A 115,343-nucleotide genomic window follows, 5' to 3' on the forward strand; every position below is an offset into this window, starting at 1 on the left:
ACAAACAACAATATAATTAAGAACCAACCTATGCATTTTTTTCGAGTATCATTCATAACGTAATATCTCCGCTGGGTCTTGTTCAGCTGCCTGCAATGCAGGAGGAATTGTTGCTAAAAATGACAAGAACAATGCAAGTGCAGAAATGTTCACTACATCTTGAGAAACTAATATCACTGGCAAACTTGAAAAAAAGTATATCATAGGATCAAATAGCTTGATGTTGGTAATGTTTTCTAAAAACACTCTAATATTTTCAATGTTGAGAGAAAAAATAACTCCTATAACAGAGCCAAGACAAGTTCCTGTAAAACCAATTAACAGCCCACAAGCACAAAATATGCGCATAATGCTTCCACTTGTTGCACCAAACGTACGCATAATTGCAATTGTGGATTTCTTTTCTTGCACTATCATCATCAAACTTGAAACAATATTGAATGCTGCCACAACTATAATCAAAGTAAGAATTAAAAACATCACATTTCTTTCAGTTTTTAAAGCATTAACATAATGGCTTTGCTGAGATTGCCAACTTTCAGCTTTCATTCCTGTTTCTTTTGCTATAGCGTTTGCTAGCTTATTAGCCATAGCAATATCATCTACAAACACTTCTATATTTCTCACACTATCTTTATAATTAAAAAAAGCCTGAGCTGATTTCATGGGCATATACATCAAGGTATTATCGTACTCAAACATACCCATATCAAATATTGCTACAACTTTATATTCCTTCATTCTTGGCATTTCATCAAGCAATACATCAAATCCTTCAGGAGATACAAGTATAATATTATCACCATAATCAATATTCAAGGCTTCTGCCAATCGTGCCCCTATTATTACTCCTTCATCGAATTTTTCCACATTACCCACAATCACATTATTTGTAACGGTAGTGTTATTAAATAAGTCTTTAGCTGATACACCACGAACTACACTACCTGCAATTCCACCATTTGCTGCAACGATTACTTGATCATTGGTCATAGAAGTAGCTTTTAATACACCTGGGATTTTCTCAATAGATTTTAACACTGCGTGGTAATCTGAATTTATGCTTCTATCAAAGTAAACATTAATATGGCCATTAATGCCAAGTACAGAGTCGAGCAGCTTTGCTTTGAACCCATTCATTACAGACATTACTACTATTAGCGTTGCAACTCCAAGAGCAATACCAATAATAGAAAACAAGGCCATTATAGAGCAAAATCTAGAATTCTTTGCTCGCAAATAGCGAATAGCCATAGTAAATTCAAAGGCAATAGACATTATACTAAGATTTAAATATCATACTTTTTATGCTTCATATAACTGTAATTTTTCCTTTACCTCAAATTAGGTTGTCTAAATTTAGCAAGCTTATAGAATATATTCAATATTCTATATTAAGACCTTCCATATATATCGTCCAATCTTACTATATCATTATCAGATAAAAACTTTCCTACCTGAAACTCAACTATCTCAAGAGGAAATCTTGTACTTTTATTCTCAATTTTATGAAACACCTTCCTTGGAATCTCTATTACATGATTTTTCGTTATAGCATATGTTTTGTCATCTAAACTAACATATCCAACTCCTGATAGTATTATATGGTACTCATCTCTATAGTGGTGAAATTGCTTAGAAGTGCAGCTTAGTGGATTTATAAAAAGATATTTTATAAGAAAATCCTTGCCCATTAAAATCACACTATAAAATCCCCATGGCTTAATCTCTTTCCTTATTGGCTTTACTTCCTTAACTTTATTAATGAACAACATTAGGCTCTTATACCAAAATCCATTACTGACGGAACAAATAAGAAACATTACAAACTCGTTTAATAGTAGTACTGGAAATATTGACAATAGAATTACACAAAACATCTTCAAGTAAACCTATGGTATCGTAGATACTATTGCGTAAAGTATTGTATTTGATATATTGCCACAACCTTTCAACAGGATTCAGTTCCGGTGAATAAGGAGGCAAGTATATGATGGTAATGTTTTCCTGAATTTTCAAACTTTTTGATCTATGCCAACTTGCACAATCCATTACAAGAAAGGCTTCTTTCGTGCCTAAATCTTTCGACATCTGCTCCAGAAATATATTCATACAATCAGTGTTTACATATGGAGCAAGTAGGCTAATTTTCTTACCACTTCTTGGATTTACCGCACTTTAGATATAGAAATTTTGTCTACCAATTTTCATTTTAACCTGCGTTCTGACCCCTTTTTTAAACCATCCGTGTCCGATTTTTGAATGAGTCCCAAATCGTGATTCATCAAAAAATACACCTCCCTTTTAGGGTGGAAATTGACTATTTTATTGAAGTATCTTTTAAACTCTTCTTGCTTGTTTTTATCTTGTTTATGGTGCATTGGCCTCGGTGTTATGTAAGAAAATTTCATCCTTTGTATCTCACGGTGCACTGTTGATTTGCTGATGTTTAGGGCAAATTCCTCTGAGATTTTTATTTGTACTTCCTTAATAGTAATATTTGGATTTCTTTCTACCCATATTTCAATTTGCTCACGTTGATTTTTGTTTAATTTGCTTTTTCTTCTCCGCTGAAACGGGGCAAATAATTTTTCTACTCTACCAAATTTTAGATGCTTTATCCATTCAGTCAAAGCAGTCCTTGAAATTTTACATATTCTTGCCACAGCGCTTATACTACTTTCTTTTCCTGCTATCACCGCTTGTAACTTTTTTGAAACATATGCGTTATTTCTTACCTTTTTTAACATTTCTTTCGCTAAATTTACAACTCTTTCGTCTAATAGTTTTGACCTTAATGCCATTTATACCTCGCTATTTCACTTACTCTAGTATGACTTTTTCCCCATTATTCTCTATCTGTTCTTTCTATAGCGGGAATTGGTATGACCATATACTGCATTTATATAGCCGTATTCAGAATTGAATTCATGAGGCTTTACCCCAAAAGTGACTATAGAGTCAGTTTCAGAGGCTAGCTTAGACGCTTTCTCAATAGAAACATAAAAACTATTCAAATCACCTATAAAATGGTCTGAAGGCAGAACTAAGATTGTCTCGTTCCTATCGCAGAGAAGCACAGCAATTAGTATTGCTGACGCTGTCCCAATTTTAACTGTTTCAAAAACTACTTTACATTCCTGTAATGCATGTAATTCCTGCATCAATAATGACTCATATTGTATATTTGTGGTAATGATGGGTGGCATATAATCGCCTTTTAGCCTCAACAAAGTGTTGTGAAACATAGTATTCTGACTAAATATTTTCTGAAATTGCTTTGGCTTAGATAGAGGCCAAAGTCTGCTGCCACTACCACCACACAGTATTACAGGGCGCATTTAATTAAGATATTAACTATTTGATTAATATCTTATACTAACGGCAAAATGCACGCAAGTTTTTATTGTGAGATGATTAAAGTAAAAAGTAATTTAAAGTGATGGTTGACTACGAGCGTGATGGAGTCCCTACATTTCGTGATGAGTCTTGTCTTCTTTCTATCTCTCTATCAATATGAGGAATGTTGCTTTTTTGATTAACTGCTGCAGATATTTTTTCATCAGTTTTGTTTTGCAGCTTTTCCTTTAAGCTTTCTCCAACACCTAGTTCTCTAGATTTATCTATACTTTCACTATTTTTGCTCAACCCCTTCTCTAAGTTTTTTTCAATATCTGATTTTCTAGCGTTAAGCTCTTTCCATGCACCCGCTATGCTAAGTGGCTTATGATCTTTCTGCTTCGGCTTTGGCCTTTCCCCATTTGTAACAACATTAAAGTCGCTTTTTACTTCTTTCCAACATTCTTTCAATTGATGTTTCCACATAGTAAGATAAGCATCACCATACTTTTTCTCATTTGCTACAAATAATAAAATTGGAACCTTAAGTATTGTAGCTCCCATATTTGCTAAATTTTTTACTGCCACTGCAGGAGTGAAAAAAAGATAACCAAAAGATTTTGCAATTGGATTTTGTCTGCCTATCAAATTCTCCCCTAATTTCATAGGAATAAAAGTCAGCATTCTAGCGCAAATCTTAGCTAAACCCGCAGCAGAAACAATAGGAACAGATATAAGACTCTTATCCAGTTCTAGATTACCACTCTGGTCTCTAATTTCAGAAAAATGGGTGCTTAGTTTTTTATAATTACTAGTGTATAATAGCTTACCGTTTCTCCCTTTCTCATCTCTATACTCTTCATTAACCTTTCCTGTTTTATCATTGATAGAGCAGCCTTTTTTAGCAAGAAAAGAGGAAGTAGTTAGCTCAAACTTATCATCTTTTTCCCGAGCTTCAAAAATTGGAATATGTTTTTCAAGATCAATTTTTGAAAACCCAAATGGTTTATAGTAGCTATCATAATGCTTAACATCCTTGTTTTTTTCCCGATTAACTAAAAAGTCAATGGTAAAATAGGACCTGTCATCCGCTTTCTCGACAAGAGCTAGTTCAAAAGTTTTCTTGTCATACAAAAGTTTATATATAGTTTCACCATTACTATTCTCATGTTCTGTAATTTTCCCAGATTTTACAATCTGATCGTAATTCTTTGGATATTTGCATTTTCTTCCATCTATATAGGTCATTACCTTTCTAAGATCCTTGACATAAATTTGAGATTCAGATGAAGCAAATAAACCTCTTGCTTTAAGTGTAAAATCTGTTACTGCTTTTTTTAACACTCCGAACATGTTGTCAAACCAAAATCGCTATAGTTCAATAATAAAACTAGTACACTAATAATATATTAACATAAAACTGGTAACTTTACAAGAAAATATGCCTATAAAAGAAAAAAGTCGTAAAAGCAAGGACTATATAAGTAATGGCTGATAAGTATTTTATGCATGTAATTGTAAAAATCCTTAGAGGTACGCTGTCTATATAATCTTCACACACTACCTGCATTCCAAGAACTGCATGCCAAAAAATGCAAAACACCAGTATAACAAAAAACAAAAGCTCTAGTGGATGATTAATAGACTGAAATAATTTTTCATTAAAAGATAAAGGGCTATCAACATAAAATGTGCAAGAAAATGAGTAAATAAACCAAGGAAATAAAAATAACAAAATCACCGCAGAAACACGCTGGATCCACCAATGATGTACTGAATTTACAGATTGACTCATATAAATATAAATAAAAAAGCCATAGTAGAAAGAAATAGCATTATTGTTAGTAATATAGCACTTTTTAAAACACTAGCAATTTCTAAATTAAGCCCAGCATCCCACAATAAATGACGAATACCATTAAGAAAATGATACATAAAGCTTACAAAGCATAAGATATAAGCTAATTTAGCAAGAGGAGTGAACAATAATGCATTTAAGCACCTTACTATAATTAACTTAGGGGAGTAAACATATAATATAAAATACCAAGAAAGTATGATTAATAAAAGAAGTAGCAAGATACCAGTCAATCTATGCATAATAGAAAAAAAACTAGTAACTTGTATTTTATATATTTGTAAATGTGGGGAAAGAGGCCTGTCACTCATAAAATTTCGTTATCGAGAAATTAAAAAATAAAGTAGAAGTAAAGACAGCAGTATAGTACATAATGACACTATTATTTGAAATGGTGAATTACGTACAAAGCCTAAGGAGGTAATCCAGCTGCAGATTCCCCTACTGCTACCTTGTTACGACTTCACCCCAGTCACTGATCCCACTTTAAATAACTCCTTCCTTGCGGTTAGGCCATTAGCTTCGAGTGAAACCAATTCCCATGGCGTGACGGGCAGTGTGTACAAGACCCGAGAACGTATTCACCGTGGCATGCTGATCCACGATTACTAGCGATTCCAACTTCATGTACTCGAGTTGCAGAGTACAATCCGAACTGAGATGTTTTTTAGGGATTAGCTTAGGCTTGCGCACCTTGCAGCCCATTGTAGACACCATTGTAGCACGTGTGTAGCCCACTCCATAAAGGCCATGATGACTTGACATCATCCCCACCTTCCTCCAGCTTATCACTGGCAGTTTCCTTAAAGTACTCAGCATTACCTGATAGCAACTAAGGATGAGGGTTGCGCTCGTTGCGGGACTTAACCCAACATCTCACGACACGAGCTGACGACAGCCATGCAACACTTGTGTAAAATCCGGCCGAACCGACCCTATCCCTTCGAATAGGTATGATTTCCATGTCAAGAAGTGGTAAGGTTTTTCGCGTTGCATCGAATTAAACCACATGCTCCACCGCTTGTGCGGGTCCCCGTCAATTCCTTTGAGTTTTAATCTTGCGACCGTAGTCCCCAGGCGGAATGTTTAACGCGTTAGCTGTAATACAGAAAGTAAACTTCCCATATTTAACATTCATCGTTTACAGCGTGGACTACCAGGGTATCTAATCCTGTTTGCTCCCCACGCCTTCGCGCTTCAGCGTCAGATTTGAACCAGATAGACGCCTTCGCCACTGGTGTTCCTCCTAATATTTACGAATTTTACCTCTACATCAGGAATTCCTCTATCCTCTTTCAATCTCTAGATTAATAGTTTTAAAAGCAATTCCAAGGTTAAGCCTCGGGATTTCACTTTTAACTTATTAACCAGCCTACGCGCCCTTTACGCCCAATAATTCCGAATAACGCTAGCCCTCTCCGTATTACCGCGGCTGCTGGCACGGAGTTAGCCAGGACTTCTTCTGTGAGTACCGTCATTATCTTCCTCACTAAAAGAGCTTTACAACCCAAAGGCCTTCTTCACTCATGCGGCATGGCTGGATCAGGCTTTCGCCCATTGTCCAATATTCCCCACTGCTGCCTCCCGTAGGAGTCTGGACCTTATCTCAGTTCCAGTGTGGCTGATCATCCTCTCAGATCAGCTATAGATCATTGCCTTGGTAGGCTATTACTCCACCAACTAGCTAATCTAATATAGGCTCATCTAATAGCAATAAATTTTTCCCCCGTAGGGCGTATACGGTATTAGTTGCCGTTTCCAACAATTATTCCGTACTACTAGGTAGATTCCTATACATTACTCACCCGTCTGCCACTAAGTTATACCATAGCAAGCTACAGTACAACTCCGTTCGACTTGCATGTGTTAGGCCTGCCGCCAGCGTTCATTCTGAGCCAGGATCAAACTCTCAAATTTAGACTTCAACCTATAAAAGGTTGAGGGTACATCGGATAAATCCGACAAAAAATAATTTAGCTTAATACTGCTGTCTTTATTTCTACTTTAGAAATATTTTAATCTCCAACTATTCAAACAACTCTAAGAATATTATTATGTGATATAATCACTATGTCAATATGTTTTTGCAAATCAAAAGCATTAATGTATAAATATATAACTATTTGGAATATTACCATGAAAAAATACACCTTTCTGCTTGCACTCGCGCCAATGTTAGTTGGCATCACATTATACTTATTGCGCAACATTGATAACACAAAACAATCTATAACTTCAGGTGACAAGTTTTACGAAATATTATTCTTAAAAAAAGATAATAAGTCACTGCTAGAAGAAATAGATTCAAATTGGGAGTATTTAGCAAATTTTGAACGCGCATTCAATCATATCTCAGATTCAATGCCAATAGACACAGCATCTATTATTTATAATGATTTGGCAGACGATAAAGATGCTCCTGATGTTTTGCGTGAGTTAGCACAATACTTAGAAGTAATGAGCTTACTTCACTCCAGCGGTGAAAAAACAAATAGAGATAAAATTAGTAATTTAGAATCAAATGCAGTGTACCCTTATTCAAGCCAAGAAGCTATCGCTATAGTAAAGATACACAGTAACGACATTAAAGGTGCAATTGAAATATTGCATTCATTATTAAATGATAGAGAATGTCCGACTCTAATCAAGGCTAATGCACAAGAATTACTTCGGATATACGAAAACTAAAAAACTTGCTTGCATAACAATTTGGCAGCGCATCTGATGAAATAAAGAACTTTACTTGACAAACCTCCCTATTTTATTATGGCACTAAAAGTATTTATGACTCAAAATTTGTTTTTGACCTGCAGAATCAATCACAAAATCCAGTAAAAACTTAGGTGTTTATTGGTAGATTACGTAAAATTATAGCGGTTTTTTAATTTTTTCTATACTCAGCCAAGTCACGCTTGTTAGAACATCATTACAGCACCACTTACAGTAATATAGAGTCAAAACTTTACTACTCAGAGGTTCTTTTACCTTTTTTATTTAGTAAGACTTCTCTATATTTATAGTTAATATATCAAAGAATAAACTTCACTCGCAGAATGTCATTCTAGCACTAAAATGACAAAAAGAGGATAAAATCGCAATAGCTATGTATCAAGCACCGTTGTATTTTCTCTATATTTTAGATTACTTTGTTTACCCCCCTCCCTTTACCATTCAGCTACGCAGACATAGTATTTCCCAAAGCAAATGATAAAGGTATAACAAAGTATTTGAGTTATAATGGCATATAGTGTGGATTTAAGGGAAAAGGCAGTATTGATGATAGAAAAAGGGAAGACAAAGGTTGAGATAGCAGAGCTCATGGAGATAGGAATAGCAACTCTGTACCGCTGGTTAAAAAAGAAAGCTGCTGGTGAAAGCTTAAAGCCATCTAAAAACGGTAGCTTTATTCGAAAAATAGACCCAAAAATACTCGAAGAATATGTTACAAAGAATCCAGATCATACTCTGGCAGAGATGAAACAAAATCTTGGATTTGGAATAAATTCAATTTGGTATAGACTAAAACAGCTAAAAATTACTTTAAAAAAAGTCACACTATATCAAGAGCGCAATCAAGAAGATAGGCAGCAATTTATTGATAAAATCTCAAAAATAGAACATTCCAGCATCTTATATATAGATGAAGCAGGAGTTGATAATAAGTTATACCGAGAATATGGACGTGCTCCAAGAGGAAAGAAAATTTATGCAGATATTCCAGGGAGAACTCGAGAGAGAATCAGTATAGTAGCCGGGTGGATTGGAATGAGATTTATTGCACCAATGACTTTCAAAGGTGGGTGTGAAAAAGAGGTATTCAATATATTGTTGGAGAAGATGTTATTACCTAAATTGCCACTTGGCACAACCATAGTTATGGATAATGCTACATTTCATAAGACCACTAAAACAAAATCATTAATAGAGTCTTTTGGCTTTCATGTGCTGTATCTTCCAACATATTCACCAGATTTGAATCCCATAGAACACTGTTGGCATACCATCAAAAGCCGCCTCAGACCTCTAATGTATAAATGTACAGACTTACAACTTTTGGTTGGTAATACCATAATGGAAATTTATCCATTCATTTTAGAAAATACTATAGTTTCTAGGAGTAGTAAAAACTAATTTTTCTGAAGGGAAACCAGAACTTGATCAGTATTTTTATCTACTAATTCGAGGTAGCCAAATTTGTTAATTTGAGATTTTATTAGTATAGGAATCTTATTTCGATTTAAATAAAATCCCTGTTTTGATTGTTTATTAATCCGCAACCTTACATCCCCATTTTTCCAAGCAAGCATCTTATTTATTCCAGATTTTTCTTTACAATTATCTTCATTTACAAATCCTAAGTATTCATCTTCTGAAGAAGATATTGCAATCTTGCATATTCTATACCCTACCCAATTCCCTAGATATGGATCAGTATCGTCTTTTTCGTGAAGCTTGAACTCTCCTTTGACATATTCCCATGGAGCTTTTGCATCACCTACCTTTTTTAGAAAGAGTACGTCCTGATCAAAGTTTATAATGGTCCTTGTATGAAATGTTGTTAAGCTTGTGTCCCATAATAGTTTTTCTGTGATGCTAAAATGCTCTTTATCCTTTTGCATATTTTGAAATGATACGATTATCACATCTGCTCCAACTTCTCTTCCATAGTTAACATATTGACTAGCACGCCCATGTTTGGCTGTGAATGATGACTTACCTATTAACAGAAAGTCATTAAATAACGCATTATATATAGTCTGTGCACTGTAAGCTGTACCGACGTAAACCGTCTGTTTATTGGATGAAGGGTACTTTTCTGGTGCAAGATGAGTATACGAGCTCTTTAATAAATAGTGAAAAGTGCAACTGGTAAGCAAGAAGGGCAAACCAATCAATAATAAAACTTCTGTTAATCTCTTTGGCATTTTACTGCTTATATTTTGAATATAGTATCTTATTTTTTTAAATATTTCATTAAAATCCACACTTCTTGTTAAAATTTCAGAAGAAAAAACGATCTAATTGGAGCAAGAGGCCGGGACCGGAATTGAACCGGTATAAAAGGATTTGCAGTCCTCCGCATAAGCCATTCTGCCACCCAGCCGTTTTTTATGCATAGATATCCATTATATCTTTTAGCATAGATAAAGCATCCTCTCTTTTTCTTTGAAAAGTGTTACGCCCGATAATTGAACCATTACCACCGCCTTGCTTAATTTCTTTCGCTTCATTGCATATGTCATTCACTGATTTCGACTCGCCACCAGAAAAAACTACTATTCTTTTCCCTGCAAAACAAGATCTTTTAACATATTCAATTCTTTTAGATAATGACTCAATATTTTCTGTTTCTATTTTCTCCCTTTCCAAATAGTTAATTGGAAGTTTTACTTTGATTATATTAGCGCCAAGTAAAGCTGCTATGTGCGCAGCATAGGCAATAACATCAACTGCTGTTTCGCCTTCTTTGGAAATTCCTTCACCGCGTGGATAAGACCATAGCACTACGGCAAGGCCGCAAGACTTAGCCTCAGCTATAATTTCGCGAGCTTCTTCCATCATATCGAAGCACTTAGCAGAACCAGGATATATAGTAAACCCAACAGCTATGCAACCCAAACGCAGCGCATCTTTTACAGAAGCAGTTATTGCTTGATCAGAAGTTAAGTTTTTCGAGTGCAAGGAGTTAGCACTATTAAGCTTCAAAATAAGTGGTAGCATTCCAGCATAAGTTGAAGCACCAGCTTCGATCATACCAAGCGGAGCAGCATATGCGCTTACTCCCGAATCAACTGCAAGCTGAAAATGATAATGCGGATCGTAAGCATCAGGATTAACTTCAAAACTTTTTATTGGCCCATGCTCAAATCCTTGATCTACAGGAAGAATTACTAACTTGCCAATTCCACTAAGTTTTCCATGCATAAGAATACGAGCAAGATTTGCTTTTACTCCAGGATTTTCACTTTCGTAATAACTTAGGATTTGTTTTACTTCTTCACTCATTAACATCTTCAAATTTACTTAAAGTATAGCAAAAACTATAGTTGAAGCAAAGACCTTTTTATACTCTTGCTCCTACACCTATATTTAAAGGTGTAACTTTAGGATCGGTGGTGTGCTGTTGTGGTTTTTCTTGAATTAAATCTTCAAAATACATTTTAACAATAGGAAGAATGAGCGGCATAAGCACTAATTTATAGTCATACCATGCAAACTTTTCCTTGTAGCTAAATTCTGCATCTTCTTCGTATAAACGCTGGATGCAGTGCTCACTATATAATTCAGAAGCTTTCGTAAAAGTTCTAAGTAAAGCAATCAGTAATAAATCCAATGCCAAATTAACTATCAGCATTGTTCCATATTGAACAGGCCAGCCATTTTGTGCAATTTCCGATGCTAAACTGCACACAGCAAACGCTACTGCAATACATATCACATAATTATCAGCAGCAATAAGTAAATTAAACCTTCGGTTGAATCTATCCATATTTCCTTCTTGTGAACCACTTTGTTTACTTGCTGCATAAATAATGCCAAAGGATATCATGAACAACAATGGCCAAATCCCTATGCTGAATGCATAAAATTGAGAAGCGATGTTTTGCACTTTGCCACTGTTATAGTATTTCCCAAAGCAAATGATAAAGGTATAACAAAGTATTTGAGTTATAATGGCATATAGTGTGGATTTAAGGGAAAAGGCAGTATTGATGATAGAAAAAGGGAAGACAAAGGTTGAGATAGCAGAGCTCATGGAGATAGGAATAGCAACTCTGTACCGCTGGTTAAAAAAGAAAGCTGCTGGTGAAAGCTTAAAGCCATCTAAAAACGGTAGCTTTATTCGAAAAATAGACCCAAAAATACTCGAAGAATATGTTACAAAGAATCCAGATCATACTCTGGCAGAGATGAAACAAAATCTTGGATTTGGAATAAATTCAATTTGGTATAGACTAAAACAGCTAAAAATTACTTTAAAAAAAAGTCACACTATATCAAGAGCGCAATCAAGAAGATAGGCAGCAATTTATTGATAAAATCTCAAAAATAGAACATTCCAGCATCTTATATATAGATGAAGCAGGAGTTGATAATAAGTTATACCGAGAATATGGACGTGCTCCAAGAGGAAAGAAAATTTATGCAGATATTCCAGGGAGAACTCGAGAGAGAATCAGTATAGTAGCCGGGTGGATTGGAATGAGATTTATTGCACCAATGACTTTCAAAGGTGGGTGTGAAAAAGAGGTATTCAATATATTGTTGGAGAAGATGTTATTACCTAAATTGCCACTTGGCACAACCATAGTTATGGATAATGCTACATTTCATAAGACCACTAAAACAAAATCATTAATAGAGTCTTTTGGCTTTCATGTGCTGTATCTTCCAACATATTCACCAGATTTGAATCCCATAGAACACTGTTGGCATACCATCAAAAGCCGCCTCAGACCTCTAATGTATAAATGTACAGACTTACAACTTTTGGTTGGTAATACCATAATGGAAATTTATCCATTCATTTTAGAAAATACTATAGTATGACTTTTTTCCCCATTATTCTCTATCTGTTCTTTCTATAGCGGGAATTGGTATAAGCATGCCAGCAGCATATAGTTATGATTTAAGAAAAAAAGCAATGGAGGTACTAGACGAAGGGGAAAGCAGAGAAACGGTAGCAGCAAGATTTAAAATTGGAAGAACTACATTATGGGAGTGGCAGCAAAGAAAAAAAGAAACAGGAGATTTTCAGTCGAAAAAACTTGGAAATGGAGGTTATAATCATAAAATTACCGACTGGAATAAATTTACTGAATTTGCCAAAAAAACATGGTGGAAAAACTCTATCGGAAATGGCTAAGCTTTGGAGTAATGTTAGTATCCCAACGATTCATCTAGCTCTTAAAAAAATTGGACTCACACGCAAAAAAAGACATATGGATACAAAGAAAGGAATGAAGAAAAACGTGCTGAATTTTTGAAAATTATAGCAACGAAAGAACCTCAAAACTTAGTATATATAGATGAATCTGGTATTGATAATACCGAAGACTATCCCTATGGATATTCTCAGAAAGGACAGCGATTTTATGCCCTAAAATCTGGAAAGAAAACTCAACGAATTAGCATGATTGCAGCTCTAAATAGTAGAAAAATAGTTGTTCCGTTAACATTTGAGGGCCATTGTAATATGGATATCTTTAATAAATGGTTTGAGCAGTTTTTGACACCGATTTTGGAACCTGGACAAACTGTTATCCTTGATAATGCTACTTTTCATAAGTCTAATAAGATTACTGAACTTGCTAAAGAAGTTGGTGCTGAAATTTTGTATCTTCCTACGTATTCCCCAGATTTCAATAAAATTGAGCATCATTGGTTTGCTATAAAAAATAGAGCTAGGAAAAACATCCCTCTATTCACATCTTTTCGTCATGCTGTTGATTCTGCTTTTCTATGAACTTTCCGGACTATTATGAAAAGAGCTATAACTTATATCAATTTTTATTATTATGCCAATTCCAACTGCGGAAATTTATTGAATTTGTTACTTCACTACTCAACAGCAGTTACAACTGATGATTTTATTTCATTCTACTACCTGCTGATTTATTTTCTGCTCAGCATATCCATTAAATCAGATTCTTTGAGTTTATTATGATCAACTTTACTGAATTTATTCACCATAGAGCTCATTTGATTATACTGCTTAATTAGAAGATTAACGTCAGTTACACTTGTTCCGGACCCCTTAGAAATTCTAAGTCTTCTTTTGCCATTTAAAATATCTGGATTTTGCCTTTCTTTTTCGGTCATTGAGTTTATGATGGCTATATATTTTTTCACTTTATTGTCGTCTGGCACACTGCTACTTAGCTTTTTTGTGAATGAACTAGGGATGAATTTCATTATGTTGCTAATGCCATCCATTTTACTCAGAGTTTTTAACATTCCCACTAGGTCGTTTAGGTCGAATTTACCCTTTTTTACTTTCTTTTGTAACTTATCAATTTCTTCCTGACCAACAATCTCAGCAGCTTTTTCAACCAATGATACAACATCACCCATGCTAAGTATCCTCTTTGCAATTCTATCGGGATAAAAATCATCGAGGTCACTTAATTTTTCACCACAAGCAATAAATTTAATTGGACAATCGGTGATCATTTTCATAGAAAGAGCAGCACCACCACGTGCATCACCATCAACACGGGTGAGAATAATGCCGGTTACACCTATTACCTCATTGAATGATTTGGCAATGTTGACCGCATCCTGGCCTATCATTGCGTCGGCTACTAAAATAACTTCTGCAGGTGAAGCTATTTCCTTTAAGGCTTTCAACTCATTCATCATATTATTGTCAATATGAAGCCTGCCTGCGGTGTCTAGTATTAATACATCATAATTATCGTTCTTTGCTGCTGCCAGTGCCCTTTTTGTAATTGCAATAGGCTCCTCATTTATTACTATAGATAAAGTTTGTACGTCTATCTGTTTACCTAGCACCTCAAGTTGTTTCTGGGCAGCCGGCCTATAAATGTCTAAAGAGGCAAGCATCACTTTTTTCTTTTGCTTTTTTAGCTTGAAAGCAAGCTTTCCTGAGGTAGTTGTTTTACCTGCACCTTGTAAGCCCACCATCATAATCACAGCAGGGAGTTTAACTGCTAGATTTAAGTCACTTTTCTCTGATCCGAGAACTGCAACTAAATTATCCTGCACAATTTTAATTATCATTTGTGCTGGGGAAACACTTTTTATGACTTTTTCCCCAATCACTTTATCTTTAATGTCGTTGATGAATTTTTTTGCAACTTCAAGTGAAACGTCAGCTTCAATTAAAGCTATACGTATTTCACGCATGGCAAGATTAAAATCATCTTCAGAAATGATCGACTTTCCTCTCAGTTTACTAAATACAGAATTTAAACTTTCAGTTAACGATTTAAACATAATAGCATTAGTAGAATACTCATTAAAAATAGAGAAGAAGCTGAAACAAAACTCACTGAGTTATAACCCAGCACTTCTTTAAGTTTACTAATATTATTAAAGTATAAACCAGTAAGTGAATTAGTCAAGTTTTGCTCTACGCCGGCAAACATTTCTCTAGTTTTAGAGACTAACTGATTGAACAGCAAGACAATATAGGATATGAAAACTCTAAAAATCCAATCGACATCCATTTTAAAATTTACTCTCGGGTAAAATAACTTGCGTAAAGGAATAAACAATAAAGTGGTACATATTAACAAATTAAATTGCGACAAAATATTTTTTGTGTTGTACACAAAATCGAAAATCGAAGGTTTATTGTAAATAGGTAAGTAAGGATTGCCAGCGATTACGCATATAAATGCTAAAATAATCATAGTCATTTTGCCTCCCCTCTCTGCTAAAGGTTTTGACTTACTTTTTTCAATAAATAAGTAATAAAGAAACTTTAGCCCAACGCTTAAATGAAGCAGCAAATTTAGAACCTTATATAAATTTTTATACCCTTTTAAGGCAACAGTGTTCATTTCAATTTCAGCTGTGATATATGATTTACTGATAAATCCAGCGGTTCCAGGAAATGCAGCCATTGTAAGTATTGCGATTATAGCACACATGCCTTCCACTGACATCAGTTCACCCACTCCATTAAAACTAATTGTTTTTGTTAGTGAAATAATCGAATTGCTGACCACAAACAATAATGATTGATAAACAAGAGAGAAGATTATATGCAGTATCAAAATTGGTATTGCCTTTTCCGAAGGGCTAAGTAAACCTCCTGCAATAATCACCAAGCCCATTTGTCCTACAACGTTATAGCATAGAAATCTACGAATATTTTGCTCAAGAGAAGCAAATATAATGCTGTAAATTACAGTGATGGCGCCTACAAGTGCTAATATTTCAGTACAATCTTGCCATAGGGTGTAAGTGTGTAAAAGCATCACTAAAAAAGAGACTTTAGTGGTAAATAAAGAGAGATATGTAGTGCCATGTAGTGATGCAGCAGGATATGCATCAACAACCCAAAACGAAAAAGGGAAACAAGCGCAGTTTATCAATAAACCCAAAATTATCAGGTTAGTGATTTGAAGTGCCAATCCTGCTGTCAATATAACTCCAACCAAAAAGTGTACACAAGCGTACCTTATTGCAGATCCACTATCTCTACAGCTAGCTGCGATAATAAAAAATGCACTGATGGTCATTAATTCAAAGAATATTATAACCAACATTATCTGCTTGGATAAAATTGCACAGAGTGAGCAGGTAGTATAAGCAAAAAAAGATAGCATCTCTGAAAAAGTCAAATTTTGTGCTGGTAGAACAGCTAAAAATGCAACTGATAAAAAAGATATTAGTATGGTACGAAAAGATAAATCAAAATCTAGAATTGGGAGAGACCAATTTACTGCAATGCTCAAATTTTCAGGTAATTTTAGGACTATAACTATTAATGTAGTCAATAGAAATAGCAATAAAAATTTATAAAGTTGCACAATGATGTAAAACAGTATGGTTTATGCTACCTCAACATACAAATAAAATCAATTTGCATATTAACCACTAGTTAAGCTAATTACCATATAATTATATCAGGGTTTAGAAGGTTATAGAGAAACCGGTCAGATTAGGTTTTTAATCTAATCTGACCGATAGCTTTAATAGTGAGGTAAGGTTTAATATAGCACTCCTAATTCACAGTGCTACACTCGTGCATAATTTATTTTTAATTTGTGCACGAGCGTTAGCAAATTATTTACTTTTTGAAATAAAATTTAGCATCACTTTAATATTGAGACTTAGTAAACCTCAGTAGGGCTGCCATTTGGACCCATAAGAATTACTTGTTCACCTTCTTTAAAACATTTACATAAATTAGTGGAACCGCCAGTTTCAAGCACAATAGTGGAAATAAATCCTTTTTTTTTGTCTACTTCAGTGCCGGTTACGGCTATACCTTCCATAGCAAGGTTTGTATTATTGGCTTTTCTGCTATTGGTTGCAAAATTTTGCAACCTAAAGAATTGTCCGGGTTTAAAATTTTTTGCCGCAAGTGGTGCTTTGATCACTATTTCCACAACTTTGTCAGTTAAATATTGAATTTTTATAATCTTTGCAGTGAATTGCTCTTTGATTCTATTAAAAAATTTTTCATTAGTCTGATGTTCTGCAGCGTATTGGTCAGCTACTCTACTCAAAAGCTGAGAAATAATAGGATAACCGTTCTTAGCACTTGCCATAGCTTTCACGACGCTGCCACTATACGAAGGATGAAGATCACCAAAAAAGCTAATTGTTTTATTGCCTTGTTTATATACTAATATTCTGTCTTTATTCTGCATCTTAGGAGAAAATATTGGATCTATTTCTTTTTCTGATGAATTCAAATGAGTAAAATACCCATTACTTAATTTAAAATGACTTTTATCTTCTGTTGCAATAACTGTATTTGGCTCAGTACCTGCTGCTATAAAAATAGAACGTGCTTTCATGCATTTAATTTCTCCGGATTTTTTGTCTATTAGTTTTATTGATTCAGCATGGTTATATTTATCCGTCACAACTTCAACTGTCTCTAAGTTTTCAACAAAGTAAATCCCTTCTGACAGTGCATTTTGCACCTCTTCACTATTTAATCGATAACTTGGTGAGTCTTTTAGCTCTTTTCTATATACAACTTTCACTCCCCCAAGGCTCTGCATTAACTCCAGTATTTTTGCTCCTCTATTCTCTTTTTTTGCTAATTCTTGCTCTTTTTGGATCAATTTTGCATGCGATATCAGCTCATTTGCAATTTTGTGTTCTTCCTCTGTCCAATCTTTTTCAACACAGTCTTTTCCGTACTTATCAACCAATATTTCATAACGAAGAAGAAATTTTTCTACTTGAATTGGATAATACGCTAAAGCTTCAGTGGCAGTGTCAATCGCAGTAAGCCCCGCACCTATAACAACTATCGGCATACGAACTTGCAGATTTGCTATGGAATCAAATTTAAGAGCGCCAGTCAGTTGTAACGACATAAGAAAGTCAGATGCCATGCGCACTCCACGAGATAGCATGTTTTTTATTTTGATCATTCGTGGCTTACCAGAGCCAAGTGCCAGGGCAGTGTGATCAAAACCCAAGTTGAATGTGTCATCAACGGTTATCGTACCTCCAAAACGAATGCCTCCATAAAGTGCGAAATTCTCACGTCTTTCCAGCAAAAGTCTAATGATTTTTAGATAATTTTTGTTCCATCTAGAGGTTATGCCATACTCTGCTACTCCACCAAATCCACCAGCTGTGCGTTCACTTAGTTTTTCATGCTCGAAATCTTTAATTAGCTGAAAATTATCGATCAAAGGTTCAATCTTTAGTCCATCAATGGCGATAACGTTATGCCCATCGTTTAATAAATGATGAGCTAAATTAAAACCCGCAGGACCAAGCCCTACAACTAGGACGTTTTTTCCTGTGTTTCCTTTTGGCAATGGACGCTGAAAATTTAAAGGATTCCAACGGCTAAGCAGAGAATATATTTCAAATCCATACGGTAAACTGAGCACATCATCTAGAATCCTTGTTTCAATCATTGGCACATTTACAGGCTCTTGTTTCTGATATATGCATGAGTTCATGCAATCATTGCATATTCTGTTCCCAGTAGCTGCACATAATGGGTTATCTATTACCACAATTGCAAGGCTTGCTATGCTGTACCCTTCGCTTTTCACCAGATTCATTTCTGATATTTTCTGTTCTAGTGGACAGCCGTGCAATTCAACTTTGAGTGGGGACTGTTTAAAGGTATTGTCGTTATTACTTAGCCCCTTTGAACAACTGTCCTTATTTTGCTTATGACAAAATATGCAGTAATGAGCATTATCCAATGCTTTATTCAAACTCACCTTTTCACTTGTCAGATCAAAACCATGTCGTCTTTTTGTTTTGCTTGAATACAATACCTCAACTTCGTCTACTTCTTTTTTGAAGAACGATACGAGATTTTCGTGATCAATTTTTCTGTGAATACTAAAAAGTATACTCTGTTTATTTTTCACTCTCCACGCTGCATATTGCGCTGCAAGTTCTATTTCTTCTTTGTGATCCTCTTTATTTTCCAACCAACGTATCACCTGCTCAGCAAAATTTTTTTCTGTTGTTGGTAGGGCAAGAAAGCGATTTAATTTACTGGTAACATAATCAATATCTATATCTGCTATATCAGTGTACTTCTTTAATGCATAGCGTTGAACAAATAACCTTTTACACTTATATATTGCAGCAAAGTCGTTGTGCTTTTTCTTTATCTCCTCTGCTTCTTTTCCAATATTAAAAACTTTTGCAATAAATTCATCAAGTAAATATGAGAGGTCTATTATTAACTGACTATCTGTCATTTGAGTGGCCAACATTGGTTGTTCTATGGATCCCAGTGTCAAGCGCTGGGATGACATCAAAGAAGAAGCTGCTTTTTCTCTTGCTTCAATTAATGAACAAAACAAGCTTTCATCGCACGATTTTATATAATCTAAAAACGTCTCATCTAATTTTATTAATCCACTACAAGTGTATAAGTTTGAAAATGAGATTTTGAAATTCAGTTGCATTGTTATACTATACAGTGTACATACTGTTTCTTACAGATGAAGATTTTATTTGTCTTGCAGTCTTGCTAAGATTGTTGCTTCTGCAGCTTTTTCTTCCCCAACATATGCAACACACTCAAATTTGCGTGCACCCAAACGCGCATTTTTTATATTGGATTGAAGAACCAACGTGTCCCCTGGAATAACTGGTCTTCTGAATTTTGCGTTTTCAATAGACATAAAGTAAACAACTTTATTTTCTATTGTTTCTTTACCGAGAACACATATAGAAGATGCCTGAGCTAAAGACTCAATTATCAAAACTCCTGGCATTATCGGATGGCCAGGAAAATGACCAATAAAAAATTGCTCGTTGAAAGTCACATTTTTGATTGCTTTTATACTTTTACCAGGTTCGCATTCTATAACCCTATCTACTAAGAGAAAAGGATAAGAATGTGGTAGTATTTTTATAATATCACTGATATTAAATTGCATAAGCCTACTCAATGCTTTGCAAAGCAAATTCAGGTATTTCCTTATTTACATTTTTTAATACCACATCTGATAAATCAACCTCATCCATAGAGTATAGAACTTGGTTCTTTTTTGAAATAAATAGTACTAAATCTACATTGTTTTTTTCTGCCGTTCTTTTAGCCACTTCTTTTATTTTGTTAAAGACACTTTCTACTGCTTCTCTATAGTTTTCTTCTAAATGTGACATTTTCTTAGCGTAATTATCCCTAACGCTTACAGTGTACTTACTAAATTGTTCCGTCTTTTCTTTTTTTGCTTCTTCTGACAAAAGGTCAAATTCTTCTTTCGATGGCTTAAATTTTTCTAACTCATTTTCAAATTCTTGCTGTAATCTAGAATTCTGCTCCTTTATTTGTTGTTGTATATTTTGCAGAGCCAGAGATTCGTTGATAACTTTGTCACTATCAATAATGGCAGCCTTTGTATTAAGCGTGCTCTGAGGTTGATACCCTACAAACTTATACCCCACAAATAAGGAAATAATTAAGGCAATAACTGATGTAAATAACTGTATATATTTCATTTAAATCCCCGCTTCAATAGAAATTTTAACGTTTGGTGATGGTATTATATCATAAGTTTCCTTTACTAAGGGAAACCCAAAATCTAATCTAAGTCTACCAAAAGGAGAGGGCATTGACAAGCCAAAACCTGGTGATACTCTTATAAGCTTACTGTCGTAATATTTTCCTTTATACCCTACTTTTTCATCTAAGCCAAAAAGCATTGCATAATCAACAAATAATGAGCCTTTGATACCAGTGTAGTCGTATAATTTAGGTAATGGAAAATCTACTTGCTGTGTTAAATTAAAATAAGTTTTGCCTCCTAATGAGCTTCTATCTTCTTTACCTTTCTTATCTTTTACTCTTGGTCCAATACCAGAAAGATCAAACCCTCTAATTTCATTACCACCTTTAAAAAAGTGCTGGCCAATATTTAGCTCTTTATCGGTATAAGAGAAAATATGACCTGCTGCTATTTTAAAGCGCAATGTTATATCATCATCAATTTTGCTTAGTATAGGGAGTGTATAAAAAGACAAAAACTCAGATTTTAGGAAATTTACATTTCCTCCCAATCCTGAAATATCCTGATTTAAGCGCAACAAGTACCCCTCCTTTGGAGTATATAGATTATCCAATTTATTGTACGCTAACGTGTATCCAACTGATGAGATCTGATACTCACCTTTTTGATCTCTTATTATCTCAGAGATATCCTCATCTTTTCCACTCTTATTGTCCATATGTATATGGTTATATTTATAAGAATAGCGAATAGAGTTGGTTAGATTTTCTAAAATTTTATAAGATAATTTTACTGTTCCTCCCCAGTCACAAGTATCAAAAGTGGTGTTCGGCTTATCTTGTTTTTCATAAAATATACCTACGCCTAATGACGTATCAGAATCGTTAAAATTATTTTCAACAGCGTCTATACTAGTAGAAAGAACATATTGACTTTTTTCAAGAGCAAAAGATACCTCTTTACCACTACCAAATAAATTACGATCTGTGAAATCGGTTTTAACAAATACTCCACCAGGAAGAGACATGCCACCTGTTAAAGATAACGAGGCAGTTCTTTTTTCTTTGACATTTAAATCAAGATTTACTGCATTTTCATCCACTATATAACTATTTATTTTTACTGTTTCAAAAAAATCGCTATATATAAGTTTTCTACGTGATTTTTGAATCTCAGATGTGTTATATGCGTCGCCTTCTGCCATGCTAAGTTTTCTTCTAATTACTTTATCTAAAGTGCGGTCATTGCCATCAATAGTAATTTGGTTTATATAAATCTTTTTACCTGGTAGCACTTTGTAAGTTACATCCACAATATTGTTATGTTGTGTATATTCTGGATTAACTTTTGCAAATATATATCCTTTTTCGTTTAAATGTTTACTTATTTTTTCTGCTGTATTGTTAATTTTAACTCTATTAAATATTTGATTATTTTCCTCTTTGATAAATTCTAATATTTCTTCCCTTAAACTTAAATCCTGAATCTCAGTTTCAATATCAACTTCATTATTTCCAAATAAGTATTCCTGCTTTTCATCAATCAAAAAAGTTAACTCTATTTGGTTGTTATTATCAACCTCAACAATTGGTTGGATATTATTTTGAATATATCCCTTAGATGAATAGAAGCGATCAAGCAGTTCTGTGTTAATCAGTAGATATTGAGGTGAATAATGAGTTCCTCTTTTAAAAATGGCTCTAAATAACTTACTAAATATATCATTGCTATTCCTTTTGATAACTTGCTCTAGCTCATTTGCTGAAAAGCTTTTATTACCTATGAATCGTAAACCCTTAATTTTAGACGTTCTTCCTTCTTTTATCTTAAAAATTAGGTTTATCCTATTGCTACCGAGCTTATCTAGCTCATATGCAATTTTAACACCAATTTTACCACTGTTCCTATAAAGAGTAGCTAGATTTATTAAATCGTTTTGTAATTTTGTTTCAGTGAAAATAGTTAGTGATTTTGACTGGATAACGTTATTTAGCAACTCTTTACTGTTAAATAACTTATTGCCTTTCAATATTACTTTGTTAATCAATGGATTCTCATGAATTTTTACTACTAAGTTTTTTTCATCATCGATATAGGCGTTAATACTATCAAATAACTTTGTTTTATATAAATCTTTTATAATTGAATCTACATCATCATCATTTATATGACTACCTGGTTCTAATTTTGTATAAAACCTTATTGTTTGATCACTTACTCGCTCATTGCCAATATACTTAATATTTTTTATCTGTACTTTTTCTTTATTTTCTAGAGCAACAAGTAGAGTGGGAAAAGAAATAAATATTATTATTAGTATGTGAAATAACTTTTTCATATGTATCTTAAAAAAGATGCCTAATATCATTTGTGATTGCAACTGCCATCAACAAAAACAGTATGGTAGCACCAAAAGTGACTGCATATTTTTGATATTTCAAACTCAAATCTCTACGTATAACTGCTTCTATAATATAATGAAATAAATGCCCACCATCTAGTAGTGGTATTGGCAGCAAGTTAATTGCAGCTAAGTTAGCTGAAATGATTGCCATAAAATATAGAACCATAATAAATCCCTTTTTGGCTGATTGCCCTGAATATTTTGCGATTTTTATTGGCCCACCTATTTCGTTTATACTCCTTTTACCAACAACAATTTGAAAGAGTGCTTTGATTGTTAAACACATAGTGTGGTAGGTTTCATTCACTGATAGGCTAGCAGCTCCAAGAAAAGATGACTGTTTCAACCCTATCATATTAATTGAGGTAATTCCTATAGTTTTTCTTTCTATTATGTTACCAAAGACATCTCTATCCTCAACTGTAAACGGAGTTAGAATAGTTCTGTACTCTTCGTTATTTCTGCTATACTTAATTTCTATTCTTGTTTCAGGGTTGGACATTATCACGCGTGAAATATCTTCAAAGTATTTTATTTTGTACTCATTGATCTGTGTAATAGTGTCACCTGGTAATAGGCCAGCTTGCTTTGCTGCACTTTCTTCAATTACATTACCAATTACTGGTGGAGTACGATAATAACCTGCCACGCTGAAAAATATTGTGAAAGCTATAACGGTAAATATCATGTTTGCAAAAGGCCCTGCAAAAACTATTGCTGCTTTTTGATATCGAGGTTTTGTATGGAATGAGTATAATTTTTCTTCTTCAGTTAATTTTTGTTGATCAACAGGAACGCTTGCTGCATTAGTATCCCCTAACATTTTAACGTAGCCACCCAATGGAAAGGCACTTAATTTCCATCTAGTTCCAGACTTGTCGTTAAAACCAAAAATTTCAGGACCAAAGCCTATAGAAAAAGATTCAACTTTAACCTTGCATGCTTTAGCGACAATATAATGCCCACATTCATGCACGAATACTATGATAGAAATTATTAAAGAAAACGATAAAAAATAATATATTCCAGCGCTAAGTTGATGAGAAATTAATTCCACCTATGTTTAAATCTTAATCAAACGTTGAGTATATTAAAATGCGCCTTGCTTGACAAGTATTTAGTTTAGTCTTTAAATTAAAAAAAAGTTTAATGACAATGATAGATATCTCCTTATTAAGAAGAAAACTGATGTATAGGAGTTGGCATAGGGGTTGTAAAGAAACTGATATACTTCTAGGGCATTTTGCATTGAAATATCTTGATAAATTTTCCTTAAGTGAACTAATTGAATACGAAAAAATAGTTGATCTTGATGATTGCGAATTATATTGTTACATCACTCGTAAGAAACTTCTCCCCCCTGATTTGAGTAGTGAGGTAGTCGATTTGATTGCTTGCTTTAATCACTTATGCACCCAATAATCTTGTTTACCCTATCTAATACTTCAGAATATTCTACTCTTTTTTCCTCCCTATACTTTTTGCATTCTTGATTCATTTCGTCTAATCGCTTTGTTAATTCTAAAATTTTGTCTTCGAGAGTCAATGCTGCAAGTAAGAAATTTAATGCATCCGAGCCCTTACCTCCAGTTCTTTGAGATATGGAGCTAACTAGCTTGTTGAAGCTATTAGCAAGTTGTAATAAATGGTCCTTCTTTTTACTTTCGCAAGATATTTTATATGTGTTATTATGTATAACTATTTCTACTACTTGCATATGATGGTATATTGTACAACTTTCAAATTTACAATATAGATTTTTATTCATTTATCAAGAGGGATAACTTTTTACTGCTACGAAAATAAGTTTTAAAGTATTGATGTTTTGCAACCTTCTGTGACGTCAAATTACTTGCTTCTTTCAAGTTATAGCTTCTAATTGAAAAAGAACCAAACCCCCTGATTTCAACTCTATTATGATATTTCAACGTGTTTGAAAACACTCGAAAGAAACTATCAACTATGTCTGCTATAATGACCTTATCTAACAAAAGGTGTTTTTTTGCCACTTTTGCTATTATATCAGATCTCGTTGCCATTTATATGAAGCACAAGAAGTTATTTGGCAGATAATATTATATTATATTTTTCAACACCTACTACTTCAACTTGTATTTTTTCTGATATAGAAAACTTTTTATTTTCTGGTAAATGCTCTTGATCTACTAAAAGGGTTACATTGTTCTCAACCTCAACGATTAGACCATCTTCCTCTCTCTTACTTACAGTAACCTGAATTTTATCCCCTACTTTAACTTTCTCTATCAGTTCTTCAAGAGGATCATACTCTATTTGCTTTACTCCAAGATAAATTCTTGTCCGATCTACGTTAGCCCTTATCACTTTTGCTTCTATTTCATCACCTAGATTATACTTTTTTATCTCATCTGAATTGTTTTTCGACCAACTTAGATTTTGCATATAAATTGTTCCTTCTACGTCCTCAGATATCTCAGAATTATCAAAAGTCACAGATATTTGTGAACCATTGTTGCTTTTAACTTTACCAGAAACAATAGAACCAAGAGGATATTTATCAATAAATACTTGCCAAGGATTCTCTACGCACCTTTTTGTGCTTAAACTCATCTTATTTTTAATAATGTCAATACCGAGAATTTTTACATCCACTTCTTGTCCTATTGTTACAAAACTACTGATTGGTAAATTACTCTTGTTCCAAGTTATTTCTGATGAGTGTACCAAACCCGCAATCCCAGGTTTAATCTCAACAATGAATCCACAATCTTTTATACCCGTTACACATCCTTTGTGTACGCTGTTAATTGGACATTTTGACTCTAGATCTTGCCAAGGATTGTCTCCTAATTGTTTTACACCCAGGGAGATTTTTCCATTTTCTCTATCTATTTTTATAATTTTAGTTTTTATATGCTGACCATAAGAAAAAATTGCAGATGGATGACTTACATTACTCCAAGAGATATCTGTAATATGTAGCAGCCCATCTATAACTCCCACTGTATCTGATTCATGAATGCCAACAAATGCACCGTAGTGAGTGATGCTTTTTATTTTGCCTTCTACTACATCACCTTCATTTAAAGATTCTAAAAACTTAATTTTTTCACCAGCATGCAATTTCTCTAATACCAGCTTTCTTGATACTACAATATTCCCCTGCTTCTTATCCATTTTAAGCACGATGAATTTTTGTTCAGTTTCAATAAGGTGATTAGCATCTTTTATTTGCTTCAAATCCACATGACTCAGCGGTAAAAACGCACTTATTCCATCACCAAGATCAACAATAAAACCGCATTTAATTGAGCGTTTAATGATTCCTGTTACTTCATCTTTTGTAACTGCGCTTTCTTCCAATTTATTCCATTTTTCGTCTCTGATTGCTTTCTCACGACTAAGAACAACATTACCATGGTAATCTTCAATTCTTTCAACATAAACTCTAATTTTCGAGCCAACAGTGATATCATCATTACAACTGAGCTCCTTAATCAGAATTCTTCCGTCTGACTTTAAACCAACATCAACCACAATATCATTAGAATTTCTTCTTGTGATTATACCTTCTACCACATCTCCTTCTTTGATTTTGTTAGCAAAAGAATCTTCACAAAAGTTATTATCTTGATTATCAAATTGATCTTGAAATATCTCTTCTATGAACCTATTTGATGATAGCCTCTTGATAGCAACTGTACTTTCCATACCTTTTAATTTTAACTTCATTAGAACTCATATATTATATAATATTAATAATTAGTGACAAGTAAATTCTCATTAATTCATTTCGAGAATTGTTTAAGCTATAAAAGATTAAGTTATGTAAGTTATGTTATCTAGGAATAATAATTGGATTAGGTCATTTTCCAGAAGATCTAGGTTGAAGTTGAATGTTTTGGAGAAGTATTCTATTAAAAACAGCAAGGAATCTATAAAAAAGATCGTAGAATTACAAAAAAGAATACGAGTAGAAATAGGTTTCGGTAATGGTGAAAATATGCTCTATCAGGCATTCAATGAATCTGATCTATTATTTATAGGATGTGAGCCTTATTTAAAGGGGGTCTCTTCCTTGCTAAAAAGTATAGAAGCACACAGCATAAAAAATATTTTAATATGGACAGAAGATGCAAGAGAATTAATTGTCAATTTTCCTGACCATAGTGTTGAAAAATTCTTTATTCTCTTTCCAGATCCATGGCCAAAAAGAAGTCACAACAAAAGACGGTTAATTAATACGGAATTTTTAAATTTATTAGCAAAAAAAATACTTGTCACAGGTGAAATATTTATTGCAACTGATCATCAGGATTATGCAGAGTGGATAGAGTTACATATAAAGCAGTGTAATTTTTTAACCTATAAGGAAGATAGTTTTGCAAATTATACCCCAACAAAATACCACAGAAAAGCGCTAGAATATCAGCGTAAAATAAAGTTTTTTAAAGTAAATGTTATATCTAAACTGACTTAGATTTACCTCTGCTTGTTAGTACAGATGTGTACATGACACTCTATAGTGCAAGTAGCCTACCATATACTGGGAATAACAGTTTACTGAATTCTTTAATCTCACAAATAGAAAGATCAATAAACTTGATAAACATCAACATTATCAGCCAGCATTGCTTTTGCAACTTCAATTCTACCTTTTTTTTATGATCGGTTTGGATAATTTTATAACCTATAGCATTTTGTCTAGCAACCAATCTGGTGCTTCTCTACCTTTTTCCCACTTAGCAAATCTCATCTTTTCTTTTAGGTAATATTCTCTATATGCTTCTATTGGGTTACTACATTTATATCGATCAGGTAACGCTTGTGTAAAAGCTTGTATATCAGCTGATCGAAATATTAGCAAATACTTGTTATTATCGCACCAATCTATAATTTCTTCGGATTTATGCGTTCTTTTGTATCGAAAGCTATATTCTATACACAATTCTTTTCCATGTTTTATTAACCAATCAAAGTTTCCTTTTGATTGTCTAGCCCATAAAGAACAAGGATGGTTTTTGTGAGTAAGTTTATATGGAACTTCTATATTCTGGTTTGTAATGCTGACTAAAGGATTTGGCTCTTTCAATGCTATTGAAAAAACACTGCTAAGCAATTGAGCAGTTTCTAGCGGCATTTTTACTATGTGCTTATCGCATAACATTTGTGCTGCAGTTACAGGATTTTCGTCTAATATAAAGATATTCATCTAAGCACCCAGAGATAGAATTTTTGCGTAGTATTTATTTCAATAAACCCTAAAATATCATTCAGAAAATGGATAGGTTAAATAAGCTAAGTTAAAAAAATTATACACAATTCCGAGGAACCTTTTCAAGCTACAATGAACGTATCGCTACCACTCTAGCAATATTATTTCTCACCCACTGAAGATATTGCACGGTACTGTCTACTTGATCGTCGTGACGGATTTCTGGAAACATTAAAATCTCATACTCAAAGTCGCTAAGCCATACTGCTTGGTTAGGGAGAAAAACCCGCTCAGATTCTATAATTGGGACAATTCGGTGAAATCGAGTTAATTTGTCATCATGTGGTACTATTTGAATAATAGGTAAATCACTGTTTTTCCTGAGCTCCTGAACCAATTGCTGACCGCTTGCTTTTGCTTCGATTAAAATTGCGTGTGGCTTCCACCTTGCAGCCAGCGATAGAACTTTCTCTTTAAGTTTTGGATATTCAAGTTTTGCGCGATATACATCGAGTAAATAGAATGTATTATCTACTTTTGTCCAGGTAGTGCAGACACTAAAGTCACTTGTATTGTTTGTTGAAATTGCAGTATCCCAACTTTGTGTTACATGCAAGAGGCTATCAGGAAAATTTTTATAGCGCTTCAACCACTCTCGTTTAATTATAGCACTTGAAAGTGGTAGAGGGTTTTGTTGGTATTGAGCAGCAAAACCATAACTCCCAAGTTCAGCTTTTATCATCTCAATTTCTTCTTTTCCTTCAGTTAGGGAATACAACAATTGACCTTCTTTTCTTGAGTATATTTCCTGTTCATGCTCTGGAATATGATTATTAACTGAATAAATAATCTCCTTATCTTCAGCTATTATTGGTAAACAGACATGATGCCATATGTTTCTTGGTTTACAGAGGAGGTGACCAGTTAAATCTTCTAAATGGAGTCTGTGCATCACAAGAACGATAACTCATTTTTTCTGTCGTTGAGCCTGGTTACTAAAGCCTGATCAAACCAGTTTGCAGCACGCTTTCTAAATGTTTCGCTCAAAGCTTGTGCGGGACTTAGTGGATCATCCACGATAATGAAATCTCCACCTTCACCGGTTAATGTTCCTCCAACTGATGTTGCAATTCGACATCCTCTTTGCACTGTTTGAAATTTATATTTAGTGTTTTGATCTTTGCATAATTCTACTTTCGGAAATAGCTCTCTATACCAATCAGATTGCATTATATAGTGCACCCATTTGTCTAGACCATTTTTTTAAAGTGATCCGATTTTTAAAATGAATATGTTGATAAATACGTCGACACACATTTAAAGTATTTATCAATATATTCATTTACTGTTTATGATAATAAAGATCAGCAGGAACTTTATAATTTAGAGTCTGATGTAGCCTTCTATAGTTATACCAACCAACAAAGTCATTTATTATAAGATTCAAATCTCTGATACTATTTGGTCTATAATAATATATATAGTATTTCCCAAAGCAAATGATAAAGGTATAACAAAGTATTTGAGTTATAATGGCATATAGTGTGGATTTAAGGGAAAAGGCAGTATTGATGATAGAAAAAGGGAAGACAAAGGTTGAGATAGCAGAGCTCATGGAGATAGGAATAGCAACTCTGTACCGCTGGTTAAAAAAGAAAGCTGCTGGTGAAAGCTTAAAGCCATCTAAAAACGGTAGCTTTATTCGAAAAATAGACCCAAAAATACTCGAAGAATATGTTACAAAGAATCCAGATCATACTCTGGCAGAGATGAAACAAAATCTTGGATTTGGAATAAATTCAATTTGGTATAGACTAAAACAGCTAAAAATTACTTTAAAAAAGTCACACTATATCAAGAGCGCAATCAAGAAGATAGGCAGCAATTTATTGATAAAATCTCAAAAATAGAACATTCCAGCATCTTATATATAGATGAAGCAGGAGTTGATAATAAGTTATACCGAGAATATGGACGTGCTCCAAGAGGAAAGAAAATTTATGCAGATGTTCCAGGGAGAACTCGAGAGAGAATCAGTATAGTAGCCGGGTGGATTGGAATGAGATTTATTGCACCAATGACTTTCAAAGGTGGGTGTGAAAAAGAGGTATTCAATATATTGTTGGAGAAGATGTTATTACCTAAATTGCCACTTGGCACAACCATAGTTATGGATAATGCTACATTTCATAAGACCACTAAAACAAAATCATTAATAGAGTCTTTTGGCTTTCATGTGCTGTATCTTCCAACATATTCACCAGATTTGAATCCCATAGAACACTGTTGGCATACCATCAAAAGCCGCCTCAGACCTCTAATGTATAAATGTACAGACTTACAACTTTTGGTTGGTAATACCATAATGGAAATTTATCCATTCATTTTAGAAAATACTATACCAGAAAAGAGCTAGAAAACATGTGTTTTAAATTCAAGATATCTTTTCAGTATCATTGTATTAGTACATTCTTTGCAAAATAACCTGCAATTATTACTTTTTTAAATAACTTGCACTTTTCAGACTCCCTTTTCTTAAAAATTCACCCTAGTATTTACCATAATTATCAATCACTTCAAATTTTTTGTCCAATCTTAACTTCTCTTTCCCTTAACTTAATGGCAGTGATGACACCTCTGGGCACTGCCGTCATAAAGGAACCAGTGTCAGCTACTTGAATGACATCATTTGCTGTGCAATTTACCTTCAAAAATGAATGTTTGTACAGCTGTGTGTCAAGCACTGGAATCTGCCACGCAAATTGCAATGTTCGTACAGTTATGCGTCAAGCCTAAAAACAGTTAGCTAATAGGTTTAATAAAAATTCACATACACAGGAAAGATTGGTAACATTACTTGAATAGAGACCGTTATTGTAATTATGCCAAAACGCACAGATATAGAATCTATATTAGTAATAGGAGCAGGCCCAATAGTTATAGGTCAGGCATGCGAGTTTGATTATTCCGGAACGCAAAGCTGTAAAGTATTAAAAAGTGAAGGTTATAAAGTCATTTTGGTTAACTCCAATCCTGCAACTATAATGACAGATCCTGAATTCTCTGATGCAACTTATATTGAGCCGGTACTTCCTGAAATCATAGAGAAAATTATAATCAAGGAGATGCCAGATGCAATATTGCCAACAATGGGCGGGCAAACAGCACTCAATTGTGCAATAAAACTTGCAGATGATGGAGTGTTAGACAAATACAACGTAGAATTAATAGGGGTAAATAGAGAAGCAATAAAAAAAGCAGAGGATAGAGAGTTATTCCGTAAGTCCATTGATAGAATAGGACTGAAATACCCCAAAAGTATCATTATAAAAAATCAAGAACAAATAAAACAGGCTTTGGACTACATTGGATTACCAGCAATCATCCGCTCATCATTCACCCTTGGTGGTGCAGGTAGCGGCATAGCATACAATAAAGAGGAGTTTTTCAATATTGCAGAAAGTGCTCTCAAAATTTCGCCAATAAATGAAGTTCAGATAGATGAATCAATTATCGGCTGGAAAGAATATGAAATGGAAGTTATCCGTGATTGTAAAGATAACTGCATAATAGTCTGTTCGATAGAAAATATTGATCCAATGGGAGTGCACACCGGAGATAGTATCACGGTTGCTCCTGCTTTGACTCTGCGTGACGTAGAATACCAACAGATGAGAAATGCATCTATAGCAGTGCTAAGAGAAATTGATGTTAGTGCCGGTGGTGCAAATGTTCAGTTTGCAGTGAATCCTAAAGAAGATGGAAGCCTCGTTGTGATTGAAATGAATCCAAGGGTTTCTCGCTCTTCTGCACTTGCTTCAAAAGCAACAGGTTATCCTATTGCAAAAGTTGTAACTAAACTTGCTATCGGCTATTCACTCGATGAGATACGTAATGATTGCGCTCCAGTTATACCTGCTGCATTTGAACCAGTGATTGATTATATCGTCACTAAAATTCCTCGTTTTGAATTTGAGAAGTTTAAGGGGACGAATTGTGAACTATCAACTTCCATGAAATCGGTGGGGGAAGTGATGTCTATAGGACGCACTTTTAATGATTCACTGCAGAAAGCTTTTCGTTCACTTGAAACTGGTCTTACAGGACTTGATGAAGTATTTGCTGAGAACATTGATATTGATCACGTAAAATCTCAATTAGCAAAATTGCTACCAAACAGATTACTGATTGCTGCTGACGCAATGCGTCACGGAATTAGCATAGAAGAAATAAATTCGATTACAGGATATGACTTATGGTCTTTGCAGAATATACAGCAAATTATATTAGCTGAACAAAAAATCAAGGAAAACGGCCTTCCTGAGACTGCATATGAAATGTTAGAGCTGAAAAAAATGGGGTTTTCAGATGCAAGATTGGCAAAATTAAGCAATAAGAAAGTAGAGCAGATTGAAGCAATGAGAAAAAAATTTGGTGTTAATCCAGTTTATAAACGTGTAGATACTTGTGCAGCTGAATTTGAATCGAGCACTGCTTATATGTATGGCTGCTATGAGGGTGATGTTGAAAATAAAACGGAATGTGAGGCGAATATTTCGGATCGAAAAAAAGTTGTCATTTTAGGAAGTGGTCCAAATCGAATTGGTCAAGGTATTGAGTTTGATTATGCATGCGTACATGCAGCTTCTGCCGCCAAAGAAATGGGGTATGAAACAATAATGATTAACTGTAATCCGGAAACCGTTTCAACTGATTATGATACCGCTGATCGTTTATATTTTGCCCCACTGATTGCAGAGGATGTGCTTGAAATACTAGGCAAAGAGCAAGAAAATGGCACACTGGTTGGTGTAATAGTTCAAATAGGTGGTCAAACACCTTTAAAGTTAGCCAAAGTGCTTAACGAGAGAGGTTTCAAAATTCTGGGAACTTCGTTTGATTCTATTGACCTTGCAGAAGATCGCATGAGATTTAAAAACCTTGCTTTGCAACTTAATTTAAAACAACCTGAAAGTTCTATCTGCCATTCAGTAAAAGAAGCGTTAACCAACGCAGAAAAGGTGGGGTTTCCACTAGTAGTTAGGCCATCATATGTCCTCGGCGGTCAGTCTATGTCGATTAGACACGATACTCAGAGCTTTAAAGAGTATGTCTTGAATCAAACCAAAATTTTTGAACACGGGTCACTGCTTCTTGATAAATTTTTAGTCAATGCAGTTGAGGTTGACGTTGATGCTGTATGTGATGGGAAAAAAGTTTTCATTGCAGCGGTCATGGAGCACATTGAAGAAGCTGGTATCCACTCTGGCGATTCAACATGCTCAATACCGACAAATACATTGAGTGACGAAGTAATAAAAGAGATCGAGCTCCAAACTGAAAGAATAGCTCTTGCACTAGAAGTGAAAGGTCTGATAAACATTCAGTTTGCTGTTCAAGAGAGTGATGTATACATACTTGAAGTGAATTTAAGGGCTAGCCGTACAGTTCCTTTTATTTCCAAGGTAATCAATATTCCTATTGCAAAGCTTGCCACTCAGGTTATTTTGGGTAAAAAATTGAATCAGGAAAACAAGCCTTTCAATCATTTTGCAGTTAAAGCTGCTGTTTTTCCATTTACGCGTTTTTCGGGAATTGACACTTTACTTGGTCCTGAAATGAAATCAACAGGAGAAGTGATGGGAATTGACTTATCTTTCGGAGCTGCACTTGCAAAAGTGCACATGGCTGCAGGATACAAGTTACCAACAGAAGGAACGGCTCTGGTTTCAGTAAAAGATGATGATAAAGAGTATATATTGCCTGTTGTACGAATGTTGAAAGAACTGAGTTTTGAAATATATGCCACCAAAGGCACAGCTTTGCATCTGAACAATAACGGCATTGCTGCAAAAGCTGTAAATAAAGTGAGAGAAGGCAGACCCCACATAGTTGATATGCTCAAAGATGGAAAAATAAATCTAGTAATCAATACTTCAAAAGGTGTGAAATCAGTCTCAGATAGCAAGGGTATCAGGAGAACTGCTATTTTGCAAAATATAGCTTATAGCACCACAGCTTCTGGGAGTAAAGCGTTAGCGCTTGCAATTCGATATGTAAAGAATAGCAAATTGGAAGTGAAATCATTACAGCAGATACAAAATGTTTAAATATCAAGACTATAATAAATTATTACTTATTTCAAAATGAGGATCGTGTAAGCTAAGGCGAGAGAAATTTAATTAAAGGATTTTTGTGTCAGTATCAATATATAACTGCCTTGAGCGTTTGTTGAAAGGCTTTGTACTAATTTTCTTGATTCAAACAATATGCTAGACTTTAACTTAAAAATCTTTGTAAGTGATCACGACTGAAAGGTGTTTTCATGCATTTTTTACCTGAGTGCAATAAGTGTAGTTCATTGAGTTTCCAAAATTGATAATGAAGAAAAGCATTACTCGTCTAATAAAAGCAATTCAATACTCCTGTGAAGGAATAAAATCAGCTTTTGTATCAGAAGTTGCGTTTAGACAGGAGTTACTGCTTTTTATAATATGTGTTTCAACTTTGTTTGTTTTAGATGTAAGTAATTTAGAACGTGCAGTAATGGTAAGTAGCCTATTTTTGGTGTTAATTGTAGAAATTATTAACACTGCTTTTGAAACAACAATTGAGCGTATTTCCAGTGAACAACATATACTTTCAAAAAAAGTTAAAGATCTAGGTATAGTATTTTCTAAAATGAATGGATAAATTTCCATTATGGTATTACCAACCAAAAGTTGTAAGTCTGTACATTTATACATTAGAGGTCTGAGGCGGCTTTTGATGGTATGCCAACAGTGTTCTATGGGATTCAAATCTGGTGAATATGTTGGAAGATACAGCACATGAAAGCCAAAAGACTCTATTAATGATTTTGTTTTAGTGGTCTTATGAAATGTAGCATTATCCATAACTATGGTTGTGCCAAGTGGCAATTTAGGTAATAACATCTTCTCCAACAATATATTGAATACCTCTTTTTCACACCCACCTTTGAAAGTCATTGGTGCAATAAATCTCATTCCAATCCACCCGGCTACTATACTGATTCTCTCTCGAGTTCTCCCTGGAATATCTGCATAAATTTTCTTTCCTCTTGGAGCACGTCCATATTCTCGGTATAACTTATTATCAACTCCTGCTTCATCTATATATAAGATGCTGGAATGTTCTATTTTTGAGATTTTATCAATAAATTGCTGCCTATCTTCTTGATTGCGCTCTTGATATAGTGTGACTTTTTTAAAGTAATTTTTAGCTGTTTTAGTCTATACCAAATTGAATTTATTCCAAATCCAAGATTTTGTTTCATCTCTGCCAGAGTATGATCTGGATTCTTTGTAACATATTCTTCGAGTATTTTTGGGTCTATTTTTCGAATAAAGCTACCGTTTTTAGATGGCTTTAAGCTTTCACCATCAGCTTTCTTTTTTAACCAGCGGTACAGAGTTGCTATTCCTATCTCCATGAGCTCTGCTATCTCAACCTTTGTCTTCCCTTTTTCTATCATCAATACTGCCTTTTCCCTTAAATCCACACTATATGCCATTATAACTCAAATACTTTATTATACCTTTATCATTTGCTTTGGGAAATACTATAGTGCAGCAGTTTTTCTCTCATTAATTAATTTCTTGATAACATGGATGATAATATTGATATGAATGTTGTTAAGATATATTTTCAAATTCACCGATTAAGACTTGCATGTCTTGTGGTAAATCAGAAACAAATTCTATATATTCTTTACTTTTTGGATGATATAAGCCTAGCGTGTGAGCATGTAGTGCCTGTCTATTGAAATTACGGATAAAGTCAGAGTTTTTAGCATGTTTTTCACTTTTACTACTATTTTTTCCGTAAACTTGATCACCAACTACAGAATGTCCTATGTGGCTCATGTGTACTCGAATTTGGTGTGTTCTGCCTGTCTCTAAAGTACATTTAACCAGGCTTGCTTGCCCTATAATTTTCTTCACTGAATAATGAGTGATTGCTAATTTACCTGCTGTTTTTGTGACACACATCATTTCTTTATTACTGCGTTTTGGAGCAATATGGGTTTTTACTGTTCCTTGCAGATTAGGTAATGCTCCCCAAATTACTGCTAAGTATTCCCGTTTTATTTTACGATTTGATAGCAGTTCAGACAAGAAGCTGTGGGATTGTTCATTTTTTGCAATTACCATGAGTCCACTAGTATCTTTATCAAGCCTGTGAACAATTCCTGGTCTTGTATTTGTATATGGAATTTTGCCAAGGTGAGCGATCACTGCATTCAGGAGTGTATCATTGTTTGTTCGAGCACCTGGGTGTACTGTTAATCTACTTTGTTTACTCAGAACTATAATGTCATCATCTTCATAGACGATATCAAGTTTTATGTCATAATTAGGCTCAATTGATGTGGATATGTCAGGTTGAATGAGATGCACCACATACTCTTCACCTGGTTTTACTATGTGATCATTATTAATTATCGGTATACCAAGTAATTTCACCTGCTCATTCTGTATCAATCTTTGCGCTTTACTGCGAGATATGTTGCATTTTTTAGCTACATAAGTATCTAATCTTAATTTTTTCTCTTCACTACTAATATTTAAAGTCCTGAACATGCTACTTCAAATGCTGAATGAACATCTGGATTCACAAAATCAACTTTTGTACTAGGTTGAATTTGAAGGCCGTCTTGTTTTTTAATGTGGCAAATTGTTTGAGAGCCATCTTTCCAGTAAATTATTATTTTATTATCAAAATCCCGTAGCGTTAACTCCCTCTATAGTGCACCCATTTGTCTAGACCATTTTTTTTAAAGTGATCCGATTTTTAAAATGAATATGTTGATAAATACGTCGACACACATTTAAAGTATTTATCAATATATTCATTTACTGTTTATGATAATAAAGATCAGCAGGAACTTTATAATTTAGAGTCTGATGTAGCCTTCTATAGTTATACCAACCAACAAAGTCATTTATTATAAGATTCAAATCTCTGATACTATTTGGTCTATAATAATATATAGCTTCTTGCTTTAAAGTTCTCCATAAGCGCTCAACAAATATATTGTCGAAGCAACGTCCTTTATGGTCCATACTGATTTTAATATTAGCATGCTCTAATTCCGTAATAAAGTTGTAGCAAGTAAACTGTACCCCTTGATCACTATTAAAAATCTCATGTTTACCTTGTTTTAGAGCTTCTTTGAGAGTATAAAGGCAAAATCCAGCATCGAGATATGGTTGTAATGACTTTACACTCTTTCTAAAAATCAGGAGAAATACATTAATGAAGGGCAGCTTTCTTTTTCGTGAGAAGTCTTTTGAGGATGCTCTGTGTTCGTTTATAAAGTTTAAACTCATCAATTTATTTTTTATAAACATGATTATTCTTTTTTTTTACTCATGTCATTACTTCTTTTAATTTGTGGATCTTATCTGATTTTACAATACAGTCCATCACTTTCCCTTAACTTAATGGCAGTGGAGGTGTCATCCCAGTCTGGGATCCAGAAAACTTAACTTTAAATAAGTGGCCGCACAATAAAGACTAGATTCTAGACTGGAATGACACCATAGAGGCACTGGGATGACATCCTTCCTAGTGGACTCAAATCACAATGTTCATACAGTTGTGGGCTTAACGGTATCTTTGCAGATACTATGGTAATTTACTCGGAAGATTTACTAAGTGGCAAGATTTGTCCTGATATGCTACAATCTTCAGAAGCAAGTTCCACAAATTTGTCTGTCAGTTTATCAGGTGGCACCAATTCAGATATATCTTTTCCCGAAAATGCTTGCTTATACATTTCACTATCGATAGGCCCTTCCGAATACACGGCATTTATGAATAAGTTCGTATGTTTTGTCTCAGATGCATATATCTTCACCATTGCTTCTAGTGCAGCCTTACTTGCAGCATATGGTACCCAATATGGATAAGAGGAAGGAGAAAGTGTTATCTCTGAGGTCATGAATATGGCTCTTCCAGCATTAGACTTTTTTAGTATTGGACCCAAATTTTTTAGCAAGTACCAACTGGCAGTAAAATTTGTATTCATTACGTTCTGTAGATCTTCAAGCTCACAATCATGAACAGAGCTCAACTTACCTAAAATTTCAGTGCATGTAATCAGTATATCAAGCGTTCCAGATTCTGATAATTTTGGGTTTTCTATCATATTTGCCAGTTTTTCTACGTTTTCAAAGTCTAAAAGATCAAGCTGAATTAGTTTCACAGAGCCTTCTTTAAGCTCTTCAATTTCGTTATACAATGGCTTGAGATTATCAAGAGATCTGGAAATCAGAATCACACATGCACCTTCTTTTACAAATCTTTTTGCAACAGAAGAGCCTATTCCACCTGAAGCCCCGGTAATTAAAGCTATTTTACCTTCTAACTTACCCATTTCTTTCTCTTTAGCAAGATTCATTGAAATATTTTAGCTGAAAATTAAATTTTGCTCCATATATAAAAATCAAACTTAGCACATAAAAAAATAGCAACGACATCACCACACCGCCTAAACTTCCATATATCAAATTCAGTTGGTCAAAGGAAGCTTTTAAATATTGCTTGAAAGCTGAAGCAGAGATCGTCCAAAGAATAACAGCCACACAAGATCCGGGAAATACGTCTGATAAGTTTTGCTTTATGTTTGGCAATGTAAAATATAGCCAAGATACTATAGTAAAAAGCAAAAACTCAATAAGTAAATATCTAGTATAACTTAGCCCTTGGTAAGAAAAATCAATTAACATTGGCACTAATGTAAAAAATACTATAGTCAGAGTTGTAACAAGCGTAATTACTAAAAATTGTAATATACTGAGCACCCTTCTCCATATATAAGGAGATGAAACCGGAACTTTATAGGCCTTATTCAATATCGTTCTAAATCCTTCAATTGTCGATGAGGCAGTCCAAACAGCACCTACAATTGCCAAGGTTAATAAGCTTTGCGGAGGGCCTGATATTATCTCCCTAATACGTGGCATCAAAGATGATAAAATATCCTGTGGCATGTTATCAATAATAAATGCCCAGCCGACATTGTATTGATCTAAGAAATTTGCGAACGTTGATGCCATGGCTATTAAAACAATAAGAAAAGGAAATATTGATAACAGGATTAAAAATGATAGATACCCTGCGTGCTCCACTCCATCATTATAAATTGTGTCAATTAAAGCACGATAAAGGCAATAAACGATACTATAAAATTTCTGTAGCACTTGTAATATAAATAAACTAAGAAAAGTATTCTAAATGAAATAAAGCATACTTTTAAGCAAAAAATCCTCACCGTTTACTTAAATTTAATCAAAATGATAGATAATCCAGCGTTAAATACGGAGGCATAATGAAAAATTTTCTTCTACTTGTAGCTTTAATTCTTTCCTTTGCATTTGATAATGTTTTTGCTGCTGCTGTTACTGATGATGCAACAACCAATACAATATGCAAAATAGTAGGCTATACTCACGGTATAGGAGGGCCTATGATTACAATAGTGATAATAGGTGCAGCTTTGCTTGCGATATTTGGCAGAATGCCATGGCCAGCGCTTTTTGCACTTGGTGCATTTACTGCTGTGTTTTTTGGTGCACCTGTAGTTGTTTCAAAAATAGTACCAGGTGGTGTGATTTGTAAAAATGGTGCAACTGCTTGCCCTGATGGTAAAACATGGAATGCAACAACAAATACATGCGCATAATAAGAATTAAAGCTTCAAAACATTAGCAAATGGTGCTTCTTTAAGGAGCACCATCATTGCACGAACTTGTGATTTAAGCCACCATGAAGGTGTTATTCGAGTAGCTCCTTCGATGTTATCCAAGTGCCCTCTTTCTTTGTTATTCAAGTAGCTGACACTGATTCCTTTATGATGGTGTCATCCCAGTGCTTGACACTGTGATCCAGGAAATTTGATTGGATATTAAGTTTATGAGCATAGAAGCAGTTAATTTTATGTTAAAACACAACATTTTTGATGAGGCTGTATTAAGAGATGGATCCCAGTGTCAGCTACTCGGATGACACCATTTGCTATCTTCAAAAATGAATGCTCGTACAGCTGTGTGTCAGCTATAGTATTTCCCAAAGCAAATGATAAAGGTATAATAAAGTATTTGAGTTATAATGGCATATAGTGTGGATTTAAGGGAAAAGGCAGTATTGATGATAGAAAAAGGGAAGACAAAGGTTGAGATAGCAGAGCTCATGGAGATAGGAATAGCAACTCTGTACCGCTGGTTAAAAAAGAAAGCTGATGGTGAAAGCTTAAAGCCATCTAAAAACGGTAGCTTTATTCGAAAAATAGACCCAAAAATACTCGAAGAATATGTTACAAAGAATCCAGATCATACTCTGGCAGAGATGAAACAAAATCTTGGATTTGGAATAAATTCAATTTGGTATAGACTAAAACAGCTAAAAATTACTTTAAAAAAAAGTCACACTATATCAAGAGCGCAATCAAGAAGATAGGCAGCAATTTATTGATAAAATCTCAAAAATAGAACATTCCAGCATCTTATATATAGATGAAGCAGGAGTTGATAATAAGTTATACCGAGAATATGGACGTGCTCCAAGAGGAAAGAAAATTTATGCAGATATTCCAGGGAGAACTCGAGAGAGAATCAGTATAGTAGCCGGGTGGATTGGAATGAGATTTATTGCACCAATGACTTTCAAAGGTGGGTGTGAAAAAGAGGTATTCAATATATTGTTGGAGAAGATGTTATTACCTAAATTGCCACTTGGCACAACCATAGTTATGGATAATGCTACATTTCATAAGACCACTAAAACAAAATCATTAATAGAGTCTTTTGGCTTTCATGTGCTGTATCTTCCAACATATTCACCAGATTTGAATCCCATAGAACACTGTTGGCATACCATCAAAAGCCGCCTCAGACCTCTAATGTATAAATGTACAGACTTACAACTTTTGGTTGGTAATACCATAATGGAAATTTATCCATTCATTTTAGAAAATACTATACTTACATAACGCCTCTCTAAAATTACTTTAGTTACAAATATTAAGAAATTTACCAAACGAAGAAAAAAGGCAGAAGAATCCCCGTGTGACGAGTTTTATAATGTAAATTGGCGCTATAATAATGTGCTAACAAGCGCGTTTTGGCTGAATGTAGAAAAAATAAAAAAAGCCGCTATAATTTTTGTGTAATTTGCCAATAAATATTTGGGTTTTTTACTGATTTTGTGATTGAGCCTGTAGGTCAAAAATAAGGATAAATACTCTTAGTATCATGGCAAGGGAGTTGGGGGAATTTGTAAAGTAATCTTTTTCGTTTGTATTCCCTTATGCTTGAGATAACTGCATGCAGGTTCATGGATCTCTTTACTCTTTAATTTCGATGAATTCCCTTTGAAGTTGAATATTGAAAATTAACTGGAGAATTGTGAATTACTTTGTATATGTGATAACAAGCCATGGCGCTCTCAGCAAAGCCATTTAGTATCAATTTTAGTTTGCCTGGATAAGTAGCTATATCTCCGATTGCATATATTCTATCTCTACTGGTTCTAAGTGTAGCTGGGTCGACAGTTATGCGGCCATGTTCTAACTCTATACCCCAACTGTTTATTGGCCCAAGATTCATTGACAATCCAAAAAATGGCAGCAAAAAATCAGCGGATATTTCTTTTTCTTCCTTAGAGGCAATGTTTTTTACTATCACTGCGCTCAACTGCCCATTACCTACTGCTAGTTCGTGTAATTGATATGGCACTACCAGTTCTATCTTTCCATTATTTTCAAGTGATTCTAATTTATTTCTAGTTTCAGGAGTGCAGCGAAATTCCTTTCTCCTATGTATCACATAAATTTTCTTTGCAACTTTAGAAAGTTCTACAGTCCAATCAGCCGCAGAATCCCCCCCCCCTGCAATGACTATAGTTTTGTCCTGAAAATCAGAAATTTTATTTACATTATAAAATACAGATTTATTTTCATATTCTAATATACCACTTAAGGGTGGACGGTTAGGTTCAAACATTCCGTTACCTGCAGCAATGATAACGGCTTTGCATTTTACCTCTGTACCTATGTTCGTTATGATAGTAAAGTTTTCACCTTCGTTATTTGAAATCTTTTCCACTTTTTGACTTAAATGGTAAACAGGCTCAAACGGTGAAGCTTGCCCCATTAGTCGCTCAATTAATTTTTGGGCAGTAATTACAGGATAACCAGGTATATCATATATTGGCTTTTCTGAGTAAAGAGATGTGCATTGTCCTCCTGCTTGATCCAAAACATCTATTACATGACATCTCATATCAAGCATTCCCGCTTGAAAAGAAGTGAATATTCCAACAGGCCCTGCACCTATTATTACGATATCGGTTTCCATATTCAGATGGTGATCTATTTATAGATATTAGCTTTCTTTGCTAACAAGGTCAATTTACAAAGGGATGTATTTTTAAAAGATGTAGCTAGATTAGATAAGATTTACAGCGTTACGAACCATCTAAATAAGCTCTAAAAATTAACTAACATTTTAAATCTGAGAAGTAAGTGCGGACGGAATGGGATTCGAACCCATGGTACGTTTCCGTACGTCAGTTTTCAAGACTGGTGCCTTAAACCGCTCGGCCATCCGTCCACCTCTTTTTTACCACAATATTTAATTTCAAGCAATCTATAAAAATCTTACTTGCCTACACAAAAGCTACTAAACACACTATCCAATATTTCCTCAACATTAATAATTCCAATTACTGCACCAAGTTCAAATGCAGCAAGCCTCAAATCTTCAGATATTAACTCAATTGGATTATCAATATTAAAACGTTGTAAATGCTCCAGTGTTTTCTGCATGTGAATCCTATGTCTTTGCCGAGTAATTACAGGAGTGTCTCTATCATGCCCAAATTTTTCCTCTACTTTCTCTTTAACTACAGAGATTAGTCTTTCTGTACCTATTCCTTTTAAAATAGAAACAGGTAAAAAATCTATACTGTTAATTTTTATGCTGTGGTCATTGATAATATCATCGGCTTTGCTCAGCACGTAAATGGTGTTACTATTTTCAACACTGCAATCGACTGCATGACGCTGTTTGAAGGGAAATAGCTCTATTCTCAAATTAGCTTCAAGGGATCTTTTTCTTGCCCGACTTATACCTTCTGATTCTACCGGATCTGAACTTTCATGAATACCAGCAGTATCAGAAAGGATAACTGGATATCCGGCAACGTCAATATGGGCCTCGAGTATATCCCTTGTTGTACCTGCATATTCAGAAATAATAGCAATATCACGCTTGGCCAAAAAATTAAACAGCGTTGATTTACCAACATTTGGTTTACCAGTTATTACAACGTGTAAACCCTCACGCAACCTTTCGCCTCGTCTATTATCATTTAGGTGCTCTTGTATTGATTGCACAAGAGTTTTCACTTCATTATTAATTTTTTCCAACTCATTTTTTTCTGCCAAAATATCTTCTGGAAAGTCTATATATGCTTCGATTTTGGATTGTATCGTTATTAATTTCTGCTTCCAACTGCTATATAGCCTCTCCAATTCTCCTGATATCTGCTTAATCGCTTGTTTAGCTTGCATTTTTGTCTCAGCATCAATTAAGTCTGCAATCCCTTCTATTTGCGTTAAGTCAAATTTACCATTTAGAAAAGCCCTAAGTGAGAATTCCCCAGGCCTGGCCATAACGAAAATTTTTGATAATTCCTCCAAGATTATTTTTATAATTGCCTTGCTTCCATGCATTTGTAACTCTATAACATCCTCGCCAGTGAAGCTGTTTGGGGCAGGAAAATAAATAATTATTCCATTGTCTATCAATTGATTGGAACCATCATATAAGTCAACTAAAGTAGCAAGCCTTGGTTTAACTTCTTTCTTAATGTTAAAATGATTTAAAGCTTTAAGTGCATCGTTACCTGAAATTCTAATTACTGCAACTCCTGACTTACCAAATACAGTTGATAAGGCGAAGATAGTTTCATTTTTGTTTGTCATTAATTTATATACACTACTTAGCAATTTAAAATACTTAATCTAAAAAATTTTTACTTATTTTGCTAATTTATGTTAATGCAGTATTAGTAAATATATTGTATAGAAAAACCGTCAGGTAAAAATATTTATTTTGAAAACTGATAATATGATTTATAATCATGAATACCGGTTTTAAACATTTTATGCTCAAGAAATTAGCTTGGTATTGGTTATTTATAGAGTTGATTAAAGGGTTTGTTATTACATTAAAATATATGTTTAAGCCAAAGGTTACTTTGAGATATCCTATGGAGAAGGGCCCGTTAAGTCCAAGGTTTCGTGGTGAGCATGCGTTGCGTAGGTATCCAAACGGTGAAGAGCGCTGCATAGCTTGTAAATTATGTGAAGTTATCTGCCCTGCCCAAGCAATAGTTATCGAAGCAGAGGAAAAAGAAGACGGAAGTCGTCGCACTACACGTTATGATATTGATATGACAAAATGTATATATTGCGGGCTTTGCCAGGAAGCATGTCCTGTTGATGCAATTGTGGAGGGTCCTAACTTTGAATTTGCTACTGAAACAAGAGAAGAGCTAATGTACAATAAGGAAAAATTATTGCGTAATGGTGAAGTTTGGGAAGACGCAATTGCACTCAGGTTAAAAAAAAATAGACCTTATTATTAATGTTCAGAGCTTATAACCCTGTTATCCATTGTGATTTAGGGGCAGTGCCCACCAGGGGTGGTGTCATCCCAGCGCTTGACACTGGGATCTATCTTATTTTCATCATGGACATTATTTTAACATATGTTCCTAGAATCTGTTGTCCATTGCATAACTTGCGAATATTTTTATACTTAGATCCCAGTGTCAGCTACTCGGATGACATCATAGGGGGCACTGGAATGAACACCAGATATTGGCTTTTACTGATTATACAGGAGGTATGACAAATGATAAAAGTCACTTTTTCAACTGAACAAAAAGTAGAGAAATATAGCTGTAAGGTTACCGATTTTAATATACTACAACCAGAGGTTTTAAAGGAAGCAGTTGCTTTAAAGATCAATGGTGAGCTATATGACCTCTCACATGAAATTGAATCTGATACAGAGATAGAGGTAATACAACTGAGTGACGAAGCGGGTTTAGATATAATAAGGCATGATGCTGCTCATATAATGGCGCAGGCAGTAAAAGAGCTCTTTCCTAATACTCAGATTACTATCGGGCCAACAATTCAAGATGGTTTCTACTATGATTTTGCTACAGATCGTGCCTTTACCACGGACGATCTTACTGCAATAGAAAAAAAAATGAAGGAAATTATAAAAAGTAACCACAGATTCGTCCGAGAAGTTTGGACTCGTAAGCAGGCAATTGATTTCTTTAGTGATATAGGTGAAAGATACAAGGTTGATATTGTCTCATCAATACCAGAAAACGAAAACCTAACTGTTTATAAACAAGGCAACTTTGTAGACCTATGTCGTGGTCCGCACTCACCATCAACTGGCAGAGTTAAAGCGTTTAAACTTATGAAAGTAGCAGGTGCATACTGGCGTGGCGATTCTAAGGGCCCAATGTTGCAAAGAATATATGGCACCGCGTGGAGAAATAAGGATGAATTAAATACTTATCTTAAACGTCTGGAGGAAGCAGAAAAACGCGACCACCGCAAAATTGCTAAGGATATGGACTTATTTCACATTCAAGAGGAAGCTGTTGGGCAGATTTTTTGGCATGAACAGGGATATACTTTATATAATGTTCTTGAGTCTTACATCAGAAAAAAGTTAATGAACAATGGCTACTTTGAGGTAAAAACACCTATTTTGGTAAGCAAAGAGCTGTGGGAAAAATCGGGACATTGGGATAAGTTTCGTGAAAATATGTTCATTATTGATGAATCTGAAAGTAAAAAGCTAGCAATAAAACCCATGAATTGCCCTTGTCATGTGCAGATTTTTAATTCTCACACCAGAAGCTATCGTGATTTACCGATACGTATGGCAGAGTTTGGCACATGCCATAGAAATGAAAGCTCAGGCTCATTGCATGGAATGATGCGAGTGCGTGGTTTTACGCAAGACGATGCACATATTTTTTGTATGGAAAAACAAGTGAATTCTGAAACTGTAAAGTTTTGTGACCTTTTAAAAGAAGTATATTCAGAACTTGGGTTCAATGAAATTTCTGTGAAATTTTCAGACCGTCCAGATACTAGATCAGGTAATGATGAAGTCTGGGATAGAGCTGAAAGAGCACTGCTTGAAGCAGTTAAAGAAGCAGGGCTTAGTTATGAACTTAATCCTGGTGAAGGTGCATTTTATGGTCCAAAGTTAGAGTTTGTTTTGAAAGATGCAATAGGTAGAAATTGGCAATGTGGAACGTTGCAAGTTGATTTTATTTTACCGGAGCGTCTTGGAGCTTTTTATATAGGAGCAGACGGACAAAAGCACCACCCTGTTATGCTACATAGAGCAATTCTTGGAACTTTTGAACGTTTTATTGGGATTTTGATAGAAAATTATGCAGGAAAATTTCCAATTTGGCTTGCTCCAACGCAACTTGCTATTCTGACCATTATAAATGAAGCTGATGGTTATGCTACTGAAATCAGCAATATTTTAAAAGAACAAGGTGTTAGAATTAAGACGGATTTGACCAATGAAAAAATTAGTTATAAGATACGCTTGCATAGTTCAAATAAGGTACCTATATTATGGGTTATAGGTAAAAATGAGATCATCAATAGAACTGTGTCAGTGAGAAATTTAGGGTCAGAAGAACAAGAGTCTTTTCCTTTGGAAAAGGCTACTGAATTGCTTTTAAAAAGTATTAATTTGAGTTAAGGGAGAAAAACTTGCAAGTTCAAAAGAATAATAAAAACAAAATTAATGAATTCATCACAGCTAAGGAAGTACGCTTAGTTGATCATAATGGTGAAATGGCTGGAATTGTGCCATTAAGACAAGCTTTGGAAGTTGCACAAGGTGTCAATTTAGACTTGGTAGAAATTGCACCTGATTCAACTCCTCCAGTATGTAAAATACTCGACTACAGTAAACAAAAATATGATGCAAAAAAGAAGGCAAGCGAGGCAAAAAAGAAACAAAGAGCATTAACTATAAAGAAAATTAAGCTGGGCCCCAATATTGATAATCATGACTATGAAACAAAGTTGCGTCAAACAAGAGATTTTCTTATATCTGGGCATAAAATCAAGTGCACAATGAAATTTAGAGGTAGAGAGCTTATAAATACTGAGGTTGGAGTGGAAAAATTAGAACGGCTAATTCGAGACACTGAAGATATTGCAAAGGTAGAGCTAGCGCCTAAAAGGGAAGGAAATCAATATTTTCTAACTCTGGTTGCTAAGTAGTAAAACGACTTAAAAGTGTAAGTTAAGTTACTGCCCTATCTTCAATTACATGACGAAAATGTCTGATTAGCCCTTGCACTGGCCAAGCTGCAGCATCGCCAAGCGCACAAATTGTATGTCCTTCTATTTGAGTTGTAAGATCAAGTAGCTTGTCTACTTCACCAGGTTTAATATTTCCTGCTACCATTCTTCTCATAATTCTCCACATCCATCCAGTACCTTCACGACATGGTGTACATTGCCCACAGGACTCATGCATATAGAAATGTGATAATCTTTCTATTGCAGATATTATGTCAGTTGATTTATCCATCACTATCACAGCAGCAGTACCAAGCCCTGATTGTACAGCTCTCAATGAATCAAAATCCATTTCAATAGTATCGCATATAGATTTTGGAATTAATGGTACTGAAGACCCACCAGGTATTACAGCAAGTAAGTTATCCCAACCTCCTCGCACTCCACCTGCATATTTTTCAATTAATTTACGTAGTGAAATTCCTAGCTCTTCTTCAACATTACATGGATTATTTACATGCCCTGAAATACAAAAGACCTTAGTACCAGTATTATTTGGTTTACCAAGAGATGCAAACCACTCTCCTCCGCGATTTAGGATATCTGGAACCATAGATATAGTTTCAACGTTGTTTATTGTAGTGGGGCAGCCAAAAAGTCCAACACCTGCGGGAAATGGAGGTTTCATGCGAGGAAACCCCTTTTTTCCTTCAATGGATTCGAGTTGAGCTGTTTCTTCCCCACATATGTAAGCTCCTGCACCCCTATGGATAAACACATCAAGATCATAACCTGACTTGCAGGCATTTTTTCCAATTAAGTTTTCTTTATAGGCTTCCTCAAGTGCTTTTTTTAGAACTAAATGTTCATTATAAAATTCACCCCTGATATAAATATACGCAGCTGATGCGCTGATCGCTCTGCCAGCCAGAAGAATTCCCTCAAGTAGCTTGTGTGGCTCATATCGTAATATGTTCCTGTCTTTACATGTACCAGGTTCTGACTCATCTGCATTGACTACTAAATATGCTTTTGGAGGATTTTTAGGCATAAAGCTCCACTTAAGGCCAGTAGAAAATCCTGCACCCCCTCGACCTCTCAAGCCAGATTTCTTTACTTCATCAATGATTTTTTCTGATCCTAAATCCAGTAATTCCTTTGTTTTTTGCCAACTACCACGTTTTTTTGCACCCTCAAGTAGTGGTGTTTCTTTACCATTTAAGTTTGTGAATATTTTGTCCTGTTCTTTTAGCATGCTTTTAAGATTCTAAGTGATCCCGACGCGATTCGAACGCGTGACCCACTGATTAAAAGTCAGTTGCTCTACCGGCTGAGCTACGGGATCATTTTATTTTTCAGCTATACTAAACAGTAATATAGTTTTTATCCATTTTAATCAAACTAAAATTTTCATGTGTGGTTAAATAAATTATATAATGTACTGTATTAGTGATAATTTAATTAAAAATTTTTGAAGGAAAACTTCTTGTTAATTCAAAGATTCATTTGGTAAAGCTGACGTACAACTCTAAAAAGATAGAGAATTATACATAAATGCAGAATTTGCGCACTATTTAGCAATAGCCTCACAAATAAATATTTCTTGCATTTCAGCCTGAGTGATTTATGCTTTAAGCAAAAGTTGGGGGCATAGCTCAGCTGGTAGAGCATCTGTTTTGCACGCAGAAGGTCAGCGGTTCGATCCCGCTTGCCTCCACCAAACAATACACGAGAAAAGGGCGGTTAGCTCAGTTAGTAGAGCATCTCCTTTACACCGAGGGGGTCGACACTTTCATCACTGCCATTAAGTTAAGGGAAAGAGAAGTTAAGATTGGACAAAAAATTTGAAGTGATTGATAATTATGGTAAATACTAGGGTGAATTTTTAAGAAAAGGGAGTCTGAAAAGTGCAAGTTATTTAAAAAAGTAATAATTGCAGGTTATTTTGCAAAGAATGTACTAATACAATGATACTGAAAAGATATCTTGAATTTAAAACACATGTTTTCTAGCTCTTTTCTGGTAGTTGAGTGAACGAATATCAGATATCTTATGACGATTAACTCTTCTCCCTTTTCTCACCACTAAAGTGTTCATCAAAAATAACTGTGATAGTCGATACATAATGCAGTCTATGTCTGACTCTGTAGAAAAAATATCAAAGGATAAGTTTTTAATCGCATTAAATGAGACAGATTTATTGATGCTTTTTTTTAGTTTACTATTCTGTGAGCTCAATGTCTCTTCATCATCTTCTATCATGATACTTTCTAGATTACTGATGAAGATAGTTGACCAAAAATCCTGCTTGATAGTTTCAATACTTTTTCCTGTGAAATTCTCTAAATTTAATCTTCCCTTCAGCCTAGAAAAAAATGTTTCTACTCCCCAGCGCAAGTAATATAATCTCTCAAACTCTTCAACTGTAAAACGTTTCTCATCTAATAGAGATGTAACTATAGTATTTCCCAAAGCAAATGATAAAGGTATAATAAAGTATTTGAGTTATAATGGCATATAGTGTGGATTTAAGGGAAAAGGCAGTATTGATGATAGAAAAAGGGAAGACAAAGGTTGAGATAGCAGAGCTCATGGAGATAGGAATAGCAACTCTGTACCGCTGGTTAAAAAAGAAAGCTGATGGTGAAAGCTTAAAGCCATCTAAAAACGGTAGCTTTATTCGAAAAATAGACCCAAAAATACTCGAAGAATATGTTACAAAGAATCCAGATCATACTCTGGCAGAGATGAAACAAAATCTTGGATTTGGAATAAATTCAATTTGGTATAGACTAAAACAGCTAAAAATTACTTTAAAAAAGTCACACTATATCAAGAGCGCAATCAAGAAGATAGGCAGCAATTTATTGATAAAATCTCAAAAATAGAACATTCCAGCATCTTATATATAGATGAAGCAGGAGTTGATAATAAGTTATACCGAGAATATGGACGTGCTCCAAGAGGAAAGAAAATTTATGCAGATATTCCAGGGAGAACTCGAGAGAGAATCAGTATAGTAGCCGGGTGGATTGGAATGAGATTTATTGCACCAATGACTTTCAAAGGTGGGTGTGAAAAAGAGGTATTCAATATATTGTTGGAGAAGATGTTATTACCTAAATTGCCACTTGGCACAACCATAGTTATGGATAATGCTACATTTCATAAGACCACTAAAACAAAATCATTAATAGAGTCTTTTGGCTTTCATGTGCTGTATCTTCCAACATATTCACCAGATTTGAATCCCATAGAACACTGTTGGCATACCATCAAAAGCCGCCTCAGACCTCTAATGTATAAATGTACAGACTTACAACTTTTGGTTGGTAATACCATAATGGAAATTTATCCATTCATTTTAGAAAATACTATAGCTAATCACTTCAATTTCAACTTTTTCTAAAGTATCACAATTATGCTTTTGATACCAAAATCCATTACTGACGGAACAAATAAGAAACATTACAAACTCGTTTAATAGTAGTACTGGAAATATTGACAATAAAATTACACAAAACATCTTCAAGTAAACCTATGGTATCGTAGATACTATTGCGTAAAGTATTGTATTTGATATATTGCCACAACCTTTCAACAGGATTCAGTTCCGGTGAATAAGGAGGCAAGTATATGATGGTAATGTTTTCCTGAATTTTCAAACTTTTTGATCTATGCCAACTTGCACAATCCATTACAAGAAAGGCTTCTTTCGTGCCTAAATCTTTCGACATCTGCTCCAGAAATATATTCATACTATAGTGCACCCATTTGTCTAGACCATTTTTTTAAAGTGATCCGATTTTTAAAATGAATATGTTGATAAATACGTCGACACACATTTAAAGTATTTATCAATATATTCATTTACTGTTTATGATAATAAAGATCAGCAGGAACTTTATAATTTAGAGTCTGATGTAGCCTTCTATAGTTATACCAACCAACAAAGTCATTTATTATAAGATTCAAATCTCTGATACTATTTGGTCTATAATAATATATAGCTTCTTGCTTTAAAGTTCTCCATAAGCGCTCAACAAATATATTGTCGAAGCAACGTCCTTTATGGTCCATACTGATTTTAATATTAGCATGCTCTAATTCCGTAATAAAGTTGTAGCAAGTAAACTGTACCCCTTGATCACTATTAAAAATCTCATGTTTACCTTGTTTTAGAGCTTCTTTGAGAGTATAAAGGCAAAATCCAGCATCGAGATATGGTGATAATGAATGAGCAATAATATAGCGACTATACAAGTCCATTATTGCCACAAAATAGACAAACTTACCTTCTACCATAATATATGTTATATCAGTAGCCCATACCTGATTAACTCTACAAATAATCAAATCTTTGAGTAGATAAGGATATATTTTATGCTTTTTTCTTTAATACTTGTATTACATCTTTTCTACAATACAGCCCACTAATCTTCATTTTTCATAATTCTTAAGATTTTTGCGATTGACTACTACCCCACTCGCTATGATTTCAGCAGTAATTTTACGATATCCATAACGGCAATCAGAAGCCAAATATACTTCTTGAATCAAATTTGCTACTTCACTTTCGTTATTAATTATAGGCCTATAATATAGGCTAGATCTGCAAATCCCCAATAAATCAGCATGTTTCCTAATTGACAGATCAGAATCTTTTTCTATAAACCTTACTCTATCTTTTTGCTTATTTCAGTAATTTTTTTCAAATAGCTATTTTCCACTGTCAATTCTCCTATTACTTTATGTAAACTTTCTATTTCTTGCGCTAAGATTCTTTGTTTTCTCGCACTTTCACTTTCTTCAACAAATAGGTCTTTTAACCTTGCCAATACTCTATCACGCCAATCATATAGATTTGTTGATGGTATTTTATATTCACTACATATCTCAGCTGTGCTTTTTTGATTTTTTATTGCTTCCAAAGCTATCTTTGCTTTTAACTCTGGTTCATATTTTTTTTTGTTGCCATTCTTTTACCCCTTTACCTTCCTACTCGGATCAACCATTTTTTTGTCTAGTTTATGGGGTGCGTTATACCTATTTGTTGCTATAGTTGTCTTTTCTCGTCTATCTTATTTTGCCACCCTGCTGCAATGAGGGGTAGGTAAGACCATTTATTATTTTCACTACGTGACTTTTGCTCTTTTGAATGAACTTTAGTTTATATCTCCAGCAATGACAAGCGCGTTATCTTCCCTTAATCTCCCACCGCTTTCTTGCAGAAAAAGCCTACCGAGTGAAGTTTTATATTTATTAATTCCAGAGTAAATTATTCCATTGTATCTTCCGGCAGCAAGATATGCAAAACCTAGTACCGTTGAGCCAAGGGAGCGTAGATTATTATTGTCAAGTGGTAATTTATTTAACAAATTACCACTTATGTCTATTATTCCCCCTTCACGAGCTTTCATCCGCATTTTTACATGGCGAGATTTGAAATCTTCAAGAAAAGCTCCTTTCTTTTCCTCTGCCCAGAAAGTTTCTCTAAGCGCTGGAGCATCAATCACAGCTGCTACAACTCTGTTTTTATGAATGAGACAAACTGATACTGCAAAATAAACCATACAACTAAAAAGGTTTTCCTTGCCTTCTATAGGCATAATAAACCAAGTATAACCGCCGTCTTTTAGATCTTGGCCCACATCGTCTTCAAAAATAAAGTCATAGTTCTGGTTGTAGTTTTTCAAGCAATCGTATATAAGTTGCTTGGATTTTGAATAAGTTTTATTGATAAAGTCTGCTGACTTAACGCTTGAAATTTGCAATTCATTAAAATCACGTATAAGCTGCTTGGAGGCACTGCGTACAGAATCAAGCATCACATTGATTCGTGGTGATGAAATGGCCATTTACTCTTTTACTCTTTCGTAATAGCTGTTATCAGGAGTATGTACTACAATTTTATCCCCTTCTTTTATAAACTGAGGCACGTTAACACGTATTCCGTTTTCCAAAATTGCAGGCTTATAAGAAGCAGTAACAGTCTGCCCTTTGATAACAGACTCTGTTCCTTTTACAGTTAGTGTAACGTGATCAGGCACATGTGCAGAAATTATTTTATCTTGATAAGTTACTACTTTAATTTTCATATTATCTTGCAAATGAGCCTTCTTTTCCCCTAATAAGTCTAAATTTATAACAATCTGCTCGTAACTACTTGGATGCATAAGATTTACGATATTCCCTTCAGTAAAGAGATAAACATATTCCTCTTCATCTAAAATTGCCCTTCTGATTGTTGCATCAGAGCGGAATCTTTCATAGTGCTTTGCTCCAGTTTTGATATTTTTCATTTCGGCTTGTATGTAAGCACCACCCTTACCAGGTTGAGTATGCATAATACTTATAACCGAAAACAATCCACCGTTATGTTCTAGTACCTGACCTGGCCTGATATCATTAGCCCTTTCTGCCATAATTACACTTTTAATTTGGTCTGATTATTATAAATAACTTTATACAAATATCAAAATTTTTATTGGCCAATGAATTCTGGCATGTTGATTACTATATACCTTTCCTTCATGTTGATGTATGGAAATACTTCTTTAGTAAAAGATAACATAATGTTTTTTTTTGTGCTGATAACCAAAATTTCTAATATATCCCCCGAGCCGAAATTATTCACAGACTTCACATAGCCATATAATTCATTACTCTCTAGTCTTACTTCCATATTCACAAGATCATCTTGGTAAAATTCATCCTCATCATTTAACTGTGGTAGCTTATCTCTTTCTATATATAACTTTTTATTTCTTAAAAGCTCTGCTTCATTACGGGAATTCACACCGCTAATTGTTGCTATTACTAAATTATTACTGACAACAGACACCAAGCTTATTTTATAATTTTCACTTCCGATTATTAGTTCACCATATAGGAAAATATTTTCGGGCTTTTCAGTAAAGGTTTTTATTTTGACAGCTCCTTTGATTCCATGGGGAGAAGTAATTATTCCGAGGCATATATTCATATTAATATGATAGTTGAAATCAGCTTTTTGTCCATAGAATTGACAATTTACTGAATTAACATACAATTAATATTGTAATAATTATAGCGGGTAATGTGTGAGTTCTATCAGTAATCAAGAAAGGCAAAGTATTATAAGTAGCTTAGAAAAAATCAACTACAAGCTAAAAGGTGAATCTATAAAACTTGATGATACAAAGGAATCTATAATAGTAGCACGTCGTAAACCTGTTGTTGAAGGGGTATTAGAACATCTACGCAACCCTTCTACTACTAACTGTAATGTTATGATCGATGCAGAAACTGGATTTGGTAAGACTTACGACATTGGAATACTGAGTCATGTGCTAACCCAAGCAGTATTTCATCATCTGGTTTCAGTACCAAGCAGTGATCTAGTAAACCAAGCTAAAAAAATGATGAGTAGTGCATTTACTGTAAACATTAGGACACCTAAAACTGCTGAGGAAATTAAAAATGCACTGAAGGCAACTAAACCTACAACAATTATAGTGACACATGACCTGTTATTACAGCAAGAAAATGATCGTAAATTTAAAGACCAAAATACCAAGTTGTGGATTAGTGTTGATGAAGCAGACAGTATTAACAAGCAGCAGGATTTTGAGAACATGTGCAAGCTTGATGAGAAATATCTTACGACTTACCTCACTGCAACACCAAAGAGAAGGATTTTAAATAGATGCGGAAAAGTTATCAGCCCGACAAGATTGAGTAGACGTTGTATTGCAAACGCTATCGAAACAGCAAGTGTTATTGCAAAAACCAATAGAAGAGCAAATTTCAATCAAGCGTTTGCAGTTAATGTTACTACCTCCATAATATCTTTAGCTATATTGTTTCCTATTATAAATAGTAATGTTGCTGCCGTAATTGGTCTCACTTCAGATTATTATCTGTATTCTGCTTTGATTGGGCAGCTATACTATACAATTTCTATGTTTATATTTGGTATGGTAATGTTGCCAGTTTGGTGGGTGCTAACTAAAGCAACTGGAGTGGAATCAAGAGAACTGCTCTCTAGATTTCTTGCTAACGTGCGTAGCTTATTTACTAGAGAAAAATCCAGTCCAGCTCATGAGTATGTTGAAGAAAGCGAAGAAGTTTTTAATTACAGTAAACTTGTCGATAAGAATGATTTATTAACTTCTATAAGATGGAATGTGCAAAGCCCAATTGGAGAAAGTGCTCTGCTTTTAGCTGATGATGTAAATAGTATAGTTAATCTTAACTTTGCGTTGCAGGGTAGAGATAATTTAGTATATGAAGGTAGCACACGTTATAAAGTGTATAATAAATTTCAGCCTGAAGGAATGTCATATCAAGACTACAGGCTCCAATTACGTCAATTAAACTTTATAAACTGCGTTAAAAAGCAACATCCTAGTTTGACAGAAGAGCAGATATCTGAATTAAAAGAAAAGGTGGATTTCAGTAGTACTGCTGAATATCTAAAATATAGAGTAATGCATTCAATGATCGATCTTACTCTCTTATATTTAATGAAGTGTGATAATATTACCTTAGATAAAAAAAGAAGAGAAGGTTTGATTGGATTGATAGAAGATGTTAAAAAGAATGTTAGAACCACTAATGATAATAATATTATAAGCTACCTAGAGAGAAAAGGCTTTAGTGAGCAATTTGCTAGAGATGAGCTCTTACTGCAAATAAAGACAGTAATTGAAGCACTGAGTAAAAGTGATAATGAGCAATGCAGCTTAATAGTTGATAATTTGCGCTTAAGCAAAGAGCTCCATGACCTCATGGAAAGAGAGGAAGGTATACTACATAGTCTCATTGATTTCTGCAAACAAAATAAATTATCTTTGCAGGAATTGGGAAAAATGATCTTGATATTGGAGAAAACAGACTCTTTTCAGCGATAATACGTAATCAGATAGGTGGATATCGAACTCTTTATTGTGATTATGAAAAAAGAGATTTTGATTCATTGGCTAAATATGCGTTGACAACGGTGATAGATGGATCGAAAGGTCGTGGATTTGATAGTGAATATAATCATGTTGCATCAATATTTGCAGATTCGGTTAGTCAGTTCAATAATCCATCTGAAGCCCTACAGAATCTTGGAAGAAATAGAGAGCGTAATGAGAGCAGACAATCATGGTTTTTCGCTTCTGCAGGTGAAGAAGTTGAGCTATTTGTGAATAAGATCTTAGCAAATTTTAAAAAGGAACCACAGAAATTTTGTCAGAAAGTTTTGTTTCCAGCTACTAATAAATACAATAAGTTGCTAAAAAATAGAATGGGAGAAGAACTTGGAAGAAAAATAGAAATCTATATTAGTAAAAATATTGATGCATTAGGAAATGTTGATGATTCAGCTCTGAAGAAGTTTTCTAGTGATTTGATAAAAGAAACGTATGAAAAAGTTCATGATATAAATGATTTTGATGTCAAAAAGACAGAACAAGATTTACATAGGATTTTAAAAAGTACAGAGGCATACCTTCGTTCATATGAGAACAGAATTAAAAACAACGGTAAATTATCTTGCACACGCTCAGCTTTATTTTCTGTGGGGAGTGCTATAACAAAGGTAATGTATTATCTTTGGGCAGGGTTTGACTATTTAGTCTTTTTGGCTAAAGCGTACAATATAGATAAATCTGGAGATACCAGTGCAAGAGCGTATGTACACATAATAAGAAACTGTCACTGTGAAAGTAGTGTGAAGGAGCAAAATGTATTGGTCCATGCATTAGAAATTGCCAAAGAACATGAAAGCAGTTTCAAAAGAAATAGTTTGTACGAAGACAATGAGGATAGATGTAAAGAAAAAATCATCTCATATTTTCAATCCAAGCAATATATACGTGCATTAGATAGAACAATTGCTCAAATTGAAAATGAACACTTAGCAGCAATTTTGAAAGCTGTAGGCTACAGAGGTGATACTGATAAAATGGCACAAGAAATTAAAGATTTTTTATCTGATTTAAAGAAATTAGACTGTGTGAAATTTAGAGAAAAGTATTATCAAGGAGATTTATATCAAGAAAGCAAATTATGCAAAATCAATGATCAAATTAGTATGATAATTGATGAAGTTGTAATACCAAAATCCATTACTGACGGAACAAATAAGAAACATTACAAACTCGTTTAATAGTAGTACTGGAAATATTGACAATAAAATTACACAAAACATCTTCAAGTAAACCTATGGTATCGTAGATACTATTGCGTAAAGTATTGTATTTGATATATTGCCACAACCTTTCAACAGGATTCAGTTCCGGTGAATAAGGAGGCAAGTATATGATGGTAATGTTTTCCTGAATTTTCAAACTTTTTGATCTATGCCAACTTGCACAATCCATTACAAGAAAGGCTTCTTTCGTGCCTAAATCTTTCGACATCTGCTCCAGAAATATATTCATACAATCAGTGTTTACATATGGAGCAAGTAGGCTAATTTTCTTACCACTTCTTGGATTTACCGCACTTTAGATATAGAAATTTTGTCTACCAATTTTCATTTTAACCTGCGTTCTGACCCCTTTTTAAACCATCCGTGTCCGATTTTTGAATGAGTCCCAAATCGTGATTCATCAAAAACACCTCCCTTTTAGGGTGGAAATTGACTATTTTATTGAAGTATCTTTTAAACTCTTCTTGCTTGTTTTTATCTTGTTTATGGTCCATTGGCCTCGGTGTTATGTAAGAAAATTTCATCCTTTGTATCTCACGGTGCACTGTTGATTTGCTGATGTTTAGGGCAAATTCCTCTGAGATTTTTATTTGTACTTCCTTAATAGTAATATTTGGATTTCTTTCTACCCATATTTCAATTTGCTCACGTTGATTTTTGTTTAATTTGCTTTTTCTTCTCCGCTGAAACGGGGCAAATAATTTTTCTACTCTACCAAATTTTAGATGCTTTATCCATTCAGTCAAAGCAGTCCTTGAAATTTTACATATTCTTGCCACAGCGCTTATACTACTTTCTTTTCCTGCTATCACCGCTTGTAACTTTTGAAACATATGCGTTATTTCTTACCTTTTAACATTTCTTTCGCTAAATTTACAACTCTTTCGTCTAATAGTTTTGACCTTAATGCCATTTATACCTCGCTATTTCACTTACTCTAGTATGACTTTTTCCCCATTATTCTCTATCTGTTCTTTCTATAGCGGGAATTGGTATTAGCAATAGGAATAGCAGTTGCAGTTTGTTGTCTTATTGCAGCTACAATTACGTACTGCTATAGGCCTAAAAGCTTAGTTGAGGATAATCAGGTCAAAAAGGTTATGCAGACAGAAGAATGTCAGTCTAAGTAATAAATATAGTAGTCTATCATTTAATAATTTATTATAATTATATTGATTATTAATAGATAAAAACTTGGTAGACTACGAAAAAATATTCTTAAATAAAATCAAAGATATAAAAGAAGAAGGGCGCTATCGTGAATTTACGCATTTTGCGTCATTACCTGGCAAACTTCCCTATATTATGGATTATGAAAGAAATAGAGAGGTTATTGTCTGGTGCAGTAATAATTATCTGGGAATGTCACAAAACGATAGTGTCATTGCTGCTATTCAAAATTCATCTCTTGGTGCTGGAGGAACAAGAAATATATCAGGTACAACAAAGGAAGTTGTTGAGCTCGAGAAATCTTTGGCTGACTTGCATAAAAAAGAAGCTGCTTTAACTTTTGCTTGTGGCTATCTTGCCAACCAAACTACACTTAGTACTTTATCGTCTGTTATTCCGGGCGTGGTAATTTTTTCAGATGAGAAAAACCATTCTTCAATGATAGAAGGTATAAAATCAGGAAAAAGACCGAAGCACATATTTAGGCATAATGATGTTGATCACTTAGAGCAGTTGCTAAAGTCTATAGATATAAAAACGCCGAAAATAATAGCACTTGAATCTGTATACTCAATGGATGGTGATGTAGCACCGCTTGAAGCGATATGTGATCTAGCAGATCAGTATAATGCAATTACCTATTTGGATGAGGTACACGCAGTTGGCATGTATGGACCGCGCGGTGGCGGAATTGCAGAAAGAGAAGGTTTGATGGATAGAATAACTGTTATTCAGGGTACATTATCAAAGGCTTTTGGAGTGATGGGTGGATATATAGCGTCTTCAAAGAGCTTGGTGGATGTAATAAGAAGTTCAGCCCCAGGATTTATTTTTACTACTGCTATGTCGCCCGTTTTAGCAGCAGCAGCAAAGGCAAGCGTTGAGCATCTAAAATCAAGCAACATTGAAAGAGAAAAGCAGAAGCAGGTGGTTGAGAAAGTAAAAGACTCACTGAGAAATGCAGGAGTGAATTTTATGCAAACAGAAACTCATATAATTCCAATCATAATTGGCGATCCTGAGTTGTCCAAAAAAGCATCAAAATTGTTATTTGATGAGTATGGAATATATGTACAACATATAAATTACCCAACAGTTTCAAAGGGGAATGAGCGCTTCCGTATTACTCCTACGCCTTACCATACAAATGAAATGATAGAGCATTTAACAAAATCTCTTGTAAAAGTTTTTGAGAAATTGTCTGTTTGTGTCTGTTGTTGAGTTTAAAGTTGCCAAGAATAAGGTATCTATTTAAAAGCATGGTTAATGTACAAAATCAGTGCTTTATTTCTTATCATGAAAGTAGCTAACACTGGGATCTATAGCTCACACAGGTAAAGTTTACTCTTTTGTCATCCTATGGCTTGACCATAGGATCCAGTCTAAACAATCTGGATTCTAGTGTCACGTGCTGGAATGACACTTTATAGTGCACCCATTTGTCTAGACCATTTTTTTAAAGTGATCCGATTTTTAAAATGAATATGTTGATAAATACGTCGACACACATTTAAAGTATTTATCAATATATTCATTTACTGTTTATGATAATAAAGATCAGCAGGAACTTTATAATTTAGAGTCTGATGTAGCCTTCTATAGTTATACCAACCAACAAAGTCATTTATTATAAGATTCAAATCTCTGATACTATTTGGTCTATAATAATATATAGCTTCTTGCTTTAAAGTTCTCCATAAGCGCTCAACAAATATATTGTCGAAGCAACGTCCTTTATGGTCCATACTGATTTTAATATTAGCATGCTCTAATTCCGTAATAAAGTTGTAGCAAGTAAACTGTACCCCTTGATCACTATTAAAAATCTCATGTTTACCTTGTTTTAGAGCTTCTTTGAGAGTATAAAGGCAAAATCCAGCATCGAGATATGGTGATAATGAATGAGCAATAATATAGCGACTATACAAGTCCATTATTGCCACAAAATAGACAAACTTACCTTCTACCATAATATATGTTATATCAGTAGCCCATACCTGATTAACTCTACAAATAATCAAATCTTTGAGTAGATAAGGATATATTTTATGCTTTTTTTCTTTAATACTTGTATTACATCTTTTTCTACAATACAGCCCACTAATCTTCATTTTTTTCATAATTCTTAAGATTTTTTTGCGATTGACTACTACCCCACTCGCTATGATTTCAGCAGTAATTTTACGATATCCATAACGGCAATCAGAAGCCAAATATACTTCTTGAATCAAATTTGCTACTTCACTTTCGTTATTAATTATAGGCCTATAATATAGGCTAGATCTGCAAATCCCCAATAAATCAGCATGTTTCCTAATTGACAGATCAGAATCTTTTTCTATAAACCTTACTCTATCTTTTTTGCTTATTTCAGTAATTTTTTTTTCAAATAGCTATTTTCCACTGTCAATTCTCCTATTACTTTATGTAAACTTTCTATTTCTTGCGCTAAGATTCTTTGTTTTCTCGCACTTTCACTTTCTTCAACAAATAGGTCTTTTAACCTTGCCAATACTCTATCACGCCAATCATATAGATTTGTTGATGGTATTTTATATTCACTACATATCTTATACCAATTCCCGCTATAGAAAGAACAGATAGAGAATAATGGGGAAAAAGTCATACTAGAGTAAGTGAAATAGCGAGGTATAAATGGCATTAAGGTCAAAACTATTAGACGAAAGAGTTGTAAATTTAGCGAAAGAAATGTTAAAAAGGTAAGAAATAACGCATATGTTTCAAAAAAGTTACAAGCGGTGATAGCAGGAAAAGAAAGTAGTATAAGCGCTGTGGCAAGAATATGTAAAATTTCAAGGACTGCTTTGACTGAATGGATAAAGCATCTAAAATTTGGTAGAGTAGAAAAATTATTTGCCCCGTTTCAGCGGAGAAGAAAAAGCAAATTAAACAAAAATCAACGTGAGCAAATTGAAATATGGGTAGAAAGAAATCCAAATATTACTATTAAGGAAGTACAAATAAAAATCTCAGAGGAATTTGCCCTAAACATCAGCAAATCAACAGTGCACCGTGAGATACAAAGGATGAAATTTTCTTACATAACACCGAGGCCAATGCACCATAAACAAGATAAAAACAAGCAAGAAGAGTTTAAAAGATACTTCAATAAAATAGTCAATTTCCACCCTAAAAGGGAGGTGGTTGTTTTGATGAAGCACGATTTGGGTCTCATGCAAAAATCGGACACGGATGGTTTAAAAAAGGGGTCAGAACGCAGGTTAAAATGAAAATTGGTAGACAAAATTTCTATATCTAAAGTGCGGTAAATCCAAGAAGTGGTAAGAAAATTAGCCTACTTGCTCCATATGTAAACACTGATTGTATGAATATATTTCTGGAGCAGATGTCGAAAGATTTAGGCACGAAAGAAGCCTTTCTTGTAATGGATTGTGCAAGTTGGCATAGATCAAAAAGTTTGAAAATTCAGGAAAACATTACCATCATATACTTGCCTCCTTATTCACCGGAACTGAATCCTGTTGAAAGGTTGTGGCAATATATCAAATACAATACTTTACGCAATAGTATCTACGATACCATAGGTTTACTTGAAGATGTTTTGTGTAATTTTATTGTCAATATTTCCAGTACTACTATTAAACGAGTTTGTAATGTTTCTTATTTGTTCCGTCAGTAATGGATTTTGGTATCAGCTGTGCTTTTTTGATTTTTTATTGCTTCCAAAGCTATCTTTGCTTTTAACTCTGGTTCATATTTTTTTGTTGCCATTCTTTTACCCCTTTACCTTCCTACTCGGATCAACCATTTTTTTGGTCTAGTTTATGGGGTGCATTATATAAACCAGCAATGACCATACCAACCATTATACCAATGAAAGCACCTACAATTATGGATGAAACTACACCAATTAATTGTCCTATTTTTGAACTAAGTGGTACTTCTCTTTCACGTCTAACAAAATTTGGCCGCATTCGCCTTCCCGCTCTTCTTCGTTCTCTCATTATTGTATATTCATCCCTATTTTCGGAGAGATTTAGTGATACTTCACTTGGCTGCATTTGTTCTCCTGGTCTTCTTATATTTTCACTCCTGTTTCCAGAGAGATTCAATGACGCTTCTCTTTCTCTAACAAAATTTGGCCGCATTTGTTGTTCTCTTGCCCTTCTTCGTTCTCTCATTATTATGTTTTCCTCAAAGAGGTTTAGTGGTACTTCTCTTTCACCTCTAATTCTAACATGATTTAGCTGTGCTTGTTCTACTAACAACCTTATTATACTTTCTATTTCATTTAGCGGTGCTCTTCCTCCAATATCCTTAATTGCCTTCTCAAATTTTAATAGCGACTTGTTATTTAGTCTGACATTATTCTGAGAATCACAAACAATAACCCAATCTAAAATTTGCTTTTTTTGACCACCATACTCTATATCATCATTAATGTGTTCCTTTAGTTTTTTAATTATCTCTACTGCTCTTGTTTCCATAGTTTCTATGGTGCTATCTTCATTTTCTACGAGTATATTGAAAACAATTCCTAATAACTCCTGCTGGAAATCCTTGCGTTCTTTAATATTCATAATTAGCCTCAACTTTTATATGCTATTTCACCAAAGTAATTTTACCAAATAAGTAATATACAGTACAGATAAATTCAATTTATTCGTTTAAAAATTTTCTTACATTAGCCTATCTAAGTTATGTTTTAGGATGTAAAAGCTTCTTACTTTAATACTTTATTAAAGTAAACCATATATGGATTGCTATTTAGGAGCAGCTGTTGTACTTTAATCAGAAGGTACAGTAATGTAAGAAGGAGGTACTTTATGTCTTTAAAAAATGAAATTTCTGAGTTGATAGAGCAACAGCTTGGCATTAAATATCATGACAATTGCTTAGCTTACACTATCCATAATTCGGCTGCAGGTGAAATATCCGATTCTATTGCTCTTTGCATAGTTGGCTGTGGCGATTGTGAGATTAAGTATCAAGGTATTGCTAATTCATTTAACATAACGAAAGAAGAAATTAACCAAAGTAATATAGAAAGCATAAAAAATAAGATAGAAAGTGAAACTAGAAAAGAAGGTAGTGAATTTTCCGAGTTGATTTCTAGAATGGATCAATCGCTGAAAGAACAAAGTGAAAAGTCTATTATACAGATTTTAAATTCATCTGCTGAAGAGATGTTAAGGAGTTTTTGTGGTAGTTCTATACAGAGAACAGAGGATAAAGAAGTTAGTCTGTCCTCTGCTTCACATGAAGAGCCTGCTACAGAAGATTCGGAAACTACTATTAATTCTGATCTTTTATCAATTTAACCAGCTCCTCATATAAATTTTTTCTGTACCCAAGCTATATGTTTGTGAGAGGATAGTAAGCACTACATTTTTCTATTTCCATTATAACAGATTCGTCTATTTTCATGATGATCTTACTATTTGTACTCTGTCTAGGACTAAGCAATAGAAATAGTAGGATAACAGTAGTCAACCAAGATTCCAGCATCACGTACTAGGATGATATAAGTATCATAATTTACGATTAGATTGACATAGGGTAAAGAGTAAATTAAAAATTAAATAGATCTTTTAATGCAGAATAAATGCCTATAGAAATATTGATGCCCGCTCTTTCCCCAACAATGAGTAAAACTGGAGGAAAAATTGTAAAGTGGTGTAAAAAAGAACAAGATAAAGTTGAAATAGGTGATGTAATCGCTGAAATTGAGACTGATAAAGCCATAATGGAGTTTGAATCTGTCGATGAAGGAGTTTTGGCAAAAATTTTAGTGTCGGAAGGAACAAGTGGCGTGCCTGTAAATCAACTGATAGCTCTAATGTTAGAGGAAGGGGAAGATAAAAGCGCACTTGATTTAGCTTCTGCCATCAATACCAAGGTTGAGAAGGAGGTTGGAGCCGATTTTTCAGTATCATCGAACCCTTCGATTTCATCTAGCTCTTTAATGTCACCCCAGTGCGTGACACTGGGATCTAAAAAAGAGGATAGAGCAACAGAAAATAGAATAAAAGTAAGCCCCTTAGCTAAAAAAATAGCTCAAAATGAAGGTGTTGATATAAAGCGATTAAAAGGTACAGGTCCATATGGTCGTATCATCAAAGCTGATGTATTAGAATTTTTAGATCAAACTAAAAGCTATGATAGATTTGAGGAAAATACAACAGTTGAAGTAAGTAATATGCGCCAAGTGATAGCGCAGCGCCTAGTTGAATCTAAGCAAAATATTCCACACTTTTATTTAACTGTAGACTGCCACGTTGATAAGCTAATATCTCTCAAAAATGAGGTTAATTCAGCAAATGAGAACAATAAAGTAACAATTAATGACTTAATTATAAAAGCTGTGGCTTTCAGCATGAAAAAATTTCCTGATATAAACTCATCGTGGATAGATACTAAAATAGTAAGATACTCAAATATAGATATCTCAATTGCTGTAGCGCTTGAGGATGGACTGATTACTCCTATAGTAAAAAATGCTGATGAAAAAAGTGTTTTATCTATATCAAAAGAAGTGAAAGATTTAGTAAATAGAGCAAGATCTGGAAAATTAAGGCCTGAAGAATTTCAAGGAGGAGGGTTTACCATTTCTAATTTAGGCATGTTTGGTATAAAAACTTTCAGTGCTATAATCAATCCACCACAGTCTTGCATTATGGCTGTCGGCGCATCTAAAAAACAACCAGTTGTCATAAGTGAAAAAATAGAGATAGCAGAGGTAATGACAGTTACTCTCTCTGTTGACCACAGAGCAGTTGATGGAGCACTCGGAGCAAAATTTTTAAATGCCTTTAAGTACTATATAGAAAACCCTGCGGTGATGCTTCTTGAGCCTTTATTATTATAATAAAATTAATACCTCTTAGTTTATACTTTTGTTAGTTAATAGGTTTAGAGGTAAAATATGACTTATAAAAAGATAGAAAAACGTAGTATATCTTTTGATGCTACAAAATCAAAATTTTCAAACGATAGGTTTCAAATAGATTCCTCATCTAATTAGTCAATAGATACCATTGGTAAAAAATTTAAGTATGAAGTGAAACTTCCAGGTGTTATTCACACTACAACAAGAAAAAATAATGTTGGAAGCGGATTAAATGAGTTGGATCTAAGAAAGAAAAATGAAAACTCTTTCAAGACACCAATAAAGAATATTGAAGAATCAGATAGTAAGAGAAACCAAAGTCATTTGCTGTTTCAGGAGGACGCATTTCCAGAACTACCAGCATGTGCATATAAGCCAGCACTGCTGCCAAAACCATCAAAAGAAAAAATAAAGGAAGCTGTAGATAAAATGCGCAATAATAGAAAAGCTCATAATTCTGCAAGTGTTGAAAATGGTGTTAGTTCAGACAGGTTCAAAGTGCGCCCGTTCTTATGTAGTGATATAGATGGATATGTAGCTCCTGACAAACGTGACCGTAATCTAGAAAGGTGTAGGGTTACACATGATAGCAGTAAGCTTGAAGCACAAATGGAAAGAAAGCATGGGTTTCAATCAGATCCAAGTGTTAAGCATGTAAAGGCTGATACTGTAGTATGTTCTATTACTAAAGGTCATGACAAAAAAGGCGTTAAATCTGATTTCTCATATACACAAGAGCCTACATCAGAAATGTCTAAGGTCAATGTGAGAGAATTAGCAAATAGGTTCCGCGGCTAATCATTATTGGATTTTTCTAATAACAATTGCTTAAGATTTTATAAACTGTGCATATATAGTATTTTCTAAAATGAATGGATAAATTTCCATTATGGTATTACCAACCAAAAGTTGTAAGTCTGTACATTTATACATTAGAGGTCTGAGGCGGCTTTTGATGGTATGCCAACAGTGTTCTATGGGATTCAAATCTGGTGAATATGTTGGAAGATACAGCACATGAAAGCCAAAAGACTCTATTAATGATTTTGTTTTAGTGGTCTTATGAAATGTAGCATTATCCATAACTATGGTTGTGCCAAGTGGCAATTTAGGTAATAACATCTTCTCCAACAATATATTGAATACCTCTTTTTCACACCCACCTTTGAAAGTCATTGGTGCAATAAATCTCATTCCAATCCACCCGGCTACTATACTGATTCTCTCTCGAGTTCTCCCTGGAATATCTGCATAAATTTTCTTTCCTCTTGGAGCACGTCCATATTCTCGGTATAACTTATTATCAACTCCTGCTTCATCTATATATAAGATGCTGGAATGTTCTATTTTTGAGATTTTATCAATAAATTGCTGCCTATCTTCTTGATTGCGCTCTTGATATAGTGTGACTTTTTTTTAAAGTAATTTTTAGCTGTTTTAGTCTATACCAAATTGAATTTATTCCAAATCCAAGATTTTGTTTCATCTCTGCCAGAGTATGATCTGGATTCTTTGTAACATATTCTTCGAGTATTTTTGGGTCTATTTTTCGAATAAAGCTACCGTTTTTAGATGGCTTTAAGCTTTCACCAGCAGCTTTCTTTTTTAACCAGCGGTACAGAGTTGCTATTCCTATCTCCATGAGCTCTGCTATCTCAACCTTTGTCTTCCCTTTTTCTATCATCAATACTGCCTTTTCCCTTAAATCCACACTATATGCCATTATAACTCAAATACTTTGTTATACCTTTATCATTTGCTTTGGGAAATACTATAGTACTCTATAAGAGAAAGAGAAGTGTGACAGCTTCTCTCTTTCTTAACCACTTGCTGAAGAACGTTTATCTTCTGTGGCATCTGGTGATGGAGCAACTAATCTGCTCAAAATCTCATCTTTTGGTCCCATATCATAAATAACACCATCTGACATGATAATCACTTTATCAACTACGGATAGTAACGGTAGCTTATGAGTAATGATAACAGTGGTAGTATTTTGCTCTCTTGCAACATTGATTGCATTAATCAAGCGCGCCTCTCCATTACTGTCTAAGTTAGCATTCGGTTCATCAAGCACTAAAAGCTTAGTATTACCATAAAAAGCCCTTGCAAGTCCAAGAAGCTGTTTTTGGCCACCAGAGAGTATTACTCCTCCAGGTCCTCCTATTGTTGTATCATACCCATTTGGTAAGCTCAGTATTAATTCATGTATTCCTGCAATTTTTGCTGCTTTGATTATTTCTTCAGGATTTGGGTCTGGTCTCATGCGAGCAATATTAGCTTTAACACTAGTGTTGAACAACTCAATATCTTGAGGTAAGTAGCCAACATAATTACCAAAATTTTCTCGATTCCAAGTGTATACATCAGCACCATCTAGTCTGACTACACCAGATATGGGTTTCCATACACCAACAATTAGCTTGGCAATGGTGGACTTACCAGAAGCGCTTGCGCCAATAACACCAACTACATCCCCTGGTTCTATTAAAAATGATATTCCTTTTACTGTTGGATTATTACTCCCATAAGGAGTAAAGAATACTCTATCAAATTCCAACTTCCCTTCAGGCTCTGGTAGAGCCATAGTTTGCTCTCTTTTTGGTGATGTTAGGATAAGTCTTTGCAGCCTGCCATATGACATTTTGGCTTGATTTAAAAATTTCCAAGTATGAACTGCTGCATCAAATGGAGCCAATACTCTACCCATCAAAATTGAGGCAGCAATGATACTACCAGCAGTTTTGTGAGCTGTGATTGCGAGTAATGCACCTGTTCCAATTACTGAAATTTGGAGAGTCGAGCGTAAAAACTTAGTAATCCCAGTAATCACATTAGAACGATTCTGCGCTGTAACTTGCATTGCACGATTTTGATCATTCCGTTTACACCAATCAGAAACTATAAATTCTGACATACCCATAGCTTCAACCACCTCTGCATTTCGTGTTGCAACATCTATAGCATTAATATTAAGTATAGTTTCTTCATTGGTTTCTCTCAATATACGCTTAGTAGCAAGTTCATTCCATACTGCCATTGAAACTAATATAATAATTCCGGCAATAGCTATAAACCCTGTAGAGGTATGTATCATAAAGATGAAAACAAGGTAAATTAACGACCATGGAGTATCAAATAGTGAAAATATACCATTTCCTGTAATGAAATTTTTTATTACCCCAAGATCTCGTATTGCTTCACCGCTGGAAGTTGAGCTCTGCACTGATGTTAGCCTAATTGACCTTACTATTAGGTCTGGTGTTGCAGTTTTATCAATCCAGTCGCCAATTTTTGCCATGGCTAAATATCTACAAGTTTCAAGCATTGCAGAACATGCAAACGCAGATAAAGTAATAATCGTCAGCATAACTAATGTTGATACACTCTCGCTCGATATCACTCGATCAAGTACCTGAGAAGTATAGAGTGGCAAAAATAACATCAACGCATTAATCCCCGAACTAAACCAGAAAATGAACCAAAACGCACTCTTGCATTTCTCTAGACAAGTGTATAGTATACTTTGCTTTAATTCTTTTCTTATTGATGGAGTAATTTCCACAATCTTCCTTTTAACTTAACTATATGCACCATATATAACTTTTATTTCAAAAGTATTAACAGCTATTGCCTTACCCTATCGTTAATATAATAAAATGTTAACATATGCGAATAGGAAAACATAAACTTTTTTATAGCAAGACTATCTAATTCCTTCTCTACTATAATCTTATACGGTAGCCTTGCCAATTGTTCTATGTTTTCCTTATCTACTACTCAATGACAGTTTACTAGAATGCTTACTATCACTCCTCTGAAAGTTGATGCTATCAGAGTCAGTGATTACAATCTACATCTATTTTCCTCTTTCTATATGATCAGGAAGTATTACATATTCCAATGATCTAGCTGTAATTGCTCTTCTTCTCACACAAGATGGACTTGAATATACCCTTGGTCTATATCTTTCGAATTTAAAACATTCAACAGTAATCCCCTCCTCAAAGTTAGAAAGTATTAGAGATGGAGATTTACTCACTTCCTTATCACTTACAGGATTATTTGCACTACCATAACTCACATGACGCGCTGCACTATGATTGTTACCACACTCTTCTCTTGAGGTTGAATCGCTTGGATTAAAAGGAGTCGAAAATGTTGAATACCCATTGGTATCACCAAATCGTTTTATCAACCCACAGTTTTCTTCATTCATTTTTGTAATATTCTCTTGATTAGCACCTTCTGATAAGCTTGATGAAGCAATAAGATCTTCTTTTTTTCTTACTAAAGATATTGCCTATTTTTAGCTTGGTTGCAACATTCTTGAATTTGTTTTTCGGAGCTTTTGGTTTAATTTCTGGATGCTCATTTATAGTAATTACACATGATGGATTATCTAACTTGTCCATTGTATTTTGCACTCTACTGTTGCGTCTTGAATACAGACTAAGTTTTGCTGTTAAATCATTCAAAACAGGTGAACTTTTTCTACCTTCTAAAGACTTATTCGAACATGGTACTGCACTACCACCCCTACTCATTTTCTGAGGAGAAATATTGAGTTTGTCTTTACTCTCTAATCTAGTTTCATGCGTAAACTTGTAAAGTTCATTTTCCAATCGTGAAATATCTTCTGCATTCTTTATTAATAGTTCCAATATTGAGTTGTATTCCTCCAAATCATGATCCCCTACTTTTGTCTTAGCTAACTTTCCTGTAGCCTCTTCAATTCTGTTCATTTTTTCAGTATAGTTTTCTATCTTACGTTTAACAGGTTCTTTTTGAAGGCCAATCACTAAGTTGTATAAGATAAGTAAAAATGATATCGAAGAAAATGCAATGGAAATCCAGGTAAGAATTTCTTCCTTTTCAGGTTTTGCATTATTATACTTAACGCAAACAGAAATAATCACACTTGATATTGACATGGCCAGATTATAGTAGTCTAGAAGCTTTTTGCTTCTTTCTTGATCTTCCATATTAAGTATATCATATTTCCTTTTTTTGTTTTCCCTTATTTCATAAAAGAAATCTAAAAATAACCTCAAGATATTTGTGTCGCCATGTTTAAAAGCATAATCTAAAGCTGTTTTTTTGCATTATCCTTTATATCAAAATTTATCTTCTTATTTACAGTTTTCTCTCCGGTGCTGATTGTTAGGTAGAATAAGGCTTTAATAGCTTTTTCCCTTAAGCGCTCATTTTGTTTACGCTTTTCTAAAACCAACTTTTTCAAAAATTGACCTTGCTTAAAATCCTCATTTATAGTTTTTTCAAAATCATTATCACTCATTACAAGATGGTGTAATGCTGTTCTTCCAGATTTAGATACAACATTTAACATTTTCTTATTATAGGGGTAATGATTATCTGTCATAAATATTCTATTAACTCAGCATTAAGGCTCATGGCAGCTAAATGTAGAGGTATAAGCCCTTGAATGTTTGTGTTAAAAAGTGGTACTGTGTTCCTAATAATTGACTTAGCAATACTTTCAATAACATACTGAGAGAGTCCTATGTCGTCGGCAAGAGCAGCCATGTGTAACGGTGTATTGTCATTTTCATCATATAACACTTTGATGCTAGCAGCCACCTTTTTACCTACAAGTTCTTTTGACACAAATTCAAGACATTCCTTATTGCCGCTCAAAATAGCTGCAAATAACAACTTTTTTTGTGTATTTTGTTCTAAAAAAATACCCTTTGGGCTTTTTTTTACCAAATACTTAACGCATTCTACTCTTCCACTGATGATAGATAAGTGTAGTAAAGTTTGTCCATCCTTATTTTTCTTACTTAATATTTCTCCCACTCTCTCTTTTTTAAAAAGGTGCTCAAGGCATGATTTATTACCAACACGTGCTGCCATATGAAAGACGGTGTCACCGTTGCTATTCTCACGCAAAAACTCTTGATAAACGTCAAATTTCTTCTCTTCCAACTTTTTTTCTATCATGCTTAAAAACGATAAATCAAGTTGGGCAGCAAAATGTAAAGGAGTGTTTCCTTCATTATTACTCTTATTTACTTGCATGCTTCTGTCTATTAATAGACTCACACATTTTTTTCTTAGTTCTGTTTCTGTATTACTCGATAGAGCTAAGTGTAGGGCCACATTTCCTTTGCGTGTTTCTGTGCTTAAATCGTAATCAGGAAATTTATTGAGTAAAAATGTTAGACAATCATACTTCCCGTACATTGCAGCTAAATGTACAAGATCTCTTCCATACTCACCTTTGGATTGAAGTATTCTATTTCCTATATTTTCATAAAATAGCTCTATACAATATGTATTACCATGTATAATAGCAATGTGTAAGGGGGTGTTACCTTGTTTATTCTGAACAATTTTTGCACCTGATTTAATAAACAATTCTATTAGCTGTTTATTTCCATGTTTTGCAGCTATATGCAATGGGGTGTTACCATCTACATTTTCTTGATTAATTTTACTTTTTAGTCTACCTAAAAATTTTAGATGCTCTATAAGAAAATTTATGCCATTTTCTTGAGTTTCTGAGTTACCTGCAATCTTATGAAAAGGATTCTCATTATATTTATTTTTTAAAAATTGTACTTGATTATCAATGAAGAATTTTATGCACTCAGTATTTCCAGATCGCACAGCATAGTGTAATGCGTTATTTCCATATTTATCTGTTTTAATTTTCTCGCTATCAAAAATTCCTTTTGCTGTCAATATTTCTTTTAAATATTCTAGGAGTTTAGGACTTCCGCTTCTGGCAGCATAGTGTAACTCAGTTTTATTATTGGTAGTGCAACTAAAATCTACTTCATTTTCTATGAGAATTTTCAAGCATTCTTTATTGCCAGATTTAGCTGCATAGTGTAGTAGTGTTTTGCCATCTCTATCTTTATTCCTTAATGCTTCTTCAATGTCAAAATTAGAATTTTCTATCACAAAACGTAAAATATCTTCTTTACCCAACTCAGCTAAATAATGTAGAAGTGTTTTATCATTACTATCTGCAAAATTCTCCAGTTTTGTAATCAATTCTTTCTTCATACCAAGAATTAGAGATACAGCCATTTTAATATCACAATTCCTATTTTTCTTTTGTTGTCTTTCCCTAATTCTTTCAATAGCCACTGTTAATAGCGAAGAACCATCATTACTTATTATATTCCATCCATCTTGACAAAATTTTTCAGCTAATGAATCACTTATATTTTCTTCTAAAATCCTGCTTTTTATATAATCAAGATTATTAGTACATATATTATAGTTTTCTTCTTGAGTTACTTTATTAATATAATCATATATGATTATTAGGTCTTGCTTATTGACTTTATCTTCTGAATTGCCTTGTAATAAAGAGAGGTCTATCTCACTAATTGCTCTGGCCATACCAATGGTTCCCGCAACAAATAAACCCGACCTGAGTGTCTTTGCGCTTGTACTAGATTTAGCTTTCAAAACATTAGTAACTGTGTCAAATTTATTTTTGAACATACTGTACCTCATAAATAATAATGCCGGTAGTGAATAAGGCTTTAGTAGATACCACTGTAATTTTTAAGCCTACAAAAATTCACCAGCGGCCGCATTATATAGTAGATAATTTTTTGTGCTAGTAATATTTTTCTAATTCCCACTTTGGCCTTGGTGCAAAGTCAAGAGATTCTATATAATTTTTCTGTAACCTTTCAATTCCTGTCCATCCAACCATTACCGCATTGTCTGTACATAGGTTGCTTGGAGGAGAAAGCACGTTCAAATCTATGTATTTTTTCAATCTCTCCTTCAGAAAATTATTTGCTGCAACTCCACCGGTAATTACAAAATCATTGATTTTAATATTTAAAGATGCAGTGATATCAATAGCATTTCTGACTCTATCGAGTAATATGTCGCTAATACACTCTTGAAACGAAGCACACATATCGCAAACATCTTGCTTGCTCATTGCAAGCTCTTTAACTAAGTTTTTTACTGCTGTTTTAATTCCAGAAAATGAGAAGTCACATCCAGAACGTTTTATCATTGCTCTTGGCAGCTTAAATCTCATACCATCACCTTTTTTAGCTAACTCTTCAATCAATGGACCTCCAGGATAGCTTAGATCCAGCATCTTAGCAATTTTATCAAACGCTTCACCCAGCGAGTCATCAAGTGTTTTTCCAAGTTTAATATACTTACCTACATCCTGTGCAATTAAAAATTGACAATGGCCACCCGATATAAGTAGGACTAGAAATGGAAATTTAACCTCATATAGCAGCCTAATAACTAATGTGTGTGCCTCTAAGTGATTAACTGCAATAAACGGTTTTTGTGCTACATGCGCAATTGCTTTAGCCATCATTGTACCAACTATTAGTCCACCTATGAGTCCTGGTCCTGATGTTGCTGCAATTGCATCTAGATCACAAAAGTTAAGGTTAGATTTTTCTATAGCGCTTTTTACTAGACCACTTAAATGCTTCATATGAGCACGTGACGCTATTTCAGGTATTACCCCACCGCGTTTTTTGTGCTCTTCCTGAGAAAGAATTTCGTGAGCAAGGACTTGCTTATTACTATTTACAATTGCTGCTGCAGTTTCATCACAGCTTGTTTCAACAGCTAATATAGTTCTCATATATATTTGAACTCTTTAATTGTGAGAACTATAACTTGAAATGTTGAAGAAGTGAACTTTGTTCTGTTAAGCTAATTATCATCTCCAAATATAGAACCAATTTTTTTACTCCCAGAGGAAAATTTATTAGTCCAACTGCTTTGTACTTTGTTTATATCTTTAAAGGCAGTTTTATTGCTATACTCCTTTACTTCTTTATCTATTATCTTCATTATTTGTGGATCCAGGCATCTCTTTTTCCACTGGTTAGTAGCAAGAAATACTCTGTTTAAATCTTGACTGCGAATTAGATATTCTTTATCTTTAGGATAAACTTCCTGAGCCCAAGCAAACAGCTCAAAATAGCGTGCGAATAACTCAGACGCACGTGATTTTGGAGTTTGGTAAACTTGTATCTCCTTAAATATAATTTGACCAATAATTTTTTGTACCAGAATATTTGACTGCTTTAAGTTCTGCTCAATATCCTGATAAACTTTATAGAGAAATTCTTGCTCTAAGCTTAAGTTCAGTTCATTTTCAACCATATGTGAAAGTTCATGTACTATTATGTAAGGATTTGACCTTCTTAGTACAATGACATACTTATTTAGACCAGAGGATCGAATGGTCTTACACACTCCTTCTTCCATATCCAATAATCCTTCTTGACATATTTCAAATGAAAGTCTATTTTGCTTTATTAGTGACAAAGTGAGGTTTAATGTATTTCTAAATTTCTCAAATTGATGGAGATATTCGACATATTGTATTACGTTTTCACCACTTCCTACCTGAGTTGCTTGTTTTATTAACTTCGTGATTAGCATGTTTTATTATTAAAGGAATTTTCTTTATACTCAAGAGTTATAAAGTGTTTTCAGGAAGTATAGCTAAAGTAGTTTAAGTTCACTGACATCCCACTACTGATTAATAGCCAAGAGGTATCAATTCAGTATGACTTAGGAATGTTGTAAGTTGAAAATGTGATATAAAAGTGCAATATCAAATATATTCTACTAAAAATCAATCAAATCTTCACATGTTTGTTCTTCATAAAAGAAGTTCAATGTTATTGTAGTACCAAGTTTTGCTTCACTTTGAATGTTGAAAGTCCCACCCATTAACTCCACTAATTTCTTGCTTAGAGGTAATCCGATACCTGTGCCTTCGTTTCTATATCCCGAATCTGCTTGACCAAAAACGGACATAACTTTATATATGTCCTGCTGCATTATTCCTATCCCATTATCATGAAACTCAATAGTTAATAAATTTTTTTCTATATTCTCTTTAACAACCATTCTTATTAAACCACCTTTAGGAGAGAACTTGATTGCATTTGATAACAAATTTATTATAACTTGCTTCATTCTTTTGGGATCGGCGATAACTAATAATTGTTTATCAGATATCTCTTTCTTTAAACTAATACCTGTTTCTTTTAGTTTAGGTGATAACATTTTTAAGCACGAATCTATTATCTTATTCAGATTAAACTTCACTTTCTCTACTGTTAAACTACTTGATTCAGCTTTAGAAAAATCGAGCACATCATTAATCAAAGCAAGTAAATGTGTACCAGCATTATATATATCGTCTACGTATTCCTTGTATTTAGAGTGATCTACCGAACCTAAAGTTTCATTTTTGATAAACTTTGCAAATCCAATAATAGCATTAAGAGGTGTACGCAACTCATGTGTAACACTTGCAAAAGATTTTATCTTATTTGCATTTTCTTGCTCTAATGCCTCTTTAACCCTTTGTAATTCAATATTAGTTTTATGCTGCTTGGCTAGCATTTGGGTATTGGAAAAGTGCAAATAAAGCATTATTAGTATTAAGATAACCAGTAATAAGCCCATTAATATTGAAAATAGACTATATACCATAATATAAGAGTCATTATAGCTTTGAATGATCTTCAAAAAAAATGAAGGCTTAATGTCATCTTCATGAAATATAGGGAAAGTAGAAGTTAATGTATTTCCTGTAGCGTAAAATATTTCTTGATTGCTTAGCAATTTATCAATTTCATCATTTGTAAGCAACTGCTCATAGTCATGACCTTGAGTATTAAAATTACTGAAAATTACTCTGGCATTTTGATCATACAGTATTAAGCTAAAATTTCTTACTTTGCTTACTGATTGTAACAATTCAGCACGCAATTTTACCAACTGGTTTATGTAATCAAAACTGTTATATTTAATATGATGTTTTTCTATTAGTAAATAATGATATTTTTTTATTATACTATTTTCCAATAGATCTTTTAAGTTTGCATTTGCATTACGGTAAAAAGAAAGAAAATTATTCTTTAATGAATAACTGCGGTATATTGTGCCCAATAAAACCACAAAAATTAATAATAATAGCGAGATAATTTTTGTATATCTATTTGTTTTTAGTGTAGTAAAAATTAATTTACTTAATTTATACATATTCTTCTCATTGTGAAATAACGTCTTTTATGGTATTAATAAAAAATTAGCATATCATACTTTTATGACAATTTCTCCTATCTTGCCAGTTTATTCTCCTGTTAACATAAATTTTTCTTATGGCAAAGGTATTTACTTGTATGATATCGATAATAAGCGCTATATAGATTTTAACTCTGGAATAGCTGTTAGCAGTTTAGGTCATGCCAACCCACGATTAACTGATGTCCTAAAATTACAAGGAGAAAAACTATGGCATATATCAAATACCTATAATATATCTACTGCCAACAAATTTGCAGAAAATTTAATAAACAACAGCTTTGCTAATACTGTATTTTTTGCAAATTCTGGATCAGAAGCAGTGGAATGTGGACTTAAAATCGCTAGGGCCTATCAAAATGGAAAAGGTAATAAAAATCGCTATAGAATTCTAACATTTCATGGTGCATTTCATGGAAGGACATTTTTAACTTGTGCAACAAACGATAGACAGAAATTTTCTGAATTACTGAATCCTTATATTGACTGGTGTGATAACATAGAGCCCAATATTGAGAGTGTAAAGAAAGCAATTTCTAATGGCATAGGTGTTATATTAATAGAACCAATACAGGGACAAGGTGGTATTAAAGTAATGAGTGAAGTCTTCATGAAAGAGCTAAGAGAACTATGTAACGAAAACGACATACTGCTATTTTTTGATTGCGTTCAGTGCGGTGCTGGCAGGACAGGAAAGTTATTTGCATATGAACACATAGGAATTAAGCCTGACATATGTGCTCTTGCAAAAGGAATAGGAGGAGGTTTCCCTCTGGGGGCTTGTCTTGCAACTGAAAAGGTTGCTAAGTACATGGCGGTCGGTATGCATGGTTCTACTTTTGGTGGTAATCCACTTGCAACTTCAGTAGGTAATGCTGTATTGGATGAATTGCTCAGCCCTGGCTTCTTAGAAAATGTTGAAGTTAGAGGTAAGTCTTTAAAAAACAAACTAGAGGACTTAGCAAGCAAGTTTCCAATTATAGAAGAAGTGAGAGGGAAAGGGTTGATGCTAGGAATAAAAGTAAAAATGAATAACCAAAAATTTGCAGAAGAGCTAAGTCACCGTGGTTTACTTACTGTTGGAGTAACATCAGATAATGTTCTAAGAATCTTGCCTCCACTCATTATCACTGAAAAAGAGATTGATGAAGGCATTGAAATTCTCACTCAGTATTTATCTGAAAAGTTCTAGTTAAAAACTAAACCTTCCTGCTCACTATAGTATTTTCTAAAATGAATGGATAAATTTCCATTATGGTATTACCAACCAAAAGTTGTAAGTCTGTACATTTATACATTAGAGGTCTGAGGCGGCTTTTGATGGTATGCCAACAGTGTTCTATGGGATTCAAATCTGGTGAATATGTTGGAAGATACAGCACATGAAAGCCAAAAGACTCTATTAATGATTTTGTTTTAGTGGTCTTATGAAATGTAGCATTATCCATAACTATGGTTGTGCCAAGTGGCAATTTAGGTAATAACATCTTCTCCAACAATATATTGAATACCTCTTTTTCACACCCACCTTTGAAAGTCATTGGTGCAATAAATCTCATTCCAATCCACCCGGCTACTATACTGATTCTCTCTCGAGTTCTCCCTGGAATATCTGCATAAATTTTCTTTCCTCTTGGAGCACGTCCATATTCTCGGTATAACTTATTATCAACTCCTGCTTCATCTATATATAAGATGCTGGAATGTTCTATTTTTGAGATTTTATCAATAAATTGCTGCCTATCTTCTTGATTGCGCTCTTGATATAGTGTGACTTTTTTAAAGTAATTTTTAGCTGTTTTAGTCTATACCAAATTGAATTTATTCCAAATCCAAGATTTTGTTTCATCTCTGCCAGAGTATGATCTGGATTCTTTGTAACATATTCTTCGAGTATTTTTGGGTCTATTTTTCGAATAAAGCTACCGTTTTTAGATGGCTTTAAGCTTTCACCATCAGCTTTCTTTTAACCAGCGGTACAGAGTTGCTATTCCTATCTCCATGAGCTCTGCTATCTCAACCTTTGTCTTCCCTTTTTCTATCATCAATACTGCCTTTTCCCTTAAATCCACACTATATGCCATTATAACTCAAATACTTTGTTATACCTTTATCATTTGCTTTGGGAAATACTATAGTATAAGCGCTGTGGCAAGAATATGTAAAATTTCAAGGACTGCTTTGACTGAATGGATAAAGCATCTAAAATTTGGTAGAGTAGAAAAATTATTTGCCCCGTTTCAGCGGAGAAGAAAAAGCAAATTAAACAAAAATCAACGTGAGCAAATTGAAATATGGGTAGAAAGAAATCCAAATATTACTATTAAGGAAGTACAAATAAAAATCTCAGAGGAATTTGCCCTAAACATCAGCAAATCAACAGTGCACCGTGAGATACAAAGGATGAAATTTTCTTACATAACACCGAGGCCAATGCACCATAAACAAGATAAAAACAAGCAAGAAGAGTTTAAAAGATACTTCAATAAAATAGTCAATTCCACCCTAAAAGGGAGGTGTTTTTTTTGATGAATCACGATTTGGGACTCATTCAAAAATCGGACACGGATGGTTTAAAAAAGGGGTCAGAACGCAGGTTAAAATGAAAATTGGTAGACAAAATTTCTATATCTAAAGTGCGGTAAATCCAAGAAGTGGTAAGAAAATTAGCCTACTTGCTCCATATGTAAACACTGATTGTATGAATATATTTCTGGAGCAGATGTCGAAAGATTTAGGCACGAAAGAAGCCTTTCTTGTAATGGATTGTGCAAGTTGGCATAGATCAAAAAGTTTGAAAATTCAGGAAAACATTACCATCATATACTTGCCTCCTTATTCACCGGAACTGAATCCTGTTGAAAGGTTGTGGCAATATATCAAATACAATACTTTACGCAATAGTATCTACGATACCATAGGTTTACTTGAAGATGTTTTGTGTAATTTTATTGTCAATATTTCCAGTACTACTATTAAACGAGTTTGTAATGTTTCTTATTTGTTCCGTCAGTAATGGATTTTGGTATAAGGATAAATGTGAAAGAGTAGCTAAAAACATAGAGGCTGAAGCAGTGCTTCTGACTGATCCAAATTCAATTTCGTGGTTATTAAATTTAAGAAATGAAAGTGCTGAATATACTCCTTGTATATTGGGTCGTGCTATATTGTATAAAAATGCCAATGTTGATTTATTTATTCAAGATAAAGAACATTCAACTATAGAAGCAAATTTTGATAACCATATAAATGTTTTTGATATTAGTGAGCTAGAAAATTCACTACATAAGTTAAATTTGGTGGTGATAGATCCAAGCACGACTCCAATGAGCATTATGAATGCAATAGATCCCTTGTATAACCATTATTTAAATGAAAAATCAGCTTCGGTGTCATTCCAGTGCTTGACCAGAAATAAAAAAGCATGGATCCCAGTGTCAAGCACTGGGATGACAATAAGTAATGAAAGAGGTCTAATAGAAAATAAGCAGATAATTGAGAAGGAGGATCCTTGTTTGATTCACAAAGCAGTAAAAATCAAACTGAAATAACTGGAGCTATAAGTGCGCACATCAAAGATGGAGTAGCAGTTATAAATTTTCTATATTGGCTTGAAAACAATATTGACAGTGAAATTACTGAGCTTGAAGCTGAAGAAAAAGTTTTAGAATACAGAAAAGAGCAGAATTTGTTTAAGCAACCGAGTTTTCGAACAATTTCAGCATTCAACGAGAATGGAGCAATCATTCATTACCGTGCAAGCAATAAGACAAATAAAGTCATTCAAGAAGATGGGCTGTATTTAATTGACTCTGGTGGTCAGTACCTTGATGGCACAACCGATGTTACAAGAACTATAGCAATTGGTAGTCCAACCAATGAGCAACGAGCTCACTACACAATAGTATTAAAAGCTCACATTGCGATAGCAAGTGCGGTCTTTCCTTCTGGCACTACTGGTGGAGAATTGGACATATTAGCGCGTATACATTTATGGAAATTTGGAATGGATTACATGCACGGTACAGGACATGGAGTAGGAAGTTACCTTTCGGTACACGAAGGACCGCAAGCAATATCAAGAGGAAATAAAGTGGAACTCATTCCAGGCATGATACTTTCTAACGAGCCTGGTTATTATATTCCAGGAAAGTATGGAATAAGAATTGAGAATCTGATGTATATTGAAAGGCGAGAAAACGTCTTTTTAAGCTTTAAACAATTGACCTCTGTTCCTTATGATAAAAAGCTAATAGATATACAAATGCTTACTGAAGATGAAGTTAAATGGATAAATAGCTATCACCAATTTATTTATAAAAATATAGAAAATGGCATAAAAGATAAGGAATGGTTAAAGAGAGTATGTGAACCTTTAAAATAGTTAATTTGTCATTTAATCAAGTATTAATATAGTTGTTCTTGTATTGTTTTTAATTAAAAACAATATATAATATTAGTTTCAAAGAGGTGTAATTATGACAGATAAAATGCAAGATGATGAATTTATGAAGCAGTACATTGATACTTGCAAACAGCAAATAGAAAAATTGGCAAGCGACCCTAATTTGCTTCAACAGACCTTAAAGCCATTCATGCAAATGTCTCAGCAACTTATGGCTGGTGGTATGCTAGAAGGAAATATGCCTAGCATCATACCTGATATGGGTGGTATGGATATCAACAAGATGATTGCTCAGATGAAGGAAATGTATGATTACATAAAGAGTAATCACAAAGAGCTCATGGGAAAAGATGCTTCACAAATTCAAGAGCTTGATGATTCCAGCAGAAGATTGAGAGCCTTGGTCAAGAAATTGATAGAGAAAGTTGAAGCTAAGTAGTATTTATTCATATCAAAGAGCTATAGCAGTAGTGAGGTTGCTCTCATTCCAATTTTAAATAAAAGGCATAAGTATTAAAAGAAAAACTCTACAAAATGCTTTCATTCCTTAATAGGGATTAAGATGGTTTCGAAGTTTATTCAGGGGCTAGTAAAGGGTGTATAATTTTAACAATAAAGCAATACTTGATGCTTTGTTAGAATATTATGGTATAAATAGAGAAATTGAAGAAAGTGACAAATCTAATACTGTAAAAAATTTATTGAATCGTTTCACAAAAGAGAATCTTAATTATTTCACACATGCAGCTCCTTGGCTAAAAAATCTTGTACCAAAATTAGAAGGTGATACTCAAGAATTGAGACAACCTTCTACGTTACAAGCATTATCAATTGCACGAATAGTTAGAAGTCGTACTGAGCTACTTTTTAAATTATTTTCATCTGCCAAAAATGGTGATTTAGAGGCAGTGAAATACCTGGTAGAAAGAGCAGAAGTAGATGTTAATGCACAAGATATGTTTGAATTCACTCCTCTAATATTTGCTGCTGAAGATGGTCATTTGGATGTAGTAAAGTATCTAGTAAAAGAAGCGAAAGCAAATGTTAATGCAAAAAATGAATTTGGGGGAACTGCTCTAATGTTTGCTGCTAAAAATGGTCATTTAGGTATAGTAAAGTGCCTGGTAGAGGCAAAAGCAGATGTTAATGCAAGAATCGAACAGAAAAATCTGTCAAATCAGAAAGAAACACACAAATTTAAGTTTTTAGTAATTTTCAAGTATAGTTGTAGAGGGAGCGCCTCTGCAGTTATGATCGACATTTTCAATGGTGCCTAAGTGCCCGTATGCAAGCATGGTCTTGGAAGGAACGGTCAAATCATTGATGGAGTCATTTAGACTACCTCGGTTAGGAGATTGTACTATCAACCGTTCCAAGCTGAAGCGTTTCCCTGTAACAAATTATATGTAGGAGTTAGCATGAAAAAAGCAAAAAGTAAATTAGAAATAGTGAATCCTAATGCAGCAGGAATAGACATTGGTTCAGCTGTACACTATGTGTGTATACCTGAAGGAGGAGATGAGCAACGCGTTCAGAAATTTGGTTGCTTTACTGAAGACCTTCATAACCTAGCACAGTGGTTGAAAAAGTGTAAAGTTATACCAAAATCCATTACTGACGGAACAAATAAGAAACATTACAAACTCGTTTAATAGTAGTACTGGAAATATTGACAATAAAATTACACAAAACATCTTCAAGTAAACCTATGGTATCGTAGATACTATTGCGTAAAGTATTGTATTTGATATATTGCCACAACCTTTCAACAGGATTCAGTTCCGGTGAATAAGGAGGCAAGTATATGATGGTAATGTTTTCCTGAATTTTCAAACTTTTTGATCTATGCCAACTTGCACAATCCATTACAAGAAAGGCTTCTTTCGTGCCTAAATCTTTCGACATCTGCTCCAGAAATATATTCATACAATCAGTGTTTACATATGGAGCAAATAGGCTAATTTTCTTACCACTTCTTGGATTTACCGCACTTTAGATATAGAAATTTTGTCTACCAATTTTCATTTTAACCTGCGTTCTGACCCCTTTTAAACCATCCGTGTCCGATTTTTGAATGAGTCCCAAATCGTGATTCATCAAAAAAAACACCTCCCTTTTAGGGTGGAAATTGACTATTTTATTGAAGTATCTTTTAAACTCTTCTTGCTTGTTTTTATCTTGTTTATGGTGCATTGGCCTCGGTGTTATGTAAGAAAATTTCATCCTTTGTATCTCACGGTGCACTGTTGATTTGCTGATGTTTAGGGCAAATTCCTCTGAGATTTTTATTTGTACTTCCTTAATAGTAATATTTGGATTTCTTTCTACCCATATTTCAATTTGCTCACGTTGATTTTTGTTTAATTTGCTTTTTCTTCTCCGCTGAAACGGGGCAAATAATTTTTCTACTCTACCAAATTTTAGATGCTTTATCCATTCAGTCAAAGCAGTCCTTGAAATTTTACATATTCTTGCCACAGCGCTTATACTACTTTCTTTTCCTGCTATCACCGCTTGTAACTTTTTTGAAACATATGCGTTATTTCTTACCTTTTTAACATTTCTTTCGCTAAATTTACAACTCTTTCGTCTAATAGTTTTGACCTTAATGCCATTTATACCTCGCTATTTCACTTACTCTAGTATGACTTTTTCCCCATTATTCTCTATCTGTTCTTTCTATAGCGGGAATTGGTATCAATATATTGTTGGAGAAGATGTTATTACCTAAATTGCCACTTGGCACAACCATGGTTATGGATAATGCTACATTTCATAAGACCACTAAAACAAAATCATTAATAGAGTCTTTTGGCTTTCATGTGCTGTATCTTCCAACATATTCACCAGATTTGAATCCCATAGAACACTGTTGGCATACCATCAAAAGCCGCCTCAGACCTCTAATGTATAAATGTACAGACTTACAACTTTTGGTTGGTAATACCATAATGGAAATTTATCCATTCATTTTAGAAAATACTATAATACTTACGCAAAATATTTTAGTGCATTCTCAAATATGAGCATTCCATCACCATATTTTGGCATAGCCACTCCTGAACGTTTACATTTTTCTTTTTCAAGAGGCCAGTTGTCCTGCTGAGTAAAAAATATTCCTCTCTCTGGGTGAGGCATTAAAGCTAAAACTCTACCACTTTTGTCTGACAAAGCTGCCAGGTCGTATATAGATCCGTTTGGATTGTAAGGAAATTGTAAATTTGCATAGTCACCATTTTCATCAACGTAACGCAGTGCAACGGAATTATTTTCAATCAATTGATTTAAAATATCTTGATCCATAAAAAACCTGCCTTCTCCATGAGCAACAGGAAGATATAGCTCACTCAGTCCCCGTAGCCAAACAGAACTACTCTGCGGATTAACTCTCACTCTAATCCAACGACATTGGTAATTACCTATATCATTAGAGGTTAAAGCTAGATTAGAGAATTCTGGAACTAATTTTACTAATATCTGGCAACCATTACATATCCCTATAATAAGCTTATCCTGAGATAAGAAATTTTGAAATTCGTCTAACAAGTTGTTTTTTATACGTAAAGCAAATGCATTACCAGCACCAGTATCATCACCATAGGAAAAACCTCCTGGAATTGCAAGTATATTGCTTAATTTCAGTTCACTTGGATTATCTATAATATCATTAATGTGAACGATTTTTACTTCAATATTATTAATACCAAGCTTTCTGCTGCATTCCATAAATGCAAATGCAGTTTCTTTTTCGCAATTTAAGCCATAACCAGATAGGATTGTAATTTTCATGAATCAAAAAACTCGAACTTTCTTTTTACAAAATTTGCTATTAAATTCAAAGCAAATAGCATTAACAATAAAGCTATAATTGCAATGGCAGCAAGCTCAATAAATGCAATTTCAGGACTACTTGACCATATGTATATTTGTACAGGTAAAACAGTTGCCGGATCGAAGAAGGATGTAGGTGTATCAGCAATAAATGCTACCATGCCTATCATAAGTAAAGGGGAAGATTCGCCTAAAATCCTTGCAATTGCAAGCACTGCACCATGTATTATCCGTGGCAACGCAATCGGTAAAGAGTGATCCAATATCACCTTGATGTGAGGTGCACCTAGCGCAAACGCTGCATCTTTTATTGCAATAGGAACGTTTGTAAAGGCATTTTTTGTTGCAATAATAATATTAGGCAGCATCATAAATGAAAGAGTCATCCCGCCAACAAGCGGTGAAGAACGGGGTAAACCAAATATGCCCAAGTAGAGAGTCAGTCCTACCACACCAAATATTATCGAAGGCACTGCAGCAAGGTTATTCATGCTAATTTCTACAATACTGGTTATTAGCCTATTTCTAGGCATAAATTCATAAAGACAGATACCTGACATAATTCCTATTGGCAATGCCAACGCTAAGCATACTATAATTGTCATTAATGAACCGATAAATGCCCCTAAAATCCCTGAATTCTCAGGCTCACAAGAATCAGACTTAAGAAACAGAGACTTATTAAAAAATTTTCTTACTCTTCCCTTCTCTTTTAACCAATCAAGTAATTTAGCATAATGATCATTCAAACATTTATTTTTATATAGTGAATTGATCACACTCGATGCGGTAAACCAAATCTCATATTCACCACTATTTTTTACTCTCTTAAGAAAAAACCTCTCTAGCTCCTTGTAAGAGTTACGACTTAAAATTTCGTCACTGTCTTTAAAGTCAATTCCTTCAAACACTTTATGTAAAGAGTTATTGAGTAGTCTAATGGACTTATATCGTAAATCACCAGGATTATTAGTTAAAATAAGATCAGCATTTATTTCAACTGGCAATAAAATTTTCGTTACTGTTAAAGCACTGTAAGAGTTAACTAATATACTTAGTAATATACATATAGGACACCCAATTGAGACAATCAGTGCTGTAAAAGAGCAAAAGCATAAAATGCTGTTCTTTTTATTTTTTCTTTTTACACGAGCATGTACGCGCTTAGATTGAAGTAACTTAAGGAAGTTTTTCTTTATTATACCCATTTACTTTTCTTTACATGAGGATTTGAAAAGACTTTCCCCTTTTTCCAGTGCTTGAAACTGAGATCTAACAGGCTTTGCCTGCAAATAATTTTTATATTTTCCATGAAAGCACAAACCAAAAGGAGAATCTGGATCCCAGTGTCAAACATTGGGATGACACCACAGCAGGAGGCAAAGTACAGTTGTGCGCCACACACTGGGATAATAAGAGAGAGTTTTGAGATGATACAATTGACATCACTCCCTATTGTATCTACTTAGATTTTTTTTAACATAAGTAGTACGTTCTTTGATCCTTGCAGCTTTCCCAAATAGCTTGCACAGATAATATAATTTTGCTCTACGGACCTTTCCCTTTCTCATCACTTGTACTGAAATTAATGCAGGAGAGTAAACAAAAAATTGTGATACTATACTTTCTCCATGACTTACCTTTCTAACTGAAAAAGAAGAGTGTAATCCACGATTTCTTTTTGATATACATACGCCCTCAAATATCTGTATACGCTCACCCGTACTATCAACTACGTTAAAAGTGACCTTCAAATCATCGCCAGGACAAAAAGCTGGCATCTCTTTGGCTAACCTTTGTATTTGTTGTTCGTTAAATTTTTCAAGTAAGTTTGTCATTTATCATCTCCATTCAACAATTCAGGTCGACGTTCCTTTGTTCTAACATATGACTGTTCCCTTCTCCAATCACTTATTTTTCTGTGATTGCCAGACAACAGAACCTTAGGAACTTTGTACTTACTCCACTGCTCAGGCCTAGTATATTGAGGATATTCAAGCATACCACCACTATAACTAAAACTTTCTTCAGCAACGCTATCGAAATTATTTACTACACCTGGAAGAAGCCTAATACATGCATCAAGAACCACCATTGCAGCTGGCTCACCTCCCGAAAGTATATAATCTCCAATACTTAACTCACAAGGAGTATACACATCAATTACTCTTTGGTCAACACCTTCAAATCGACCACACAATATTGTTACATGAGGAATTTCTGTTAGCTCCTTTGCAATGCTCTGATTAAATTTTGTACCAGATGGAGTCATATAAATAAATCTAGTATTTTTATGAGCAGAAAGCACATTATCAACTGCATTGCCAATCACATCTGGGCGCATAACCATCCCTGCTCCACCTCCGTATGGAACATCATCCACAGTTGAATGTTTATCTTTTGCAAAAGAACGAATATTTATTACTTCAAGGTTCCATATTTTTTTTTCTAACGCTTTTCCGGCAAGAGAATAGTTCAAAAACCCGGGGAACATTTCTGGAAATATGGTTAACACTGTAACACTAAACGTCATTAGCAAATTTGTAGTAAACTAAGCAGCAATTTGATACTATCTTATAGTATACAGCTAAATCAATCATGTCACTGAATAAAACGATATACGAAGGTAAAGCCAAAGTCATTATTGAAACTGAAGACTCATCAACTGTTATACAGTACTTTAAAGATGATGTTACAGCGTTCAACAAGGAAAAATATGAAATTATTGAGGGCAAAGGAATAATTAATAATCATGTTAGTGCTTTTATCATGGAAAAGCTTGAAGAAGCAGGAATTAGCACGCACTTTATAAACACTTTAAACGAAAGAGAACAGCTAGTCAAAAAACTCAAGATAATACCTCTTGAGATAGTGGTTAGAAACATTGCAGCTGGCAGCTTTTGCAAACGTTTTAATATCAAAGAAGGTGAGACACTTACATCTCCTATAATCGAGTTTTTTTACAAAAATGATGACCTAGCCGACCCAATGGTGAATGAAAATCACATACTATATTTTGGTTGGTTATCCCATAAAGAAATGGAAGAAGTTAAAACTACAACTTTAAAGATCAACAAAATCTTAGTCGAACTATTTTCAAATGCAAATATATATTTAGTTGATCTCAAGTTAGAATTTGGCAAATTGATAAACAACAGCACTAAAATCATTTTAGCCGATGAAATCAGCCCTGATAATTGTAGGCTATGGGATAAAAATACGCATAAAAAGCTAGACAAAGATGTTTTCCGTTTAAATCTAGGAAACTTAAAGGAAGCATACTCAGAAGTTGCAAAAAGACTGTGAGTAAAGTTATACCAAAATCCATTACTGACGGAACAAATAAGAAACATTACAAACTCGTTTAATAGTAGTACTGGAAATATTGACAATAAAATTACACAAAACATCTTCAAGTAAACCTATGGTATCGTAGATACTATTGCGTAAAGTATTGTATTTGATATATTGCCACAACCTTTCAACAGGATTCAGTTCCGGTGAATAAGGAGGCAAGTATATGATGGTAATGTTTTCCTGAATTTTCAAACTTTTTGATCTATGCCAACTTGCACAATCCATTACAAGAAAGGCTTCTTTCGTGCCTAAATCTTTCGACATCTGCTCCAGAAATATATTCATACAATCAGTGTTTACATATGGAGCAAGTAGGCTAATTTTCTTACCACTTCTTGGATTTACCGCACTTTAGATATAGAAATTTTGTCTACCAATTTTCATTTTAACCTGCGTTCTGACCCCTTTTTTAAACCATCCGTGTCCGATTTTTGAATGAGTCCCAAATCGTGATTCATCAAAAACACCTCCCTTTTAGGGTGGAAATTGACTATTTTATTGAAGTATCTTTTAAACTCTTCTTGCTTGTTTTTATCTTGTTTATGGTGCATTGGCCTCGGTGTTATGTAAGAAAATTTCATCCTTTGTATCTCACGGTGCACTGTTGATTTGCTGATGTGTAGGCGAAGTTCCTCTGAGATTTTTATTTGTACTTCCTTAATAGTAATATTTGGATTTCTTTCTACCCATATTTCAATTTGCTCACGTTGATTTTTGTTTAATTTGCTTTTTCTTCTCCGCTGAAACGGGGCAAATAATTTTTCTACTCTACCAAATTTTAGATGCTTTATCCATTCAGTCAAAGCAGTCCTTGAAATTTTACATATTCTTGCCACAGCGCTTATACTACTTTCTTTTCCTGCTATCACCGCTTGTAACTTTTTTGAAACATATGCGTTATTTCTTACCTTTTAACATTTCTTTCGCTAAATTTACAACTCTTTCGTCTAATAGTTTTGACCTTAATGCCATTTATACCTCGCTATTTCACTTACTCTAGTATGACTTTTTCCCCATTATTCTCTATCTGTTCTTTCTATAGCGGGAATTGGTATAAGATATGTAGTGAATATAAAATACCATCAACAAATCTATATGATTGGCGTGATAGAGTATTGGCAAGGTTAAAAGACCTATTTGTTGAAGAAAGTGAAAGTGCGAGAAAACAAAGAATCTTAGCGCAAGAAATAGAAAGTTTACATAAAGTAATAGGAGAATTGACAGTGGAAAATAGCTATTTGAAAAAAAAATTACTGAAATAAGCAAAAAGATAGAGTAAGGTTTATAGAAAAAGATTCTGATCTGTCAATTAGGAAACATGCTGATTTATTGGGGATTTGCAGATCTAGCCTATATTATAGGCCTATAATTAATAACGAAAGTGAAGTAGCAAATTTGATTCAAGAAGTATATTTGGCTTCTGATTGCCGTTATGGATATCGTAAAATTACTGCTGAAATCATAGCGAGTGGGGTAGTAGTCAATCGCAAAAATCTTAAGAATTATGAAAAATGAAGATTAGTGGGCTGTATTGTAGAAAAGATGTAATACAAGTATTAAAGAAAAAGCATAAAATATATCCTTATCTACTCAAAGATTTGATTATTTGTAGAGTTAATCAGGTATGGGCTACTGATATAACATATATTATGGTAGAAGGTAAGTTTGTCTATTTTGTGGCAATAATGGACTTGTATAGTCGCTATATTATTGCTCATTCATTATCACCATATCTCGATGCTGGATTTTGCCTTTATACTCTCAAAGAAGCTCTAAAACAAGGTAAACATGAGATTTTTAATAGTGATCAAGGGGTACAGTTTACTTGCTACAACTTTATTACGGAATTAGAGCATGCTAATATTAAAATCAGTATGGACCATAAAGGACGTTGCTTCGACAATATATTTGTTGAGCGCTTATGGAGAACTTTAAAGCAAGAAGCTATATATTATTATAGACCAAATAGTATCAGAGATTTGAATCTTATAATAAATGACTTTGTTGGTTGGTATAACTATAGAAGGCTACATCAGACTCTAAATTATAAAGTTCCTGCTGATCTTTATTATCATAAACAGTAAATGAATATATTGATAAATACTTTAAATGTGTGTCGACGTATTTATCAACATATTCATTTTAAAAATCGGATCACTTTAAAAAAATGGTCTAGACAAATGGGTGCACTATACAGAAAGTCCAAGCACAAGCTGCAGCGACGCAAGCATTGAGAATGTACAAACAATCAATCAGTTTTATCATTGGTGAGAGTAGAACATCTTTTACTAAGGTCTAACTTAAAGATAGATGGTCCCTTAAATCCTACATCTAAATGAGTTAACTATTTTTCTTGCTAACTAAGGTGTTGTAAATTTGGTCTACATCAAAACTCATCTTAGGGCACCAAATAGGGCCATCTAAGTGTGCCTCGATATAAAGAGGACTATTATGATTTGGTAGTATGAAAAAGAGTCTGAATATAGAAGTTAAGGAGAAATTAGATAAGATTAAATTAGAAGAGATAGAACCTGATGCTTGATCGTTACTAAACTGTGAACTAGTTGAACATACACCACTGTTAATACTTACTTTTCCATTAATATTTTCAAAAAGCGTACTGCCATTATATATATCAACGTAAGCAAGCTTGGAAATTTCAGGTTTATTCTTACTGCTTAACAACTTAGTGATGAATGAATTAAAATCCACATTTGTAAACTCTATTTTCTGTGCTTGAAAGTTTACATTTCCTGATAAGTTACTAGCCCAATCATCAAATCTTGTCCCTTGAGTTTTGATTTCACCACTTAAGCTTATCTTGCCATTTATGTTATTAACTCCTATAACTTCCTTGGTGTCTAAATTTGCAATAGAAAATTTTGTGTGAATTGAGCCTGCTTTTAGATAACCCTGAAAAAACATTTGTCCATGTTCTAGTATGTAACTTATCTGTTTGATAGTGATAGTGTTGTTTCTTATCACTGTATCCAAGTTAAAATCTTTTAAGACGTTTTGCCCAATTTTAAATTCTGTAGTTTTGATTTGCACGTTTGCATCAAAATCTCCTTTCTCATCTAAAAAATTAAGCCGCTTTGTTGACCATTGAATTTGATTTATTTCATTTCTTGAGTTTCTTTTTACCTCTAATAGTTTTGGTAATTTAAAGATATTTCCATTAAATTTATTACCTGTAAGGTTTACGTCTAATAAAGGCTTAGTGTATTTTTGATCCACTAATATTTTTACACTACCGGTAATGTCGAAATTTTCTCCGAATAACTTTATTTTATCTGCAACTAGCTTGTTCTCTTGTATTTTTAATGAAAAATCCAAATCTTCAATTTTTGTACCATTGAATATAGAATCTTTAACACTAGTTCTTATATTTACATCATATTTAAGATTTTTCAGCCATTGCACTTTGCTGAATAATGAATAATCATATTTATCTATATTAATGTTATGTATGCTAAATTTACTATCGATCATATTGTGTTTTTTTGTGTGATTTAGCTTAATTGATCCTTGCCAAGATTCTTTGTTATTTAGCAATCTGATATCTGAAAGAGATAATATTCTAGGTGCTAAATATAGTTTAGAACTTGCTGTAAATTGACTTTTCTCTCTTTCTTGCATCTTGATAGAAGGTAAAATATGTGAAATGAACGACTCACCCTTTATCAATATATCACCATTAAATTCAGACAAGTTGCCATTGTTTGAAACTCTTCCTGATAAGCGAGATATATTATTGGTTCCAGGAAATTGAAGAAGAGTATCAACGTTTATTTCGCCATTAGCAAATTTTAGCGTAGCATGAAATTTGTCCAATATCCTGTTTTGATATTGAATATTTGAAGCTTCCATATTAAAATCCAAGCTCAGGTTCTTTGGTACAACCTCTCTAAAAGATTCTAAAAGACCCTTCATATCTGTTGTTTTGTGTGAGCCGTTTTTTAGGTCTACTTTACTAAAACTAATATTGATATTAGTATGATCACTTTTTCTATCATTTTGTATTATACCAGTGCCTTGCATGCTTTTGGACTCAATTTTTAAATCAGTTGCCGTAAACTCGCTTTCATTGAGATTGATATTGGATGATATCTCAATATTTTCGCTGGGAATCACATAAGAAAGGAAGCTAAGATTAATGATTTTTGCTAAATTGCTCACAGAACCGGAACTGTTATTGATTGTCAGTGTTAAATTACCCTGTTGATTTCTATTACCTTTAAATAGCAAATTTGCAAAATTTGAATCAACACTAATGTGTACATTATTTTTTGTGACATTAACCTTTCCAGAAAAATCGTAATTGTTGTCACCAATCTGTACTTCACCAAAAAACTGCTTATTTTTTTTTATAGCAACTTCCTTGATGTTAATAGTATCGGCGTTAAAACTTATTTGGCTGTCCTTTATTAATATATCAACTATATTATCATTGGCTTTCGTATTTATAATATTAAGTAAATTTTCTTTGTTGCTTTTCATGCCCAAAAATGAGATTGACTTTGGTTGCAATGAAAATGAAAACAACGATGGCCTTATTTCAATTTTTTTTGCACTAATTAAATCTGATAATTTTTGTTCCTTGTTTTTGTTATATTGTACATATACATTGTGAATAGTAAGTTTTGGAGTAATGAGCGAAACTTCAATTTTTCCTCCAACATGTACTTTAGCATCATACGTCTTCTCTAACTCTTTTACGATATATTCTCTGTAGCCACTCCAATCCTTAAAAGTTGCAGCAACGTGCATGAGAATTAATAGAAACAAGATTGATGATATGGCGTATAAAGAAAGTTTCATAATAGACCTCTCATTCCAGCATCCCTTCTCTTCTTGTCATCCCAGTCTGGGATCCAGGAAATTTGATTAGACATTAAGTTAATTAGCAAAAAAGTAGCTATTCTTATGTTAAAACACAGCATTTTTACATGAGAAGCTGGTCTGATGAGCACTGGGTTCCCAGTGGAAATTGCTCTCAAACCAAAACACTCATACAGTTGTGTGTGTGACACTGTGATGCAGTGTGACTTAAATAAGGTTTTCCAGATTATATAATCAACAAAATTTCTGGATCCCAGTGTCAAGCACTGGGATGACGGGAATAGGTTATGGGATGAAAGGAGTGGATATTGGAATAGTAGCTGAAATGAAATATAGCAATACAAAGGGTGTAATTTATACATATTTCAAATTATTCAAATTTCCTCTAAAAATTAGGTAAAGAGTGCTAGAATAAATAATAACACTCAAAGCTATTAAAGTTACTAAATAAACAATACGAGCTAGCCCTCTATCGAAAAACAACCCTGCTGATAAGTAATTAGAGAGATAAAGAACTATTGACATAACCAATGTTGCAGTGAGAATTTTTACAATATTTAGTAACAATGCTTGGCTAATCTTATACATCTTATTTATTGTTAAATAATTAATCAATAAAATAGAATTTATCCAAGTGGAAATGGAAGTAGCAATAGCAATTCCTATATGTTGGTATTTGTTCATTAATATGAGATTTAGTATTACATTAATTCCAAGGCACGTTAATGATAACATAGTTGGTATTTTTAGCTTTCCCCTAGCAAAGAATGTGGGTAGCAATACTTTATTTATAATAAATGCGGGTAAAGAAAGAGAAAATGCTACTAATGTAGGAACAGTTTGCTGCACTGCATAATAATCAAATCGGCCGTAAGAAAAAAGCGTAAGTAAAATTATGTCAGGAATAATGATAAAAGCAGCAGTTATTGGCATAATTAATATTAACCCTATATTAAGGGCCTTGTTCTGTATTTTGACTATATTCTCAGTATCATTTATTCGTTTTGAAATCAGAGGAAGAAGTACTGTACCAATTGCAGTGCCAATTACTCCTTGCGGTAGTTGATTTAGTCTATCGGCATAATATATATAAGAAACTGCATTTGGTATAAAACTCGCCATGATTGTGTCAATCCATACACTTATTTGTATTACACAATTGTTGATAATTGCAGGTATCACACGTTTAAAAAATAATTTTACTTCGTTACTTAATTCTAAACTAAAAGAAAAGAAAGCCTTTAATTTGTATGCACTAAATACTATTAAAAGTAGCTGCAAAATCCCTCCAATCAGGACGGCTATAGAAAGGTTATGAGCCGGTGTTTCAATGTAAGGTAAAAACAAACTGATGATTAAACAGAGGTTCAAAATGATTGGTGAAATAGCTGTTGAAGAAAAATGCTGTTTTACTTGCAACATTCCACCAATAAGTGATGCGATTGACACGAAGATTATGTAGGGCATCATAATTTTCGACAAAGTTACAGTAAAGGTAAATTTATTTTGGTCAAATCCAGGAGTGAAGATTTTGATCATGTAAGGGAAGAAGGTTTGTGTGATAAGGCAAAAAATTACTAGAATAATAAACGTAATGGATATTACACTACTTGCGAAATTAAATGCCTTTTTATTATCATATGACTCTGCAGAGTATAATGGTATGAATGAGGTAGTAAATGCTCCCTCTGCAAAAAACGATCGAAATAAATTAGCAAAGCGAAACGAGGAAAAGAATATATCTGCAAGAGAAGTTGCACCAATAACCGTAGCAATCAATACATCTCTTATTAGCCCTAAAATTCTTGAAATAGCTGTAAAAAAACTAAATGTGAAAATACTTTTAAACATATCACGATTTCAATACGATTAACTATAATGCTAAAAGCATAAATGAAAATGTTTATTCGCTAAACTTAAAACTCTATGCAAAAGTAGGTAGCTTAAATAATTAATTGACTATTTATGCTTGTGTGTTAGAAATTTTATACCTTGGCGGGCGTAGCTCAGTTGGTAGAGCGTCAGTTTGTGGTACTGAATGTCGCCAGTTCAATCCTGGTCGCTCGCCCCACTAAAAATTTCCACTTTACATAAATATAAACATTGGATATTTTTGCACGGCCGTTAGCATTCCTTGTTGCTCTAGTATTTAGATGGCGGAGGGGAAGTTTGCGATTTAGAGTAAAAATATTAGTGAGAGGGATTGTATGTATATTTGTTTGTTAGCTTATAGTATAGTGTCAGCACTAGGAGTATTATCTTGGTGGTTAAGTTTTGACACTTCATCACCTTTAGCCATAGGTGGAATTGCTGGTTGTATAGCTCCAGCATTGATTGCGGTTTTTCACGTAGGATGTTTGCTATATAAGTTTTGCAAAAGAGATCCTGTTGGGGAGGATCATGGAAAAGTAGCAAATTTTTTGAGTTTGATGATATCTACAAGCGCTGCAATTGGAGTTACACTTGCTGGAAGCATAGCTGCTATTTTTCCTAATCCAAAAATAGGATTTACATTAATAAGTGGAATGATAGGGCTGATAGCACCGATTTTAGGGTTCTTTGCAACTGTAGCTATAGTGCATTGTGTAGATGAAACAGCAATTAAATCTGCAGTAAGTGCAATTTCGATTACAGATTCTACACATGTCAAAATATCTCAGGAAGAAGAAGTAGATGAATGTATTACCTTTCCGGAAGAAGAAGTTAATAAAAGTATCATCTTTCCCAAAGTTGAAAAAGTTTTTTCTGCGAGAGAGACGGCAGTTTGAGCTAAGTTAGTGTGCAATGTTGTAATCTGTAAAATTTGACATCAATCACTGATAGTTGGAATATTATAGAGTAGGAATTACTCAAGAAGATGCATAAGTACGATGTAGTGGTAGTAGGTGGCGGTCATGCCGGGTGTGAAGCAGCTACAGCTGCAGCTCGCCTTGGTGCAAACACACTACTTATAACTCACAAAATTTCAACTATAGGAAAGATGTCCTGTAATCCAGCAATTGGAGGAGTTGCAAAGGGTGTTGTGGTGAGGGAAGTTGATGCTCTTGATGGAATAATGGGAAGAGCTATCGACCGAGCAAGCATACACTCGGTAGTTTTAAATAGAAGCAGAGGTGCAGCAGTATGGGGACCACGTGCACAGGCAGACCGAAAATTATACAAAAAAGCAATACAGGAAATTATTCTAAATTATAACAACTTGACAGTAAAAGAAGAGTCGGTTGACGATTTTCTTATCGAAAGTGATAGCAATGGAGAATCTTATATAAAAGCTGTAATAACAGACTCAGGTGAACGTATACTGACAAGCAGAGTTGTTTTAACTACAGGAACTTTTTTGCGTGGTGTGATTCATATAGGAGAGCAAACAACTCCTTCTGGAAGAATGGGAGATAAACCTGCAATAGAGCTTGCAAACACGCTAAAGAAGTATGATTTTAAACTGGGCAGATTACGTACCGGAACTCCACCGAGGCTTGATCGTGGCACTATAAACTGGTCGGTATTACAAGAACAAGTGGGTGACAATCCACCTACACCATTTTCTTATCTTACAGAGAAAATTAACCAGCCTCAGGTTTCATGTTTTATTACTCATACTAATGAACATACACACAAAGTAATTCGAGAGAATCTTCACAGATCAGCTTCTTCATATTTAGATAACGTTATTGCACCAAGATACTGCCCATCAATTGAAACTAAAGTTAAAAAATTTGCAGAAAAAAATAATCACCAAATATTTCTAGAACCAGAAGGGATTGATGATAACACTATATATCCAAATGGAATTTCAAATTCATTGCCCATCGAAGTGCAGTATGAAATGATAAAGAGTATAAAAGGGCTTGAAAATGCAGAAATATTAAGACCTGGATATGCAGTTGAATACGATTATATCGATCCACGAGAGCTATTTCATACTCTCGAAACTAAGAAAGTTAAAGGACTATATTTTGCTGGTCAAATTAATGGTACCACTGGATATGAAGAAGCAGCCGGGCAGGGAATTATTGCCGGAATCAATGCAGCATTCTCTTTATCTCAAAAAAGTTTTGTTCTTCATCGTACAGACTCATATATCGGTGTAATGATAGACGACTTGGTCACTAAGGGAATTGCTGAGCCTTACAGATTATTCACCTCGCGTGCAGAATATAGACTGGCAATCAGATCAGATAATGCAGATAGAAGATTGACACAAAAAGGTTATGACATCTCTCTTGTGTCGCATGGGAGATACTCTGTTTTGCAGGGTAAACTTAAATCCATTAAGCAACTTAAGGAGAAATTAGAGAGCCTAACAATTACTGCTGAGCAGCTCAGGTCCTATGGCATTAAAATATCTTATGATGGAATAAGAAAAACAGCATTAGATTTGCTCGGTTATCCAAATATTGACTGGAATAAATTACGAGAAATATGGCCAGAGTTAAACATGGATTCCAGTGTCAGCTACTTGCATAACACCAAAGCACCTCTTCCTGTCATCCAAGTAGCTGACACTGGGATCCAGTACTTGAATGATGATAGAATGGATGCAGTTGACACTGAAAAAAATGTAGATTCCAGCGCCATGTGCTGGAATAACACTATAACTGATAGCATAGCCAAGAATGAAATATATGAAGCAGTTGCAATTGAAGCAAAATACAAGCCTTATTTAGTAAGACAAGAAGCCGATATGAAGTTTCTACAAGAGGAAGTTAATACTCAAATTCCAACTAATTTCAACTACTCACAGATTAAAGGCTTGTCAACTGAAGTGATAGAGAAGTTACAGTCAATAAAGCCAGCAACAATTGGTATTGCGAAGCAAATACAAGGCATCACTCCAGCAGCGATAGTTAGCATATTAGTGTACCTTAGGAATAAGAAAACGAAAATAGCTGCTAATTCTGCGTAACATGTCAAAAATCGAAGAATTTCGCTCTTTTATGCACGAAATAAATGTTGATGCATTTATGTTGCATACTAAAGACGAGTATTTAAATGAATATTCAAAAGAGTTAGCAGAGTTATGTGGCTTCACGGGAACAAATGGGCTACTTATCGTTACAAAGAGTAATAAGTGCCCATTTTTTACAGATGGACGCTATATCACACAAGCTCGCAGTCAGCTCGATCAGGGCAGTTTTCGAGTATATAATATACAAGAAGAGGATCCACACAAATGGGTAAAAGCAAACTTAACATTGACTACCTCACTGGGTTACTATCCGCAATATTTTACTATGAAGGACATAAGAAAATATGAAGGCATTCGTAAACTAGTACCATACTTAATTAAAAAAGATAGTAGTCATAAAGCACAAACAATAGTCTCACATGTATCTGGTGAGAGTGGTAAGGATAAATGTGAAAGAGTAGCTAAAAACATAGAGGCTGAAGCAGTGCTTCTGACTGATCCAAATTCAATTTCGTGGTTATTAAATTTAAGAAATGAAAGTGCTGAATATACTCCTTGTATATTGGGTCGTGCTATATTGTATAAAAATGCCAATGTTGATTTATTTATTCAAGATAAAGAACATTCAACTATAGAAGCAAATTTTGATAACCATATAAATGTTTTTGATATTAGTGAGCTAGAAAATTCACTACATAAGTTAAATTTGGTGGTGATAGATCCAAGCACGACTCCAATGAGCATTATGAATGCAATAGATCCCTTGTATAACCATTATTTAAATGAAAAATCAGCTTCGGTGTCATTCCAGTGCTTGACCAGAAATAAAAAAGCATGGATCCCAGTGTCAAGCACTGGGATGACAATAAGTAATGAAAGAGGTCTAATAGAAAATAAGCAGATAATTGAGAAGGAGGATCCTTGTTTGATTCACAAAGCAGTAAAAAATCAAACTGAAATAACTGGAGCTATAAGTGCGCACATCAAAGATGGAGTAGCAGTTATAAATTTTCTATATTGGCTTGAAAACAATATTGACAGTGAAATTACTGAGCTTGAAGCTGAAGAAAAAGTTTTAGAATACAGAAAAGAGCAGAATTTGTTTAAGCAACCGAGTTTTCGAACAATTTCAGCATTCAACGAGAATGGAGCAATCATTCATTACCGTGCAAGCAATAAGACAAATAAAGTCATTCAAGAAGATGGGCTGTATTTAATTGACTCTGGTGGTCAGTACCTTGATGGCACAACCGATGTTACAAGAACTATAGCAATTGGTAGTCCAACCAATGAGCAACGAGCTCACTACACAATAGTATTAAAAGCTCACATTGCGATAGCAAGTGCGGTCTTTCCTTCTGGCACTACTGGTGGAGAATTGGACATATTAGCGCGTATACATTTATGGAAATTTGGAATGGATTACATGCACGGTACAGGACATGGAGTAGGAAGTTACCTTTCGGTACACGAAGGACCGCAAGCAATATCAAGAGGAAATAAAGTGGAACTCATTCCAGGCATGATACTTTCTAACGAGCCTGGTTATTATATTCCAGGAAAGTATGGAATAAGAATTGAGAATCTGATGTATATTGAAAGGCGAGAAAACGTCTTTTTAAGCTTTAAACAATTGACCTCTGTTCCTTATGATAAAAGCTAATAGATATACAAATGCTTACTGAAGATGAAGTTAAATGGATAAATAGCTATCACCAATTTATTTATAAAAATATAGAAAATGGCATAAAAGATAAGGAATGGTTAAAGAGAGTATGTGAACCTTTAAAATAGTTAATTTGTCATTTAATCAAGTATTAATATAGTTGTTCTTGTATTGTTTTTAATTAAAAACAATATATAATATTAGTTTCAAAGAGGTGTAATTATGACAGATAAAATGCAAGATGATGAATTTATGAAGCAGTACATTGATACTTGCAAACAGCAAATAGAAAAATTGGCAAGCGACCCTAATTTGCTTCAACAGACCTTAAAGCCATTCATGCAAATGTCTCAGCAACTTATGGCTGGTGGTATGCTAGAAGGAAATATGCCTAGCATCATACCTGATATGGGTGGTATGGATATCAACAAGATGATTGCTCAGATGAAGGAAATGTATGATTACATAAAGAGTAATCACAAAGAGCTCATGGGAAAAGATGCTTCACAAATTCAAGAGCTTGATGATTCCAGCAGAAGATTGAGAGCCTTGGTCAAGAAATTGATAGAGAAAGTTGAAGCTAAGTAGTATTTATTCATATCAAAGAGCTATAGCAGTAGTGAGGTTGCTCTCATTCCAATTTTAAATAAAAGGCATAAGTATTAAAAGAAAAACTCTACAAAATGCTTTCATTCCTTAATAGGGATTAAGATGGTTTCGAAGTTTATTCAGGGGGCTAGTAAATGGTGTATAATTTTAACAATAAAGCAATACTTGATGCTTTGTTAGAATATTATGGTATAAATAGAGAAATTGAAGAAAGTGACAAATCTAATACTGTAAAAAATTTATTGAATCGTTTCACAAAAGAGAATCTTAATTATTTCACACATGCAGCTCCTTGGCTAAAAAATCTTGTACCAAAATTAGAAGGTGATACTCAAGAATTGAGACAACCTTCTACGTTACAAGCATTATCAATTGCACGAATAGTTAGAAGTCGTACTGAGCTACTTTTTAAATTATTTTCATCTGCCAAAAATGGTGATTTAGAGGCAGTGAAATACCTGGTAGAAAGAGCAGAAGTAGATGTTAATGCACAAGATATGTTTGAATTCACTCCTCTAATATTTGCTGCTGAAGATGGTCATTTGGATGTAGTAAAGTATCTAGTAAAAGAAGCGAAAGCAAATGTTAATGCAAAAAATGAATTTGGGGGAACTGCTCTAATGTTTGCTGCTAAAAATGGTCATTTAGGTATAGTAAAGTGCCTGGTAGAGGCAAAAGCAGATGTTAATGCAAGAATCGAACAGAAAAATCTGTCAAATCAGAAAGAAACACACAAATTTAAGTTTTTAGTAATTTTCAAGTATAGTTGTAGAGGGAGCGCCTCTGCAGTTATGATCGACATTTTCAATGGTGCCTAAGTGCCCGTATGCAAGCATGGTCTTGGAAGGAACGGTCAAATCATTGATGGAGTCATTTAGACTACCTCGGTTAGGAGATTGTACTATCAACCGTTCCAAGCTGAAGCGTTTCCCTGTAACAAATTATATGTAGGAGTTAGCATGAAAAAAGCAAAAAGTAAATTAGAAATAGTGAATCCTAATGCAGCAGGAATAGACATTGGTTCAGCTGTACACTATGTGTGTATACCTGAAGGAGGAGATGAGCAACGCGTTCAGAAATTTGGTTGCTTTACTGAAGACCTTCATAACCTAGCACAGTGGTTGAAAAAGTGTAAAGTTATACCAAAATCCATTACTGACGGAACAAATAAGAAACATTACAAACTCGTTTAATAGTAGTACTGGAAATATTGACAATAAAATTACACAAAACATCTTCAAGTAAACCTATGGTATCGTAGATACTATTGCGTAAAGTATTGTATTTGATATATTGCCACAACCTTTCAACAGGATTCAGTTCCGGTGAATAAGGAGGCAAGTATATGATGGTAATGTTTTCCTGAATTTTCAAACTTTTTGATCTATGCCAACTTGCACAATCCATTACAAGAAAGGCTTCTTTCGTGCCTAAATCTTTCGACATCTGCTCCAGAAATATATTCATACAATCAGTGTTTACATATGGAGCAAGTAGGCTAATTTTCTTACCACTTCTTGGATTTACCGCACTTTAGATATAGAAATTTTGTCTACCAATTTTCATTTTAACCTGCGTTCTGACCCCTTTTTTAAACCATCCCTGTCCGATTTTTGAATGAGTCCCAAATCGTGATTCATCAAAAAAAACACCTCCCTTTTAGGGTGGAAATTGACTATTTTATTGAAGTATCTTTTAAACTCTTCTTGCTTGTTTTTATCTTGTTTATGGTGCATTGGCCTCGGTGTTATGTAAGAAAATTTCATCCTTTGTATCTCACGGTGCACTGTTGATTTGCTGATGTTTAGGGCAAATTCCTCTGAGATTTTTATTTGTACTTCCTTAATAGTAATATTTGGATTTCTTTCTACCCATATTTCAATTTGCTCACGTTGATTTTTGTTTTAATGTAAATGGAATATAGTCCTATTGCTGCTGCGTTTGAAACATTTAGACTGTTAATTACGTTTGACATTGGGATTTTTAAAAGATAATCACAATTTTCTTTAACTAGTCTCCGCATTCCTTTCTCTTCAGAACCAAAAACAATTACTCTTTTTTGCCCAAAATTCTTTATTTCATCTATATTTTCCTTTGCATTGCAATCAAACCCATAACACCAGTAGCCTATCTTTTTTAAAGACTCCATCGTCTTTACTATGTTTGTAACGTATATTAGAGGGACAATATCAAGTGCTCCACTTGCTGATTTTGCGATAGATGCATTTTCGCCCGGCGAATGGTGATGTGGTAAAACCAATGCATCAATGTTGAAACAAGCTGAGGTTCTTAAAATCGAACCTATATTGTGTGTATCAGTAATTTGATCTAAAATGACTATAGTAGAGTTTTCACCTGAACCTTCAGCTATTTCTTCAATATTTAAGCTGTGAAAAATAGGAGTAACTTTTAAAGCAATTCCTTGGTGATTTACACCTTTGGGTAAAACATCATTGAACATTTTGTTCTCTACCAGTCGAGCTTTAATGCCGTTACTATCTGCACATTGTTTAATTTCTTTCTCAAATTCTCTGTAGAAATTTTCTGTTACTAACAGTTCTATACACCGCCTATTTTTGTTTCTTAATGCTGAAATACAAGTGTGCTTTCCATATATCCAACAGTTTTCATTAGCTTTTGATGATTTCATCTCATTATTAAAAATCAGATTTTTATAGAGTAAGCAATATTTTACTGTGTTTATATATTATTGTAAAATTATGCAGTTCAATTAATGAATTTATGTCAGACGATGAGTTAGATTGGCAAAAAAATGTTAAGCCAATAGAATGTGGCAAAGTTACTTTGAAAGTTGATCACAAAGTAAATATAAAATCTATGATTGATAAAGGTATCTCTGGTTTACAAGAAAATTTTCTTAATACTGATAATGGTGATTCATCATTTTGTCTTGACTACAATACAAAATTAAAGATCGATAGAGGCAAATATTTTATAAGCGATAAACTCGATTTGCATGGCTATAGTATAGATAATGCTTATTGTAAATTGATAGATTTTATTATCAAAAATTATCAAGCAAGGAATAGGTGCTTATTGGTAATTACGGGGCATGGTAATAGTACAGATAAAATAGACACTATAAAGAATAGCTTAAATAAGTGGTTGAATGACACAAAAGTTCGAAATATGATCTTATACTATCAGCAAGCCATAAAAAAACATGGTGGCAAAGGAGCTTTTTATGTCTTATTAAGAAGAAATAAAGGTTAATTTTAGAGTACCTATTTAGGAGTACCTTTCTTAGAATTCACGTGTTGAAGAATGATTTCTGCTAAACCTTTACTAATTCCAGGTACGTTTTGAATTTCAGATAGAGAAGCTTTGCTTATGTTTTCTACCGAACCAAAATGAGACATGAGTGCCTTCTTTCTTTTACTGCCAACACCAGATATTTTACTTAATTGTGAAGCAAAAAACTGTTTATCGCGTTTTTTTCTATGCGAAGTTATCGCAAAACGGTGAGCTTCATTACGCAGCAATTGTAAATAAAGCATGACCTTGCTGTCACTTGCTAGAGTAAATTCTTCTCTGCTCGGCACATAAAATCTTTCATTTCCTGCATTACGATCATGACCTTTTGCCATACAAGCAAAAGGAACTTTTATATTCAATATTTCCAATACATTCTGCACTATGGAAACATGTCCTGGACCGCCATCAATCAGTAAAAAATCAGGGATTATATCTTTTATATTGCCAGAGAAACGTCTAGTCAGCACTTCTCTCATCATTTTATAGTCATCACCTGAAATTTCTTCTTTTATAGTAAATTTTTTGTATTCACTTTTTAAAAAACCTTCCTGCCCTGCAACAATCATCACACCAATCTGTTGATTTCCAGATATATGGCTATTGTCATAAACTTCGATACGCTTTGGAATATTTGGTAACAAGAAAATCTTCCTAAGCTCTTCGAGCTTTTCTAGGTTATTTCTATAATCAGTAAGCTTCTGCTCTAGGCTATGCTTAGAATTATTGTAAATAAAATTCAACAAATCACGCTCTTTACTATTTTTCGCATACAAAACTTTTATTGATTTTTGAGTAAGAGCATAAAGTGCTTGTTCTATAATTTCCTTATCCTTAATAAAATCGGGAACGTAAATTTGTGCTGGTGGTGTATTAACTGGATTATACAAATTGACCAAAAAGGTGGATAAAATTTCATCATTTGGATGATCACTACAATTCTCAATGAAGTAAGGAATGCTTCCATAGTTACCTTTATCTCTGAAAGATAGTACACCAATGCATGCTAAGTCTGCCTCACGTACAATGCTGAAGAAATCTGCATCTTCTTCAAAAGAAAAATCCATTGGCTGCATTTGAATTTGCTGAAGAAATTTCAATCGATCTCTATAGACAGCAGCAAGCTCGTAGTTCATCTCCCTACTGCACTTTTCCATTGTAGAAAATAGCTGTCTTTGCACTTCTTTATTCCTTCCTAGCAGAGTATCTTGTGCTTGTTTTACTGATTTGCAGTAATCATCTTTTGTAATTTTATCTACGCATGGTGCTGAACAGCGCTTAACTTGATACTCAAGACATGGTCTTTTTGTTGAAGAGAAATATTGATCTGAACATACTCTTAAGAGAAAAGCTTTTTGCAATGATAATATAGTGTTCTTAACAGCAGCGGCAGATGGAAAAGGGCCGTAGTAATGAAACTCATTCTTCTTAAACTTACCTCTATATTTCGCTATTCTTGGATAATCATGCTTAGAAATTGTTATATAAGGATAAGATTTTCCATCCCTAAGCAAAATATTATAAGATGGTTTTAACGATTTTATTAACTGTGCTTCAAGAAGCAATGCTTCGATTTCATTCTCAGTGATGAATATTTCAACCTTAATAACCTGTAAGATCATTACTCTGATTCGTTCAGAAAGGTTTTCGAATTGAAGGTAGTCGGATAATCTCGACTTCAAGTTTTTTGCTTTACCAATGTATAAAACCTTATTCTTATCTCCAATCATCTTATAAACGCCACAGGATTGTGGAGATGATTTGATTTGTTCCTTATATTGCCTGAGCATTTATCAATTGTTTAACCTGTATAAGGTTAAACTCTGCTAATAAATGAAAGGTAGAAACAACATTTGCAAGCAAAGATAACCTGTTTATTCTAAGCTCATTAGAATCACAGTTAATCTTTACACTGTCCATAAATTGATTGATAAACGGAGCAAAACTAGCAAGTTCATCAAGCGCTGTATTAAAGTCGTTATTTTCTATCGCTTGTTTGATGTTTTTACAAGCAGCTATAGCACAATTTGATAGCGCAATCTCGTCATCTTCAATCAAAAACTTCTTACTGTAAGATGCATTATAAGTAGTGCCATCACTTTTTCTCACTTTGCTCATCATGTTACTGGCTCTTTTATAAGTGCTTAGAACCTGTTCACCTTCTTTTGTACTAAGATAATGATCCAATATAACAGTTTGCTTTTCCGCTTTCAGCAGATCATTAATATCGACTTTATATAGTATTGAATCTACAACATCTTGCCTTATATTTCTATTTTTTAAAATAACCTTGAACCTTTCTAAGCAGAATTTAAATACTAGTTCTGAAATTTGTTTTTCACTTGGCTTATCAACTGGAGTTATATTTTTATTCAATAGAAGGCTTGAACATAAAGATACTGACTTATCTATCAGCAATCTAATTGGAATATACAAATTATTTTCAAGTATTGTTCTAATTATACCAATTGTCATTCTCCGCAAACCAAACTGATCATACGAACCAGAGATTTTCTCACCTGCTGCAATTAAGCCAACCAAACTATCCATTTTGTCTGCAATAGCTACAGCAATCGCAGTAGGAGATTTAGGGCATTCTTGGTCCGATCCAATTGGCTTATAGTGCTCAGTTATAGCTTCCACTACTTCTTTATCCTCTTGAAAATAAGAAGCGTAGTATCCACTCATTACTCCTTGCAATCCCGGAAATTCTTTCACTATCAACGTTGCAAGATCTGCCTTTGCTAAATATGCAGCACGTTCAACTTTAATTAATGAAGCATGTGGAATAAATATCGCTATATACTTTGAAAGAGCGATAATACGCTTCACTTTTTCTTCTACGCCACCGAGCGAAGCATGAAATGAAATAGAGCTCAATTTTTTGACATAGTAATCTAGGTTTTCCTTCTTGTCTTGAGATATCAAAAACTGGGCATCAGCAAGACGTGCTTCTAATATTCTTTCATGGCCTTTGACAACTTCATTGTTGTTAACATTTACAACAGTAACAAAATGTGATATTTTCTGTCCATCACTTAAAGCAAGATACTTTTGCTGCGTATTAATTATACTAAGTATTACTTCCTTCGGTAATTCTGATGATTTTACTTTACCAAATAATACTATTGGCCACTCTATAAGCCCTGCCAATTCATTAAGTAAATAATCATTTTTTTCAAGTTGTAAGTTCTCCTCTTTTGTAAACTTATTAATCTGATCTAGTATAAATTGCTTTCTTTTGTCCAACTGGAGAATGACATTATTTTTTTCTAACAATTCAAAATAGTCTTTGGGTGTTTTAACAGTAAGTGCTGCATCACCTGAGAGAAACCTATGACCATACGTCACGTTGCATGCTGTAACCCCTGCAAAAGATATAGGTATTATTTCGTCATTTAAAATACATAGAATATTTTTAATTGGCCTAACCCATCTCTCTTTTCTTTCACTCCATCTCATACTCTTTGGCCAAGAAAAGTTTTTTAGCATTTCCTCCAGTTGATTTTTGAGAAACCCGTTGATGTTAAATAAGCAGCTTTCTCTCTTAATGAAGTAAAAATCTTCATCATTTACTTTGCGAATGAGTAAATCTTCTTCACCTTTCCGATTTTTTCTCAAAAAACCTTCGATAGCACTTTTCGGTGCATTAACTCTTGGTCCTTTAATCTCATTGTTAGAATCTTTTAGCTCCAAAGCACTTATACCATCAATAAAAAGAGCAATGCGACGTGCAGTCACATAAACTTCTATAGATGCAAATTTCACATTATTTTTACTAAAAGCATTAGTGATATAGCTCTTAACCTGAGCTGCAGATGAATTCTGCATTCTTGATGGAATTTCTTCTGAAAGACATTCAAACAATAATTGTGACAACATATTCTACTTTGCTCTATATAATTCACAGCATTTTTTTGTTAACTCTCTCACTCTACTAATATAAGCTGTACGTTCATTCACACCAAGCACACCTCTTGCATCAAGTAGATTAAGTAGATGGCTCGTTTTAATACATTGGTCATAAGCTGCTATCGGCAATTCTTTTTCAACAAGGAATTTACACAGTTTTTCTGTATCCTCAAACTGCTGTTGTACTACTTTAGTATCATAATAATCAAGTGCCAGGTAAGAAAACTCTCGCTCTCTTTGTTTAAAAATATCTCCATAAGTTGCACCGCTACCGTTCCACATTATGTCGTAAACATTATCTACACCCTGTATGCACATTGCTAAACGCTCTAACCCATATGCTACTTCACCAGGAATTATTCTGCAGTCAATACCTCCCACTTGCTGTATATAAGTAAGTTGTGTTACTTCCATTCCGTTGCATGTAACCTCCCAACCAAGACCGGATGCACCAACACTTGGATTTTCCCAATCATCTTCAATAAACTTAATATCATATTCTTTTGTCGATACACCAAGAGCTTTTAAGCTATTTAAGTAAATATCTTGCAAATTGCTGCCAGATGGTTTTATTATAACTTGGTATTGATGATGCTGATATAAACGATTAGGGTTGTCGCCATAGCGTCCGTCTGCAGGTCTGATTACTGGTTGTAGATACGCAATTTTTGTTGATTTTTCGTCAATCGCTGACATGATTGTTGCGGGATGTAGTGTTCCAGCTCCAACTTCAGACGTATATGGATGAAGTACAGTACACCCTTCATCTGCCCAAAAATCTTGTAATCCCTTTATTATATCCTGTAGATTCACGCAAACTGTATATCTTTTAAACTGAATACATAAGCAAATACGTACTATTCTATACTTATTTTTTTAATAGTGCCATGAAAATAGTCACTCAAGGCTATTGAACTTTCTTTTACATACTCAAATATGCTTTTATTTAAAACAATCGCATCATGCATAGTCAGATCGCAGAATATAAATGCAGTGAAGTACAATAAAATCACTGCATAAAACACATGAAAAATCCCTTCAAATGTGATTGATATTGCATTGTTATGACTAAGCTGTATCGTACTTATCGGCCATGGTTTTATTACTTCTACAATATTAAAAAATAAATAAGGTATTATAAAGAAAAAGAACAAATGCATAAGATCATTAAACCAAAATGGACATTGAAGTATTGCTTTACATATACTTAGATAGAATTTACTTACAATATAATAAATTGACATTATTGCCGGCATCGAAAGCGCAACAGTCAGCACCTGTCCTGATGCTATTTGTATTACTATATTCTCATCACTGCTAGCTGAAGGATCTTGAGTGTGAAAAATAGATATGCCAACTAATTGCAGCACTAACATAACTATTGCTAGCTTGGTAAAAATAGCAGCTACAACTATGCCTGAATTCGGCATTTTATATAGTATAAAATCACCTCCGTATGTAAGCATTAATATAATGTCGGTAATAAATAATATTAGAAAAGCAGACCAATAATGCTGCCAACCCGGTAAATACCCTACTCCTAAAAAAGAGCTTACTATTTTGGCAGGAAAAACCTTGCCTAGCACCTTACCCAAAAATTGAAAAAAAATCCCCATGTCGTAACTAACACTTGACTTATATTTTTCACAATACTGAATTGTAATGGACTTATCAATACACTTCTCCTAAGAAACTCACTCAACTAACTCTTCTTGTTGAAGTAATATGTAGCCAAATTCCCTCGCTTTTTTGATCAAATTTTTTACAATTCTATCTTTATAGCGTGTTTCATAGTATTCCATTCCTTTTTCTAGATATTCCTGTCCGTATTTGAGCATACTATAAAATATGCATGCCATTTTTCTTGCAGTAGCTGTTATTGCTTTTGGTGCTCCTAGTCGTATAATGCACCCCATAAACTAGACCAAAAAAATGGTTGATCCGAGTAGGAAGGTAAAGGGGTAAAAGAATGGCAACAAAAAAATATGAACCAGAGTTAAAAGCAAAGATAGCTTTGGAAGCAATAAAAAATCAAAAAAGCACAGCTGATACCAAAATCCATTACTGACGGAACAAATAAGAAACATTACAAACTCGTTTAATAGTAGTACTGGAAATATTGACAATAAAATTACACAAAACATCTTCAAGTAAACCTATGGTATCGTAGATACTATTGCGTAAAGTATTGTATTTGATATATTGCCACAACCTTTCAACAGGATTCAGTTCCGGTGAATAAGGAGGCAAGTATATGATGGTAATGTTTTCCTGAATTTTCAAACTTTTTGATCTATGCCAACTTGCACAATCCATTACAAGAAAGGCTTCTTTCGTGCCTAAATCTTTCGACATCTGCTCCAGAAATATATTCATACAATCAGTGTTTACATATGGAGCAAGTAGGCTGATTTTCTTACCACTTCTTGGATTTACCGCACTTTAGATATAGAAATTTTGTCTACCAATTTTCATTTTAACCTGCGTTCTGACCCCTTTTAAACCATCCGTGTCCGATTTTTGAATGAGTCCCAAATCGTGATTCATCAAAAAAAACACCTCCCTTTTAGGGTGGAAATTGACTATTTTATTGAAGTATCTTTTAAACTCTTCTTGCTTGTTTTTATCTTGTTTATGGTGCATTGGCCTCGGTGTTATGTAAGAAAATTTCATCCTTTGTATCTCACGGTGCACTGTTGATTTGCTGATGTTTAGGCAAATTCCTCTGAGATTTTTATTTGTACTTCCTTAATAGTAATATTTGGATTTCTTTCTACCCATATTTCAATTTGCTCACGTTGATTTTTGTTTAATTTGCTTTTTCTTCTCCGCTGAAACGGGGCAAATAATTTTTCTACTCTACCAAATTTTAGATGCTTTATCCATTCAGTCAAAGCAGTCCTTGAAATTTTACATATTCTTGCCACAGCGCTTATACTACTTTCTTTTCCTGCTATCACCGCTTGTAACTTTTTTGAAACATATGCGTTATTTCTTACCTTTTTTAACATTTCTTTCGCTAAATTTACAACTCTTTCGTCTAATAGTTTTGACCTTAATGCCATTTATACCTCGCTATTTCACTTACTCTAGTATGACTTTTTCCCCATTATTCTCTATCTGTTCTTTCTATAGCGGGAATTGGTATGAGTTCTATTTCCTATAAACTAAAGGTAGGTGTTGATTATGAATTTACTCCGCAGATAGTTGCTACAGTTGCTATTGCTGCAAGTGGGCAATTCAGTGGCTTCAAGCCACCAGTACAAATACCAGATGCAATCATAGAAGTAGGCATACGTTATAATTTTTAAGCTATGAACACTTTGAATCCCTATACACAGTTGTATGCTCGGTGCTATATATGTGCTATTTGCAAAGGTATTCTGTTTATGCTAACATTAAGCTAAACCTTAAGCAATAAAATCAGAAGCATCAACTCCCCGCTGCAAGCAAGCAGCAATTACAGTGTTCATCATAAGAAATGCTATTGTCATTGGGCCAACACCCCCGGGTACTGGAGTAATAGCCTTGACTTTTTCTTTTACTCCCTCAAAGTCAACATCACCCACAAGCTTACTTTGATTTCCCAAGTTAACGCTATTTATGCCAACATCGATCACTATTGCACCTTTTTTTATCCAATCTGCTTGAACAAAATTTGGCTTTCCAACTGCTGCAACTACTATATCCGCTTTAGAGCAATAATCAGCTAAATCCCTACTTTGTGAATGCAAGATGGTAACGGTACAATTTTCCTGCAACAATAAGTGAAACATCGGCTTACCCACAATATTTGATCTGCCAATAATCACCGCATTTTTACCGGACAGATTATTTTCAACTGACTTAATTAAATGTAAAGAACCTTTAGGAGTACAAGGTATCAGACAATTTTTTTCACCTTTAACTAACCTGCCAACATTCTCATCATGAAAGCCATCTACATCTTTTTCAACACTTACTGTATTAATTACTTTGCTTGCACTGATGTGCTTTGGTAAGGGTAACTGAACTAAAATTCCATGAACAGATGAATCTTCATTTAATGTATTAACTTTTTCAATCAATTCATCTTCTGAAATACTATCAGGCAACACAATAGTTTCAGAACTTATACCCATTGATTCCGCTTTTCTTTGTTTATTACGAACGTAGACCTGACTTGCTGGATTGCTACCCACAAGAATTACTTTAAGGCAAGGAAAAATATTATGCTCTCTCTTTAAAACATCAATTTTTTGTGATAGCTTCTCACAGAGATCATTCGCTATTTTTTTACCGTCAATAATCATTGTCACTTCCTTGCCACTCCTTGAAATCAGGTAATGCGATATCAAACAAATTCAATACTTTACCAACAGAATGATTTACAATATCATCCAAAGATTTTGGTTTAATATAAAAAGCAGGCATTGGCGGAGCAATAATTGCTCCCATCTCCGTTAGTTTTAACATATTTCGGAGATGTCCAAGATGTAGTGGAGATTCTCGCACCATAAGAACTAATTTTCTTCTTTCTTTTAGAGTTACATCTGCAGCCCTTGTTAATAGATTGGAAGTCACCCCCGATGCTATTTCAGACATTGTTTTCATAGAACATGGAGCAATAACCATACCTGAGGTTTTAAATGAGCCGCTTGCTATTTTTTCTCCTATTTTTTCTTCAGAATAGTAAAAATCTGCAAGCGACATAATATCTTCAAGTTTTTCTTTAATCTCATGAGCTATAGTTATTTTTCCAGCACTGCTGATCACTAAATGAGTTTCATGATTGGTATTTTTTAGTGCCTCTAGAATCCGTACACCGTAAATAGAACCAGATGCTCCACTTATTCCAATTACAATCCTACTATTCACCTTCGTAATTCATTCCCAATGCACGTTTGTAGGTATCAAGTAATATTTCCTGTTCCTCCCTGTCATCATCATCCATCTTTCTTAGCCTAATAATCTGTTTCATCACTTTTATATCCCAACCTTCATCTGCAGCTTTTGCATATACATCACGAATGTGATCTTGCACATCCCTCTTTTCTTGTTCAAGTTTTTCGATTCTCTCTATATAGCTCTTCAAATCTTCAGCCGTTATTTTTACTGTATCTTCCATAGAACCCAACTAATTAATTGCTACTACAGTATTATCAGTTTTTACTTGTACTTCAATCATAGTAATAATATTTTTATCTTTTTTTAAAATCTTAAAGTAAAAACTGTACATGGAAAACTCTTCATTTTCTTCAGGAATGCGCTCTATCTCGTTTACAATCATACCTGCTAGAGTTGTAGCTTCTTCATCAGGAAGATCCCAATGTAACTGTCTATTAATATCCCTAATAGTAGATTTTCCTTCTATGTGATACATATTATCGGATATCTTTTTTATAAAATTCTCTGTGATCAAATCATGTTCATCTGAAATTTCTCCAACTATTTCTTCCAGTATATCCTCAAGAGTTACGATTCCCTGTAGTGCTCCATACTCATCAATAACAAATGCAAGGTGTTTCCTGTTTTTACGAAAGTTGTGAAGTTGTACACTGAGTGGCGTACTTTCTGGTATAAACCAAGGCTTTGACATAACTTTGGCAATCTCTATTTCATTATCCTTTTCACGCAAGGCATTTATTAGATTTTTCACGTGAACCACTCCAACAATATTATCTGGTTCTTTTTGCCATAAAGGTACTCTGCTATGGCTACTGGTTAAAATCTCTCTTATTAACTCTTCTTTGTTTCGATCTATATCAAGAGAAAATAAGTTTCTCCTGTGGGTCATAATTTGTGATATTTCTGTCTCAGCCAAATCAAGTATACTATTTAGCATATCTAAATCCTGTTGTAACATAGTGCCCTCACTGCGGTGAAGAGTAATCATATTACGCATTGCATCTGCTGCAGATATTACCTCCCTATTCTTATGAAGCCCACATAACTTCAGAATGATATTGACAATAAACTGAATGCCTAATGTCAATGGAGAAAGAACCTTGACAAAAAACAGCATAAAATAAGCAGAAAGTAATGTAAATTTTTCAGGATTTTGCATGGCGTAAGTTTTTGGTAAAACTTCACAAAATAGCAAAATAAAAAACGTCATCATGAATGTTGAAAGAAATATGCCCTCACTCCCAAAAGAATTTATAAATATTACTGTAAATAAAGCAGAGCAAGTAATGTTAATAATTGTATTACACAGTAATATTGTTCCTATTGTTAATTCTTTTTTACCTAAGAAAAGCTCTATTATCTTGGCTTTTTTGTTACCTTCTAGCTTTAGTTTATTCACTCGGGATCGGCTAATTGAGGTTAACCCTATTTCTGCTCCTGAGAACAAAAACGATAAAATCAATAAGAAAAAAATTGCTGACAACACTGAAATCAATAACCAATCCATTAAAGTATGATGTTATTGCGATATAGAAACAGAGTTGATTTTATATGTTGTAAGAAGCATTTGCAAGTCTATATATCTTTAATATAAAAAAATAAACCATGAAATATATCACACACTGCATTCACATGCATATTCTCAACAACAAGTGGAGGGGTTATTCTTATTACCCTGTTATTTAAAATTTTAGTCATTATTAAGCCTTTGTCAAGAGATTGTTTAACAATTTTATCAGCCAAAGGTACTCTAAGCTCTATCCCTATCAATAAACCCTCCCCACGAACTTCTGAAACGATCTTCGGAAATTCTTCAGTCAAAGGCAACAACTTTTCTTTTAGATATTTACTGACCTTCTTAACATGGTCAAAAAAGCCTTCCTTTAGCATTACATCGAGTACTGCATTACCAACAGTCATGGAAAGTGGGTTACCTCCATAAGTTGACCCATGAGTTCCTGGAGTGATTGCTTCTACTATATAATCTTTTACTAAACATGCAGCCAGAGGAAATCCATTACCCATAGCCTTCGCACAAGTGAGCATATCAGGTTCAACTCCTATATTTTGATAATAAAATAGAGAGCCAATCCGTCCATATCCTAATTGCACTTCATCAAAGCATAAAATTATTCCTTGAGCTTTTGTTATCTCTCTTACTTTTTTAAGATACTCTACGTCCAATGGATGTACTCCGCCTTCACTTTGTATGGGCTCTAAAAATATGGCAGCTGTTTCGCTATTGATTTTCTTTTCTAATGCTTCAATGTTATTTCTTGGAACTTTATCAAAACCAGAAAGGAGTGGAGCAAAACCTTCGCGTGATTTTTCATTTCCCCTAGCTGAAATTGCAGCAATACTGCGGCCATGAAAACCTCCTTCAATTGTAATGATGTGACTGCGCTTTTCTTGTCCATTTAAGTAAAAATAGCGGAGAATAAATTTAATTGCAGCTTCTGTTGCTTCAAGTCCACTTGAGCAGAAAAACTTTATCGGCAAAGG

The 115,343-nt window shown here is 34.1% G+C and carries 98 protein-coding genes, 5 tRNA genes, 1 rRNA gene and 26 pseudogenes (2 of these 130 running past the window's edge); 49 read left to right on the plus strand and 81 right to left on the minus strand.

Annotated elements, in window-relative coordinates; translation table 11 throughout:
• From M3L71_RS00670 to M3L71_RS00685, 4 genes and pseudogenes are all read right to left on the minus strand, one after another.
• Positions 1–56, minus strand: partial view of a hypothetical protein gene (locus M3L71_RS00670; RefSeq protein ID WP_280143708.1) — the 5' portion only. 676 nt of this gene lie to the left of the window's left edge; the window shows 56 of its 732 coding nt (coding positions 1–56); the start codon lies at positions 54–56; its stop codon lies off the left edge, out of view.
• The gene (locus tag M3L71_RS00675; RefSeq protein ID WP_280143709.1) at positions 49–1,278 is read right to left on the minus strand and encodes a lipoprotein-releasing ABC transporter permease subunit; all 1,230 of its coding nucleotides are present in this window, start codon (positions 1,276–1,278) and stop codon (positions 49–51) included. The genes M3L71_RS00670 and M3L71_RS00675 overlap by 8 nt, the downstream gene beginning before the upstream one ends.
• 116 nt (positions 1,279–1,394) lie before the next feature.
• Positions 1,395–1,784, minus strand: a pseudogene (locus M3L71_RS00680) (phosphomannose isomerase type II C-terminal cupin domain); the annotation flags it as partial.
• Between the two features lie 13 nt (positions 1,785–1,797).
• Positions 1,798–2,804: pseudogene (locus M3L71_RS00685) on the minus strand (IS630 family transposase).
• Here M3L71_RS00685 and M3L71_RS00690 point away from each other — a divergent pair.
• Entirely contained in the window at positions 2,798–2,926 is a 129-nt protein-coding gene (locus tag M3L71_RS00690; RefSeq protein ID WP_280143711.1) for a hypothetical protein, read from the plus strand. The pseudogene M3L71_RS00685 and the gene M3L71_RS00690 overlap by 7 nt on opposite strands.
• On the opposite strand, the pseudogene M3L71_RS00695 reads toward M3L71_RS00690, so the two are convergent.
• The 5 genes and pseudogenes from M3L71_RS00695 to M3L71_RS00715 all read right to left on the minus strand — a co-directional run.
• Positions 2,889–3,341, minus strand: a pseudogene (locus tag M3L71_RS00695) (sugar phosphate nucleotidyltransferase); the annotation flags it as partial. The gene M3L71_RS00690 and the pseudogene M3L71_RS00695 sit on opposite strands and share 38 nt — an antisense overlap.
• 109 nt (positions 3,342–3,450) lie before the next feature.
• Entirely contained in the window at positions 3,451–4,692 is a 1,242-nt protein-coding gene (locus tag M3L71_RS00700) for a hypothetical protein (protein ID WP_280143712.1), read from the minus strand.
• A 76-nt stretch (positions 4,693–4,768) separates the two neighbouring features.
• Entirely contained in the window at positions 4,769–5,134 is a 366-nt protein-coding gene (gene sdhD, locus M3L71_RS00705) for a succinate dehydrogenase, hydrophobic membrane anchor protein (protein WP_280143713.1), read from the minus strand.
• Complete coding sequence (gene sdhC, locus M3L71_RS00710; RefSeq protein ID WP_280143714.1) at positions 5,131–5,508, minus strand: succinate dehydrogenase, cytochrome b556 subunit; 378 nt, start codon at positions 5,506–5,508, stop codon at positions 5,131–5,133. Before sdhC ends, sdhD begins: the two co-directional genes overlap by 4 nt.
• A 102-nt stretch (positions 5,509–5,610) precedes the next feature.
• Positions 5,611–7,114, minus strand: a 16S ribosomal RNA gene (locus M3L71_RS00715).
• 153 nt (positions 7,115–7,267) lie between these two features.
• Here M3L71_RS00715 and M3L71_RS00720 point away from each other — a divergent pair.
• Together M3L71_RS00720 and M3L71_RS00725 are read left to right on the plus strand one after the other, a co-directional pair.
• The gene (locus M3L71_RS00720) at positions 7,268–7,885 is read left to right on the plus strand and encodes a hypothetical protein (protein ID WP_280143715.1); all 618 of its coding nucleotides are present in this window, start codon (positions 7,268–7,270) and stop codon (positions 7,883–7,885) included.
• 549 nt (positions 7,886–8,434) lie between these two features.
• Entirely contained in the window at positions 8,435–9,328 is an 894-nt protein-coding gene (locus M3L71_RS00725; protein WP_280143716.1) for an IS630 family transposase, read from the plus strand.
• On the opposite strand, the gene M3L71_RS00730 is transcribed toward M3L71_RS00725, so the two are convergent.
• The 4 genes from M3L71_RS00730 to M3L71_RS00745 form a co-directional block, all read right to left on the minus strand.
• Positions 9,325–10,182, minus strand: coding sequence for a hypothetical protein (locus M3L71_RS00730; protein WP_280143717.1), 858 nt, complete (start codon positions 10,180–10,182; stop codon positions 9,325–9,327). The genes M3L71_RS00725 and M3L71_RS00730 overlap by 4 nt on opposite strands.
• Positions 10,183–10,229: 47 nt before the next feature.
• A tRNA-Cys gene (locus tag M3L71_RS00735) sits at positions 10,230–10,301 on the minus strand.
• Between the two features lie 5 nt (positions 10,302–10,306).
• Positions 10,307–11,203: a class I fructose-bisphosphate aldolase gene (locus M3L71_RS00740; RefSeq protein ID WP_280143718.1), complete on the minus strand. Its 897-nt coding sequence runs from the start codon at positions 11,201–11,203 to the stop codon at positions 10,307–10,309.
• 58 nt (positions 11,204–11,261) lie between these two features.
• Entirely contained in the window at positions 11,262–11,807 is a 546-nt protein-coding gene (locus M3L71_RS00745) for a hypothetical protein (RefSeq protein ID WP_280143719.1), read from the minus strand.
• Between the two features lie 64 nt (positions 11,808–11,871).
• Between M3L71_RS00745 and M3L71_RS00750 the strand changes: the two genes are divergently transcribed.
• The 3 genes and pseudogenes from M3L71_RS00750 (at position 11,872) to M3L71_RS00760 (ending at position 13,664) form a co-directional block, all read left to right on the plus strand.
• Positions 11,872–12,219: a transposase gene (locus M3L71_RS00750; protein ID WP_264336399.1), complete on the plus strand. Its 348-nt coding sequence runs from the start codon at positions 11,872–11,874 to the stop codon at positions 12,217–12,219.
• A gap of 28 nt (positions 12,220–12,247) precedes the next feature.
• Positions 12,248–12,748 (plus strand): IS630 family transposase, encoded by a 501-nt coding sequence (locus M3L71_RS00755; protein WP_280144077.1) that lies wholly within the window; start codon positions 12,248–12,250, stop codon positions 12,746–12,748.
• A gap of 55 nt (positions 12,749–12,803) precedes the next feature.
• Positions 12,804–13,664: pseudogene (locus M3L71_RS00760) on the plus strand (IS630 family transposase).
• Between the two features lie 149 nt (positions 13,665–13,813).
• Here M3L71_RS00760 and ffh read toward each other — a convergent pair.
• From ffh to rseP, 7 genes are all read right to left on the minus strand, one after another.
• Complete coding sequence (ffh, locus tag M3L71_RS00765) at positions 13,814–15,157, minus strand: signal recognition particle protein (protein WP_280143720.1); 1,344 nt, start codon at positions 15,155–15,157, stop codon at positions 13,814–13,816.
• Positions 15,142–16,701, minus strand: coding sequence for a proton-conducting transporter transmembrane domain-containing protein (locus M3L71_RS00770; protein WP_280143721.1), 1,560 nt, complete (start codon positions 16,699–16,701; stop codon positions 15,142–15,144). The genes ffh and M3L71_RS00770 overlap by 16 nt, the downstream gene beginning before the upstream one ends.
• Positions 16,702–17,004: 303 nt before the next feature.
• Positions 17,005–19,800 (minus strand): FAD-dependent oxidoreductase, encoded by a 2,796-nt coding sequence (locus M3L71_RS00775; protein ID WP_280143722.1) that lies wholly within the window; start codon positions 19,798–19,800, stop codon positions 17,005–17,007.
• 45 nt (positions 19,801–19,845) lie between these two features.
• A complete protein-coding gene (fabZ, locus tag M3L71_RS00780; protein ID WP_280143723.1) occupies positions 19,846–20,277 on the minus strand; it encodes a 3-hydroxyacyl-ACP dehydratase FabZ in 432 nt (143 codons plus the stop codon).
• Between the two features lie 4 nt (positions 20,278–20,281).
• Entirely contained in the window at positions 20,282–20,842 is a 561-nt protein-coding gene (locus M3L71_RS00785; protein WP_280143724.1) for an OmpH family outer membrane protein, read from the minus strand.
• On the minus strand, positions 20,843–23,188 hold the full coding sequence (bamA, locus tag M3L71_RS00790; protein WP_280144078.1) for an outer membrane protein assembly factor BamA: 2,346 nt from the start codon (positions 23,186–23,188) through the stop codon (positions 20,843–20,845).
• Positions 23,189–23,195: 7 nt separating this feature from the next.
• Positions 23,196–24,311 carry an RIP metalloprotease RseP gene (gene rseP / locus M3L71_RS00795; RefSeq protein ID WP_262986220.1) on the minus strand — a complete coding sequence of 372 codons (1,116 nt, stop codon included), beginning with the start codon at positions 24,309–24,311 and terminating at the stop codon, positions 23,196–23,198.
• A gap of 98 nt (positions 24,312–24,409) precedes the next feature.
• Here rseP and M3L71_RS00800 point away from each other — a divergent pair, with 98 nt between their 5' ends.
• On the plus strand, positions 24,410–24,676 hold the full coding sequence (locus M3L71_RS00800; RefSeq protein ID WP_010404229.1) for a succinate dehydrogenase assembly factor 2: 267 nt from the start codon (positions 24,410–24,412) through the stop codon (positions 24,674–24,676).
• Here M3L71_RS00800 and M3L71_RS00805 read toward each other — a convergent pair.
• Genes M3L71_RS00805 through M3L71_RS00815 form a run of 3 tightly spaced genes read right to left on the minus strand, consistent with a single transcriptional unit; the run spans position 24,654 to position 26,965 of the window.
• Positions 24,654–24,971, minus strand: coding sequence for a cell division protein ZapA (locus M3L71_RS00805; RefSeq protein WP_265030684.1), 318 nt, complete (start codon positions 24,969–24,971; stop codon positions 24,654–24,656). The two genes, M3L71_RS00800 and M3L71_RS00805, sit on opposite strands and share 23 nt — an antisense overlap.
• A gap of 43 nt (positions 24,972–25,014) precedes the next feature.
• A complete protein-coding gene (locus tag M3L71_RS00810; RefSeq protein ID WP_280143726.1) occupies positions 25,015–25,293 on the minus strand; it encodes an HU family DNA-binding protein in 279 nt (92 codons plus the stop codon).
• 19 nt (positions 25,294–25,312) lie between these two features.
• A complete protein-coding gene (locus tag M3L71_RS00815; protein ID WP_280143727.1) occupies positions 25,313–26,965 on the minus strand; it encodes a 30S ribosomal protein S1 in 1,653 nt (550 codons plus the stop codon).
• 103 nt (positions 26,966–27,068) lie between these two features.
• On the opposite strand from M3L71_RS00815, the gene trmB reads away from it, so the two are divergent.
• Entirely contained in the window at positions 27,069–27,713 is a 645-nt protein-coding gene (gene trmB / locus M3L71_RS00820; protein WP_280143728.1) for a tRNA (guanosine(46)-N7)-methyltransferase TrmB, read from the plus strand.
• A 210-nt stretch (positions 27,714–27,923) separates the two neighbouring features.
• Here the strand turns inward: trmB and M3L71_RS00825 are convergent, their stop codons facing one another.
• The 3 genes and pseudogenes from M3L71_RS00825 to M3L71_RS00840 form a co-directional block, all read right to left on the minus strand.
• The gene (locus M3L71_RS00825) at positions 27,924–28,445 is read right to left on the minus strand and encodes a pyrimidine dimer DNA glycosylase/endonuclease V (RefSeq protein WP_280143729.1); all 522 of its coding nucleotides are present in this window, start codon (positions 28,443–28,445) and stop codon (positions 27,924–27,926) included.
• Positions 28,446–28,575: 130 nt separating this feature from the next.
• Positions 28,576–29,684: pseudogene (gene terL / locus M3L71_RS00830) on the minus strand (phage terminase large subunit); the annotation flags it as partial.
• A gap of 106 nt (positions 29,685–29,790) precedes the next feature.
• Positions 29,791–29,928: pseudogene (locus M3L71_RS00840) on the minus strand (integrase core domain-containing protein); the annotation flags it as partial.
• Between the two features lie 52 nt (positions 29,929–29,980).
• On the opposite strand from M3L71_RS00840, the gene M3L71_RS00845 reads away from it, so the two are divergent.
• The 4 genes from M3L71_RS00845 (at position 29,981) to M3L71_RS00860 (ending at position 35,141) form a co-directional block, all read left to right on the plus strand.
• Positions 29,981–30,358: an IS630 transposase-related protein gene (locus M3L71_RS00845; protein ID WP_280143348.1), complete on the plus strand. Its 378-nt coding sequence runs from the start codon at positions 29,981–29,983 to the stop codon at positions 30,356–30,358.
• A complete protein-coding gene (locus M3L71_RS00850; protein WP_280144079.1) occupies positions 30,355–30,864 on the plus strand; it encodes an IS630 family transposase in 510 nt (169 codons plus the stop codon). The genes M3L71_RS00845 and M3L71_RS00850 overlap by 4 nt, the downstream gene beginning before the upstream one ends.
• Before the next feature lie 466 nt (positions 30,865–31,330).
• On the plus strand, positions 31,331–34,558 hold the full coding sequence (gene carB / locus M3L71_RS00855) for a carbamoyl-phosphate synthase large subunit (protein WP_280143731.1): 3,228 nt from the start codon (positions 31,331–31,333) through the stop codon (positions 34,556–34,558).
• 271 nt (positions 34,559–34,829) lie between these two features.
• On the plus strand, positions 34,830–35,141 hold the full coding sequence (locus M3L71_RS00860; RefSeq protein WP_280144080.1) for a diacylglycerol kinase: 312 nt from the start codon (positions 34,830–34,832) through the stop codon (positions 35,139–35,141).
• 101 nt (positions 35,142–35,242) lie between these two features.
• Here the strand turns inward: M3L71_RS00860 and M3L71_RS00865 are convergent.
• The 6 genes and pseudogenes from M3L71_RS00865 to M3L71_RS00890 form a co-directional block, all read right to left on the minus strand.
• A pseudogene (locus M3L71_RS00865) lies at positions 35,243–35,626 on the minus strand (transposase); the annotation flags it as partial.
• Positions 35,605–35,982, minus strand: a complete 378-nt coding sequence (locus M3L71_RS00870; protein ID WP_280143223.1) for an IS630 transposase-related protein — start codon at positions 35,980–35,982, stop codon at positions 35,605–35,607. The gene M3L71_RS00870 and the pseudogene M3L71_RS00865, both read right to left, overlap by 22 nt.
• 121 nt (positions 35,983–36,103) lie before the next feature.
• Positions 36,104–37,051: an RluA family pseudouridine synthase gene (locus M3L71_RS00875; protein WP_280143732.1), complete on the minus strand. Its 948-nt coding sequence runs from the start codon at positions 37,049–37,051 to the stop codon at positions 36,104–36,106.
• 273 nt (positions 37,052–37,324) lie between these two features.
• A pseudogene (locus M3L71_RS00880) lies at positions 37,325–37,690 on the minus strand (transposase); the annotation flags it as partial.
• A gap of 419 nt (positions 37,691–38,109) precedes the next feature.
• Positions 38,110–38,874: an SDR family oxidoreductase gene (locus M3L71_RS00885; RefSeq protein ID WP_280143733.1), complete on the minus strand. Its 765-nt coding sequence runs from the start codon at positions 38,872–38,874 to the stop codon at positions 38,110–38,112.
• A complete protein-coding gene (locus tag M3L71_RS00890) occupies positions 38,861–39,676 on the minus strand; it encodes a YihY/virulence factor BrkB family protein (protein ID WP_265030623.1) in 816 nt (271 codons plus the stop codon). The genes M3L71_RS00885 and M3L71_RS00890 overlap by 14 nt, the downstream gene beginning before the upstream one ends.
• Positions 39,677–39,804: 128 nt before the next feature.
• Here M3L71_RS00890 and M3L71_RS00895 point away from each other — a divergent pair, with 128 nt between their 5' ends.
• Positions 39,805–40,158, plus strand: coding sequence for a TrbC/VirB2 family protein (locus M3L71_RS00895; RefSeq protein ID WP_265030622.1), 354 nt, complete (start codon positions 39,805–39,807; stop codon positions 40,156–40,158).
• A 6-nt stretch (positions 40,159–40,164) separates the two neighbouring features.
• Here M3L71_RS00895 and M3L71_RS00900 read toward each other — a convergent pair whose 3' ends face one another.
• Positions 40,165–40,305, minus strand: a complete 141-nt coding sequence (locus tag M3L71_RS00900; protein ID WP_164741540.1) for a hypothetical protein — start codon at positions 40,303–40,305, stop codon at positions 40,165–40,167.
• Positions 40,306–40,583: 278 nt separating this feature from the next.
• Here M3L71_RS00900 and M3L71_RS00905 point away from each other — a divergent pair, with 278 nt between their 5' ends.
• Together M3L71_RS00905 and M3L71_RS00910 are read left to right on the plus strand one after the other, a co-directional pair.
• Positions 40,584–40,931, plus strand: a complete 348-nt coding sequence (locus M3L71_RS00905) for an IS630 transposase-related protein (RefSeq protein WP_280143264.1) — start codon at positions 40,584–40,586, stop codon at positions 40,929–40,931.
• A gap of 28 nt (positions 40,932–40,959) precedes the next feature.
• Positions 40,960–41,463, plus strand: coding sequence for an IS630 family transposase (locus M3L71_RS00910; RefSeq protein WP_280144081.1), 504 nt, complete (start codon positions 40,960–40,962; stop codon positions 41,461–41,463).
• Positions 41,464–41,824: 361 nt separating this feature from the next.
• On the opposite strand, the gene M3L71_RS00915 is transcribed toward M3L71_RS00910, so the two are convergent.
• The 3 genes from M3L71_RS00915 to mnmE all read right to left on the minus strand — a co-directional run bounded on the left by M3L71_RS00915 (position 41,825) and on the right by mnmE (position 44,460).
• Entirely contained in the window at positions 41,825–42,829 is a 1,005-nt protein-coding gene (locus tag M3L71_RS00915; protein WP_280143734.1) for an NAD(P)/FAD-dependent oxidoreductase, read from the minus strand.
• A 170-nt stretch (positions 42,830–42,999) separates the two neighbouring features.
• Positions 43,000–43,084: transfer RNA gene (locus M3L71_RS00920), tRNA-Ser, on the minus strand.
• 47 nt (positions 43,085–43,131) lie between these two features.
• A complete protein-coding gene (mnmE, locus tag M3L71_RS00925; RefSeq protein WP_280143735.1) occupies positions 43,132–44,460 on the minus strand; it encodes a tRNA uridine-5-carboxymethylaminomethyl(34) synthesis GTPase MnmE in 1,329 nt (442 codons plus the stop codon).
• Between the two features lie 182 nt (positions 44,461–44,642).
• Here mnmE and nuoI point away from each other — a divergent pair, with 182 nt between their 5' ends.
• From nuoI to infC, 3 genes are all read left to right on the plus strand, one after another.
• Entirely contained in the window at positions 44,643–45,125 is a 483-nt protein-coding gene (nuoI, locus tag M3L71_RS00930) for an NADH-quinone oxidoreductase subunit NuoI (protein WP_280143736.1), read from the plus strand.
• Between the two features lie 269 nt (positions 45,126–45,394).
• Positions 45,395–47,296: a threonine--tRNA ligase gene (gene thrS / locus M3L71_RS00935; RefSeq protein WP_264374502.1), complete on the plus strand. Its 1,902-nt coding sequence runs from the start codon at positions 45,395–45,397 to the stop codon at positions 47,294–47,296.
• A gap of 11 nt (positions 47,297–47,307) precedes the next feature.
• Positions 47,308–47,826, plus strand: a complete 519-nt coding sequence (gene infC, locus M3L71_RS00940; protein ID WP_280143737.1) for a translation initiation factor IF-3 — start codon at positions 47,308–47,310, stop codon at positions 47,824–47,826.
• Between the two features lie 22 nt (positions 47,827–47,848).
• Here the strand turns inward: infC and nuoF are convergent, their stop codons facing one another.
• Together nuoF and M3L71_RS00950 are read right to left on the minus strand one after the other, a co-directional pair.
• Positions 47,849–49,102 (minus strand): NADH-quinone oxidoreductase subunit NuoF, encoded by a 1,254-nt coding sequence (nuoF, locus tag M3L71_RS00945; protein ID WP_280143738.1) that lies wholly within the window; start codon positions 49,100–49,102, stop codon positions 47,849–47,851.
• A gap of 17 nt (positions 49,103–49,119) precedes the next feature.
• Positions 49,120–49,192: transfer RNA gene (locus tag M3L71_RS00950), tRNA-Lys, on the minus strand.
• A 299-nt stretch (positions 49,193–49,491) separates the two neighbouring features.
• Between M3L71_RS00950 and M3L71_RS00955 the strand changes: the two genes are divergently transcribed.
• Positions 49,492–49,567: transfer RNA gene (locus M3L71_RS00955), tRNA-Ala, on the plus strand.
• Between the two features lie 272 nt (positions 49,568–49,839).
• Here M3L71_RS00955 and M3L71_RS00960 read toward each other — a convergent pair.
• Positions 49,840–50,307: pseudogene (locus M3L71_RS00960) on the minus strand (transposase); the annotation flags it as partial.
• 50 nt (positions 50,308–50,357) lie between these two features.
• Here M3L71_RS00960 and M3L71_RS00965 point away from each other — a divergent pair.
• Together M3L71_RS00965 and M3L71_RS00970 are read left to right on the plus strand one after the other, a co-directional pair.
• Positions 50,358–50,735 carry an IS630 transposase-related protein gene (locus tag M3L71_RS00965; protein WP_280143223.1) on the plus strand — a complete coding sequence of 126 codons (378 nt, stop codon included), beginning with the start codon at positions 50,358–50,360 and terminating at the stop codon, positions 50,733–50,735.
• Positions 50,732–51,256 (plus strand): IS630 family transposase, encoded by a 525-nt coding sequence (locus tag M3L71_RS00970; RefSeq protein ID WP_280144082.1) that lies wholly within the window; start codon positions 50,732–50,734, stop codon positions 51,254–51,256. The genes M3L71_RS00965 and M3L71_RS00970 overlap by 4 nt, the downstream gene beginning before the upstream one ends.
• Positions 51,257–51,290: 34 nt before the next feature.
• Here the strand turns inward: M3L71_RS00970 and M3L71_RS00975 are convergent.
• The 5 genes and pseudogenes from M3L71_RS00975 to rimM form a co-directional block, all read right to left on the minus strand.
• Positions 51,291–51,605, minus strand: a pseudogene (locus tag M3L71_RS00975) (transposase); the annotation flags it as partial.
• A 112-nt stretch (positions 51,606–51,717) separates the two neighbouring features.
• Positions 51,718–52,784 (minus strand): annotated as a pseudogene (locus M3L71_RS00980) (IS3 family transposase).
• 228 nt (positions 52,785–53,012) lie between these two features.
• Complete coding sequence (locus tag M3L71_RS00985; RefSeq protein ID WP_007302192.1) at positions 53,013–53,705, minus strand: inositol monophosphatase family protein; 693 nt, start codon at positions 53,703–53,705, stop codon at positions 53,013–53,015.
• Complete coding sequence (gene efp / locus M3L71_RS00990) at positions 53,706–54,272, minus strand: elongation factor P (protein ID WP_280143739.1); 567 nt, start codon at positions 54,270–54,272, stop codon at positions 53,706–53,708.
• Between the two features lie 59 nt (positions 54,273–54,331).
• The gene (gene rimM / locus M3L71_RS00995; protein WP_006014540.1) at positions 54,332–54,832 is read right to left on the minus strand and encodes a ribosome maturation factor RimM; all 501 of its coding nucleotides are present in this window, start codon (positions 54,830–54,832) and stop codon (positions 54,332–54,334) included.
• A 97-nt stretch (positions 54,833–54,929) separates the two neighbouring features.
• Between rimM and M3L71_RS01000 the strand changes: the two genes are divergently transcribed.
• Positions 54,930–56,741 carry a DEAD/DEAH box helicase family protein gene (locus M3L71_RS01000; RefSeq protein WP_280143740.1) on the plus strand — a complete coding sequence of 604 codons (1,812 nt, stop codon included), beginning with the start codon at positions 54,930–54,932 and terminating at the stop codon, positions 56,739–56,741.
• 65 nt (positions 56,742–56,806) lie between these two features.
• Positions 56,807–57,985, plus strand: coding sequence for a hypothetical protein (locus tag M3L71_RS01005; RefSeq protein ID WP_280143741.1), 1,179 nt, complete (start codon positions 56,807–56,809; stop codon positions 57,983–57,985).
• Here the strand turns inward: M3L71_RS01005 and M3L71_RS01010 are convergent.
• Positions 57,945–58,943: pseudogene (locus M3L71_RS01010) on the minus strand (IS630 family transposase). The gene M3L71_RS01005 and the pseudogene M3L71_RS01010 overlap by 41 nt on opposite strands.
• Before the next feature lie 76 nt (positions 58,944–59,019).
• Between M3L71_RS01010 and M3L71_RS08525 the strand changes: the two are divergent.
• Positions 59,020–59,160: a TomO hydrophobic C-terminal domain-containing protein gene (locus M3L71_RS08525; protein ID WP_458695204.1), complete on the plus strand. Its 141-nt coding sequence runs from the start codon at positions 59,020–59,022 to the stop codon at positions 59,158–59,160.
• Positions 59,161–59,224: 64 nt separating this feature from the next.
• Positions 59,225–60,421, plus strand: coding sequence for a 5-aminolevulinate synthase (gene hemA, locus M3L71_RS01015; protein ID WP_280143601.1), 1,197 nt, complete (start codon positions 59,225–59,227; stop codon positions 60,419–60,421).
• 314 nt (positions 60,422–60,735) lie between these two features.
• On the opposite strand, the pseudogene M3L71_RS01020 reads toward hemA, so the two are convergent.
• Positions 60,736–61,772, minus strand: a pseudogene (locus tag M3L71_RS01020) (IS3 family transposase); the annotation flags it as partial.
• 83 nt (positions 61,773–61,855) lie between these two features.
• Here M3L71_RS01020 and M3L71_RS01025 point away from each other — a divergent pair.
• Positions 61,856–62,861, plus strand: a pseudogene (locus M3L71_RS01025) (IS630 family transposase).
• A gap of 121 nt (positions 62,862–62,982) precedes the next feature.
• Here M3L71_RS01025 and M3L71_RS01030 read toward each other — a convergent pair.
• Positions 62,983–63,762, minus strand: a complete 780-nt coding sequence (locus M3L71_RS01030; protein WP_280143742.1) for a hypothetical protein — start codon at positions 63,760–63,762, stop codon at positions 62,983–62,985.
• Positions 63,763–64,008: 246 nt separating this feature from the next.
• Between M3L71_RS01030 and M3L71_RS01035 the strand changes: the two genes are divergently transcribed.
• From M3L71_RS01035 to M3L71_RS01045, 3 genes are all read left to right on the plus strand, one after another.
• On the plus strand, positions 64,009–64,503 hold the full coding sequence (locus M3L71_RS01035; RefSeq protein WP_280143743.1) for a WBM0748 family T4SS-associated protein: 495 nt from the start codon (positions 64,009–64,011) through the stop codon (positions 64,501–64,503).
• 284 nt (positions 64,504–64,787) lie between these two features.
• A complete protein-coding gene (locus M3L71_RS01040; RefSeq protein WP_280143744.1) occupies positions 64,788–66,050 on the plus strand; it encodes a pyruvate dehydrogenase complex dihydrolipoamide acetyltransferase in 1,263 nt (420 codons plus the stop codon).
• A 192-nt stretch (positions 66,051–66,242) separates the two neighbouring features.
• Positions 66,243–66,869: a hypothetical protein gene (locus tag M3L71_RS01045; RefSeq protein ID WP_280143745.1), complete on the plus strand. Its 627-nt coding sequence runs from the start codon at positions 66,243–66,245 to the stop codon at positions 66,867–66,869.
• 30 nt (positions 66,870–66,899) lie between these two features.
• Here M3L71_RS01045 and M3L71_RS01050 read toward each other — a convergent pair whose 3' ends face one another.
• The 10 genes from M3L71_RS01050 to M3L71_RS01095 form a co-directional block, all read right to left on the minus strand.
• A complete protein-coding gene (locus tag M3L71_RS01050) occupies positions 66,900–67,436 on the minus strand; it encodes an IS630 family transposase (protein WP_349292716.1) in 537 nt (178 codons plus the stop codon).
• 10 nt (positions 67,437–67,446) lie between these two features.
• On the minus strand, positions 67,447–67,794 hold the full coding sequence (locus M3L71_RS01055) for a transposase (RefSeq protein WP_264336399.1): 348 nt from the start codon (positions 67,792–67,794) through the stop codon (positions 67,447–67,449).
• A 96-nt stretch (positions 67,795–67,890) separates the two neighbouring features.
• Positions 67,891–69,636, minus strand: a complete 1,746-nt coding sequence (locus tag M3L71_RS01060; protein ID WP_280143746.1) for a type I secretion system permease/ATPase — start codon at positions 69,634–69,636, stop codon at positions 67,891–67,893.
• 294 nt (positions 69,637–69,930) lie between these two features.
• On the minus strand, positions 69,931–70,290 hold the full coding sequence (locus M3L71_RS01065) for a hypothetical protein (protein WP_280143747.1): 360 nt from the start codon (positions 70,288–70,290) through the stop codon (positions 69,931–69,933).
• 19 nt (positions 70,291–70,309) lie between these two features.
• Positions 70,310–71,125, minus strand: coding sequence for a hypothetical protein (locus M3L71_RS01070; protein WP_280143748.1), 816 nt, complete (start codon positions 71,123–71,125; stop codon positions 70,310–70,312).
• Positions 71,126–71,157: 32 nt separating this feature from the next.
• Positions 71,158–71,454 carry a hypothetical protein gene (locus M3L71_RS01075; protein WP_280143749.1) on the minus strand — a complete coding sequence of 99 codons (297 nt, stop codon included), beginning with the start codon at positions 71,452–71,454 and terminating at the stop codon, positions 71,158–71,160.
• A complete protein-coding gene (locus M3L71_RS01080; RefSeq protein WP_280143750.1) occupies positions 71,451–73,553 on the minus strand; it encodes an ankyrin repeat domain-containing protein in 2,103 nt (700 codons plus the stop codon). Before M3L71_RS01080 ends, M3L71_RS01075 begins: the two co-directional genes overlap by 4 nt.
• 118 nt (positions 73,554–73,671) lie before the next feature.
• Positions 73,672–74,682, minus strand: coding sequence for a tRNA (adenosine(37)-N6)-threonylcarbamoyltransferase complex transferase subunit TsaD (tsaD, locus tag M3L71_RS01085; RefSeq protein WP_280143751.1), 1,011 nt, complete (start codon positions 74,680–74,682; stop codon positions 73,672–73,674).
• A gap of 71 nt (positions 74,683–74,753) precedes the next feature.
• Positions 74,754–75,491: a WD_0702 family putative metalloprotease gene (locus M3L71_RS01090; protein WP_458695209.1), complete on the minus strand. Its 738-nt coding sequence runs from the start codon at positions 75,489–75,491 to the stop codon at positions 74,754–74,756.
• Positions 75,492–75,680: 189 nt separating this feature from the next.
• A complete protein-coding gene (locus M3L71_RS01095) occupies positions 75,681–77,108 on the minus strand; it encodes a sensor histidine kinase (RefSeq protein WP_280143753.1) in 1,428 nt (475 codons plus the stop codon).
• Between the two features lie 64 nt (positions 77,109–77,172).
• Between M3L71_RS01095 and M3L71_RS01100 the strand changes: the two genes are divergently transcribed.
• Positions 77,173–78,342: an aspartate aminotransferase family protein gene (locus M3L71_RS01100; protein WP_280143754.1), complete on the plus strand. Its 1,170-nt coding sequence runs from the start codon at positions 77,173–77,175 to the stop codon at positions 78,340–78,342.
• 7 nt (positions 78,343–78,349) lie between these two features.
• On the opposite strand, the gene M3L71_RS01105 is transcribed toward M3L71_RS01100, so the two are convergent.
• Genes M3L71_RS01105 through M3L71_RS01115 form a run of 3 tightly spaced genes read right to left on the minus strand, consistent with a single transcriptional unit; the run spans position 78,350 to position 79,234 of the window.
• The gene (locus M3L71_RS01105) at positions 78,350–78,880 is read right to left on the minus strand and encodes an IS630 family transposase (RefSeq protein WP_349292717.1); all 531 of its coding nucleotides are present in this window, start codon (positions 78,878–78,880) and stop codon (positions 78,350–78,352) included.
• On the minus strand, positions 78,859–79,068 hold the full coding sequence (locus M3L71_RS01110) for an IS630 transposase-related protein (protein WP_349292718.1): 210 nt from the start codon (positions 79,066–79,068) through the stop codon (positions 78,859–78,861). Before M3L71_RS01110 ends, M3L71_RS01105 begins: the two co-directional genes overlap by 22 nt.
• Positions 79,069–79,105: 37 nt before the next feature.
• Complete coding sequence (locus tag M3L71_RS01115; RefSeq protein ID WP_280143755.1) at positions 79,106–79,234, minus strand: IS630 transposase-related protein; 129 nt, start codon at positions 79,232–79,234, stop codon at positions 79,106–79,108.
• A 40-nt stretch (positions 79,235–79,274) separates the two neighbouring features.
• Between M3L71_RS01115 and M3L71_RS01120 the strand changes: the two are divergent.
• The 5 genes and pseudogenes from M3L71_RS01120 to M3L71_RS01140 form a co-directional block, all read left to right on the plus strand.
• Positions 79,275–80,166 (plus strand): annotated as a pseudogene (locus M3L71_RS01120) (IS630 family transposase); the annotation flags it as partial.
• 13 nt (positions 80,167–80,179) lie between these two features.
• Positions 80,180–81,534: pseudogene (locus M3L71_RS01125) on the plus strand (aminopeptidase family protein P); the annotation flags it as partial.
• A 94-nt stretch (positions 81,535–81,628) separates the two neighbouring features.
• The gene (locus M3L71_RS01130; RefSeq protein ID WP_280143756.1) at positions 81,629–81,994 is read left to right on the plus strand and encodes a hypothetical protein; all 366 of its coding nucleotides are present in this window, start codon (positions 81,629–81,631) and stop codon (positions 81,992–81,994) included.
• Between the two features lie 157 nt (positions 81,995–82,151).
• Positions 82,152–82,832 (plus strand): ankyrin repeat domain-containing protein, encoded by a 681-nt coding sequence (locus tag M3L71_RS01135; protein ID WP_280143757.1) that lies wholly within the window; start codon positions 82,152–82,154, stop codon positions 82,830–82,832.
• A 141-nt stretch (positions 82,833–82,973) separates the two neighbouring features.
• Positions 82,974–83,153 (plus strand): annotated as a pseudogene (locus M3L71_RS01140) (IS110 family transposase); the annotation flags it as partial.
• A 13-nt stretch (positions 83,154–83,166) separates the two neighbouring features.
• Here M3L71_RS01140 and M3L71_RS01145 read toward each other — a convergent pair.
• Positions 83,167–84,170: pseudogene (locus M3L71_RS01145) on the minus strand (IS630 family transposase).
• Here M3L71_RS01145 and M3L71_RS01150 point away from each other — a divergent pair.
• A complete protein-coding gene (locus tag M3L71_RS01150; RefSeq protein WP_280143383.1) occupies positions 84,164–84,286 on the plus strand; it encodes a hypothetical protein in 123 nt (40 codons plus the stop codon). The pseudogene M3L71_RS01145 and the gene M3L71_RS01150 sit on opposite strands and share 7 nt — an antisense overlap.
• Positions 84,261–84,581, plus strand: coding sequence for a transposase (locus M3L71_RS08400; RefSeq protein WP_410543487.1), 321 nt, complete (start codon positions 84,261–84,263; stop codon positions 84,579–84,581). The genes M3L71_RS01150 and M3L71_RS08400 overlap by 26 nt, the downstream gene beginning before the upstream one ends.
• Here M3L71_RS08400 and M3L71_RS01160 read toward each other — a convergent pair.
• From M3L71_RS01160 to trmD, 4 genes are all read right to left on the minus strand, one after another.
• Positions 84,547–85,344 carry a phosphoribosylformylglycinamidine synthase subunit PurQ gene (locus M3L71_RS01160; RefSeq protein ID WP_064085770.1) on the minus strand — a complete coding sequence of 266 codons (798 nt, stop codon included), beginning with the start codon at positions 85,342–85,344 and terminating at the stop codon, positions 84,547–84,549. The genes M3L71_RS08400 and M3L71_RS01160 overlap by 35 nt on opposite strands.
• Positions 85,341–86,594, minus strand: coding sequence for a PstA family ABC transporter permease (locus tag M3L71_RS01165; protein ID WP_280143758.1), 1,254 nt, complete (start codon positions 86,592–86,594; stop codon positions 85,341–85,343). The genes M3L71_RS01160 and M3L71_RS01165 overlap by 4 nt, the downstream gene beginning before the upstream one ends.
• A 237-nt stretch (positions 86,595–86,831) precedes the next feature.
• On the minus strand, positions 86,832–87,224 hold the full coding sequence (rplS, locus tag M3L71_RS01170; protein WP_280143759.1) for a 50S ribosomal protein L19: 393 nt from the start codon (positions 87,222–87,224) through the stop codon (positions 86,832–86,834).
• Positions 87,221–87,919 (minus strand): tRNA (guanosine(37)-N1)-methyltransferase TrmD, encoded by a 699-nt coding sequence (gene trmD, locus M3L71_RS01175; RefSeq protein WP_280143760.1) that lies wholly within the window; start codon positions 87,917–87,919, stop codon positions 87,221–87,223. Before trmD ends, rplS begins: the two co-directional genes overlap by 4 nt.
• Positions 87,920–87,984: 65 nt before the next feature.
• Here trmD and purC point away from each other — a divergent pair, with 65 nt between their 5' ends.
• Positions 87,985–88,692: a phosphoribosylaminoimidazolesuccinocarboxamide synthase gene (gene purC, locus M3L71_RS01180; RefSeq protein ID WP_280143761.1), complete on the plus strand. Its 708-nt coding sequence runs from the start codon at positions 87,985–87,987 to the stop codon at positions 88,690–88,692.
• A 21-nt stretch (positions 88,693–88,713) separates the two neighbouring features.
• On the opposite strand, the pseudogene M3L71_RS01185 reads toward purC, so the two are convergent.
• Positions 88,714–89,715, minus strand: a pseudogene (locus tag M3L71_RS01185) (IS630 family transposase).
• A gap of 83 nt (positions 89,716–89,798) precedes the next feature.
• Between M3L71_RS01185 and M3L71_RS01190 the strand changes: the two are divergent.
• Positions 89,799–90,827 (plus strand): annotated as a pseudogene (locus tag M3L71_RS01190) (IS3 family transposase); the annotation flags it as partial.
• Between the two features lie 256 nt (positions 90,828–91,083).
• Here M3L71_RS01190 and M3L71_RS01195 read toward each other — a convergent pair.
• Together M3L71_RS01195 and murJ are read right to left on the minus strand one after the other, a co-directional pair.
• Entirely contained in the window at positions 91,084–93,564 is a 2,481-nt protein-coding gene (locus M3L71_RS01195; protein WP_280143762.1) for an AsmA family protein, read from the minus strand.
• A 375-nt stretch (positions 93,565–93,939) separates the two neighbouring features.
• Complete coding sequence (gene murJ / locus M3L71_RS01200; protein ID WP_280143763.1) at positions 93,940–95,436, minus strand: murein biosynthesis integral membrane protein MurJ; 1,497 nt, start codon at positions 95,434–95,436, stop codon at positions 93,940–93,942.
• Between the two features lie 144 nt (positions 95,437–95,580).
• Here murJ and M3L71_RS01205 point away from each other — a divergent pair.
• From M3L71_RS01205 to M3L71_RS01235, 8 genes and pseudogenes are all read left to right on the plus strand, one after another.
• Positions 95,581–95,656, plus strand: a tRNA-His gene (locus M3L71_RS01205).
• Between the two features lie 136 nt (positions 95,657–95,792).
• Positions 95,793–96,353: a hypothetical protein gene (locus tag M3L71_RS01210; RefSeq protein WP_280143764.1), complete on the plus strand. Its 561-nt coding sequence runs from the start codon at positions 95,793–95,795 to the stop codon at positions 96,351–96,353.
• Between the two features lie 89 nt (positions 96,354–96,442).
• Positions 96,443–98,491 (plus strand): tRNA uridine-5-carboxymethylaminomethyl(34) synthesis enzyme MnmG, encoded by a 2,049-nt coding sequence (gene mnmG / locus M3L71_RS01215; protein ID WP_280143765.1) that lies wholly within the window; start codon positions 96,443–96,445, stop codon positions 98,489–98,491.
• Position 98,492: 1 nt separating this feature from the next.
• The gene (locus tag M3L71_RS01220; RefSeq protein ID WP_458695210.1) at positions 98,493–100,157 is read left to right on the plus strand and encodes a M24 family metallopeptidase; all 1,665 of its coding nucleotides are present in this window, start codon (positions 98,493–98,495) and stop codon (positions 100,155–100,157) included.
• 11 nt (positions 100,158–100,168) lie between these two features.
• Positions 100,169–100,288 carry a M24 family metallopeptidase C-terminal domain-containing protein gene (locus M3L71_RS08530; protein WP_458695211.1) on the plus strand — a complete coding sequence of 40 codons (120 nt, stop codon included), beginning with the start codon at positions 100,169–100,171 and terminating at the stop codon, positions 100,286–100,288.
• 94 nt (positions 100,289–100,382) lie between these two features.
• Positions 100,383–100,748, plus strand: a complete 366-nt coding sequence (locus tag M3L71_RS01225; RefSeq protein WP_280143756.1) for a hypothetical protein — start codon at positions 100,383–100,385, stop codon at positions 100,746–100,748.
• A 155-nt stretch (positions 100,749–100,903) separates the two neighbouring features.
• On the plus strand, positions 100,904–101,587 hold the full coding sequence (locus M3L71_RS01230) for an ankyrin repeat domain-containing protein (protein ID WP_280143766.1): 684 nt from the start codon (positions 100,904–100,906) through the stop codon (positions 101,585–101,587).
• 141 nt (positions 101,588–101,728) lie between these two features.
• Positions 101,729–101,908: pseudogene (locus M3L71_RS01235) on the plus strand (IS110 family transposase); the annotation flags it as partial.
• A 13-nt stretch (positions 101,909–101,921) separates the two neighbouring features.
• On the opposite strand, the pseudogene M3L71_RS01240 reads toward M3L71_RS01235, so the two are convergent.
• Both M3L71_RS01240 and rlmB read right to left on the minus strand, forming a co-directional pair.
• Positions 101,922–102,673, minus strand: a pseudogene (locus tag M3L71_RS01240) (IS630 family transposase); the annotation flags it as partial.
• Positions 102,637–103,419 carry a 23S rRNA (guanosine(2251)-2'-O)-methyltransferase RlmB gene (gene rlmB, locus M3L71_RS01245; protein WP_280143767.1) on the minus strand — a complete coding sequence of 261 codons (783 nt, stop codon included), beginning with the start codon at positions 103,417–103,419 and terminating at the stop codon, positions 102,637–102,639. The pseudogene M3L71_RS01240 and the gene rlmB, both read right to left, overlap by 37 nt.
• 92 nt (positions 103,420–103,511) lie before the next feature.
• Between rlmB and M3L71_RS01250 the strand changes: the two genes are divergently transcribed.
• A complete protein-coding gene (locus tag M3L71_RS01250; protein WP_264374581.1) occupies positions 103,512–104,003 on the plus strand; it encodes a Smr/MutS family protein in 492 nt (163 codons plus the stop codon).
• An 11-nt stretch (positions 104,004–104,014) separates the two neighbouring features.
• Here M3L71_RS01250 and uvrC read toward each other — a convergent pair whose 3' ends face one another.
• The 6 genes and pseudogenes from uvrC to M3L71_RS01280 all read right to left on the minus strand — a co-directional run bounded on the left by uvrC (position 104,015) and on the right by M3L71_RS01280 (position 111,019).
• Positions 104,015–105,832, minus strand: a complete 1,818-nt coding sequence (gene uvrC, locus M3L71_RS01255) for an excinuclease ABC subunit UvrC (RefSeq protein WP_280143768.1) — start codon at positions 105,830–105,832, stop codon at positions 104,015–104,017.
• Positions 105,816–107,924, minus strand: coding sequence for a glycine--tRNA ligase subunit beta (gene glyS / locus M3L71_RS01260; protein ID WP_280143769.1), 2,109 nt, complete (start codon positions 107,922–107,924; stop codon positions 105,816–105,818). The genes uvrC and glyS overlap by 17 nt, the downstream gene beginning before the upstream one ends.
• A 3-nt stretch (positions 107,925–107,927) precedes the next feature.
• Positions 107,928–108,767: a glycine--tRNA ligase subunit alpha gene (locus M3L71_RS01265; RefSeq protein WP_280143770.1), complete on the minus strand. Its 840-nt coding sequence runs from the start codon at positions 108,765–108,767 to the stop codon at positions 107,928–107,930.
• Between the two features lie 44 nt (positions 108,768–108,811).
• Entirely contained in the window at positions 108,812–109,570 is a 759-nt protein-coding gene (locus M3L71_RS01270; RefSeq protein ID WP_280143771.1) for a phosphatidylglycerophosphatase, read from the minus strand.
• A 78-nt stretch (positions 109,571–109,648) separates the two neighbouring features.
• Positions 109,649–109,855: pseudogene (locus tag M3L71_RS01275) on the minus strand (IS110 family transposase); the annotation flags it as partial.
• Between the two features lie 160 nt (positions 109,856–110,015).
• Positions 110,016–111,019: pseudogene (locus M3L71_RS01280) on the minus strand (IS630 family transposase).
• 81 nt (positions 111,020–111,100) lie between these two features.
• Between M3L71_RS01280 and M3L71_RS01285 the strand changes: the two are divergent.
• A pseudogene (locus M3L71_RS01285) lies at positions 111,101–111,265 on the plus strand (hypothetical protein); the annotation flags it as partial.
• A 99-nt stretch (positions 111,266–111,364) separates the two neighbouring features.
• On the opposite strand, the gene folD reads toward M3L71_RS01285, so the two are convergent.
• The 5 genes and pseudogenes from folD to M3L71_RS01310 form a co-directional block, all read right to left on the minus strand.
• Complete coding sequence (gene folD / locus M3L71_RS01290) at positions 111,365–112,252, minus strand: bifunctional methylenetetrahydrofolate dehydrogenase/methenyltetrahydrofolate cyclohydrolase FolD (protein ID WP_265030762.1); 888 nt, start codon at positions 112,250–112,252, stop codon at positions 111,365–111,367.
• The gene (locus M3L71_RS01295) at positions 112,236–112,811 is read right to left on the minus strand and encodes a UbiX family flavin prenyltransferase (RefSeq protein ID WP_265030761.1); all 576 of its coding nucleotides are present in this window, start codon (positions 112,809–112,811) and stop codon (positions 112,236–112,238) included. Before M3L71_RS01295 ends, folD begins: the two co-directional genes overlap by 17 nt.
• Positions 112,804–113,061 carry a DUF2312 domain-containing protein gene (locus M3L71_RS01300; RefSeq protein ID WP_006014634.1) on the minus strand — a complete coding sequence of 86 codons (258 nt, stop codon included), beginning with the start codon at positions 113,059–113,061 and terminating at the stop codon, positions 112,804–112,806. Before M3L71_RS01300 ends, M3L71_RS01295 begins: the two co-directional genes overlap by 8 nt.
• 9 nt (positions 113,062–113,070) lie before the next feature.
• Positions 113,071–114,348 carry an HlyC/CorC family transporter gene (locus M3L71_RS01305; protein WP_280143772.1) on the minus strand — a complete coding sequence of 426 codons (1,278 nt, stop codon included), beginning with the start codon at positions 114,346–114,348 and terminating at the stop codon, positions 113,071–113,073.
• A gap of 68 nt (positions 114,349–114,416) precedes the next feature.
• Positions 114,417–115,343, minus strand: a pseudogene (locus M3L71_RS01310) (acetylornithine transaminase); it runs 248 nt beyond the window's last position.

Source organism: Wolbachia endosymbiont of Frankliniella intonsa, from assembly GCF_029856955.1.
Classification (GTDB): domain Bacteria; phylum Pseudomonadota; class Alphaproteobacteria; order Rickettsiales; family Anaplasmataceae; genus Wolbachia.

Bases quoted from the DNA above. Each gene is read 5' to 3' on its own strand.
- thrS (WP_264374502.1), top strand. From the start codon at position 45,395: ATGATAAAAGTCACTTTTTCAACTGAACAAAAAGTAGAGAAATATAGC.
- M3L71_RS00690 (WP_280143711.1), top strand. From the start codon at position 2,798: ATGCCATTTATACCTCGCTATTTCACTTACTCTAGTATGACTTTTTCC.
- M3L71_RS01225 (WP_280143756.1), top strand. From the start codon at position 100,383: ATGACAGATAAAATGCAAGATGATGAATTTATGAAGCAGTACATTGAT.
- M3L71_RS00895 (WP_265030622.1), top strand. From the start codon at position 39,805: ATGAAAAATTTTCTTCTACTTGTAGCTTTAATTCTTTCCTTTGCATTT.
- M3L71_RS00805 (WP_265030684.1), bottom strand. From the start codon at position 24,971: ATGCAAGTAGTAGAAATAGTTATACATAATAACACATATAAAATATCT.
- M3L71_RS00905 (WP_280143264.1), top strand. From the start codon at position 40,584: ATGGCATATAGTGTGGATTTAAGGGAAAAGGCAGTATTGATGATAGAA.
- murJ (WP_280143763.1), bottom strand. From the start codon at position 95,436: ATGTTTAAAAGTATTTTCACATTTAGTTTTTTTACAGCTATTTCAAGA.
- M3L71_RS01300 (WP_006014634.1), bottom strand. From the start codon at position 113,061: ATGGAAGATACAGTAAAAATAACGGCTGAAGATTTGAAGAGCTATATA.
- rplS (WP_280143759.1), bottom strand. From the start codon at position 87,224: ATGACAAACTTACTTGAAAAATTTAACGAACAACAAATACAAAGGTTA.
- M3L71_RS01075 (WP_280143749.1), bottom strand. From the start codon at position 71,454: ATGACAGATAATCATTACCCCTATAATAAGAAAATGTTAAATGTTGTA.
- M3L71_RS01055 (WP_264336399.1), bottom strand. From the start codon at position 67,794: ATGGCATATAGTGTGGATTTAAGGGAAAAGGCAGTATTGATGATAGAA.
- M3L71_RS00885 (WP_280143733.1), bottom strand. From the start codon at position 38,874: ATGAATCTTGCTAAAGAGAAAGAAATGGGTAAGTTAGAAGGTAAAATA.
- fabZ (WP_280143723.1), bottom strand. From the start codon at position 20,277: ATGCAATTTAATATCAGTGATATTATAAAAATACTACCACATTCTTAT.
- rimM (WP_006014540.1), bottom strand. From the start codon at position 54,832: ATGAATATATGCCTCGGAATAATTACTTCTCCCCATGGAATCAAAGGA.
- M3L71_RS01270 (WP_280143771.1), bottom strand. From the start codon at position 109,570: ATGGGGATTTTTTTTCAATTTTTGGGTAAGGTGCTAGGCAAGGTTTTT.
- tsaD (WP_280143751.1), bottom strand. From the start codon at position 74,682: ATGAGAACTATATTAGCTGTTGAAACAAGCTGTGATGAAACTGCAGCA.
- nuoI (WP_280143736.1), top strand. From the start codon at position 44,643: ATGCTCAAGAAATTAGCTTGGTATTGGTTATTTATAGAGTTGATTAAA.
- M3L71_RS01195 (WP_280143762.1), bottom strand. From the start codon at position 93,564: ATGAAACTTTCTTTATACGCCATATCATCAATCTTGTTTCTATTAATT.
- M3L71_RS01165 (WP_280143758.1), bottom strand. From the start codon at position 86,594: ATGGGTATAATAAAGAAAAACTTCCTTAAGTTACTTCAATCTAAGCGC.
- M3L71_RS00720 (WP_280143715.1), top strand. From the start codon at position 7,268: ATGTCAATATGTTTTTGCAAATCAAAAGCATTAATGTATAAATATATA.
- M3L71_RS01220 (WP_458695210.1), top strand. From the start codon at position 98,493: ATGTCAAAAATCGAAGAATTTCGCTCTTTTATGCACGAAATAAATGTT.
- M3L71_RS00870 (WP_280143223.1), bottom strand. From the start codon at position 35,982: ATGGCATATAGTGTGGATTTAAGGGAAAAGGCAGTATTGATGATAGAA.
- M3L71_RS00915 (WP_280143734.1), bottom strand. From the start codon at position 42,829: ATGGAAACCGATATCGTAATAATAGGTGCAGGGCCTGTTGGAATATTC.
- rlmB (WP_280143767.1), bottom strand. From the start codon at position 103,419: ATGAAATCATCAAAAGCTAATGAAAACTGTTGGATATATGGAAAGCAC.
- M3L71_RS01065 (WP_280143747.1), bottom strand. From the start codon at position 70,290: ATGAATGAAGAAAACTGTGGGTTGATAAAACGATTTGGTGATACCAAT.
- M3L71_RS00985 (WP_007302192.1), bottom strand. From the start codon at position 53,705: ATGGCCATTTCATCACCACGAATCAATGTGATGCTTGATTCTGTACGC.
- carB (WP_280143731.1), top strand. From the start codon at position 31,331: ATGCCAAAACGCACAGATATAGAATCTATATTAGTAATAGGAGCAGGC.
- M3L71_RS01035 (WP_280143743.1), top strand. From the start codon at position 64,009: ATGTCTTTAAAAAATGAAATTTCTGAGTTGATAGAGCAACAGCTTGGC.
- mnmE (WP_280143735.1), bottom strand. From the start codon at position 44,460: ATGACAAACAAAAATGAAACTATCTTCGCCTTATCAACTGTATTTGGT.
- M3L71_RS01115 (WP_280143755.1), bottom strand. From the start codon at position 79,234: ATGGCATATAGTGTGGATTTAAGGGAAAAGGCAGTATTGATGATAGAA.
- M3L71_RS01150 (WP_280143383.1), top strand. From the start codon at position 84,164: ATGCCATTTATACCTCGCTATTTCACTTACTCTAGTATGACTTTTTCC.
- trmB (WP_280143728.1), top strand. From the start codon at position 27,069: ATGTTATCTAGGAATAATAATTGGATTAGGTCATTTTCCAGAAGATCT.
- trmD (WP_280143760.1), bottom strand. From the start codon at position 87,919: ATGACGTTTAGTGTTACAGTGTTAACCATATTTCCAGAAATGTTCCCC.
- M3L71_RS01040 (WP_280143744.1), top strand. From the start codon at position 64,788: ATGCCTATAGAAATATTGATGCCCGCTCTTTCCCCAACAATGAGTAAA.
- M3L71_RS00860 (WP_280144080.1), top strand. From the start codon at position 34,830: ATGAAGAAAAGCATTACTCGTCTAATAAAAGCAATTCAATACTCCTGT.
- uvrC (WP_280143768.1), bottom strand. From the start codon at position 105,832: ATGCTCAGGCAATATAAGGAACAAATCAAATCATCTCCACAATCCTGT.
- M3L71_RS00965 (WP_280143223.1), top strand. From the start codon at position 50,358: ATGGCATATAGTGTGGATTTAAGGGAAAAGGCAGTATTGATGATAGAA.
- nuoF (WP_280143738.1), bottom strand. From the start codon at position 49,102: ATGCTAAAAGAACAGGACAAAATATTCACAAACTTAAATGGTAAAGAA.
- M3L71_RS00725 (WP_280143716.1), top strand. From the start codon at position 8,435: ATGGCATATAGTGTGGATTTAAGGGAAAAGGCAGTATTGATGATAGAA.
- M3L71_RS00810 (WP_280143726.1), bottom strand. From the start codon at position 25,293: ATGGCAACGAGATCTGATATAATAGCAAAAGTGGCAAAAAAACACCTT.
- sdhD (WP_280143713.1), bottom strand. From the start codon at position 5,134: ATGAGTCAATCTGTAAATTCAGTACATCATTGGTGGATCCAGCGTGTT.
- bamA (WP_280144078.1), bottom strand. From the start codon at position 23,188: ATGAAAAAGTTATTTCACATACTAATAATAATATTTATTTCTTTTCCC.
- M3L71_RS01305 (WP_280143772.1), bottom strand. From the start codon at position 114,348: ATGGATTGGTTATTGATTTCAGTGTTGTCAGCAATTTTTTTCTTATTG.
- M3L71_RS00785 (WP_280143724.1), bottom strand. From the start codon at position 20,842: ATGAAATATATACAGTTATTTACATCAGTTATTGCCTTAATTATTTCC.
- M3L71_RS08530 (WP_458695211.1), top strand. From the start codon at position 100,169: ATGCTTACTGAAGATGAAGTTAAATGGATAAATAGCTATCACCAATTT.
- M3L71_RS00845 (WP_280143348.1), top strand. From the start codon at position 29,981: ATGGCATATAGTGTGGATTTAAGGGAAAAGGCAGTATTGATGATAGAA.
- M3L71_RS00815 (WP_280143727.1), bottom strand. From the start codon at position 26,965: ATGAAGTTAAAATTAAAAGGTATGGAAAGTACAGTTGCTATCAAGAGG.
- M3L71_RS01080 (WP_280143750.1), bottom strand. From the start codon at position 73,553: ATGTTCAAAAATAAATTTGACACAGTTACTAATGTTTTGAAAGCTAAA.
- M3L71_RS01160 (WP_064085770.1), bottom strand. From the start codon at position 85,344: ATGAAAATTACAATCCTATCTGGTTATGGCTTAAATTGCGAAAAAGAA.
- M3L71_RS00700 (WP_280143712.1), bottom strand. From the start codon at position 4,692: ATGTTCGGAGTGTTAAAAAAAGCAGTAACAGATTTTACACTTAAAGCA.
- M3L71_RS01030 (WP_280143742.1), bottom strand. From the start codon at position 63,762: ATGAATATTAAAGAACGCAAGGATTTCCAGCAGGAGTTATTAGGAATT.
- glyS (WP_280143769.1), bottom strand. From the start codon at position 107,924: ATGTTGTCACAATTATTGTTTGAATGTCTTTCAGAAGAAATTCCATCA.
- M3L71_RS01210 (WP_280143764.1), top strand. From the start codon at position 95,793: ATGTATATTTGTTTGTTAGCTTATAGTATAGTGTCAGCACTAGGAGTA.
- M3L71_RS00800 (WP_010404229.1), top strand. From the start codon at position 24,410: ATGATAGATATCTCCTTATTAAGAAGAAAACTGATGTATAGGAGTTGG.
- purC (WP_280143761.1), top strand. From the start codon at position 87,985: ATGTCACTGAATAAAACGATATACGAAGGTAAAGCCAAAGTCATTATT.
- ffh (WP_280143720.1), bottom strand. From the start codon at position 15,157: ATGTTTAAATCGTTAACTGAAAGTTTAAATTCTGTATTTAGTAAACTG.
- M3L71_RS00875 (WP_280143732.1), bottom strand. From the start codon at position 37,051: ATGTTCAGGACTTTAAATATTAGTAGTGAAGAGAAAAAATTAAGATTA.
- efp (WP_280143739.1), bottom strand. From the start codon at position 54,272: ATGGCAGAAAGGGCTAATGATATCAGGCCAGGTCAGGTACTAGAACAT.
- M3L71_RS01095 (WP_280143753.1), bottom strand. From the start codon at position 77,108: ATGTATAAATTAAGTAAATTAATTTTTACTACACTAAAAACAAATAGA.
- mnmG (WP_280143765.1), top strand. From the start codon at position 96,443: ATGCATAAGTACGATGTAGTGGTAGTAGGTGGCGGTCATGCCGGGTGT.
- sdhC (WP_280143714.1), bottom strand. From the start codon at position 5,508: ATGAGTGACAGGCCTCTTTCCCCACATTTACAAATATATAAAATACAA.
- M3L71_RS01130 (WP_280143756.1), top strand. From the start codon at position 81,629: ATGACAGATAAAATGCAAGATGATGAATTTATGAAGCAGTACATTGAT.
- M3L71_RS01090 (WP_458695209.1), bottom strand. From the start codon at position 75,491: ATGCTAATCACGAAGTTAATAAAACAAGCAACTCAGGTAGGAAGTGGT.
- M3L71_RS01230 (WP_280143766.1), top strand. From the start codon at position 100,904: ATGGTGTATAATTTTAACAATAAAGCAATACTTGATGCTTTGTTAGAA.
- M3L71_RS00825 (WP_280143729.1), bottom strand. From the start codon at position 28,445: ATGAATATCTTTATATTAGACGAAAATCCTGTAACTGCAGCACAAATG.
- M3L71_RS00675 (WP_280143709.1), bottom strand. From the start codon at position 1,278: ATGTCTATTGCCTTTGAATTTACTATGGCTATTCGCTATTTGCGAGCA.
- M3L71_RS00740 (WP_280143718.1), bottom strand. From the start codon at position 11,203: ATGAGTGAAGAAGTAAAACAAATCCTAAGTTATTACGAAAGTGAAAAT.
- M3L71_RS00750 (WP_264336399.1), top strand. From the start codon at position 11,872: ATGGCATATAGTGTGGATTTAAGGGAAAAGGCAGTATTGATGATAGAA.
- M3L71_RS01250 (WP_264374581.1), top strand. From the start codon at position 103,512: ATGTCAGACGATGAGTTAGATTGGCAAAAAAATGTTAAGCCAATAGAA.
- M3L71_RS01100 (WP_280143754.1), top strand. From the start codon at position 77,173: ATGACAATTTCTCCTATCTTGCCAGTTTATTCTCCTGTTAACATAAAT.
- M3L71_RS00775 (WP_280143722.1), bottom strand. From the start codon at position 19,800: ATGCAACTGAATTTCAAAATCTCATTTTCAAACTTATACACTTGTAGT.